Annotated in this window: 85 protein-coding genes, 1 tRNA gene and 5 pseudogenes (1 of these 91 running past the window's edge); 54 read left to right on the forward strand and 37 right to left on the reverse strand. The window is 60.5% G+C overall.

Translation table 11 applies throughout. The features are described 5' to 3' along the window. Together AB4048_RS13645 and AB4048_RS13650 are read right to left on the reverse strand one after the other, a co-directional pair. The coding region (locus tag AB4048_RS13645; protein ID WP_442202507.1) for an amidohydrolase family protein at positions 1-281 on the reverse strand (281 nt) is incomplete at its 3' end. 3 nt (positions 282-284) lie between these two features. Beyond that, positions 285-491 (reverse strand): annotated as a pseudogene (locus AB4048_RS13650) (ABC transporter ATP-binding protein); the annotation flags it as partial. 209 nt (positions 492-700) lie between these two features. Between AB4048_RS13650 and AB4048_RS13655 the strand changes: the two are divergent. After that, positions 701-1,255, forward strand: coding sequence for a hypothetical protein (locus tag AB4048_RS13655; protein WP_442202508.1), 555 nt, complete (start codon positions 701-703; stop codon positions 1,253-1,255). 75 nt (positions 1,256-1,330) lie between these two features. On the opposite strand, the gene AB4048_RS13660 is transcribed toward AB4048_RS13655, so the two are convergent. After that, positions 1,331-2,314: an aldo/keto reductase gene (locus AB4048_RS13660; protein ID WP_442202509.1), complete on the reverse strand. Its 984-nt coding sequence runs from the start codon at positions 2,312-2,314 to the stop codon at positions 1,331-1,333. A 226-nt stretch (positions 2,315-2,540) separates the two neighbouring features. On the opposite strand from AB4048_RS13660, the gene AB4048_RS13665 reads away from it, so the two are divergent. From AB4048_RS13665 to AB4048_RS13680, 4 genes are all read left to right on the forward strand, one after another. Next, on the forward strand, positions 2,541-3,659 hold the full coding sequence (locus tag AB4048_RS13665; protein ID WP_442202510.1) for a metallophosphoesterase: 1,119 nt from the start codon (positions 2,541-2,543) through the stop codon (positions 3,657-3,659). A gap of 344 nt (positions 3,660-4,003) precedes the next feature. After that, complete coding sequence (locus AB4048_RS13670) at positions 4,004-5,629, forward strand: GMC oxidoreductase (RefSeq protein WP_442202511.1); 1,626 nt, start codon at positions 4,004-4,006, stop codon at positions 5,627-5,629. Between the two features lie 263 nt (positions 5,630-5,892). After that, positions 5,893-7,509, forward strand: coding sequence for a WD40/YVTN/BNR-like repeat-containing protein (locus AB4048_RS13675; protein WP_442202512.1), 1,617 nt, complete (start codon positions 5,893-5,895; stop codon positions 7,507-7,509). Positions 7,510-7,709: 200 nt separating this feature from the next. Continuing rightward, complete coding sequence (locus AB4048_RS13680; protein WP_442202513.1) at positions 7,710-8,192, forward strand: BA14K family protein; 483 nt, start codon at positions 7,710-7,712, stop codon at positions 8,190-8,192. A 115-nt stretch (positions 8,193-8,307) separates the two neighbouring features. Here the strand turns inward: AB4048_RS13680 and AB4048_RS13685 are convergent, their stop codons facing one another. From AB4048_RS13685 to AB4048_RS13700, 4 genes are all read right to left on the reverse strand, one after another. Further along, complete coding sequence (locus AB4048_RS13685) at positions 8,308-9,645, reverse strand: HlyD family type I secretion periplasmic adaptor subunit (RefSeq protein WP_442202514.1); 1,338 nt, start codon at positions 9,643-9,645, stop codon at positions 8,308-8,310. 35 nt (positions 9,646-9,680) lie between these two features. Next, positions 9,681-12,032, reverse strand: a complete 2,352-nt coding sequence (locus tag AB4048_RS13690; RefSeq protein ID WP_442202515.1) for a calcium-binding protein — start codon at positions 12,030-12,032, stop codon at positions 9,681-9,683. After that, a complete protein-coding gene (locus tag AB4048_RS13695) occupies positions 12,029-13,795 on the reverse strand; it encodes a type I secretion system permease/ATPase (protein ID WP_442202516.1) in 1,767 nt (588 codons plus the stop codon). The genes AB4048_RS13690 and AB4048_RS13695 overlap by 4 nt, the downstream gene beginning before the upstream one ends. A 68-nt stretch (positions 13,796-13,863) precedes the next feature. Then, positions 13,864-22,788, reverse strand: a complete 8,925-nt coding sequence (locus AB4048_RS13700; protein ID WP_442202517.1) for a peroxidase family protein — start codon at positions 22,786-22,788, stop codon at positions 13,864-13,866. A gap of 209 nt (positions 22,789-22,997) precedes the next feature. On the opposite strand from AB4048_RS13700, the gene AB4048_RS13705 reads away from it, so the two are divergent. Beyond that, positions 22,998-24,500, forward strand: a complete 1,503-nt coding sequence (locus AB4048_RS13705) for a sensor histidine kinase (protein ID WP_442202518.1) — start codon at positions 22,998-23,000, stop codon at positions 24,498-24,500. A gap of 39 nt (positions 24,501-24,539) precedes the next feature. Here AB4048_RS13705 and AB4048_RS13710 read toward each other — a convergent pair whose 3' ends face one another. From AB4048_RS13710 to AB4048_RS13745, 8 genes are all read right to left on the reverse strand, one after another. Then, positions 24,540-25,214, reverse strand: a complete 675-nt coding sequence (locus AB4048_RS13710) for a LuxR C-terminal-related transcriptional regulator (protein ID WP_442202519.1) — start codon at positions 25,212-25,214, stop codon at positions 24,540-24,542. A 263-nt stretch (positions 25,215-25,477) separates the two neighbouring features. Further along, positions 25,478-26,260: a transporter substrate-binding domain-containing protein gene (locus tag AB4048_RS13715; RefSeq protein WP_442202520.1), complete on the reverse strand. Its 783-nt coding sequence runs from the start codon at positions 26,258-26,260 to the stop codon at positions 25,478-25,480. 25 nt (positions 26,261-26,285) lie between these two features. Beyond that, positions 26,286-27,212, reverse strand: coding sequence for a succinylglutamate desuccinylase/aspartoacylase family protein (locus AB4048_RS13720; RefSeq protein ID WP_442202521.1), 927 nt, complete (start codon positions 27,210-27,212; stop codon positions 26,286-26,288). Between the two features lie 87 nt (positions 27,213-27,299). Then, entirely contained in the window at positions 27,300-28,673 is a 1,374-nt protein-coding gene (locus AB4048_RS13725) for a dipeptidase (protein ID WP_442202522.1), read from the reverse strand. Further along, positions 28,670-29,428 (reverse strand): SDR family NAD(P)-dependent oxidoreductase, encoded by a 759-nt coding sequence (locus AB4048_RS13730; RefSeq protein WP_442202523.1) that lies wholly within the window; start codon positions 29,426-29,428, stop codon positions 28,670-28,672. The genes AB4048_RS13725 and AB4048_RS13730 overlap by 4 nt, the downstream gene beginning before the upstream one ends. Then, positions 29,425-30,444, reverse strand: coding sequence for a ketopantoate reductase family protein (locus tag AB4048_RS13735; RefSeq protein WP_442202524.1), 1,020 nt, complete (start codon positions 30,442-30,444; stop codon positions 29,425-29,427). The genes AB4048_RS13730 and AB4048_RS13735 overlap by 4 nt, the downstream gene beginning before the upstream one ends. Then, entirely contained in the window at positions 30,441-31,142 is a 702-nt protein-coding gene (locus tag AB4048_RS13740; RefSeq protein WP_442202525.1) for a creatininase family protein, read from the reverse strand. Before AB4048_RS13740 ends, AB4048_RS13735 begins: the two co-directional genes overlap by 4 nt. Beyond that, the gene (locus tag AB4048_RS13745; RefSeq protein ID WP_442202526.1) at positions 31,139-32,182 is read right to left on the reverse strand and encodes a GntR family transcriptional regulator; all 1,044 of its coding nucleotides are present in this window, start codon (positions 32,180-32,182) and stop codon (positions 31,139-31,141) included. The genes AB4048_RS13740 and AB4048_RS13745 overlap by 4 nt, the downstream gene beginning before the upstream one ends. Positions 32,183-32,379: 197 nt before the next feature. On the opposite strand from AB4048_RS13745, the gene AB4048_RS13750 reads away from it, so the two are divergent. From AB4048_RS13750 to AB4048_RS13775, 6 genes are all read left to right on the forward strand, one after another. After that, positions 32,380-33,957: an ABC transporter substrate-binding protein gene (locus AB4048_RS13750; protein ID WP_442202527.1), complete on the forward strand. Its 1,578-nt coding sequence runs from the start codon at positions 32,380-32,382 to the stop codon at positions 33,955-33,957. A 189-nt stretch (positions 33,958-34,146) separates the two neighbouring features. Continuing rightward, positions 34,147-35,085, forward strand: coding sequence for an ABC transporter permease (locus AB4048_RS13755; protein ID WP_442202528.1), 939 nt, complete (start codon positions 34,147-34,149; stop codon positions 35,083-35,085). Then, entirely contained in the window at positions 35,082-35,936 is an 855-nt protein-coding gene (locus tag AB4048_RS13760) for an ABC transporter permease (protein ID WP_442202529.1), read from the forward strand. Before AB4048_RS13755 ends, AB4048_RS13760 begins: the two co-directional genes overlap by 4 nt. After that, complete coding sequence (locus tag AB4048_RS13765) at positions 35,933-36,937, forward strand: ABC transporter ATP-binding protein (RefSeq protein WP_442202530.1); 1,005 nt, start codon at positions 35,933-35,935, stop codon at positions 36,935-36,937. The genes AB4048_RS13760 and AB4048_RS13765 overlap by 4 nt, the downstream gene beginning before the upstream one ends. After that, on the forward strand, positions 36,934-37,950 hold the full coding sequence (locus tag AB4048_RS13770) for an ABC transporter ATP-binding protein (RefSeq protein ID WP_442202531.1): 1,017 nt from the start codon (positions 36,934-36,936) through the stop codon (positions 37,948-37,950). The genes AB4048_RS13765 and AB4048_RS13770 overlap by 4 nt, the downstream gene beginning before the upstream one ends. Positions 37,951-37,962: 12 nt before the next feature. Beyond that, positions 37,963-39,477: a carboxypeptidase M32 gene (locus AB4048_RS13775; protein WP_442202532.1), complete on the forward strand. Its 1,515-nt coding sequence runs from the start codon at positions 37,963-37,965 to the stop codon at positions 39,475-39,477. A gap of 129 nt (positions 39,478-39,606) precedes the next feature. Here AB4048_RS13775 and AB4048_RS13780 read toward each other — a convergent pair whose 3' ends face one another. The 5 genes from AB4048_RS13780 to AB4048_RS13800 form a co-directional block, all read right to left on the reverse strand. Continuing rightward, positions 39,607-41,241, reverse strand: a complete 1,635-nt coding sequence (locus AB4048_RS13780; RefSeq protein ID WP_442202533.1) for an FGGY-family carbohydrate kinase — start codon at positions 41,239-41,241, stop codon at positions 39,607-39,609. Between the two features lie 65 nt (positions 41,242-41,306). After that, positions 41,307-42,035 (reverse strand): SDR family oxidoreductase, encoded by a 729-nt coding sequence (locus tag AB4048_RS13785; protein WP_442202534.1) that lies wholly within the window; start codon positions 42,033-42,035, stop codon positions 41,307-41,309. A 24-nt stretch (positions 42,036-42,059) separates the two neighbouring features. Next, positions 42,060-43,322, reverse strand: a complete 1,263-nt coding sequence (locus tag AB4048_RS13790; protein ID WP_442202535.1) for a sugar ABC transporter permease — start codon at positions 43,320-43,322, stop codon at positions 42,060-42,062. Continuing rightward, positions 43,319-44,140, reverse strand: coding sequence for an ATP-binding cassette domain-containing protein (locus AB4048_RS13795; protein WP_442202536.1), 822 nt, complete (start codon positions 44,138-44,140; stop codon positions 43,319-43,321). The genes AB4048_RS13790 and AB4048_RS13795 overlap by 4 nt, the downstream gene beginning before the upstream one ends. Before the next feature lie 69 nt (positions 44,141-44,209). Then, positions 44,210-45,235, reverse strand: a complete 1,026-nt coding sequence (locus AB4048_RS13800; RefSeq protein ID WP_442202630.1) for an ABC transporter substrate-binding protein — start codon at positions 45,233-45,235, stop codon at positions 44,210-44,212. Positions 45,236-45,530: 295 nt separating this feature from the next. Between AB4048_RS13800 and AB4048_RS13805 the strand changes: the two genes are divergently transcribed. Both AB4048_RS13805 and AB4048_RS13810 read left to right on the forward strand, forming a co-directional pair. Continuing rightward, the gene (locus tag AB4048_RS13805; protein WP_442202537.1) at positions 45,531-46,556 is read left to right on the forward strand and encodes a LacI family DNA-binding transcriptional regulator; all 1,026 of its coding nucleotides are present in this window, start codon (positions 45,531-45,533) and stop codon (positions 46,554-46,556) included. A 347-nt stretch (positions 46,557-46,903) separates the two neighbouring features. Further along, a complete protein-coding gene (locus tag AB4048_RS13810; RefSeq protein WP_442202538.1) occupies positions 46,904-48,676 on the forward strand; it encodes an adenylate/guanylate cyclase domain-containing protein in 1,773 nt (590 codons plus the stop codon). 304 nt (positions 48,677-48,980) lie between these two features. Here AB4048_RS13810 and AB4048_RS13815 read toward each other — a convergent pair whose 3' ends face one another. Further along, positions 48,981-49,436 (reverse strand): hypothetical protein, encoded by a 456-nt coding sequence (locus AB4048_RS13815; protein WP_442202539.1) that lies wholly within the window; start codon positions 49,434-49,436, stop codon positions 48,981-48,983. A 391-nt stretch (positions 49,437-49,827) separates the two neighbouring features. Next, on the reverse strand, positions 49,828-51,093 hold the full coding sequence (locus AB4048_RS13820; protein ID WP_442202540.1) for an NAD(P)/FAD-dependent oxidoreductase: 1,266 nt from the start codon (positions 51,091-51,093) through the stop codon (positions 49,828-49,830). 296 nt (positions 51,094-51,389) lie between these two features. Between AB4048_RS13820 and AB4048_RS13825 the strand changes: the two genes are divergently transcribed. From AB4048_RS13825 to mgtA, 7 genes are all read left to right on the forward strand, one after another. Then, positions 51,390-53,507, forward strand: a complete 2,118-nt coding sequence (locus AB4048_RS13825; protein ID WP_442202541.1) for a carboxy terminal-processing peptidase — start codon at positions 51,390-51,392, stop codon at positions 53,505-53,507. 373 nt (positions 53,508-53,880) lie between these two features. Then, positions 53,881-54,201, forward strand: a complete 321-nt coding sequence (locus AB4048_RS13830; protein ID WP_442202542.1) for a hypothetical protein — start codon at positions 53,881-53,883, stop codon at positions 54,199-54,201. A 7-nt stretch (positions 54,202-54,208) separates the two neighbouring features. After that, entirely contained in the window at positions 54,209-55,351 is a 1,143-nt protein-coding gene (locus tag AB4048_RS13835; RefSeq protein ID WP_442202543.1) for a hypothetical protein, read from the forward strand. A 599-nt stretch (positions 55,352-55,950) separates the two neighbouring features. After that, the gene (locus AB4048_RS13840) at positions 55,951-56,235 is read left to right on the forward strand and encodes a hypothetical protein (RefSeq protein WP_442202544.1); all 285 of its coding nucleotides are present in this window, start codon (positions 55,951-55,953) and stop codon (positions 56,233-56,235) included. A 280-nt stretch (positions 56,236-56,515) separates the two neighbouring features. After that, positions 56,516-56,695: a hypothetical protein gene (locus tag AB4048_RS13845; protein ID WP_442202545.1), complete on the forward strand. Its 180-nt coding sequence runs from the start codon at positions 56,516-56,518 to the stop codon at positions 56,693-56,695. A 27-nt stretch (positions 56,696-56,722) separates the two neighbouring features. Further along, a complete protein-coding gene (locus AB4048_RS13850) occupies positions 56,723-56,941 on the forward strand; it encodes a hypothetical protein (protein ID WP_442202546.1) in 219 nt (72 codons plus the stop codon). A gap of 398 nt (positions 56,942-57,339) precedes the next feature. After that, positions 57,340-59,919, forward strand: coding sequence for a magnesium-translocating P-type ATPase (mgtA, locus tag AB4048_RS13855; RefSeq protein WP_442202547.1), 2,580 nt, complete (start codon positions 57,340-57,342; stop codon positions 59,917-59,919). Positions 59,920-60,076: 157 nt separating this feature from the next. On the opposite strand, the gene AB4048_RS13860 is transcribed toward mgtA, so the two are convergent. The 10 genes from AB4048_RS13860 to AB4048_RS13905 all read right to left on the reverse strand — a co-directional run bounded on the left by AB4048_RS13860 (position 60,077) and on the right by AB4048_RS13905 (position 76,262). Beyond that, positions 60,077-60,427, reverse strand: a complete 351-nt coding sequence (locus AB4048_RS13860; RefSeq protein WP_442202548.1) for a hypothetical protein — start codon at positions 60,425-60,427, stop codon at positions 60,077-60,079. Between the two features lie 826 nt (positions 60,428-61,253). After that, entirely contained in the window at positions 61,254-61,460 is a 207-nt protein-coding gene (locus AB4048_RS13865; protein WP_442202549.1) for a helix-turn-helix domain-containing protein, read from the reverse strand. A gap of 414 nt (positions 61,461-61,874) precedes the next feature. Beyond that, positions 61,875-62,585, reverse strand: a complete 711-nt coding sequence (locus tag AB4048_RS13870; RefSeq protein ID WP_442202550.1) for a phytanoyl-CoA dioxygenase family protein — start codon at positions 62,583-62,585, stop codon at positions 61,875-61,877. Then, the gene (locus AB4048_RS13875; protein WP_442202551.1) at positions 62,582-64,033 is read right to left on the reverse strand and encodes a SagB/ThcOx family dehydrogenase; all 1,452 of its coding nucleotides are present in this window, start codon (positions 64,031-64,033) and stop codon (positions 62,582-62,584) included. The genes AB4048_RS13870 and AB4048_RS13875 overlap by 4 nt, the downstream gene beginning before the upstream one ends. Before the next feature lie 24 nt (positions 64,034-64,057). Continuing rightward, positions 64,058-66,427, reverse strand: a complete 2,370-nt coding sequence (locus AB4048_RS13880) for a TOMM precursor leader peptide-binding protein (RefSeq protein WP_442202552.1) — start codon at positions 66,425-66,427, stop codon at positions 64,058-64,060. Between the two features lie 41 nt (positions 66,428-66,468). Continuing rightward, positions 66,469-66,717: a hypothetical protein gene (locus AB4048_RS13885; protein WP_442202553.1), complete on the reverse strand. Its 249-nt coding sequence runs from the start codon at positions 66,715-66,717 to the stop codon at positions 66,469-66,471. A 172-nt stretch (positions 66,718-66,889) separates the two neighbouring features. After that, entirely contained in the window at positions 66,890-72,271 is a 5,382-nt protein-coding gene (locus AB4048_RS13890) for an AAA family ATPase (RefSeq protein WP_442202554.1), read from the reverse strand. Between the two features lie 48 nt (positions 72,272-72,319). Next, positions 72,320-74,014 carry a flavin monoamine oxidase family protein gene (locus AB4048_RS13895; protein ID WP_442202555.1) on the reverse strand — a complete coding sequence of 565 codons (1,695 nt, stop codon included), beginning with the start codon at positions 74,012-74,014 and terminating at the stop codon, positions 72,320-72,322. 685 nt (positions 74,015-74,699) lie between these two features. Then, positions 74,700-74,909: a hypothetical protein gene (locus tag AB4048_RS13900; protein WP_442202556.1), complete on the reverse strand. Its 210-nt coding sequence runs from the start codon at positions 74,907-74,909 to the stop codon at positions 74,700-74,702. A 351-nt stretch (positions 74,910-75,260) separates the two neighbouring features. Next, entirely contained in the window at positions 75,261-76,262 is a 1,002-nt protein-coding gene (locus tag AB4048_RS13905) for a TDT family transporter (protein ID WP_442202557.1), read from the reverse strand. Between the two features lie 154 nt (positions 76,263-76,416). Between AB4048_RS13905 and AB4048_RS13910 the strand changes: the two are divergent. The 3 genes and pseudogenes from AB4048_RS13910 (at position 76,417) to AB4048_RS13920 (ending at position 79,103) form a co-directional block, all read left to right on the forward strand. Continuing rightward, positions 76,417-76,742 (forward strand): annotated as a pseudogene (locus tag AB4048_RS13910) (hypothetical protein). A gap of 341 nt (positions 76,743-77,083) precedes the next feature. Then, on the forward strand, positions 77,084-77,386 hold the full coding sequence (locus AB4048_RS13915; protein ID WP_442202558.1) for a UBP-type zinc finger domain-containing protein: 303 nt from the start codon (positions 77,084-77,086) through the stop codon (positions 77,384-77,386). A gap of 29 nt (positions 77,387-77,415) precedes the next feature. After that, positions 77,416-79,103, forward strand: a pseudogene (locus AB4048_RS13920) (FAD-dependent oxidoreductase). A gap of 681 nt (positions 79,104-79,784) precedes the next feature. Here AB4048_RS13920 and AB4048_RS13925 read toward each other — a convergent pair. Continuing rightward, on the reverse strand, positions 79,785-80,174 hold the full coding sequence (locus AB4048_RS13925; RefSeq protein WP_442202559.1) for a hypothetical protein: 390 nt from the start codon (positions 80,172-80,174) through the stop codon (positions 79,785-79,787). A gap of 14 nt (positions 80,175-80,188) precedes the next feature. Between AB4048_RS13925 and AB4048_RS13930 the strand changes: the two genes are divergently transcribed. Both AB4048_RS13930 and AB4048_RS13935 read left to right on the forward strand, forming a co-directional pair. Continuing rightward, a complete protein-coding gene (locus AB4048_RS13930) occupies positions 80,189-80,395 on the forward strand; it encodes a homocysteine S-methyltransferase family protein (RefSeq protein ID WP_442202560.1) in 207 nt (68 codons plus the stop codon). 252 nt (positions 80,396-80,647) lie between these two features. Continuing rightward, positions 80,648-81,850: an SfnB family sulfur acquisition oxidoreductase gene (locus AB4048_RS13935; protein WP_442202561.1), complete on the forward strand. Its 1,203-nt coding sequence runs from the start codon at positions 80,648-80,650 to the stop codon at positions 81,848-81,850. 63 nt (positions 81,851-81,913) lie between these two features. Here the strand turns inward: AB4048_RS13935 and AB4048_RS13940 are convergent. After that, positions 81,914-82,053, reverse strand: a pseudogene (locus tag AB4048_RS13940) (acyl-CoA dehydrogenase family protein); the annotation flags it as partial. A gap of 230 nt (positions 82,054-82,283) precedes the next feature. On the opposite strand from AB4048_RS13940, the gene AB4048_RS13945 reads away from it, so the two are divergent. The 6 genes and pseudogenes from AB4048_RS13945 to AB4048_RS13970 all read left to right on the forward strand — a co-directional run bounded on the left by AB4048_RS13945 (position 82,284) and on the right by AB4048_RS13970 (position 87,928). Next, the gene (locus tag AB4048_RS13945; RefSeq protein WP_442202562.1) at positions 82,284-83,309 is read left to right on the forward strand and encodes an ABC transporter substrate-binding protein; all 1,026 of its coding nucleotides are present in this window, start codon (positions 82,284-82,286) and stop codon (positions 83,307-83,309) included. A gap of 10 nt (positions 83,310-83,319) precedes the next feature. Continuing rightward, positions 83,320-84,315 carry an ABC transporter permease gene (locus tag AB4048_RS13950; RefSeq protein ID WP_442202563.1) on the forward strand — a complete coding sequence of 332 codons (996 nt, stop codon included), beginning with the start codon at positions 83,320-83,322 and terminating at the stop codon, positions 84,313-84,315. Then, complete coding sequence (locus AB4048_RS13955) at positions 84,315-85,106, forward strand: ABC transporter ATP-binding protein (RefSeq protein ID WP_442202564.1); 792 nt, start codon at positions 84,315-84,317, stop codon at positions 85,104-85,106. The genes AB4048_RS13950 and AB4048_RS13955 overlap by 1 nt, the downstream gene beginning before the upstream one ends. Then, complete coding sequence (locus tag AB4048_RS13960) at positions 85,096-85,392, forward strand: hypothetical protein (protein ID WP_442202565.1); 297 nt, start codon at positions 85,096-85,098, stop codon at positions 85,390-85,392. Before AB4048_RS13955 ends, AB4048_RS13960 begins: the two co-directional genes overlap by 11 nt. 31 nt (positions 85,393-85,423) lie before the next feature. Further along, a complete protein-coding gene (locus tag AB4048_RS13965) occupies positions 85,424-86,461 on the forward strand; it encodes an isopenicillin N synthase family dioxygenase (protein WP_442202566.1) in 1,038 nt (345 codons plus the stop codon). Positions 86,462-86,565: 104 nt separating this feature from the next. Further along, positions 86,566-87,928 (forward strand): annotated as a pseudogene (locus AB4048_RS13970) (O-acetylhomoserine aminocarboxypropyltransferase/cysteine synthase family protein). Between the two features lie 348 nt (positions 87,929-88,276). Here the strand turns inward: AB4048_RS13970 and AB4048_RS13975 are convergent. After that, entirely contained in the window at positions 88,277-88,741 is a 465-nt protein-coding gene (locus AB4048_RS13975; protein WP_442202567.1) for an RrF2 family transcriptional regulator, read from the reverse strand. A gap of 408 nt (positions 88,742-89,149) precedes the next feature. Here AB4048_RS13975 and AB4048_RS13980 point away from each other — a divergent pair, with 408 nt between their 5' ends. The 9 genes from AB4048_RS13980 to AB4048_RS14020 all read left to right on the forward strand — a co-directional run bounded on the left by AB4048_RS13980 (position 89,150) and on the right by AB4048_RS14020 (position 99,166). Further along, complete coding sequence (locus AB4048_RS13980; RefSeq protein ID WP_442202568.1) at positions 89,150-90,559, forward strand: LLM class flavin-dependent oxidoreductase; 1,410 nt, start codon at positions 89,150-89,152, stop codon at positions 90,557-90,559. Beyond that, complete coding sequence (locus AB4048_RS13985; protein ID WP_442202569.1) at positions 90,559-91,326, forward strand: ABC transporter ATP-binding protein; 768 nt, start codon at positions 90,559-90,561, stop codon at positions 91,324-91,326. Before AB4048_RS13980 ends, AB4048_RS13985 begins: the two co-directional genes overlap by 1 nt. A gap of 10 nt (positions 91,327-91,336) precedes the next feature. After that, positions 91,337-92,218 carry a branched-chain amino acid ABC transporter permease gene (locus AB4048_RS13990; RefSeq protein ID WP_442202570.1) on the forward strand — a complete coding sequence of 294 codons (882 nt, stop codon included), beginning with the start codon at positions 91,337-91,339 and terminating at the stop codon, positions 92,216-92,218. A gap of 2 nt (positions 92,219-92,220) precedes the next feature. Beyond that, complete coding sequence (locus tag AB4048_RS13995) at positions 92,221-93,282, forward strand: branched-chain amino acid ABC transporter permease (RefSeq protein ID WP_442202571.1); 1,062 nt, start codon at positions 92,221-92,223, stop codon at positions 93,280-93,282. Between the two features lie 90 nt (positions 93,283-93,372). Next, complete coding sequence (locus tag AB4048_RS14000) at positions 93,373-94,713, forward strand: ABC transporter substrate-binding protein (protein WP_442202572.1); 1,341 nt, start codon at positions 93,373-93,375, stop codon at positions 94,711-94,713. A gap of 23 nt (positions 94,714-94,736) precedes the next feature. Next, a complete protein-coding gene (locus tag AB4048_RS14005) occupies positions 94,737-95,507 on the forward strand; it encodes an ABC transporter ATP-binding protein (protein WP_442202573.1) in 771 nt (256 codons plus the stop codon). A 39-nt stretch (positions 95,508-95,546) separates the two neighbouring features. Continuing rightward, positions 95,547-96,824: an acyl-CoA dehydrogenase family protein gene (locus tag AB4048_RS14010; protein ID WP_442202574.1), complete on the forward strand. Its 1,278-nt coding sequence runs from the start codon at positions 95,547-95,549 to the stop codon at positions 96,822-96,824. Between the two features lie 548 nt (positions 96,825-97,372). Next, positions 97,373-98,641: an SfnB family sulfur acquisition oxidoreductase gene (locus AB4048_RS14015; RefSeq protein ID WP_442202575.1), complete on the forward strand. Its 1,269-nt coding sequence runs from the start codon at positions 97,373-97,375 to the stop codon at positions 98,639-98,641. 117 nt (positions 98,642-98,758) lie between these two features. Beyond that, positions 98,759-99,166, forward strand: a complete 408-nt coding sequence (locus tag AB4048_RS14020; RefSeq protein ID WP_442202576.1) for a RidA family protein — start codon at positions 98,759-98,761, stop codon at positions 99,164-99,166. Positions 99,167-99,500: 334 nt separating this feature from the next. Here the strand turns inward: AB4048_RS14020 and AB4048_RS14025 are convergent, their stop codons facing one another. Then, a complete protein-coding gene (locus AB4048_RS14025) occupies positions 99,501-100,544 on the reverse strand; it encodes a LacI family DNA-binding transcriptional regulator (RefSeq protein WP_442202577.1) in 1,044 nt (347 codons plus the stop codon). Positions 100,545-100,694: 150 nt separating this feature from the next. Here AB4048_RS14025 and AB4048_RS14030 point away from each other — a divergent pair, with 150 nt between their 5' ends. From AB4048_RS14030 to AB4048_RS14050, 5 genes are all read left to right on the forward strand, one after another. Further along, a complete protein-coding gene (locus AB4048_RS14030; RefSeq protein ID WP_442202578.1) occupies positions 100,695-101,768 on the forward strand; it encodes a sugar ABC transporter substrate-binding protein in 1,074 nt (357 codons plus the stop codon). 140 nt (positions 101,769-101,908) lie between these two features. Beyond that, entirely contained in the window at positions 101,909-102,991 is a 1,083-nt protein-coding gene (locus AB4048_RS14035) for a sugar ABC transporter substrate-binding protein (RefSeq protein ID WP_442202579.1), read from the forward strand. Continuing rightward, positions 102,988-104,541, forward strand: coding sequence for a sugar ABC transporter ATP-binding protein (locus AB4048_RS14040; protein ID WP_442202580.1), 1,554 nt, complete (start codon positions 102,988-102,990; stop codon positions 104,539-104,541). Before AB4048_RS14035 ends, AB4048_RS14040 begins: the two co-directional genes overlap by 4 nt. Positions 104,542-104,562: 21 nt before the next feature. Then, a complete protein-coding gene (locus AB4048_RS14045; protein WP_442202581.1) occupies positions 104,563-105,756 on the forward strand; it encodes a sugar ABC transporter permease in 1,194 nt (397 codons plus the stop codon). 568 nt (positions 105,757-106,324) lie between these two features. Next, positions 106,325-106,403, forward strand: a tRNA-OTHER gene (locus AB4048_RS14050). 235 nt (positions 106,404-106,638) lie between these two features. Here the strand turns inward: AB4048_RS14050 and AB4048_RS14055 are convergent. Further along, positions 106,639-107,274: a GntR family transcriptional regulator gene (locus AB4048_RS14055; RefSeq protein WP_442202582.1), complete on the reverse strand. Its 636-nt coding sequence runs from the start codon at positions 107,272-107,274 to the stop codon at positions 106,639-106,641. Between the two features lie 174 nt (positions 107,275-107,448). Between AB4048_RS14055 and AB4048_RS14060 the strand changes: the two genes are divergently transcribed. The 8 genes from AB4048_RS14060 to AB4048_RS14095 form a co-directional block, all read left to right on the forward strand. Then, on the forward strand, positions 107,449-108,873 hold the full coding sequence (locus AB4048_RS14060; protein ID WP_442202583.1) for a M20 family metallopeptidase: 1,425 nt from the start codon (positions 107,449-107,451) through the stop codon (positions 108,871-108,873). Then, positions 108,870-109,589, forward strand: a complete 720-nt coding sequence (locus AB4048_RS14065; protein WP_442202584.1) for an ABC transporter permease — start codon at positions 108,870-108,872, stop codon at positions 109,587-109,589. The genes AB4048_RS14060 and AB4048_RS14065 overlap by 4 nt, the downstream gene beginning before the upstream one ends. Then, positions 109,589-110,329 (forward strand): ABC transporter permease, encoded by a 741-nt coding sequence (locus tag AB4048_RS14070; protein ID WP_442202585.1) that lies wholly within the window; start codon positions 109,589-109,591, stop codon positions 110,327-110,329. The genes AB4048_RS14065 and AB4048_RS14070 overlap by 1 nt, the downstream gene beginning before the upstream one ends. Further along, positions 110,326-111,108: an ABC transporter ATP-binding protein gene (locus AB4048_RS14075; RefSeq protein ID WP_442202586.1), complete on the forward strand. Its 783-nt coding sequence runs from the start codon at positions 110,326-110,328 to the stop codon at positions 111,106-111,108. The genes AB4048_RS14070 and AB4048_RS14075 overlap by 4 nt, the downstream gene beginning before the upstream one ends. A 34-nt stretch (positions 111,109-111,142) precedes the next feature. Beyond that, positions 111,143-112,000, forward strand: coding sequence for a transporter substrate-binding domain-containing protein (locus AB4048_RS14080; RefSeq protein ID WP_442202587.1), 858 nt, complete (start codon positions 111,143-111,145; stop codon positions 111,998-112,000). A gap of 283 nt (positions 112,001-112,283) precedes the next feature. Further along, entirely contained in the window at positions 112,284-113,210 is a 927-nt protein-coding gene (locus AB4048_RS14085) for an ArsR/SmtB family transcription factor (RefSeq protein ID WP_442202588.1), read from the forward strand. 105 nt (positions 113,211-113,315) lie between these two features. Further along, positions 113,316-114,827, forward strand: coding sequence for an arabinosylfuranosidase ArfA (gene arfA / locus AB4048_RS14090; protein WP_442202589.1), 1,512 nt, complete (start codon positions 113,316-113,318; stop codon positions 114,825-114,827). A gap of 208 nt (positions 114,828-115,035) precedes the next feature. Next, positions 115,036-115,343 carry the 5' portion of an ABC transporter ATP-binding protein gene (locus tag AB4048_RS14095; protein WP_442202590.1) on the forward strand. It continues 793 nt past the right edge of the window, so 308 of the gene's 1,101 nt are visible here — the first part of the coding sequence; it begins with the start codon at positions 115,036-115,038; its stop codon lies off the right edge, out of view.

The raw sequence follows: 115,343 nt of genomic DNA on the forward strand, positions 1-115,343 counted from the left end.
GCACCCTGGCATGCGCGGTACCAGAGATCGCTACGCCCGCCGCCGAGCGTCTTGATCAGTCCGTGGCCGGCATGGGCATGGCTGTCGACGAAGCCCGGCATGATCGCCATGCCGCGCGCGTCGATGATCTCGCCCGCCTGATGGTCCCGCGCCACTTCATCCGAAGGACCGACGGCGACGATGCGGTCGCCCTTGATCGCCACCGCCCCATCGGGAATGATCCGCCGCTCGGGGTCGATGGGGATGACGGTGCCGTTTCTAATCAGGATATCTGCTTCCATGTCTCAAACGCTCGCTGCTACAGGCTCGTTGGAAAATATACGATCGAGCGACGGCGCCAGGCGCAGAAGCTCGCGCGTATACGCAAGCTGCGGGGCAGAAAACTGCGTTTCCGTGTCCGCCATTTCAACGCTCTCCCCCACCTTCATGACGGCAACACGGTCGCACATCTGTCGTATCACCGCCAGATCGTGGCTGATGGACAGGATCGAAGGCCGGAAGGAGGACGGGATCGCCGCCGCCGGGATCAGCCGGCAAACCTCGCGATGAGGCCGCCATCGATCTGCCAGTTGGCGCGCCGGTCCCGAACGACGCCTCATCGGAAATCAGAAGAAGCGCAATTTGCAATTTCCTGCGGCAATCGTTGATACTGAAACTGCGAAGCTAACTCGCGAAGGCCCGCCAAAGAGGAGCCGGGTGAATGAAACGAACCCTGCTGCCCGCGCTGGCATGCGGACTACTATCAGCAGTCCACGCGCAGGCGATGGATGTGACCTATCGCGGCGATCCCGCTGGTACGAAACGCACCATCGCGATGCAGGGCTCGATCGTACCCGGAGATGCCGATCGTGTGCGCGCGATGGTCAAGAATCTGCCCTCCGGCAAACGACTGATCGGCTTTTCGATCATCTCTGATGGCGGCGATGTCGCGACTGCGATGGCGCTGATGAACATCATCACCGAAGTCGGCCTTCCGCTCATGGTGATGGGCTGGTGCGCCTCGGCGTGCGGCTATCTAGCGGCGGACGCAGCGGCGCATGGGAACCTGTACCTGGCCCGCGAGGCGGACGTTCGCGTGCACCGCGATGCCGATGAAAACGGCAACGACGATCTCCTCGACAGTTTCGCTATCGCCGTGGTCTTGCACGGGCGGGGCGTGTCGAAAGCGATCGCGACGAAGATCATTGAGACGCCCTCCTCCAAGTTGGCGTCTATCACCGCCGATCTGATCGAAATGGGCGCGCAGAAATACTGAAATCTTTCGCATCCGGACGTCGACCCGTGGCGCAGGGCTACTTTTCGCCGAATGGTGGAATTGGCTGCGATCCGATCAAGAGAACCCGGCAACCGCGCGCGGTATATAATGTTCCTCCAATCGGAGAACGTCCTCCGGGCTAAGCTTGACGTCGAGCGAGGCGACCGCGTCGGCGATATGCTGGGGCTTGGAAGCGCCGACGATCGGTGCGGTGATCGCCGACTTGGCGGATACCCATGCCAGCGCAACCTGGGCCGGCGGAACGGCTTTCTCCCGCGCGATCGAAGCGACGGTCTCGACAATCCTGCGGTCGCCGTCCGCGGTGCGGTCGCTGTAGAGACTTTTGCCGTATTCGTCGCTCTCCGATCTCGCCGTCTGTTCGTCCCATGGCCGGGTTAGCCGGCCACGCGCCAGCGGACTCCACGGTATCACACCTATCCCTTCCGCAGCGCAGAGCGGCAACATCTCGCGCTCCTCTTCTCGATAGAGAAGATTGACGAAGTTCTGCATCGTGACGAACCGCGCCCAGCCGTTCGCCTTGGAAATGCTGAGCATCTTGGCGAACTGCCAAGCGTACATCGACGACGCGCCGACATAGCGCACCTTTCCGGCCCTGACGACGTCGTTCAGGGCTTCCAGCGTTTCCTCCATCGGCGTGGCGTAATCGAAGCGATGAATTTGATAGAGATCCACGTAGTCGGTCCCGAGCCTGAGGAGCGACGCGTCGAGCTCCTGCATGATCGCCTTCCGACTGAGGCCAGATCCGTTCGGACCCGCCCTCATTCTGCCATGCACCTTCGTGGCGATAACGACTTCCTCGCGACGGGTGAAGTCCTTCAAGGCGCGCCCGACGATCCCCTCCGACGAGCCGTCAGAATAGACGTTGGCTGTATCGAAGAAGTTGATGCCCGCTTCGATCGCCTGCTTGATCAACGGACGGCTCTTCTCCTCGTCGAGCGTCCAGGGATGTCCGCCGCGTTGCGGCTCCCCGTAGGTCATGCATCCCAGAACCACTCGGGACACGTCCAGTCCGGTATTGCCCAGCTTGATATATTCCATGTCATTCCCCTTTGAGTTCGGGAAGCCAATTGGCATCCTAGAAGAGACCGCATCTCGTTTACAGCCCTTAAACCGATGTATGCGTGCTGCGGATCGACGCGCCGCCAACTTCCACGATCTCCGACGCTTGCGGTCCGCCTGCCGGATGGCCATGTTCTTGAGGCAAGCCCCCTGACAAAGGTGGACCGCTCAGTCGGCTCTCGTTTTTTAGAAAAGCGCATACTTGATGTTCCATTTCATTCTTGGCCTCCCCTGGCTCGTCGTCCTCGTTCGCTTCCTCCTTCCCCTTCCCTGGATCCTGCCCGTTAAAATCCTGATCGCCGGCGTCCTTCTGGTCGCCTCACAGCATCTGGTGATCAATCGAATCTCGTCCGGTTCGGTGTTCGCACCCGAGTATCCGAGGCCGCTCATCATCATCTTCAACCTCCTTTTCGGCGCGACCGTCCTGCTCGCGGTCTTCCAGCTAGCGCTCGATGTCGTCTCGTTGGTCGTGATGCTGATCGGCGGTCGGTACCCTGCTCCTTCGCCCGAGGTTCGCTATGTGATTGGTGCGGCGGCCCTCTGCCTTGCCGCTTGGGGCGTCGTTCAGGCGGTGCGCGTACCTCCCGTGAAAGACATCGAGATTGCCATTGCAGGCCTTCCTCCGACGTTCGACGGATACCGGCTCCTGCAGTTGACCGATCTCCATATCAGCCGGCTATTCCCGGCATCGTGGACGGAAGCCGTCGTCTCCCGCTCGAACGCTCTCGATGTAGACCTCGTCGTCGTCACCGGGGATTTCATCGACGGGAGCCTTGAGAAGCGCCGAGGGGACGTCGCACCGCTCGCAAAGCTGCGTGCACGCGACGGCGTGTACGCAATCCCCGGAAACCACGAATACTTCTTCGGATACGAAAACTGGATGCGTCACTATGCCAGCCTTGGAATGCGGATGCTGACAAACCGCCATGCGGTCATCGAGCGCGACGACGCCCGGATCGTCCTCGCGGGCGTGACCGACCACGCGGCAGTCGGCCGGAAATTTCCTGCGCCGGATCTCGCCGCGGCGTTGAAGGAAGCGCCCGACGGAGCGCCTGTCGTCCTTCTCGACCACCAACCGCGGATGGCCCCACGCGCGGCAAAAGCGGGCGTCGCCCTTCAACTTTCCGGCCACACGCACGGAGGCATGGTCCTCGGCCTCGACCGCCTGGTCGCGCGAAGCAACAACGGCTTCGTGTCAGGCCTTTATGACGTGGATGGCATGCATCTCTACGTCAACAACGGTACTGGTTTGTGGCCCGGTTTCGCGCTTCGCCTGGGCAGGCCGTCCGAACTTACGGTCTTTACGCTTCGAAGGAAGGCTTGAGGAAGAGCCCTCCGTTCCGGGAAGAGGACTCAAGCTTCGATCAACTCGCTACATCTAACGATCTGTTGATGCGCTATATAAAACATGGCAATTTCACCATTCGCGCACCCTGAACGGCTGGAAGAGAACAATTGACGTGCGTCTCATGTCCCTGAACATCGCGCCCACCCCGCTCGCAATCCATGCGTCCGTTACGCGGACGGCAATCTCGCCTTCGTTTCCGGCCAGGGTCCAGTCATGGACGTCAAGGGCAAACCGGGCGCCCTGGTCAGCGAAGAGGACGTTATCAAGGCTGCCCCGCTCGCTGCCATCATTCTTCGATATTTCACGCTAGTGGTCTGCCCTTGATTTACTCAGCAATCGATTCTGCTCCGCTGAACCAATACGATGCTTGCGTTGTTGGCTCCGGCCCAGCGGGAATCGTATTCGCCCTTGAAATGGCCCGTCTTGGAAAGAGAACGTTGGTTCTTGAATCAGGTGGCCTCAAGGCGGACGGGCGGCAAGCTTCGCTGTCAGATGCTCAGATTGTAGATCCTTCAAAACACGACGACATGGCAATTGCGGTCTCCCGGCAGCTGGGAGGCACATCAAACCTGTGGGGTGGACGCTGCCAGCCCTTCGATCCTATTGATTTTCAAGCCAGGCGTGGACGGGTGGACGCGCAGTGGCCGTTTGCGCTCTCTGAACTGGAACCGTTCTATCAGATCGCTTGTCGCTATTTGTCCGCTGGAAATCCGGTTTTCAAGGAGGATGAAAACCGGCTGACGGAAACTGCTTTTGACGTTCGTCTTGAGCGTTTTTCAAATTCTCCAGCGGTTCAAAAGACGTTCTGGCGTGAGCTATCGTCGTCACAGCTTGTCGACATACGGCTGAACTCGACCGTTACATCAATGAGCTATCTCGAAGATGTCATCACCGACATCAAAGTTAAAGGGCCAGGCGATACGGAGACAGTTGTTCCGGTAAAGCGCCTCATAATTGCAAGCGGCGGGCTCGAGAGCACGCGACAGCTACTTATCTTACAAAGGAAGCATCCAGGCCTCTTCGGCGGATCTGACGGCCCGCTTGGAAAATATTACATGGGCCACCTGATCGGAGAAATTTCCGATATCGTGTTTAACGAGGAGGAATTAGCTAAGAAATTTGATTTCTTCCTTGATGGCAATGGATCCTATGCACGGCGACGTCTCATTCCTTCCGACAATACGCAGATAGCGGAAAATCTATTAAACGTATCTTTTTGGCCGGTAGTCCCGCCTGTAGCAGATGCACGTCATCACAGCGCGACGCTGTCTACCGTATGCTTGGCTCTTGGCTTTGCGCCACTGGGTCGCTTGTTGGTAGCCGAAGCAATCCGCAAGCGTCACATTCCGGAATCGATCGATTGGCGTAGCCATATCCGAAATGTTCTAGGAGGTCTGCCCGAGACCATAGCCTACATCCCGTGGTTTTTTTATCATCGATATTTTTCTGCGATGCGTCTCCCTGGGTTTTTCATAAAAAACGCGGGACGGCGTTATGGTTTATCCTATCATTGCGAGCACAGTCCAACCGCAGAAAGTCGGATTTGGCTGTCAGACGAAGCAGACCGAAATTCCATGCCCAAACTCGTTATTGATCTGCGGTTTTCTCGCAAGGATGCCGAGGCGTTACTGCGAGCACACGACAGATTGAACCAATGGCTGGTAGACACGCGTTTAGGAAGTATTGAGTACAGGCAGCCATTCGCGAATTCGGTGGATGCAATTTTGGCTCAAGCTTCGCATGGAACACACCAGATCGGCACTGCACGCATGGGCACGGATCGACACAACGGCGTTGTGGATCGTGATCTTTTGAGCTTCGATTGTTCGAACCTCTATGTCGCAAGCTCTGCAGTTTTCCCCACATCTGGCCAATGTAATCCGACTTTGACAATTGCGGCTCTTTCAGCGCGGCTAGCGCAGAAATTGGCAAGGGAATGCAGTTGACGTTGTCAGGTTGGACAGCTTCCAGCGCGCTGGCTATGATCCGCGATGCCGGGATCGAGCATGCACACCCCATCCTAGGCCTGCTGTGATACCACTCTAGCTTGGGCGAGATTGGCCCTGCTCCGTCCGGACATCTATCAATTCGGACCGAAAACCGGCCTCGCAATATTACAGATAATCGCAGCTCAAGACTCGACAACGGCATGTATTAACGATAGGATTTCAACTATAGATAGGGACGTGGTTTTGAGGCGGGAGCCGGCATGCCACCGGACTATATTGATCTTTTCCAAACGCACTATGAATTGCTGGTCGGCGCCAATCGGCAGGTGACGTTCAGCGAGCAGAACGCGGCGCGGGCGGAGTCCGCAGTCGCGATTAACCCGCTCAATCCTGCGAATATGACTTGCGCCTCGAAACGCTTCTACGACCGCGCGAACTATAAATCGTCGATCGGAATCTCGTTTACGAAGGACGGCGGGCAGAGTTGGACGGAAGTCCCATTGCCTCCAACCCCGAACCATCCAGAGTTTACGTGGCTGGTCGATCCGGATGTCGCGTTCGACGGCAAGGGCAACGCCTATCTTTGGGCGGAACCGGTCGATAAGCCGCCGGGGCTCGAGACGATCGCCATGGTCGCCTACCGCTCGACCGACGGCGGGGCGAGCTACACGGAGACGGCGCTCCTCCACAACGACAACGCCGACGACAAGGGATGGATTGCCGCCGACGAGCGACCCTTCGGCGCCCACGCCGGCACACTTTATGCAGTCTGGGGCGCTTCCACACCGCTGCGTTTTGCCAAATCGACGGATCACGGGTCGCACTGGACCGGTGTCGGCGGCGGCCCGGCTGGCGCGGATGTGTTTCCGCCCCATACTTGTTTCGCCCCCGCCATGGGGATCGACGGCGACGGCGTCGTCCATGTGGCGTGGCAGATCCCCGGCACCTCGACGCTCACATATACGCGCTCGAAGGATGGGGGACAAAGCTTCGAACCCTTCCGCACCGTCGCCAGCGGCATCGTTACCTTCTCTTCAGCGCTCAATAGTCTTGAGGGCTGGCCGGTGCTGCCGGGCGCCACATTCCGCCTGCTCACCATGGCGACGCTCGCGATCGACGGCGCGGGCCGGGTGATGGTGGCCTGGCCGGACATGCGGCAAGGGGTTGGGCGAATCTACATGGCTCTGTCGACCGACGGTGGCGACACCTGGCCTGTGGCGATGAGCAGCGTGCCGATCGATCCGACCTACCCGCTCGACCAAAACCACCAGTTCATGCCACAGCTTGCCTGCGCCGGTGGTGTCTTCGGTTGCGCCTATTACGAATTCGACGCCACGCTCAACCCGCGCCGCATCCACGTCAAGCTGACGCCGCTTTGGCCGGCCAAACCCCATTTCGACCCGCCGGTGATCGTCACGAGCCACCCATGGGACCCGGCTATCAATGCCCCGATCGCCCACAACACAACGTCGGTCACCTTCATCGGCGACTATTTCGGTATCGCAGCGGGCGATGATTTTTTCGAGTTGGTTTGGACCGACACCCGGACCGGCCTGCAGGAGCTTTTTTCCTGCAACGTCGAGGTCAAGGCACACACCCGCAGCGTGCCGGAGATCGTTGCTACCATCGTTGCCGGCGTGATCCAGGACGGCGGCGGCTGGGTGATAATCGGCGGTCATATCGTTCGCATCCCCCCGTGGGATCCAGGCATCGACATCCTTCACGGACTGGCGGCTGTGGAATCGGCAAAGCAGATCAAAGGTGCGGTCGGCCGGACGCTTGAGGCGCAGGCGCTGAAGGCAGTTGCAACCCTTGCCGCGAATGCCGCGAAAGTGGCGTCGGCGAAAGCGGCGGCACAAAACGTGGGCGGCCGATAGAGACTAGTATCGTCGAACTCCACCGTGGGCGATTGGTGGTCGGTCAACCGCACCGGCTATTTCGTCACCGCCGAGCCCTGCCGACCCGAGAACCGCGACGAGATCTTCACCTCCTAGCGATTTATTTTGGCCTGGCCGGAACCTTCCTCGTTTCAGCATCTTTTGCCTTCGCAGCAGGTGCGTCATGAAAGGAGATCCACATGCTTCGTCTACGTCCGAAGATCACAACAATTGCCATCGCATCTGCGGTTGCGCTTGGAAGCGCTGTTCCATCCTTCGCCATGCCGGCGCCCACGATGCCTGCCGGTGAGGGACAGGTTTCGACGAATGTCCAGCAGGTGGACTGGCATGGACACGGCGGCTACTACCACGGCGGATACGGCGGTTATCACCATCACGACGACTATTGGGGTGCGTTGGCCGGCTTCGGCGTTGGCGCGCTGGTCGGTGGCTTGATCGCCAACCAGCCTTACTACGGCGGCAATTACTACCAAGGCGGCTACTATGGTGGATATCCCACAACCGGATATTACACAGGGCCCAGGTATTATGGCCGCTACGTGACGCCCAGGTATTATGGGCCGCACCGAACCTATGTTTACCGTCGAACATATTACCATGGATACGGCTACTACCCTGCACATCGCCCCTACGGCTACTATCGCAATGGTTACCGTTATTGAAGTCTTCACTGGAGCGCCTGCTTGACGCGATCCGGCTCCTCCAGCTGAAGCCGCTCGACCTCTCGAAGTTGGCAAAGGTTAGTTACAAGAGCGAGTTTTTGCGGCCGGCGCCGGTCTACTCCTCGCGGAATGCGCGATTGAATTGGTCGGTCAATGGTTTGGAGAGAAACGACATCGCCGTTCTTTCCTCTGTCGAAACGAACACTTCCACGGGCATGCCTGGGACGAGCTTGTTGCTTCCGAGCTTTGAGAGTTCGTCGGACGGGACGACGATATCCGCTAGATAGAAGACTTGACCCGTCGAAGGATCACTGCTGGTTGCGGCCGACACATAGGCGACTTTGCCGTGGAGTTCTGGAGTCGCGCGTTGGTTGAACGCTGAAAAGCGCAGCTTTGCCGGTTGGCCGACGAAAATCTGATCTATATCCGTCGGCGACAATTTGGCCTGTATCTTCAAGGCCGCGTCGACGGGGACGAGCGTCACCAGCTTTTCGGCCGGCGTGATCACTCCACCGATGGTGTGAATGGACAGCTCGTTGACCGTGCCGGCCAGAGGCGCCCGAATATCGGTACGCGCCAGCCGGTCCTCGATCGCGACCCGGCGCTCCAAAAGCTCGGAGAGCTTCGGCTCGACGATGCCGAGTTCCCGTTGCGCCTCCGTGCGTGCGGTTTCGTCGATCGCGATGATCTGCAGCTGGATTTCGCTCATCCGGGCGCGGGCGCGGGCGATGTTGGCCTGAATTTCGCCGCGCTCTCCCACAAGCTTCGCCATCTCGCGGTCGATGATGTATTTGCGTGACGTGTCAATCAGTCGCTTGTCGGTCAATCCCTTGATCTTGTCGTGCTCGGCCTTCACCAGGGCGATCTCATCTGCTTTCGAATCGCGCTGCGAGCTGAGCCCCCTGATTTCTTCGTCCAGCTGCGATATTCCCAGTTCCAGCTGTTGCTTCTGGCTCTTGCGATTTTGGTGATCGCCTTCGAAGAGGCGGTTTTCGCCGAAGAAGATACGCGGGAATTCGTCGCGCTTCACGCTGAGCTCCGGCGAAAAATCGATTTTGTCCAGGCTGTCGCGCTCGGCCATCAGCCGAGCCTGGCGCGCCATCAGTTCAACGAGCTGCGTGCGCACGATCGACAGTTCCGCGCGGGTCTGGGCGTCGTCTAGCCGAAGCAGGATCTGACCCTTGTTGACGAAATCTCCTTCCTTGACGGCAATCTCGCTGACGATGCCGCCGTCGCGATGCTGTATTGCCTTCAAGTTCTGCTCGACCATCACCACGCCCGACGCAATGACTGCGCCGTTCAACCGCGTGGTGGCAGCCCATCCGCCGGCACCGGCGAAGAGGAGCAGACCAAGGGTGAGACCGGCGACAACGCGCGCGCCGACCGGAAAAGCATTGTCGTCTTCGCTGTCCCGTTCCAGGCGATGTATTTTTTGTTCTCTTTTGCCGAACATGTTTCGCTCCATCCGCCGTAACAATGCGGCTTCACTCAGGCGTTTTCGACAATCATCAACAAATGATGGCCGCTCAGATTGATGGTCATTTCAAAGTTCTCGTCTTGGTCCATGTCGACCTCCACCAACGTCTCCTCAAGGTCCCCCGTCGCCTGGTGCCGGACCCTGATCGGCAAGGTCTCTACCTTTGAATCCTCGCCGTAGGTTTCCTCGAAGCGGTCCGCCAGGCTGTCTAATGCCTCTTCGAAGATCCGGTATTTCGACATCTCGATCCGATCGCCGACCATGAAGTCGAGGATCTGATGGATGACCTCCGCACCGGAACTGCCTTTCGGGATCTGGAATTCGAATGTATCCGCGCCATCCCCGCCGGAAAGGACGACCGCCGCCGTTCCGACCAGCACCGCGTCGTCGCCAGACCCACCGACGAATTCCTCGAAGCCAGCGATGACGTCTCGGCCGACATCGAAGCCGGTCGCCGTGCCGGTCGTCAGGTCGATGAGAACGCCGTGCGCTGCTGCCGAATAGTCCAGCGTATCGAACCCCGCCTCGCCCCGGTAGCAGTCATCCGCACCATCGGCCGCCGCCAGCACCATGTCGTTGCCAGCGCCACCCCACACGTCGTCGGCGCCTTGACCATCACTTAGGGTGTCGTTTCCGGCACCGCCCGACAGGGTATCGGCGCCGGATTGGCCGCTGATGGTATCGTCTCCGCCACCCCCGACAAGAGTATCGTCCGTGGCACCGCCGCTGATCGCATCGGCGCCTTCGCCCCCCTTGATCACCTCGAAATTCGTGATGGTGTCGGCGCCTATCTCAGAGCCGCTGGCGCTGGCCGCAACAAGGTCGATGACGACAGACATCAAGGATGCCGAATAGTCGAGCGTATCCACGCCTTCGCCGCCGTCATAGATATCGGCGGCTGAATCCGCGTCGCCTGCGACCGTATCGTTGCCCTCACCGCCACGTATAATGTCCTGCTCTGCTCCTCCGGCCAGAAAATCGTCGCCCGTACCACCATCGAGAATGTCGGCACCGGCCTCGCCAAGGACAATGTCGTTGCCGTCGCCGCCATCGAGCCTGTCGTCGCCATCATCGCCGTGGAGAAGGTCGTTGCCCGCCTCCCCGGCGATGATGTCTGCGCCCGCGCCCCCGAAAAGCATGTCGTCGTCGTCACCGCCGCTGATTGTATCGTCACCGCCGTCGCCGAAAATGATGTCCCGGCCGGCATCGCCAAACAGGCGATCATTTCCGGCGCCGCCCCATATCTGGTCGTCGCCCAAGCCGCCAAGGACGATGTCGTTGCCGCTGCCGGCGAAAATGACGTCGTTGCCGCTGCCGGCGATGATATGATCGTCACCGGCGCCGCCATTCACCGTATCGTGGCCGCCGCGGCTGTCGATATTATCGTTGCCATCGCGTGCATCGATGTCATCGGTGCATTCTGTGCCAAGCATGACGTCGTCCGCGGTGGTGCCGACGATCGGCGGGTTCCTGAGCACGTTGAACATCGCGGTCTGAAATACCGAAAATTCGCCATCGGTGATCTGGTAGGTGATTGTGACCGCGCCAAGCATTGAAGGATCGAATAGCCAGCCGTCCGCCGCCTGCGTGAGTGCCCCCGACGACACCGTGATGTTCTGTACACGAAGGGGGTCGCCATCCGGGTCCGAAGCGCCGCGCAACAGGTCGGCCAAACCGATCAGAGTGATCGCACATCCATAGACATCCATGAGATAGACCGGACCGCTCGTCCTGCATGCGCGGTTTGCTGGCTTGTCGCCGTCCGGATCCCGCTCATCGATATCATCATCCTCGGCCCCGTCCTCGTCCTCAGGGGTGGTCTCAACGGCGCTCTCACGATCTGGCGCTGCGCCCGGAGCGCCGCCCGAACCGCCTCCGCGATTTCCTCTCCTCCCTGCTGTCCACGCGTTGTCGTTGGCGGCAGGAAACGAAACCGATATCCCGCCCATTTCCTTCAGCAGAGCGAAGCTCGGGAGGTTCAGATGCTGGAATTCGATCGCGGGCGAATCGCTGAGCATGAAGTCGGACGAATCCCGATAGGCGAACAGTCGCTGGCCTGAGCGCATTGGCCGATCCGCTTCCCGCTCGGCGGCTTCGACATCCGCGCCAGCATCAGGGTCGCTCGCCGGAACTGCATCCGACGAACTTGGCGTCGGCTTTTCAGCAGCATCCGACGCCTCTTCCTCCGACACCGCTCTGGTCAAACTCGGAAACGCGCTTTTAAGATAGAGTGCCAATCCAGTGAGAAGCATCGTGAAGAAGAGCGGTGCGCTCGAACGCTTGTCCTGGCTCTTCAGAACATAGTGCTCGTGGGACTCGTCCGTCTCCGGCTTAGGGGTTTTGGTTCCCTTGACATCAATCATTCTGACACCCTCGCTACGATGCGCTGCGCGTGTTGCGCGGCCGGTGCGGGTCGGTTGAATGTTTCGGCGGGAGCGGCCGATTTCAGGATTTCATCCTTTGGTCCGAACGCGATCATCTTCCCGTTCTGGATGACGGCAACCAGATCGACGGCCGTAAGCGCACTTGGCCGGTGTGCGACCACAATGGCTATTCCGCCACGCTCCCGAACAGCCTTGATCGTCTGGGTAAGCGCCATCTCGCCCTCGGCATCCAAGTTCGAGTTGGGCTCGTCCATGACCACGATGAACGGATTGCGATAGAGCGCACGCGCCAATCCAATACGCTGGCGCTGGCCGGCCGAGAGCGATGCACCCTGCGGCCCCAAGGGTGTGCGGTAACCATCGGGCATGCGGACGATCATTTCATGAATGCCGGTGATTTGCGCAGCCTCGACGATGGCACGGGGGTCGGCCTGCGGCTCGAGCCGCGAGATATTTTCTTCGACCGTTGCGTCGAGCAGTGCCACGTCCTGCGGGAGGTAGCCGATAAACTGGCCGAGATTGCTGTCGGTCCATTGCGTCAACTCGGCATTGTCGAGCCTGACGCTGCCGCGCAGCGTCGGCCAGATGCCGGTGAGCGCCCGGGCCAGTGTCGTCTTTCCCCCGCCGCTTGGCCCAATGATCCCCAGTGCCTGGCCGGCCTTGATCTCAAAACTGACCTCGCTGATGAGAACACGGCCCGATCCGGGCGCTGCGACAGTGATCTTCTCCACTTTCAAGGAATCGACGGGTGGGGGCAGAAGCAATGGCGAGTCGGTACCCGAAAGGGCAATGACCGTTTCCTTCAGCCGTTGGAAGGCAGTGCGCGCAGCCACGACGCTCTTCCAGTTGCCGATCGCAAGATCGACGGGGGCAAGTGCACGGGCCGATGCCACCGACGCCGCGATGATAGAGCCGGCGGAGAGCTCGCCCTTTATCGTAAGCCAGGCGCCAAGGCCAAGGACTGCCGATTGCAGGATCATACGAAGCACCCGGGACAAGGCGCCGAACGTGCCGCTGATGTCATTGGTGCGCGTTTGCAACGCCAGATGGTCCTGGTTGGCCTGCCGGAAGCGATCGACCGCCCTTCCCGCAAATCCCATCGCCTTCAATATGTCGGCGTTCCGCGCATTCGAATCCGCGATGGCGTTGCGTGCGATGGCCGCCTGATGCGTGGCGCTTGCCAGCCGGCGCGTCATGAGTTCCGTCACGATCGTCAGCATGGACAGAACGAATGCGCCAGCGAAGGTGAGCGCGCCCAGATAGGGATGGAGCATATAGACGAATATCAGGTAGAGCGGCATCCAGGGCAGGTCGAACAGAGCAACCGGCCCCTGACTGCCGAGAAAGCCGCGAACCGTATCGACGTCTCGACCGCGCTCGAGTGCCTCCGCCGTAGAGAAGCCGAAGCGGGGCATGTCGATCGCCACCTGATGCGCCATCGGGGAAATTTTGCGGTCGAGACGCGCGCCGACACGGACGAGCACCTGCGAACGGATGATGTCGAATAGACCTTGAAATAAGTAAAGCCCGATCGCCAGGAGCGACAGGCCGAGCAATGTCGGTACGCTGCCGCTTGCCAGAGCGCGATCATAGATCTGCAGCATGTAGAAGGAGCCGGTCAAAGCCAGAATGTTGATGAGGCCGGAGGTGATGAAGAGAAACACGAATATTCCTCGAAATCCTCGCGTCAGCTTTTCCGCATTCTTTCGCTTAGTGCCGGTCAAAGGAGCTTTGGAACGCATTTTCGGTCACCGATTCTGCTGTTGAACGACTGGGCGAGCCGGCAAGCCGGCCCGCCCCGCATTTCGGACTAGAGATTGAAATCCGCACTTGTGAGATTGTGCGTGCCCTTGATGCTCAGTCGCAGTTCCGCCGTGTTGTCCCCGTCGACGCTGCCCTGCACGACCGTATAGTCACCGTCTTCACGCGTTTCATGGGTGACGATCAGTTGCGCCGCACTGCTCAGCGTCGATGCCGCGACCAGCGTGAAGGACTGGTTTCCGGCGGCGCTGTCATTGGCATCGATGCCGCTGAAGTCGATCTTGTCTCCTGGCTGGAACCCAACGATCGTATCGCCGTTAGCATCCGCTTCGGAAAGGAAGCGGAAGGTGTCATTGCCGGCGCCGCCGTCGATGACATTCACCGCGCCGTTTGCGGTGATCGTATCGGCTCCGGAGCCGGTGACGACGTTTTCGACATTCCACAACGTGTCGCTGCCGGACTGACTGCTCGATGCGCTTCCCCTCCCCATGAAGCCATTGCCGAGATCGACCGTCAGGTTGGCGGTGATCGCTGCCATGTCGAGAGTGTCGCTGCCAGCGTCTCCGTAATAGGTGTCGTCGCCGTCACCGGCCTCAGCGACGAACAGGTCGTCGCCCTCTCCACCATAGGCGGTGTCGTTGCCGGCACCGGTGTGGATCAGGTCGTTCCCCGCGTCGCCGAAGACGCGATCGGACCCGGCGTCGCCATAGAGCATGTCGTTGCCGGCACCGCCTAAAAGGTCATCATTGCCCGCGCCCCCGAAGACCATGTCGTTTCCGCCTTCGGCACTCATGAAGTCGTCACCGTCCTCGCCGCGCATGACGTCCGCGCCGCCGCCGCCGATAGCTGTGTCGTTGCCGCCAAGCGCGATGATCGTCTCACCATTTGCCGTGCCGAGCAGCACGTCGGCGTTGGCGGTGCCGACGATGGCAGCGCCTGCCGTGGCACCAGGGACCGGCACCGGCACATCGCCGCCGTCGGGCTGATTGTCGTTGCCGTCGGGCTGATTATCGCAGCCATCCGGCTCACCATCGTCACCGCCGGGTGCGTCATCTTCGCCGCCGACTTGCGGCATGCCGCCGGAAGCGGTGAACGTGATGCTGTGTCCCCCACTGGTCATGGTCGTCACGCCGTTTTCCGTCGTCGTCGTGTAGTCTGCCGCAGTCTTTCCATCCGGCAGTTGGATCACGTCCTCCGGTCGCAGCGTTCCGACGATAGTGTCGTTGCCGCCATTCGACTTGAAGACGATCCGATGGGCGGAGGTCAGCGCCGAGATATCGATCGTATCGTCGCCCACATCGCCGTCGATGGTGATGGTATTGAGACGCAGGCTGGTCGCCGAGAAATTGCCGATGACCTCGAAGTTGTCGTTGCCTGCTGTGCCAGTACCTGAAGGATCAACTGCATTGACGCGGATTTCTTCGATCTCCGTAAGTTCGGCGATGACCGAGGAAGCACCGGTACCGTTGCGGGTAACGACAATCTCCGTCGCCGCAGCCAGCGGAACCGCACCGTTACCGACCACGGCGAGGAACGCAGCCCTTGTATAAATTCTGAACGCCTCGGCGGTGGCATTGCCGTTGATGACAAAGGTGTCGCCCAACGCCCCTTCGGTTCCGCCATTGACCAGATCGCGGCCGTCTGTCGGTCCCGTCGCATTGGCATTCCAGATGATCGTATCGTCCCCGGCATCGCCGTTGATGGTGTCGACGCCGGTATTGTTGGTCGGTGCGGTGAAGGTGACGGCAACATTGTCCACCGAGATGATCTCGTTAGCGTTGTTGACGCCAGTAACCCTAAACTGGATCGCCGAGTTCGGGCCGAGGGCCCCTGTCAGAGGCAGGTTGCGGGTGACCGCGGCATCGCCGGTGACGGTGTCTATCTGGACGAACGTAGCGCCGTCTGCGGCGAACCACACAGTCAGGTTCTCACCGGCATCCAGGTTATCCGGATTGGCAGTGTAGCTGAGCGTGGCGGTCGTTGCCCCCGTCAGGTTGATCCCGCGTGTCAGCGTCGCTCCATTGGCATCGTTGGTGACGCCGCCGAACCTTAGATTGTCGGTGTTGCCACCGATGATCTGTATAGCGCCACTTGTGGCCGGATTATTGACCACGTCGCTGGCTTCAACCCAGGCAGTGGTCCACGGCACGGTGCCGTCGTTGTTGGTATAAGCCTGCGCGTTGAAATTGTCGGCGGCAGCGCCAGTAGTGCTGCCGGCACCGCCGGTTAGCGTGTCGTTGCCATCGCCGCCATTCAGCGTATCGGCACCTTCTCCACCGATGATGACATCGTCCCCGCCAGCACCGCTGAGCGTGTCGTTACCACCCTGGCCGTCGATAAGGTTAGCCGCTGCGTTGCCAGTAATGGTGTTGGCGGCGTTAGTTGCGGCGCCGAATGGGGCGGGTGCAGCACCTGCGAGGATGTAGTCGGTGGCATCGATATTGGCATTCGTTATGCCGTTGACCTGGATCGTGCCGATCGTCGCCAGCGAGGCGTCCCTAACGGTCAGGATGGTATTTCCGCCGACCGTCGACTCGATCACCCGCGTGGCTAGGTTGGCGGCAGTGATCCCGAATGCACTAAGGTTGATCAGGTCCTGCGTCGCAGCGGTTCCGCCCGTTGCGTCGAAGTTGGTGATGATATCGGCGCCGAACCCTGCGGCGTTGTAGATGATGACGTCATTGCCGCTGCCGACATCGATGGTGTCGTTGCCGCCGCCACCGATGATGGTGTCGACGTCGCCGCCAGCGCCACCGCTGAGTGTGTCGTTGCCGTCACCACCATCGACGAGATCGGTTCCGTCGCCGCCGTCGATGGTATCGTTACCGCCACCGCCGAAGAGCTGGTTGGCTCCGCCATTGCCGTTGATGACGTTGTTGAGGGCATTGCCGGTGCCGATCACCGCAGCGCCGTTGAGATCGAGATTTTCGAGGTTGGCGCCGAGTGTGTAGTCGATGTCGGATTCGACCCGATCGGTGCCGCCCATCAGGAGATCAGCATTTGTCTCTGTCACGACGTCGCCGACTTCATCGACAATGAAGACGTCGTTGCCGTCGCCGCCAATCATTGTGTCGCCGCCAAGGCCACCATCCAGCGTGTCGTTGCCGGCCAAGCCGCTCAGCGTATCAACGAGATCACCACCGGTGATGATGTTGCCGAGCGCGTTGCCCGTACCGACGAACTGGTCGGCATCGACGCCGGTGTAGGTCAGGTTTTCGACATTGGCCATGGCCTCGATCGAAAGGGCTGCCAACAGAGTTTCCACCTCATCGGTGCCGGCATTGAGGTCTTCCACCACCACATCGAGCACATCGTCGACGATATAGGTGTCGTTGCCGGCAAGACCGACCATGGTGTCGGCGCCAAGGCCGCCGTCGATGACGTCATTGTCGCCTGCACCCGAACCACCGACGATGAGATCATCGCCGTCGCCGCCGGTCAGGACGTTGTCGCCCGTGCCGCCGAAGATAAGGTCGTTCCCGAGGCCGCCGGTAATCTGATCATTGGTACCGTTCTCGCCGGCGATGAAGTTGTTGGCGAGCGACGCGGTGAGGTCAATCACGCGGTTGTTGTTGGGATCGGCCTTATTGATCAGGTAGTCCGTGCCCCCCAACAGATAGCCAGCATATACAGCACCGTTGAAGTTGATGCGTTCAACACCGTTCTGGGCATTGGCCGGGGAATACTGGTTGTTGACGGTGATGGTCTGCGTCACGTTCACGGCGCCATTGGGCAGCGTGTAGTTGATGACGAGGCCGCCATTGCCGGTGCCCGTATTGTTGTCGAAGGCATTGAGCCCGGTCAGCGTCGTGATGGGCAGCAGGGTGACCGGGTCGATGCCTGTGGTCGGCGCGGCGATCGAAATGAGATCACCAAGCAGGCCCGGCGTCGCATCCGCGCCTTCGTTGATGATGTCGGTCCCGTCGCCAAGGCTAAATGAGTAGATATCGTCCCCAGCACCGCCGTTCAGGGTGTCCCCGGCAGGCGTGTTGGTGATGGTTGTGGTCGTGTAGCTGATAGACAGATCGTCAATTGCGACAGTGTCACCAGCTTCCATAGTCGATGCAACGAAGCGAATCGCGGCGTTGGCCGTGAACGCACCAGTACCGAACAGTGTCAAATCGATAGCGCGTGGGGGTGGATTGTTGGTGGTGCTGTTGATGACGTCAACCTGAACGAAGGTAACGCCGTCGCGAGAGAAAAACACCGTCACGGTGTCATTGTCGGCACCTGCATCCAGGCCGGTCTCAACGATAGAGTAACGCAGAATGGGGTTGGTCGCCCCGGCCAGGTTAACGGTGCGCTGGATCTGCGCGCCGTCACCAGTGACGAAACCGAGGACATTGGCGATGTCGTCATCGATCTGAATCTGACCATTGTTCGGGCTGTTGTTGTCGCCCGTCTCCGCCCAATCAGGTCCCCAATTGGCTCCTCCTGTGGAGTTGCCGAAGTTTTGGGTGTTGAAATTGTCGGCGAACGTGGTCGTCGTCGTCGTTGACGTCGCTGAGGTGCCATCTGCGCCGCCGACGAGGACGTCGTTGCCGGCTCCGCCGTTGAGCACGTCACTGCCGGCAAGACCAAGGATGAGATCATTGCCTGCCGCGCCATTGAGCGCCGGCTGGTTCAGTGGGGGCGCGCCCTGGGTTGGCAGGCCATTGTCGCTGAACTGCGTGCCGGTGATGATATTGAGCGTGCCGGCAGCACCAGGATCGGCAAACTGCAGCTTTTCGATGTTGCGCAGCGTGTCCACGCCATCGACTGGCGCGAGACCGCCGGTGTGCGAGACCCTCAGCGCGCCATCCGAAGCGGTCGAGAAGGAATAGTTGGCCATCACGTCGGAGAACTGGGCCGTATCAATGTCCGCTACGTTGTCTTTGATGTCGACGATGTCGCGGACGATCTTGAGCTGTCCGGGGTTGATCAGGCCAGACATGACCTTGTTGACCAGGGTGGTCATGCTGTCGTGCCATTCAAGGACGGTATTGCCCGTCGGTCCATTGGCATCGAAAGTCGACATCACGGCGATGCGCACGCGCAGCCATTTGTCGCCGTCGATGATGTCGTCACCGGCCCGGCCCTCGAAGAGGTCGCTGCCGTCGCCGCCGAGCAGGATGTTGCCGCCGACAAAGCTGCCATTGGCATCAAACGACTCCGGCCCGACACCCGCCAGCAACGCCTGCAGGCCGGTGATCAGCGCAATGCCTTCCGCGTCGAGGGCACTGCCCCGGAAGCCCTCGGTCGGTACGTCCGCGGCGGTTACGTCGGAACCGCGGATGACGTCGTTATGGGTGGAGCCGGACGCGCCTTCGACCTGGGTGAAGCTGTCGAGCGCCACATTGGCCGGGAGCACCGGGATGCCAGGCAGGATCTGGCGGTTTAGGTCTACGTCGACGGCGAACTTCATGCCGTCATAGGTCGTCCAGTCGTAGCCGGACATGCCGTCGAACTTGCCGCGGCCGAGGCTGCCGAACCAGATATCGTCGCCGCCTTCGCCGATGAACTCATCGAAGCCGCCGTCGCCATGGAACACGTCGTGTCCCTTGACCGCGTCGGCCTGGAACTGATCGTCGAAGTTGTCGCCGACCGCACCGGTCCAGGCACCGACTTCGATCCAGTCATCGCCTTCGCCGCCGAGTGTCTGTTCAGTCGTCTTGCTGCCCAGCACGAAGTCGTTGCCGACACCGCCAAAGGCCTCGTCCAGGGTATCTGCGCCGAGGATGATGAAGTCCTGCCCCTCGTCGGCGACGATCAGATCGACGCCTTGGCCGGCGTTGATCGCATCATGGCCCGAGCCCGAGCGGATGATATCGTCACCAAACAGGTCGGTGATGATGTCATCGCCAGCGCCGCCAAAGTACTGGTCGTTGCCGGCCCCACCTTCGAGCCGATCGTTGCCGGCATCACCGTAGAACGTATCGTCGCCCTCACTGCCAATTAGGATATCGTTGGCAGCGGAACCGCCGAGCAGCACGTGGTCAGCGCCGGTATAACGAAGGTAGTTCGTGTCCGGCCCTGCGGTGCCGGGATTGTCGCGGATGACCAGCGGGGTCAGGATGGTGCCGCCGGTTGGATCCGCCCCATCGAGGCCGGGGTTCCACTGATGGCTCTGGTCCACCTCGAGGATGAGGCCCGGCGTGGAGAAGACGTCGGAGGGCAGATGGCCCGCGTCGGCGTTGAGGCTGATGATCTTGGCGAAGGTGTTGTTTTCCATTTCCGAGAGGAAATGCAAACCGTCGAGACGCTGCAGATAGTAGAAGCGGTCGCCGTCCTGGAGCTTTTCAAGCTGGACTTCGAACACGAAGTTGAAGGTCGAGCCGAGCATGCCGCCAAACGGCATGGTCTTTTCAGCGAGGCCGCCGATCCACAGATCGATGTTGTCGAGACCTGTTGTCGTTATGCCACTGGGCAGGTTTGCCCATGCGCCGGTACCGTTGAGGAAGTCCAGGCGGTCGGTCGGTGCGAGGTCAACGATACCATCGCCGTTGATGTCCATGTCGCCGAAGATCAGCAGCATGGCTGCGTCGCGCTTATCCTCGATAGTGGTTTTCGAGGTGATCGAGCCATGCAGACCATAGGCGGCCATGAAGTTGATGACCGATGCCTCGTTCTTGAGGTTGCCGGCGAATTCGACCCAGCTGTCATACGGCTTCAGTTCCGGCGCATGGTTGCTGGCCTCGAAGAAATCGCGGCGAGCTGCGTTTAGTGAGGGCACGCCGGTATCGCGACCGCGAGCCAGGTTGATGGTCGCCAGGTCGAGCGGTAGGCCCAGCAAGTTGTTGCGCAGGGCACTGGTTACGAACTCGTCGATCTCGTTGCCAACCTGGCGCGTCATGCCACGGATGATGTCGCCCGCTGCGATGCTGTCGGCAACAGTATGGCCTTGGTCGAACTCGAACGGATTGAGGAACCCCTGAATGAGGCTAATCTGGTCGTTGGTGAAGGAGGCGTCGAGCCGATCGATCTGCTCGGTCAGCATCGAGTGGCCGAAGCGATAGACCACGTGGGCGAACTCGGCCACGATGCTCGGATTGATGTCGGCGTGGTAGCCATCGGGAACCACGAAGAAATCGATATTCGGCTGAACCTTGCGGGCAAAATCCTCGAACACGGTGTGCTGGTATTGCATTTCCGTGCCGAACTTGGCTGCCTGGAACAGGCGCTCGCCGTCCCAGATCAGGGTGTTGGCATAGGCTGCAAGGGCCACCTGATCCGTCGGAATGGCCGCGACCTGGGCGGCGGTCAGGTCGACGTCCAGCCACTCGTTGATGAAGGCCATGTCCTTGGTGGCGAGCACGATTTCCTTGGTGTGCTCGACCAGCCGGTTGTGCTCCGAGTGGAAGATGTGGTGAACGGCGGTCAGGCCGATATTTTCATTGGCGCGGCCATCGCCGGCGATGAAGTGGGCATCGAGCAACTCGTTGTCATAGACCAGCGGATTGTTGCCGGGATTGGCCAGGCCGATTTCGATGTCGCCGTCCGCGATGCCGTTCGGCACGGCGTCGTGAGCGATATCGGCGAGGAAGGCCGCATTGATGCGCGCCGCGCCAGCCAGGCCGATCGGCGCAGCTGACGTACCAGACATGACGATATCGTCCGCCGTGTTCGGAATGCCATCGGCACCAACGCCGGTGATGATCTGGGCGAAGCCCGCGGCGTTGGGGATGAAATTGCCGTAGGCATCGGTGCGCAGCAGTGGAACCGCGCCAACATCCTGGTCGGTCAAGAGAATGCCAAGCATCTTGGCCTGTTCCTTGACCTCGCCCCAGGTAGCCATGCCACCTGCGCCGGGGCCGGTTCCGTCCGGTCCGGTGCCGCGACCTTCAATCAGCTTGCCCGTGGCGTGCGGAACGCCGTTTGCGTCGAGCACATACTGGCGCAGGAAGACCTGGTGCGAAGGATGGGACGTATAGGTCTGGTTCTGGTCGACAAACGGCGTCGTCGTGTTGACAGGCCGTATGTCATCGGCAGTTCCCATGACGCCGTCCGTGCCGGGCAGGACTGTCGCACGTGTCAACACCATGAAGTTTGTGTGGCTACCCTCCACATACAGCGGATCGTCGGGCTGCAGTGGGATGAAGACCGTGCCGCTGCCACCCTTATTCACCAGATCTAGTCCGTGATCGAAGAACTGGCCGAACAGCGTGAACCAGGAATTGAACGGCGCCGACAGGCCAACGTCCGTCGAGACGTTCAGGACCTGAACGTTGTCGCCGTCCATCGCTATGCCGAACGGTTCGAGGGCCGCATTGCGAACGACGCGTGCGGCCTCCAGATCGGCAACTGTGACATCGTGCGCGGCCGTCGCAGTGGCAAGCGTCTCGAGCGCCGCCTGGTACGCCGCATCTTGTTCCGGGGTTTGCGGGGTATTCGGATTCCCATCCACATCGCTCAGGCCATTCGCGGCAACCCGGGCATTATCCATGACCACGCGCGCCTGGTACTCTGCATCCGATGCTGGCTTGAACGCGGCGTAGATCGCCTGGACCAAGGCCACGTTGGCCAGGTCTGCGGCGACAACGCCAGCTATTTGCAGACCCTTGATGATCGCGGCCGGATTTCCAAGCGTCTGATCGACGATTAGGTTGGAAATCGTGCGCAGACTGGAGTCGAATACCATCGAGCCAGGGTTGTTGGATGGGTTGTAGTTGGTTGGAACAGGCGGACCGGGAGGGCCAAATCCCGGCGGGATATTTTCGGCCGGCCGGAAGGCCGGATCCAGCAGTTCCGGGAATTGCAGATCGGCTGCGCCCCAGAGTTCCTGACCGGGCAGCAAGTTGTTGTAGGAGCCATCCACCGTGCGCAGACCCATGCTCAGCGTATAGGCGGGCACCGAACCAATCTGGCCAGCTGCGCCAACCCCATACAGCGGCGCTGCGTTCGGATCGTTTGGATTGGCGATATAGGCGGCATGCTTTTCAGCGATCTTGATCTGATCGAGAATGAATTCCAGATCGGAACGAATGTAGTTGGCCATGTTACTCTCCCTTGGATCCCCACGACTTGCTGCTGCACCGCACAACAAGTCTCCGATATGCTTAGTATTTTCCCATGCGCTGCGGCCTCTGTTCTTGGACACGCTGTAAACAGCCGCATATCTCAAGAAAAACGAAGCGGACTTGCAGATGATGCGATAATGTCGCGAAGGCACGCCGACGGGATAGTTCCAAAGGTCGGGCGAAATGATTGGACCTTCGTCGTCGGAAAGGAGGGACTTTGTACCCCAAGGAGAGCGGGACCTATGTCCGTGATGACGAAACCACCGACAGCCAAGGCACCTGGGGTCTGCGTTTCTGGCACAACCTTGATCTGACGACCCAATTCCTGGTCGTAGCCACCTTGATAGTCTGCGGATCGATGGCAATCCTCGGCGAGTGGCTGAGTTCGCAGATCGCTGCGAACCAGCTGCGCAGCCGAGCAGAGTCAGGTGCGCTCTACATGGAGGGTTTCCTCGCCGGTCATATAGATGAAGGTCCCGACGGTCCGCGGGTCTCTGACGAGCGTCAGAGAGAATTGGATAGGCTGCTGATCGGCACGGACCTCGCGACGCGGGTGGAGGGTTTCCGCATATGGGAGCGGGACGGAACGGTTCTCTACAGCACTGACAAATTGCTCATGGGCAAACGCCTACCATCAAAAGATATAGAGCAGGCCTTTTCCGGCCGGGTCGTGGCCCAACTGGAAAATGGACACAATGATGACGATGGCGGCGGACAGCGTGAGCAGCGACCGCTCATTGAAATCTATGGCCCGATTTATCGTTCCAACGTCCATGAAGTGATGGCGGTCGGAGAACTCTATGAAGAAGCCGGCGAGTTCATTGCACAGCGCGACCGGGTTCAACGACGGACTTGGGCGATTGTCGGAGCAACCACAGTCGCCATCATGGGGCTCCTCTTCCTTATCGTTCGGCGCGCCAGCAACGTCATCCGACGCCAGAGCGTGACGCTAAAGGCCCAACTGGCCGGTGCGCAGGCGCTGGCGGAGCAGAACAAGCAACTGCGCAAGGCCGCCGATCGGGCACGCATGGATGCCAGCAAGTCGAACGAAACGCTGTTGAACCGCATCGGGTCGGATTTGCATGACGGACCGGTGCAGCTGCTCAGCCTGCTGATCCTCAGATTGGGCACTCCGGCACCGCGGGCGCCTGTCGACTTGGCAGCTCCTGTCGGCCAGTCGAATGTCACGCAAGCCGATATCTCGCCATCGCGCCTGGCCAACCAGTTGCTGACCGAGTTGCGGGAGCTCTCGACGGGCCTGGTGCTTCCGGAGCTCGAAAACATCTCTTTGGAGGCAGCGCTTCGCATTGCCGTCGATCGACATGAACACACCACCGGATCGATGGTAAACTCCCGTTACAGCGGACTTCCGAACCGCACACCCCACCCGCTGAAAATCTGTCTTTACCGCGTCGTTCAGGAAGGCCTCAACAACGCGTTTCAACACGCAGCCGGCCGCGATCAACGCGTCATCGCCATCGCGGACGAAAAATTCATCACTATCGTGATCAGCGACGGCGGGCCAGGCGTCACGCAAACACCTCCGAGCAAACCGCACGGCAGACCACTAGGCCTGCAAGGAATTCGCAACAGGGTTGAGGCGTTCGGCGGCTGGGTCCAGATCCGGAAGCGGGGCAAAGCCGGTACGCAACTCGTAGCCCGCGTGCCGATGGAGAACAACAGCGCTTAGATGGTGACAAACCGCGCGAAGTATTTAATGCGACATGCTTTAGTGTCGCAGCGCTGGCCCCCAGTCGTGGTGATCGTCGACCTCAAGCTTCTGCGCCGCAATCAGCACCTCGAGGCGATTTCGAGCATGCAGCTTCTGCATCAGGATGGTCATGTAGTTCTTGACGGTCTTTTCGCCGATCTGCAAATCGGCGGCGATCTGCTTGTTTGTGGCCCCGCGCAGAAGCATGGCGACAATTTGCCCCTCGCGCGTGCTGAGCTTAACGGCGCCCGTCGCCGTCTTCCGCAGCGAAGCAATCTTCAGCTCCTCTATGACCTTGCAGGCAAAGGCTGGCGTAATGAAGGTCTCGCCGTTGTGCACAGCTCTAACGCCCTGGATGAGCTCTCCGGCGTCGCTGCCCTTCAGGACATAACCGCTCGCACCGACGTTGAGTGCGCGGACGGCAAAATCGCTTCTTGCCAGGGCCGTGAAGGCGAGGAATTTTGTCTTTAGCGAGGTCGCGACCGTCTTTGCGATGACCTCGAATATGTTTCCAGGCATCATCAGGTCGACCACGAATACGTCTGGCGCGACGTCCGTGCTGATCTTGAGAACGTCGCTGGCCTTGGTGCCGGTTGCCGCGACCGTGAAATCGTCGCTCAATCTAAACAAATCAACCAAACCTGCCAGCATCAACGGATGGTCGTCAATCAAAGCGACGGATATCGATCCCATTCTGACGGTCCTACCCAATACTACTGTCCAGGCGTCACTATGGTGCGATTTCCCCAAAACTGTCCATCTAGTGAAACGAAGTAGCAACTGCCAGTTACTACTTCCACTGCGGCAGAGCTGCGCAGAAAGGTTATTTAGTAAGGGGAGTGGTCTGCAGGCCGACGGCAACATACGCGCGCCCGGAAGCCAACTCGAGCGGGCCGTCGGCCGCACGATTGCCCGCAAGATGACCGGCTGAACGCTCAGGGTGATGCCGCGGGTTGCTATCGCGTGAGCGGCGCCACCGGTTCGTTTGGAAAACCCGCGGCGTCGAGGGCCTGCCGGACGATACCTGAGGCTTTGGCTTCGTTCAGGAACGCGCTGGCAAAGGTGAGAGCTGCTGGTCTCTCTAACCCGACAGCGATCGCGATGCCTGTCGATTGGAAACCGCCGTCGAGAACGCGGGCACCGGGCAATCGCGGCAGCAATGTCTGGAAGGCGTCGCGGGAAAGCGCGAGTGCGTCCGCCTGTCCTGTCAGCAGCAGATCGACCGCATCGGCGATCGACTCCTTCGGCGTGGGCACCGTTTCTTTCAGTGTGCGCGCAGCACTGCGGATGGTCGTCGTGTTTGCAATGCCGATGACACGCACCGTCTCGTGATCTACGTCCGCAAGGCTGCTGATGCCGGACGCGCCGGTGACAAGATAGGTGCTCTCGATGATGTAGTAGGCCGGGCCGAAGGCTACTTTCTTGCGTCGTTCCGCGTCCACCGGCATGAAGCTCATATCGATCGCCCCTAGCGCCAGCGCTTCCGTGCAAGCCCCGGAGTTCGGGAAATTGACGATCTCCAGGGGCACATCCAGGCGCAGAGCAAGCGCGGTTGCGATGTCGACGGGCACGCCGTGGTAGTCGCCGGTTTCGCCATCGAAGGCCACGAACAACGCCGACTTTGCCGGAGCCGCGATGACCCCGACCCGAAGCGCACCCGTCGGAACCAGTTCGCGACGGGCGGCAGCCCGGTCTACAGGGTCGGATAAGCTCGTCGCGCTTTCGGCATCAGGGGTCATGCAAGCCTTCTCCATCCGTTTCAATTCAAACCGGAGTTCCCACCCCGAGCAAGGCTTCGCCCTGGTTGACCGACAGGCTCGTCAGCCCGTAGAGGATGAAGCCATCCTTCTCCGAATGGATGCTTGCCAGGACCTCGCCGAAGACATTTCTGATCTCGCCGAGAAGATCTCCCTTGGCGACGGCTTCCGAGAGTTCTTTACGCGGATACCACAATCCTGTGCGCGATGCGGTCGGAACCCACATGGTCACCACCTCAAGCGGCTTTTGCGGCGCCTCTTCGACGTCGCCGGCCACCATGCCGAGTGTCCGCATCACCCGACGAATGCCGTCCGTCAACAGCGAAACGGTGTCCTCGCTCCACAGGCCGTTTCCGCTTACTTCCGGTAAAATGCTGGGAATGCCGAGCCGATGGGCGGCGTCGATCGTGTAGCCGGAGCCGCCCGCTGCGACGGCCACAGGAATGCCGAAGACGGCGGCGAGTGCCTGGGACTTTTCGCAGCCGGCCGGGAAGATAGTGAATGGTGCAAGGCCCTCGTCGAGGTCGCCGCCATGAAGGTCGATATAGGCGTCTGCCAGCGGATAGACGCTGGTGACAAGCCAGTGCGCCAGCCGCTCGCCCGTGGTTCCGTCAGGCTTGCCTGGGAACATGCGGTTTAGGTTCTTCCCGTCCTGCGGCATGACGTAAATGCTGCGCTTGTGAAAACCCTCCACGTTGAGGATCGGCAGGATCAGGAGTGTCCCCTTGATCTCGGCAGGGTTCGTCTGCATCAGCCGGACCGCCGCCTCGATCGAACAGAACTCCGACCCGTGGACGCCAGCCGTGACGAGCAGGCAAGGTCCAGGTTCAGAACCCTCGATTATAGCGAATGGGATTTCCAGTTCGTCTATAGGGTGAACACGGCCGAACTCGGCGCGGGCCTGCCCTGTGCGGAGCGCCGGTAGAATGTTCATCGATCGAGGTCCTTCCTTGAGAAGATCGGCAACGCCATCTCGACGGCGCGGCCTACCGGATTTGAAAGCGGTGAGCCCTTTGTTTTCTTAGGCGGCAGCGAGCCGCTCCAACAGCAGCGCCCAGGCGGTCAGCCCGATGCGGAAATTCGCAAGCCGGAAGAACTCGTTCGGCGCGTGATAATCCTCGTCGGAGGTGGAAAAGGAGAAGAAGAACGCCTCGGTGCCGAGATGCTTGCGAAAGGACGCGCCGATCGGAATCGTTGCCCCCATCGCGACACGCAGCGGCTCTCGCCCCAAGAGATCGGCGAGCACTCCTTCGGCCACCTTCAGCGCCGGCAGGTCGGGATCGACGAAAAAGGCGCTGCTTCCGGGTCCATGCTGGTGAACCTTGAGCGCGAAGCCGCGCGGCAAGCGTGCTTCCAGATGCCGCTTGACCACGGCGACCACGTGATCGGGCTCCTGTCCGGCAACAAGTCGGCAGGTGATCTTGGCGCTCGCCGTCGCCGGGATGACGGTTTTCGTGCCCCTGCCCTGGTAGCCGCCGGAGATTCCATTGAATTCCAGCGTCGGCTCCAGCCATTGGCGGATCAGCAGCTCGCGCCCGTTGTCGATCGGATCCGGCTTATTCGAGCCGATCTCCCCGTAGTAGGCCGAGGCATCGAAGTCCGCCGCTTCGATCGCCGCTATGATGCGGGCATCAGGTGGGCTCGTGCCGTCGAGGAACCCTTCCACAGATACACGGCCGTCTTCGCCGTGAAGCGAGGTGAGAAGCGCGGCAAGTGCCGCGATCGCATTGGGTGCGCTGCCTCCGTGGCGGCCAGAATGAAGATCCTTCGATGCGCCATCGACCGTGACCTCGAAAGCGACAAGGCCACGGCTGGCCACCGTCATCGACGGTCGGTCCGGTCGCCACATGGCGCCGTCGGCAGAAATGACAAGATCGCATGCAAGCCGCTCGCGATGGGTTTGCAGCGTGGCGTCGAAATGCGGGCTGCCGGATTCCTCTTCGCCCTCAATGAGGACCTTGAGATTAACCGGCAGGCGACCCGCCATCTTCATGTAAGCTTCGGCCACTATGATCGGGATGAGCAACGGGCCTTTGTCGTCGGAGACGCCGCGGGCATAGAGCCGGCCGTCGCGCTCGTCCGGCTCGAAAGGTGGTGTCACCCATTTTTCAAGCGGGTCCGGCGGCTGCACGTCGTAGTGCCCATATACGAGAAAGGTCGGCAGCGTCGTATCGCTGATGAGCTCGCCGTAGACGGCGGGATGGCCACCGGTTTCCAGCAGTTCCACGGATGCAAAGCCCGCGCGCTGCAGCCTCTCGGCGACGAAATTCGCAGCCGCAACTGTGTCTTCGGCAAAAGCGGGATCGGTGCTGACGCTCGGAATGCGGCAGAAGGCCTTCAGGTCTTCGAGCGCCTCATTAAAATGCGCGTCCAAATAGCTCTGAACGTTGCTCATTTGCCGCCGTCCACGCTGATGACCTGGCCAGAGACCCAGCCCGCAAAGTCGGACGCGAAGAACATCACCATCGCCGCGATGTCGTCAGCGTGACCGAGACGCTTGAGCGCGATGTTCTGCAGAAGCTTCGCCTGCCCCTCTTCGCCCATCGCCTCCCACTGCTTCTCCGTCGACGGATTGGATCGCACGAAACCGGGGGCAACATTGTTGACGGTGATGTTCCAGGGACCGAGCTCATGGGCAAGCTGCCGCGTCAGACCAATCTGACCGGCCTTGGCGCTGGCATAGGCCTGGATCCCAGTCAGCGAAATGCCAAGACCGGCTCCACTGGAGATGTTGATGATGCGGCCGAACTTGCGCTGCTTCATCGACGGCGCGACGGCCTGCGCCATGAAAAAGGTGCCGGAGAGATTGACGTCGAAGATCGTGTGCCAATCTTCCTCGGAAATCTCCTCGATGGGCCGGCCGACCTGGCCGCGCACACCACCGGCATTGTTGACGAGAATATCGACCGCGCCGGACTGGGCCTCGATCGCGGCGACAACCGTCTGGACAGCGGCTCGATCGCCGACATCGAGCAGATGCGCCAGCGTGCCCGCGCCGCAAAGCGTTGCGGTCTCCTTCAAACCCGCTTCGTTGACGTCGCAGATGTGAACGTTGGCGCCCCGGCTCGCGAAGCCCAAAGCGATGGCGCGACCGAAGCCATGGGCCGCGCCGGTGACGATGACTGTCTTGCCGTCGAAGCCGATGTTCATGCCGCGCTCCTCGCGAGATCGTCAAGGTTGGCAAGGTCGAGCCGCCGCTTGCCGTCCTCGATCTCGTGGATCATGGCGACAAGCCGCGCCGTCAACGGCGTCGGTACACCAAGCGAACTGCCGATCTCGACGACGGGCAGCACCTGCGCATCTACCTCGGTCTTGCGCTTGCGGATGGCAAGGTCGCGCCAGATGCCCGAATGGGATTTCAGCGACTTTCGATTGTGGGCAACCATGTCGTCGAAGGACCGCGTCGTTTCGGAAACTTGTGCTGTCGGCGCGAACGCCGTTGGATCGAAGCCGTCGAAGGCCTGCAGTACGACGTTGTTGGCGCCGGCGACCTTGCCGACCTCCAGTGCAAGGCGCGTCAGAACCGGGCGATAGGTCTGGTTGGCGAGCACGTCGGCGATGCTGTCATTGGTCAGCGCCGTGCCGAACAGAAGGGCGCCGTAGATGAGCTTGCCCCAGAGATAGCCCCAGATATTATCCGTCAGGATCGCCTTCGGCTCGAATTCGCGCATCATTGCATAGATGTCTTCGATGCGGGCTGTCCGCTTGCCGTCCAACTCGCCGACCACGACGGCACCGTGGCCGCTGTAGTGGACGACGCCGGGTTCCAAATAGTCGGCGCCGAAATTCACGAAGCATCCGACTACGCGGCTATCGCCGACGATTGGGGCGATCACCCGCTCGTTGAGCCCGTTTTGCGCCGACACGACATAGCCATGGGAAGCAAGGTGGCCGGCGAGCGCGTTGCTCGCAGCCTCGGTGTGATGCGCCTTGACGCACAGGAACATGCGCTCGAACGTCCCTTGAAGGTCCTGCGGCAGGAAGGCTTTCGCCTTCACGGTATCCTGGAAGATCGGTCCTTCGATTCTCAAGCCGTTGGCGTTGATCGCTGCCACATGGTCGGCGGCGTTGTCGACGAAGATCACCTCATGCCCAGCACGGATGAAGGCGGCGCCGAGGGTGCCGCCGATCGCGCCGGCGCCCCAGATGACGATGGGGCGGCTCATGCCCAGTCTCCTTCGAGAAGCGCGCGGGTTTCCTTCACCGCGACGTCCCAGATCGCCTGCATGTCCTCGTCCGGCCGTTCATAGTATCCGCCGAAATTGCCGTCGCCGAGATAGGCTTTCACGGCGTCTGGGTCCATGACCCGCATGCGGGCAAGGTCGACCATAGGCTTCTGTTGGGTGGGGAGTGCTATGTTCGGAAGGCGCGTCCAGGGAAAATTCTCCATCCACGACGCGTGCGATGCGACGGTGTCGATTTCCTGTACCTTGGCGAAGGTTTTGGGCGAATTCCACCAGTTGTGAAACTTGACCGCCGTGCCGGGGTTGTCCGCCATCCATTCGATCGCGAGGCTGCCGGCCGGCTGGTTGCCGCCGTGGCCGTTGACGATCAGAATGCGGCGAAAGCCCTGCCTCTTCAGGCCGTCGAGGATGTCGCGTACGATCCGGACATAAGTCTCGATGCGCAGGCTGATCGTGCCGGGATAGGCGAGGAAGTAGGGTGTGACGCCATAGGCGACGACGGGGAAAACCGGGATGCCGAGCGGCTCAGCCGCGTCCAGCGCCACCTTTTCCGCAAGGATCGAGTCCACCGACAGCGACAGCTGCGCATGCTGCTCGGTGCTTCCGAGCGGGAGGATCGCCCGGTCATCGGTCTTCAGATAGGCCTCGATCTGCTGCCAGTTCGTATCGGAAATTCTCACGACGTCTCCCTCTCCTGATTGACGTTCAGTTTGCCGCGGGCGACCGACCGTCTCGGTGTCGGGCCGTCTGCCGGCTGCGGCGGGACACCCGCCGCGCGAATGATCGGAACAATGACCCGCTCGATATCGCCCGTGTCAGGCGCGTGGCGGTATTCGATAGCCTGAACCCCTTCGGGGAGCAGTGCGAGAACGCTCTCTGCGCCGGAGGCGTAGATCACGACGCTCGCGTTGGCGATCAGCTGCTCAAGGCCCGGCGTTTCCACCGATGTCGCCGCGATCTCGCGCACATGCGGCGCAAAGCGCTGCACGCCGCTCTTCATGACCGGTAGAAATTCCGGGAACCGCGACACCACGGCCACGGACGCAAGTGAGTCGAGTAGAGCCAGCGCCATGCGGGTCTCTTCCGCCGGCGTGAAACTGATGGTTACGACCTTCGTATTCGGCACCAGCGCGGCGACCTCGCGGTGACGATTGGCGAAAGTGACGACCAGGTCAGCGGAGTTTGCACGCGCCTTGGCGGCATCCTCCCGTTCCAGCGCCGCAACGGTCAGCGGTTCGGCGGTTACCGCCGAGCCAAGCCGGGCCGCGATGAAGCGGGCGTAGCTGGAGGTTGCCTCAGGAAAGAGCCCGACCACGACGATATGAAATCGCGGCCCAATACTGTCGCGATAGAACACCCTGGCGCTGATCAGCGCCACGAGTTCCGTCGAGCGAATGCCGAGCGCATGGCTGTCATCGATCAACTGGTCGATATGGCGATGCAAGCCACTGGCATCGGCGCGATTGGCGAGGCGTGCCTGCAGGCTGTCGGTGACAAAGGTGCCGGAGCCCGGGCGCGCATCGATCAACCCAGCCGCCTTCAGGTCGGCATAGACCTGACTGACCGTCACCGGAGCGACGCCGATCTTTTCGGCCAACTCGCGCACGGAGGGGAGCGTTTCACCCGGCGTGAGCTCCCCGCAAGCGATGCCGTATTCGATGAGGCCTTGAAGCTGAGTGCGGAGCGGCACCGGCAGCTCCCGATCGATGAAAAATTCCATGAATCGTTCGATCTAGCTGTTATAGTAAACCATGACGGTTATCCTGCATCTGTCGTTTTTGCATGTCAATCGACTTATTTCGCCGCCAAGCAGCTAAGAAACAACCCCTGAAAAATAAGTTGACTCTCTCGGAATCGCGTGAAATCGTTATGGTCAATAATAACACTTAGAACGTTCACAGGAACAAGGGGATACCAATGAAAACGATCGCCAAAGCGGCTTTCGCCGCAGCGCTTCTTCTGGGTACAAGCGCGTCCGTCTATGCCGTCGAGCGCGGCGGCACGATGACCTACGGTCGCTACGCTGACAGCCTTTTCCTCGACCCGGTTCTTAACGACGCCAACGTCGACATCTGGATCCTCTCAAACATTTACGACACGTTGCTGCTGCCCACCGATGACGGCAAGGGCGTTCAGGCCGGCCTCGCCAGCGCCTGGAAGGTGGCCGACGACGGCCTGAGCGTGACATTGACCCTCCGCGACGGCATCAAGTTCTCCGACGGTTCTCCGATCACGCCGGCGGACGTCGTCTGGTCGCTGAAACGCGCGGCTAAGGCCGACAACGGCATCTGGAGCTTCATTGTCGGCTCTATCCAGGACGTTACGGCGGAAGGCGACAAGACCGTCATCGTCAAACTGAAGAACACCGACCCGACAATCCTTTCGGCGCTTACCGTGTTCAACACCGGCATCATGCCCTCAAAGGCGTTTGAGGCTGCGGCTGGCGCCACCGACGCCGAAAAAGCCAAGGCGTTTGGCGAGCATCCGATCAGCTCCGGTCCCTTCGTGCTGCAGTCCTGGGATCGCGGCTCGACCATGAAGCTGGTGCGCAATCCAAACTATTGGGGCCAGGGTGAAGACGGCAAGCCGCTTCCCTATCTCGATGGCATCACATTCGAGGTGATCCCTGATGACGCAACGCGCATCCTGAAGCTCAATTCAGGTGAACTCGACGGCGCGGAATTCATCCCCTATTCGCGCGTCGACGAACTAAAATCGGCCGGCAACCTCGATATGAAGCTGTTCCCGTCGACCCGCGTCGAAGGCATCACGCTTAACGTGCGCCCGCAGCTTGGCGGCAAGGACAATCCGCTTGCCAATCCGAAGGTGCGCCAGGCGATGAACTACGCCCTCAACAAGGATGCGATCATCCAGATCGTCACCCACGGTGTCGGCTCTCCCCTCACCTCCTACATGTCCTCGGCAACCCCGCTGCACAGCGGCGACAAGCCACTTTTCCCGTACGATCTCGAAAAGGCCAAGGGCCTGATGAAGGAAGCCGGCTTGGAGAACGGCTTCTCGACCAGCGTGCTCGTGCTCGCCGGCAACCAGGACGAAATCGGCATCGCCACCGCACTGCAGCAGATGTGGGGCCAGATCGGCATCAAGCTCGAGCTTCAGCAGGTCGACAATGCGAGCCGCACCCAGCAATATCGCGACGGCACGTTCACTATGCGTGAAAGCGCCTGGACCGACGACATCGCCGACCCAAGTGAAATCACGTCCTATTTCGTCTACTCCCCGACGATCGGGGCGCTGCATACCGGCTGGAAGAACGATGAGGCGGATAAGCTGTTTGAAGCATCGCAGAAGGAAATGGACACGACCAAGCGCGCTGCGGACTATGCGCGCATTCAGGAGATCTACAACGCCGACGGCCCGTTCGTCCCGCTCTACGAGACGCCTTATCCCGTTGCGCTGAGCAAGAAGGTCAACGGCTTCCTGCAGATCCCGCTCGGCAACAACATCTTCTCCAAGACGTGGCTTGCCAAGTAGTATCGGGATCGACGCGGGGCTGCATCCGGCAGCTCCGCGCAGGAGCCGGACGGTATTGGGTCGGATCGACCTGAAGCCGAGCCCGGCTCTGGAGCAATGAAATAGAGCATGATGTCGACCTCTGCCGCTTCACACTGTTCGGCATCATGCCCTAGCACCTGATATCTCCAGGAATTCGGGGGCCATGATTTGCAGCTTTTCAGTTTTGTAATCCGTCGCGTCGCGCAGATGATACCGACCGTCGTCTTCATCCTCGTCGTGACCTTCGTCCTGATTCGGCTTCTGCCCGGGGACCCCGCGAGCGCCATGCTTGGGGACCGCGCCCTCGATGCCGACGTTGTCCGCATTAACGCCAGCCTTGGCCTCGACAAGCCGGTGATCGTCCAGTTTTTCTATTTCGTCCGTCGCGTTTTCAGCGGCGACCTCGGCAATTCCATCACGCTCAAGCTTCCTGTCGTCACGCTGATCGCACAGCGACTGCCGGTCACTCTGATGCTGACCGGAATGGCGGCACTGATCGCGCTCGTGCTTGCAGTACCGCTGGCCTTCGTCGCGGCATTGAAGCGGGAGCGCGCGCCCGACGCCGTCATACGCGGAGCATTCCAGGTCGGGCTGTCGATGCCGGTCTTCTATATCGGCATCCTGCTCCTCACCCTTTTCGGAGCCATATTGAAATGGTTCCCGGTTGGCGGCTACGGCGAGACGTTCGGCGCGCGGATCTATCATTTGTTTCTTCCAGCGCTGACGCTGGCATTGAGCCTCGCCGCCGTGCTGATGCGCAACCTGCGCGCTGCGATCATCGGCGTCATCAATGCCGAATATGTCGACTTCGCCCGCTCCAAGGGCCTGCGGTCGCATATCATCCTGTTCAGGCATGTGCTGCGCAACGCGCTGATTTCGACGGTCACGTTGTTTGGCCTGCAGATCGGCACGCTATTGGGCGGCGCGGTGATTACTGAGACGGTCTTTGCCGTGCCCGGTGCGGGAAGGCTGATGATCGACAGTATCTACGGCCGCGACTATCCCGTGCTGCAAGGCCTCACGATCGCGCTCGCCATCCTCGTCTCTCTCACCTTCCTTTTGACCGATATCGTTCAGGCCTGGCTCGACCCGAGGATCGCCCGATGACTGCGATCGCAACCGAAACCCCTGCTCGAAAGTCACCTTTCAGGCGTGCCGCCCTACCGAGGACGCTGATATACGGCGGCATCATCCTCGCCTTGAGCCTGCTGCTCGCCTTCTTTCCCACGCTGTTTGCTCCCTACGACCCTGGCGCGTTCGACTATAACGCGCTGCTCAAGGGGCCGAGCCTCGCGCATCCCTTCGGTACCGACAGCTTCGGCCGCGACGTGTTTTCCCGCGTCATCCACGCCTATACGGTCAACATGCAGATTGCCGTGTTTGCGACGATCGGCCCGTTCATCATCGGCACCCTCATCGGCGCCTGGGTCGGTTATGCCGAGGGCATCGTGGAGGCGATATTCGGCCGCATCGTCGATGCCGTCGTCACTTTCCCGTTCCTGGTGCTGGTGATCGCCGTCGTGTCGGTGCTCGGCCCTGGTCTCGGCAATATGTATTTTGCGATCGGCGTCGTCGGATGGGTTTTTTACGCGCGGCTGGTCGCGGCTGAGATCAAAGTGCAGAAGCGCCTCGACTATGCCGATGCCGGCCGGGTCATGGGCTATACCCCGACACGGATCATCTTCCGGCATCTTTTGCCGAACGCCATTACCCCGGCGGTGGTCTACTGGATGACGGACATGGCTCTGGCCATCCTGCTCGGATCGAGCCTCGGCTACCTCGGTCTCGGCGCGCAGCCGCCGACGGCGGAGTGGGGCGTTCAGATCGCCGACGGCAAGAACTACATGAATACCGCCTGGTGGATCTCCGTCTTCCCGGGCTTCGCGATCGTGCTCACCGGGCTCGGCTTCAGCCTGGCCGGCGACGGCGTCGCCGAACTTCTGAGGGTGCGCCGATGACGTTGGCGACAAGGGACACTACCGGCCTCGTCGTGCGCGGCCTGACGACGACCTTCGAGACGCCGCGCGGCACGGCAATTGCCGCGGCCGACGTCGATTTCGATGTGGCGCCTGGCGAAGTGGTCGGACTGGTCGGCGAATCGGGATCCGGCAAAAGCGTCACGCTGCGGTCCATCATGCGATTGATCCGCGAACCAGGACACGTGAGCGGACGTGTCGAGTGGCATGGCCGCGATCTCGTCGCCATGCCGGAGGAAGAGCTTCGGCGCATCCGCGGCGGCGAGATAGCGATGATTTTCCAGGAGCCGATGACGGCACTCAATCCGGTGCTCCCGGTCGGCATGCAGATCGAGGAGAATCTGATAGCGCATACCAGCCTCAATCGCCGCGAACGCCGGGCTCGGGCGCTGGAGCTTATGAACATCGTCGGCATTCCCGCCGCCGAACGGCGCCTCGGCGAATATCCGCACCAGTTTTCAGGCGGCATGCGCCAGCGGGCGATGATCGCGATCGCACTTGCCTGCTCGCCGAAGCTGCTGCTCGCCGACGAGCCGACGACGGCGCTCGACGTGACGATCCAGGACCAGATCCTGAAGCTGCTGCTCGATCTGCGCGACCGGCTTTCCATGGGTGTCGTACTCGTTACGCACGATCTAGGCGTCGTAGCCGCCACCTGCGACCGCATGGCTGTGATGTATGCCGGACGGATCGTGGAGACCGGCACCGTCGCCGATATTTTCGCGCAGCCCCGTCATCCTTACACGAGGGGCCTGCTCGGCTCGGTTCCACGCGGTCGCGCCGTCCGCACCATGCTGTCGTCGATCGATGGCACGCCACCGAGCCTAACCGCACTTCCCACGGGCTGCGCCTTTCATCCGCGCTGCAGCTTCGCGACCGACCAGTGCCGGCGCGAGCGCCCGGCGCTGCAAGGCGTTGGCGAGGGCCGGATGACGGCCTGCTTCCATCAGCAACAGGTGGCTGCCATGGAGGCGATCGTATGAGCGTCGCAACCCCGATCATATCCGTCGATGGCGTCACCAAGCGCTTCGCCGGTCCCTATTCCCTGATGCGGCGCATTTCCGGCCAGCCGCAGCTTGCAGTCCACGCGCTGAATGACGTCACCTTGGATGTTCATCGCGGTGAAACGTTGGGCATCGTCGGAGAGTCCGGTTGCGGCAAGTCCACACTTGCCCGTTGCCTGGTGCGCCTACTTGATCCGGACGGTGGCACAATCCGCTTCGAAGGCAGGGATATCGCCGCGCTGAAGCCCTCCGAACGTCGCGGATTCAACCGGCGCGTCCAGATGATCTTTCAAGACCCGTATGGTTCGCTCAATCCACGCATGACGGTGAGCCAGATCCTCGGGGAGGCGCTGGGTGTCCACAAGATGCGCCCGAAGGACCAGATACCGGGACGCATCGCCGAGCTGCTCGAACTCGTCCGCCTGCCACAGGACGCGGCCAGCCGCTATCCGCACGAATTTTCCGGCGGCCAGCGCCAACGTATCGGTATTGCCCGCGCGCTTGCCGTCGAGCCTGACGTGATCGTCGCAGATGAACTCGTCTCCGCCCTCGATGTCTCGGTTCAGGCGCAGGTGGTCAACCTTCTCCTGCAACTGCAGGAACAACTGCATCTGACGGTGATCTTCGTGGCCCATGATCTGAGGCTCGTGCGTCACATCTCGCATCGCGTCGCCGTGATGTATCTCGGACAAGTGATGGAGATCAGCCCTTCCGAGGCGCTGTTCACCTCGCCGCGTCACCCTTACTCGAAGGCGCTGCTGGATGCCGCGCCCGAACTCGACCCCTCGCGCCGCAGCCGCGCTGCGGCGACGCGAGGCGAGTTGCCAAGTCCGCTTAACCTGCCGAAAGGCTGCCCCTTCGCGGGCCGCTGTCCGCACGTTTTCGAGCGCTGCCTCGTCGAGCGGCCGGTGCTGACGCTTCGCGGCGCCGACCAGAGCGCCGCCTGCCATCTGACCGAGTTCGGCGCGCCGAGCCTCGCCGCATCATCATAAAAGGCATTCCTCATGAGCTTCGCCGCATTCGAATCCGAAATCGCCAAGGTCAACGACATCTTGTGCGCTGTTAACATGCTGACCTGGGATGCCCGCACGATGATGCCGGTGGCCGGAACCGAGGCGCGCGGCAAGCAGATATCGACGCTCGTCGGGCTTGCCCGCGATCTGGCAACGGGCGATGCTATGCAGCGGGCGATCGAAACCGCTCGCGCCGAGCTAAAGGGATTGCCGGCAAGCGATGAGCGCTGCGTTGCGGTCGAACAGGCAGACGCGGCGATCGGCACGCTGTCGCGTATTCCAGCGTCGATCGTCGCAGCTGCCGCCGAGCTGAAGACACGGGCTCACGCCGCCTGGGGGGCCGCGCGTGCCGCCAACGATTTCGCCGCCTTCGCACCGCTTCTCGAACGCACGATGGAAATGCAGCGCGAGATCGCCGGCGCCATCGGGTATAAAGAGCATCCCTACGACGCGCTGGTCGCGACCTACGAGCCTGGCATGACGTGGTCGCGGCTGTCGCTACTCTACGGCGACTTGCAGCGGTCGCTCCGCCCGCTTCTCGACGCGGCTAAACAAGCCCGCGTCCGCAGCGATATTCTCGAGCGCGCCTACCCAGTCGAAAAGCAACGAGCCTTTTCGAGCGCCATGTCGGCGCGCTTCGGCTACGACTTCGACCGCGGTCGCCTGGACGATACTGTCCATCCCTTCGAGATTTCCTTTACGCGCGCGGACGTACGCATCACCGGCCGTTTCCGCGAAACCTGGCTGCCCGCCGGCCTTTTCGCCGTCTGGCACGAGGCGGGCCACGGCATCTACGAACAGGGCGTTTCCGAACGCTTCTCACGCTCGACCTTCGCCACCGATTTCGTCAATCTCTATGCTGTCGGGGGCACAAGCTTCGGTATGCACGAGTCGCAGTCGCGACTCTGGGAGAACCGCGTCGGCCGCTCGCGGCGATTCTGGGAACTGCATTTCGATGAGTTGGCGGCCGCGTTTCCAGATCAGCTTTCCGACGTGTCGATCGATGACTTCTGGCGGGTCGTCAATGCGGCGCGGCCGAGCCACATCCGCGTCGAAGCCGACGAGTTGACCTATGATTTTCACATAATGCTACGTTCCGAAATCGAGGCCGGTCTAATGGCCGGCGACATCCGCGTCAACGACCTGCCGGCGGTCTGGCGCGAGAAAATGCAATCCTATCTCGGTCTCGACGTGCCGAACGACACGCTTGGCGTGCTGCAGGACATACATTGGTCCTCAGGCATGGTCGGCTCCTTTCCGACGTACACGGTGGGCAACATCATGTCGTCGCAACTGTTCGCTACCGCCCGGAAGGACCCATCGATCGCAAACGGCCTGGACGCAGGCGACTACCAGCCACTGAAATCTTGGCTGAACGACAAGGTCCACCAATATGGCCGTTCGAAGAGTCCAAGCGAAATCCTCATCGCAGCCACCGGCGCGGACCTGTCGACCGACGCCTACATCGCCGACCTGACGCAAAAAGTCGCCGAGCTGGGTGCATAGGAACGAATTTGACCGGCTACTTCGCCGCGACGATGGGCTGACCTCAGCCCATCAAAGATGCAATATCTACAGCGAACAAATGGTGACGATGAAGAGCGGTCAGGAAAAAGAACGCGGCCCCATTGGTGGTCAGTATTCCCGAAGCCCGCGTGCCTGGGCCTGGAGCTGTTTGAAGGCATCGTAGCGCTTTGCGTGAAGGGTGGCGATCCCGCCGCCGGCGGGCAGGTAAGTGCGGTCGAGGGTCGAAAGCGCCGCCATGGCCTCGCCAACGTTCGGGAACAGCCCGGCAGCGACGGCGCCCAGGATAGCCGCTCCGAGCAGCACGGGCTCCTCCGCCTTTGACGCAACCACCGGCTTGCCGCTCGTGTCGGCAAGAAGCTGGCGGACGAAATCATGCTGACCGGCGCCGCCACTGATCGCGACCTTTTCGATTTCAACACCGGTGTCGGCCTGCGTATCGATGATCTGTCTCAGCCCGTAGCCGATGCCGCAGACGCCGGCGACATAGAGCGAAACCAGGCTGTCGAGGTCTCTTTCCATGCCGAGGCCGACGATGACCGCGCGGGCATTGGGATCGGCGAAAGGGGCGCGATTGCCAAGGAACTCCGGGACGACGTGAAGGCCGGTCACAAGCCTCACCGCTTCTGAAGCACTGCCAGCCTTTTTCGCGGCCATGTCCGCGAGCAGAACAGGCAGCGCTACCCCCATGCGCTTCGAGGCTTCTCGCGCCTCACCGGCAGCGGGATGGAAGGACAGAAGATGATCTATCGCTGCGCCGGCAGCGCTCTGGCCGCCCTCGTTCAACCACATGCCCGGCACCATCGCCGAATAGTAGGGTCCCCACACTCCGGGAACGAATGCGGGTTCCATCGTCGACGTCATCGTGCACGACGAGGTTCCGAAGACGTAGGCAAGATTGCTTTGTGGTCCGGCTTCGATGCCGACCGTGCCGATCCCTCCTGCATGGGCGTCGATCAATCCTGCCGCAACGGCAGTGCCTGGATTAAGTCCAAGCTCACCGGCGGCGGCCGATGTGAGGCCCTGACCGACCGACGTGCCCGGCTCGACGATAACCTGCCCGATGCGGACGAAATCCTCGTCGGCCAGAGCGCCGAGACCGATCTGGTGGAAATAGTCGGCGTCCCAACGCCTCTCGTGGGCGAGATAGGTCCATTTGCACGTCACCGTGCAGGTCGAGCGGGCAAGATCGCCGGTCGCCCGCCAGGTCAGGAAGTCGGCGAGATCGAAGAACTGCCAGGCGGCGGCGAATATCTCCGGACGGTTTTCCTTCAGCCAGAGAAGCTTGGGCGTCTCCATCTCCGGCGAGATGCGACCGCCGACATAGCGGAGCACCTCGTGCCCGAGCGCGTTGATACGTTCCGCCTGGGGGACAGCACGGTGGTCCATCCACACGATGATGTTGCGCTCCGCATCTTCCGATGGTCCGACCGGAAGTGATGTGCCGCCCTTCCCGAGTACGACGAGCGAACAAGTGGCATCGAAGCCGAGACCTACCACCGAGGCCGGATCGACACCGGTCTTGAGCAGGACTTCACGCACCGCCGCGCACACCGCTGCCCAGATTTCCTCGCTCGACTGTTCGACCATCGCGCCGGCTTCGTGGAACAGGGTGATGTCCCGCTTGGCGGAGGCGAGCATGCGGCCGGTCAGATCGAACAAACCGGCACGGGCGCTGCCGGTGCCGACGTCAACGCCGATAACATGCTTTGTCCCCGCTGATGGCTTGCGTGATGTTTCGCTCATGGTCTTTCGCTTCAAATCGGCAAGGTTCGGGTGCTGCTGCATTCCAAAACGGAAAACGTCAAAGCTTAGAGATCCACGCTGTTCGGCAGGATCACCAAATCGCGGACCGTCACATTGCGCGGTCGTGTGAGCATGAAGAGGACGGCATCGGCCACTTCCTTGGGCTGCATCAGGCTGCCGTTCGCAAGCGCCTCTTCCATCTTGGCTTTCGGCCAATCGTCAAGCAGCGCCGTCACCACCGGGCCCGGCAGCACCGCGCCGACGCGAACGCCGTATTGCGCGACTTGCCGCCGCGTCGAGTGGACGAAGGCTTGAACGGCGAATTTCGAGGCCGTGTAAATCGGCTCCCAGACCACTGGCACGACACCCGCGATCGAACTTGTAAACAGGATGTCGCCAGACTTCTGTGCGATCATATGCGGCAGCACCGCATGGACGCATCGAAACGCCGCGTTGATGTTGAGATTGAGCACGCGGTCCCAGACGTCCGGATCGCCTTCGGCGACCGGTCCACCGATATAAGCGCCGGCGTTGGCATGGAAGATATCGAGTCCGCCCGCGGCCTCCAGAATGCGCGGCAGCATGCTTGAGACGTCTTTCGGGTCGAGAAGATCGACCACCATGGGCAACGCCCTCTCGCCCATCGCCTTGCAGAGAGACTCGAGCTTGTCCCTGGCTCGGTCGACGAGCACTACCATCGCGCCTTCGGCATGGAGGGTGCGGGCGCACTCAAGCCCGATGCCCGATGCGGCGCCGGTGATGGCGGCAACCTTGCCTTTCATGAGGTCAGTCATGATGAATACTCCATAGGAATCCCATTAGGCACGTCCGTGGCTGACACGCGAGCGGCGGGCCAGCGAGTCGACGATGACAGCGATTGCCAGAACCGCGCCGGTGATCATGTAGCGCAGGGACGAACTCAGATTGAGAAGGGTCAATCCGTTGGAAATCGCCTGGATGACGATGATGCCCAACACCGCGGAATAGGCGCTGCCGCGTCCGCCGAAGAGGCTCGTACCGCCGATGACCGCAGCCGCTATTGCGTTGAGGTTCACATCGCCAGTGCCTGCCTGTTGGCTGGACGAGGCAAGCCGCGAGGCAGACAGAATGCCGCCAATCGTCGCCAGCGTCGAGCAGAGCACGAAGGCGCTGAGATAGATACGGCGCACGTTGATACCGGCCCTTCGGGCTGCCTCTCTATTGCCACCGACAGCGAACATGGAACGTCCCCATTGGGTGCGTGTCAGCGCATAATTCAAAACAACTGCAAGGGCGACGAAAAGGCCGAACATCCACGGTACGCCGCGGCCTAGATTGAGGTAGTAGGCGGCGAATTCAAGCGCCGCGGTCAGGACGACCGCCTTGACGGCAAGCGCGCCGAGCGGCTGCGATGAGAGGTTCACGGTCTGGCGGTGGCGCCGGTTTCTCATGCCGTTCACGACAATCGCGATACCCGGCAGCAGCGCCAGCAGGTAGGACAGCCATCCAGGCATGACGAGGATCTGGCCAAAACGGACAAGCGGTGACGCGAACGGCAGGTTGATGCTGCCCGTCGGCCCCAGAATGTAGAGCTGCATTCCGAGCAGGGCGAGCAGGCCGGCTAGCGTGGAAACGAAGCTCGGCATACCGAGCCGGTTGAAGAGAAGGGCATAGAGAATGCCCACGATCAGGCCGGCGACGATCGCCGCCAATATCGCGACGGCTGCCGGCCAGCCCATGTTGACCCAGAGCACGCCGAGGATAGCGGAGGATAGGCCACTCATGGAGCCGACAGAAAGGTCGATCTCGCCGAGTAGCAGCACGCACACGATGCCGAGCGAAATAACGCCTACCGTGGCGCAATCGAACAGGAGGTTTACGAGGTTGTTCGGGGCGAGGAAGATGGGGTTGAGAAGCGAAAATACGGTCGAGATAACGATCAGACCGACGGCGACGGGCAGCATACCAAGGTCGCCGGACCGCACACGATCGAAGAAAGCCCTGACCATGCCGAGGATATTGTCGTCATTCCGGACGCGTTCATCACTGCGGTCGAGTGCGGCGGCCGGTTTGCTCAGGGGGCCGGGTATCTTCTGGGTCATGCCGGTCTCCCGCTGGTTTCGCTTGCCACGCCGGTCTTGCGCTCGATCCGCCGGGAGACGGCGTTTTCAGTCGCGCCGGTGATCGCGGCGATCAGGTCGTGGTTGGAGGCGTCAGGGGTGAAGACGCCGCTGTTGCGGCCGAGTCTCAGCACAACGATGCGGTCCGCCACGGCCCGGACATCCTCCATGTTATGGCTGATGATGATCACCCCGAGACCGCGTTCGCGCACGCGCTCAATCAAGTTGAGGACTTCGGCCGTCTGCGCGACTCCAAGCGCCGCGGTCGGCTCGTCAAGCATGATGATCTTGGGGTCGAGTATGAGTGAACGGGCAATTGCGACGGTCTGGCGCTGGCCACCCGAAAGTGACGCGATCGGCTCGCGCACGGATGGGATGCGCGCTGCAAGCTCGCGAAGCAGCGTCCAAGCGCGCACCTCCATCGCCACTTCGTCGAGGCCCCACGGCGAGAGTTCGTGGCCGAGGAAGAGGTTTGCGACGACGTCGAGGTTTTCGCAAAGCGCGAGATCCTGGAACACGGTCGCGATGCCGAGTTCCAGGGCCGCTCTCGGACTATCGAGCGTGACGTTGTGACCGCAGAATTCAATCGTGCCCGAGGATGCGTGATGCACACCCGCAAGGATCTTGATAAGCGTTGACTTCCCGGCGCCGTTGTCGCCGACCAAGGCCACCACTTCCCCGGCCTTAACCTCAAGCTCAATATCGGTCAGCGCCGAAACGGCTCCGAAATTTTTGGAAACATTGCTCAGCCGGAGGATCGTTTGTCCTTTCGCCGGCATATCTATGACGTCCCTAGTCATGGCTGCAGCCCTTCTTGTCGCGGGTTCATCCGGCCGCGACGAGCGCGGCCGGATGACACAAGTGCGATTTTAGTTGGTGATGCCGAGTTTCTTGCAGCCCTCGGCGTATTCGCCGGTGCAAATCTGGTCGGGCGTCTGGATCTTCTTGTCGAAAATCTCGGCCTTGATGTTTTCGGCCGTAACGACTGCAGGGATGAACAATTCGGACGGCGTCTTGTAAAGCGTCGTCTTAGCCGCGGGCGTTTCACCCTTGATCATCTGCACTGCCACGTTGGCAGCGGCCGCGGCAACGATTTCAGAGGGCTTCGAAATCGTGTTGTACTGATCGCCCGAGATGATGAGTTGAAGAGCCGCGATGGTGGCATCATTGCCCGTCACTGTCGGAACCGGCTTCACACCGGCCGCCTTGAAGGCAGCGATCGCACCGCCGGCAGTGCCGTCATTGGCGGCAACGACGCCCTTGATATCATTGCCGAAGCGGGTGATTTGGCCGGCCGCCCATTCCTGCGCCTTCGGCGGAGCCCATTCCGGCGTGTCATATTCGGCGAGCGTCGTGTAAGCCGATTCCTTGAGGCCACGATGAACGCCGTCGCGGATGAGGCCAGCGGCAGCATCGGTCGGCGAACCGTTGATTTCCAGAACCCCTGCGCCATCGGGGACGCCCGAGGCCTTCAGATGCTCGACCAGCGACTTGGCAATGGCATAGCCGATGCCTTCGTTGTCGAAGGAAACGTAATAGTCGGCCGGCTTGTCCGGGATTGGACGGTCATAGGCAATGACCTTTACACCCTGCGACTGTGCGATCTCGACCAGGCCGGCCGCCGCAGCGGAATCGACGGGATCGAGAACGATAACCTTCGCGCCCTGTGCAATCACCGAATTGAACTGCTGCTGCTGCAGCGAGGCGTCGGCGTTGGCGTTCTGGTAGATCACCGTGCACTTCGGGCAAAGTTTTGCCATCTCGGCCTTGAAGCCTGGGAAGTCGTGTTGCTCATAGCGGGTTGATGCCTGGTCGGGCATCAGGAAAGCGACGGTGGCGGCCTCCTGAGCCGAAGCCATGCCAGAAAACCCCATGACGAGTGTCGCCGAGGCCATGAGCACGTTGCGATAATTCATTTTCTCCTCCTTGGTGTGATCGAAAGACAGGTCCAGCCATTGCCGGAAGTCACCACGGTCGACCTCGCTCGTTGACGTTTCCCGCCGAAAACGACGCACAAAACGCCTCCTGCAAAAGGGCACTCCTCCCCGTAGCTTCTTAGAAACAACCTCCCTGCGTCGGCTCGAAGCCAACTTATATCATCGATTGCGCATCTATGCTCAATCGATGAAGCAAGAATTGCCACTACTCTCCATTGATGTCAAGTTACCGTCAAAATGGAGATGGATTCCTGTGAGCCGCCTAAGGCAGACTAAGAGGACAACGATCTACGATCTTGCGGAGTTGGCCGGCACATCCGCGAGCGCCGTCAGCGCCGTGCTCAACGGCAACTGGAAGAAACGCCGGATCAGCAGCCAGCTCGCCGAGAAGATCACGCGGATTGCGGAAGAACAGGGCTACGCCCTTAACATGCAGGCGAGCCTGTTGAGGCGCGAGAAATCGCACATCATTGGCATGATCGTTCCGAAGTACGACAACCGTTATTTCGGCTCGATTGTCGAACTCTTCGAGGAAATGGCCCGCGCGAGAGGTCTGTTTCCGATCATCACCTGCACTCGCCGCGACCCCCAACTCGAGGTCGAGGCCGCCCGCACGATGCTCTCCTACCAGGTCGAATGCCTCATCGCGACAGGAGCGACCGATCCCGACCGGATTACCGAAATCTGCGCGGCAGCCGGCGTGCGCAGCTTTAATCTCGACCTGCCGGGCGCGCTCGCACCATCGGTCATCTCCGACAATTTCGCGGGCGCGCGGGAATTGACCCGCCGGATCCTGTTCAACTGCGAGCAGAGACTGGGGAAAAAGGAGCCGCTTCTATTCGTCGGCGGCCGGGGCAGCGACCACAATACGTCCGAGCGCATACGCGGCTTCCGACAAGCCCATGCGGAACTGGGGGTTACAGTCGTCGAAGACCATATCCTCGCCTGCGGCTACGCGCCCGAGAAAGCGGAAAAGGCATTGGACGAGCTTGCCGTTCGCAGCAAAACCCTGGCCAAGGGAATGTTCGTCAATTCAACGATATCGCTGGAAGGCGTGATGCGGTGGATCCGGCGCTCCGGTCACCTCGACGATCGCAATCTCGTGCTGGGCTGCTTCGACTGGGATCCATTCGTCTCACTGCTTGGCAACAGCATTGAAATGGTGCGCCAAGATGTTCCGGGTATGCTGAAAACAGTCTTCGAGATCATCGAATCGGGATCAAGCAAGCCGGTGCTCATCCAGGTGCCGCCCCTTATTCCCGAGACCGAGACGAGTTAGGGTGCAAGATGACGATAGACGGGTCCGATCACGTGAGGAGCGTCTGTGATCTTTATGTCGCAGGGACCGCCACGGCAATGAACCCCTGCGTTTCTGTTTCGGTGTGTTCGCTGACATCCGCTCGCTCAACCTCGTAGAACGCGCAGCTTTGACCCGAGTGGGCTTTCGGCGCGTTAGTGTCGAATGTCCGAGCGTCATGGAGTAGTCATTGCTCAGGTATGCATGTCTGGCTTTGTCGACGGCAAACAATAGCCAGCATCGATCTCAACCAGGTCGCTGCGAGCAAAATCGAAAGTTTCCTCTTTCTCCGTGTCTTCCTGCTATCATGAAGCCGGGGAGATGGTCCTATGAGCGAGCGACGCAAGCTAGCCGCCATCCTGGCCGCCGACGTGGTCGGGTACAGCCGGCTCGCTGGCGCGGATGAAGATCGTATTCTGGCGAGGTTGCGGGCACTGCGCAGCGACCTGATCGATCCGACCATTGCCGTGCATAACGGACGCGTGATCAAGCGCACCGGGGATGGAGCGCTGGTCGAGTTCCGCAGTGTGGTGGACGCCGTGCGCTGCGCCATGGAGGTGCAGAACGGTATGATCGAGCGCAATGCCGGCGTGCCGCAGGACCGACGCATCGAGTTCCGGATCGGCATCCATTTGGGCGACGTAGTAGAGGAAAGCGACGGCGACCTCATGGGCGACGGCGTCAACATCGCATCGCGCCTGGAGGGCGTCGCGGCACCTGGCGCTATCTGCCTCTCCGAAGACGCTTATCGCCAGGTCAAAGCGCGGCTCGACCTTTCTGTCAGCGATCTCGGCAACACCCAGCTCAAGAACATCGCCGAGCCGATCCGGGTCTATTCGCTGCGGGTCGGCACCGCGGCTCAAGAAACGGCAGCGGCGACCTCAGGACTTCAGCCCGCTCTGGCTTCGACAGCGCCGCCCCCGAAGCTATCGATCGCCGTGCTCCCCTTCTCCAACATGAGTGGCGATGTCGAGCAGGAGTATTTCGCCGACGGGATCTCCGAGGATACCATCACGGCTCTCTCAAAGCTGCCGCAGTTGTTCGTGATTGCCCGCAATTCATCCTTCACTTTCAAGGGCAAGAACGTGAATGTTCAAGAAGTGGGCCGGAGCCTTGGCGTGCGCTATGTGCTGGAAGGCAGCGTCCGCAAGTCCGGCAACAGGGTACGCATCACCGCGCAGTTGATCGACGCGACCACGGGAGGACATCTGTGGGCGGAGCGTTTCGATCGCGACCTCACCGACATCTTTGCCGTGCAGGACGACGTGACGCAGCACATTGTCGATGCGCTCGCGCTTAACCTGACGGAGGGTGATCAGCGGCGGATCGCGACCGAGCATACCGACAATTTGGAAGCATATGACTGCTTTCTGCGCGGCCGAGAACAGCTGTGGCGATTCACGAGAGAGCAAAACACCCAAGGCCGGGAACTCTTGCAACGCGCCATCGAACTGGACCCAAAATTCGCTTCCGCCCACGCGATCCTCGCTATCGCGCACGGGCTGGACTACATAAACCGATGGAGCGCATCCCCGTCGACATCAATGCATCAAGCGGAAAAGTTTGCGACACTCGCAGTGGCGCTCGATGATCGAAATCCTTACGCGCATTGGGCGCTGGGCATCGTCAATCTGCATTTGCGACGGCACGACATGGCCATCCGCGAGGCCGAGCGCTCCATCTCGCTTGCTCCAAATCTCGCGGAGGGGCACGAAAGCCTCGGCAGTACCCTGCACTATTCGGGAAGGTCCGCGGAAGCGCTTGACTGTTTCGATCGGGCAATGGCCCTGAACCCGTATTATCCCGACTTGTGGCTGCATTTCCAGGCACTAGCGATGTTCCAGTTGGAGCGCTACGAGGATGCGGTCGTTTCCCTCAAGCGGCGACTTGTTCGTAACCCAGACACCGACGTCTCACGCGTGCTTCTGGCTGCGAGCTACGGCCACTTAGGCCGCTTCGACGAAGCACAGGTGGAGTGGCAGGAAGTGTTTCGGATCAATCCTGATTATTCTCTGGAATACCGCCGCAAAGTGCTGCCTTACAAGAACCCTTCCGATTTCGAGCGCGTGGTCGACGGGCTTCGCAAGGCTGGCCTCGTGTAGCTACCAGATCAGGCGACTACAGACGGGCGTTTGGGTTGAAACCGGTTCGCGCCTCCATTGAGCCTGACCCTATTCCGTTGGGTCGTCAGCCGCATCCCCGTTTCCTTTTACGTGCCATTTTTTTGTTCGGGGATGTCAAAGTGGTCACCTTACCATTGCGAAGGAGTCCTAAGCGGCGCGTCAGAGTTTGGGTGATCAATCAAGCCGAAAAACTGGGACCACACGCCGCCGCCGGGAGGAGCTGTGCGGCAGGTGCCCGTCCCAGCCGAGTTACTTGATCAGCCGTCCATTCGGACATGCTACGCTAGTTTTCGTCGAGATTGGCCAAGCACTTCAACCAACCTTCGGTAATCGACTCCGAGGCTGGAAAGGAAATGATCCAAGGTCTCTCATCAATTTCAAACCCGACAATCATCTCCTGGCCCGACTGGATAAACGCGTTGAATTTCAGTGTCGGAAGCTGGCTGGGCTCATCCCATCCTATCCCCAAAGTGTGGTCATCCAGCCGCTTGGCCGGTACAGATTGTCCGTTGAAACTAATAGAGGTTTCGGCCATAGCTTCGCTAAGGCTCCACGTGCTCCTCTTGAAGCTCATGACCGCGCCACTCTTGAATATTGAGTAAGTAAATGTCCTTCCGCCGGAGTCCCAGCGCATCAGACACTGGATTTTCCGAGTGACCTCATCGGTGTACTGACCAACTGTCCAGTCCCGGCGATTACTGCCCATCAACGCGACAGCACCCCATGCGTTCGAAGCCATCAGGTATATCGAAAACGTCAGGTAAAGGAATCTTGTCATTGCACGGCCTTATCGGGTCAACTTGCGTTTCGCATATCCATCGGTTGTATGATCGTTTGATGGCAAGAAACATTTTCGGTGCAGTCGTCCTGAACTCGATCTCTTGATCGGAGTGGGTTGCGTTTGCCCTTTTCCGGTCTCGGGTTAATCCGGGCACTCGCAGGGCAAATTTCCAACTGAGAGATAATCCACCCGGGGCTCGCTCAAGACGCAATGGAGAGAAGGCAGTCGCTTCTGCTGGGCGACCTCACCGTCCAAATACGTCAACCGAAAAAGAGGTTGCGAAGTCGGCTATCGCAGCCGACCGTTGCGATGGCATCCATAGCGATGGAAGAAATAATGTCGCTCGCGCTCAGGTTTCGTCCTTCAACGTTTCTTTCTGCGTAATCAGGCGGGCTGAGTGATGTCCGGTGAGAAAAACATAGAGCCAGCTCAAGGCAACGGCGAATCGGCTTCGCGATCCAATCAGGAAGTAGACGTGTGCGAGACCCCATATCCACCACGCGATCCATCCCGTTAATCGAATCCGACCGAAGTCAATAACGGCTGCGCTCGGTCCGATCGTCGCGAGATTTCCCAAGTGCCTATAGTTGAAAGGACCTGGGGCTCTCTTGCCTGTCAAACGCGCTCTGATAACCGAGGCGACGTATTGTCCTTGCTGCTTAGCCGCAGGCGCGATACCCGGCACCATACTGCCATTTTTGGCTTTCACTGACGCCGTATCGCCGACAACGAAAATCTCAGGATGGCCAGGAACGCTGAGGTCTGGTTCAACGATGGCGCGACCGGCGCGATCTGCAGGCGTTCCGATCCATTCCGCTACTTTCGAAGCCTGAACCCCGGCAGCCCAGATTGCTGTTTTGCTCGGAATGCAGGTTTGGCCCACCGTCACATCAGCATCTGTTATTGATGTCACCGGATTTCCAGTGAGAACCGTCACCCCCATCTTCGTCAGCGTCCGCGTCGCGTACTCGGAAAGCTCGGGCGGGAAAACTGGCAGTATTCGCGGGCCTGCTTCGATGAGGAGAATTCTTGCCTCTCGTGTGTCTATCGACCTAAACTCTTTGAATAACGTGTGATGTGAAAGCTGAGCAATGATACCCGCCAGTTCCACGCCCGTGGGTCCCGCCCCGATGATGCTGAAAGTCAGATACGCCTTTCGCAAATCTGGATCTGTCTCCAGTTCCGCGCGTTCGAAAGCGATCAGAACTCGCCGACGAATTGTTGTTGCATCTTCAAGGGTCTTTAGACCGGGTGCGAATGGCTCCCACTCGTCCCGACCGAAATAGGCATGTCGCGCACCGGTGGCGAGAACCAAGGTGTCATACGAAATGCTCTTGCCATCCTGAAGGCGAACACACCTCTCGTGGACGTCCACGCCGACTACCTCACCCAGTATCGTCGAGACATCCGGTCTATCCCGAAAGAGCGAGCGGATTGGCCATGCAATCTCGGAAGTCGCCAGAACGGTCGTTGCAACTTGATAAAGCAACGGCTGAAACAAGTGATGGTTTCTGCGGTCGATGATGGTGATTTGCGTGGCGGGAGCCCTAAGACTCTTGGCGAGCTGCAGTCCGGCAAAACCGGCCCCGACGACAACGATACGGTGATCCGACATTTTTCTCCGTGACTCGATTCAATATTCCCGAGGAAGAACCAGTGAACGAATACGCCCCTCAAGTGCCAGAAAAATTGCGCTGTATCCAGCGGCTCCCAGCACAAGCCGTCCCAGGCCCTATGGAGACATCCGGCACGACCTGATGACTGGAGTGCCGGTCGGCGAACAGATTGCCGGCTGCCCTCTAGGTGAACGAACCTGACTCAGAGTTAACCTGACATCTTCGCCAAAAGACGATAATTGTGCCGCCAACATCGCACATCAAGACTTGGCATTGTGAATTGGATCTACGCTGCATGCGCAAACGATACCGTCTCCTCGGCATATTCCTGGCAATTGCATCGCCGGCCTATGCTCAACTCGAGTCACCGCCAGTTTTGGCGCCGCTGCAACAGCAGGCGCAAGCCGCTCGTTTGAGCGCGCAGTTTCTCACGCGCTTTGGCTATAGATCCGTTCCGCTTGACGATGCCTTGTCCGCCAAGGTGATGAACCGCTTCATCAAGTCTCTAGATCCGGACCGAATGCTTTTCCTGCAGGCGGATATTGATAAGTTCATGGCTGACAGCGCCAAGATTGACGACGCGATCAACCGGGAAGACCTGCAGATCCCGTTTTCGATTTTCAATGTGTACGAGCAACGAGTTGTCGACCGCATGAATTATGCGCGCAACTTGCTTAAGCAGGACTTGGATTTCAGTGTGCAGGAAAGCTATTCTCCACTGCGCGAAAAGGATCCTTGGCCGCAATCAGTAGCCGAACGAGATGAGCTTTGGCGTAAACGCGTCAAAGCCGATTGGCTGCGGTTGAAACTGGCGCACAAAACTGACGCGGCGATTCGTGATACGCTCGACAAACGCTATGAGAACTCCTTAGAGCGCGCTTACAAGTACAAGAGCGACGACGTTTTCCAGTCGTTCATGGATGCCTATACAACGTCGCTTGATCCGCACACGGACTACTTTGGCGCGACCGCTTCGGCTGAATTCGATATCTCCATGAAGCTTTCACTGTTTGGTATCGGTGCTGTCTTGCAAGAGCGTGATGACTACACGACTGTTCGCGAGCTCGTGCCGGGTGGCCCAGCACAACTGTCCGGCAAGCTAGCGGTCGGAGACCGCATTGTCGGTGTTGGTCAAGGCGAGGACGGCGCAGTCAAGGAAGTGGTGGGCACGCGCCTTGATGAAATCGTGCAAATGATCCGAGGGGCAAAGGATTCTGTCGTCCGCTTGGATATCTTGCCGGCGGATGCGGGACCAGATGGCAGTCATCACCTCATCAGCCTGAAGCGCGATAAGATCAGCCTTGACAAACAAGCTGCCAAGAAGAGCATCTTGGAGACAAAGGATGGCGACGCCAGCCGCAAGATCGGCGTGATAACTCTGCCGACCTTCTACGAAGACTTCGAAGCACGGCGAAAAGGCGATCGGGATTATAGAAGTGCAAGCCGCGATGTCGCCAAGCTCCTCAATGAACTAAAGCAAGACAAGGTCGATGGCGTTCTGATTGATTTGCGCAACAACGGCGGCGGCTCCTTGGCCGAGGCTATTGATTTGGCAGGGCTGTTTGTCGGCAAAGGTCCGGTGCTTCAGCAACGCGATGCCGACGGTAAGGTCGAGGTGGAAAGCGATGATTTTCCCATGCCTGCCTGGACAGGCCCGGTAGGCGTGCTGATCAATCGCGGTTCGGCCTCGGCTTCCGAGATTTTTGCCGCAGCGATACAAGACTACGGCCGAGGTGTGATTATCGGCGAACCCAGTTTTGGAAAGGGCACTGTACAGACGGTAGTTGATCTTGACCATGTGGCCCACAACAGCAAACCGAAATTCGGCGAGCTGAAATTGACCGTTGCTCAGTTTTTCCGTGTGAATGGGGGTACGACCCAGCTTCGTGGCGTGACGCCTGATATCAGCTTACCTGGTCTTTCAGACCCCAATAGCTTTGGTGAGTCGAGTTATGACAACGCTCTGCCGTGGACACAGATCAAGCCTGCAAAATACGCGGTCTCCAGCAAGACAACCGCAGTGCTGCCGCAACTGCAGAGCCGCCATGATGTTCGGGTGAAGCACGATCCGGATTTCCAGCGTTTCTTGGAAGAGATAACCGAGCTGAGGGCGCAGCGCGCGAAGAAGGTTATCTCCCTCAACCTGACCGACCGTCGAAATGAGTTGGCTGCCCAGGCAAATCGTCTCAAGGGGAGCGATCAGATAGGCGACGGCGTGGACCTTGGTGAAGACGATGGTCTGCAAGCCAACGAGCGTAGCCTGAGTGCAGACATTGCCATTGAAAATGCTCGAAAAAATGCCAAAGACGTCTTGTTGAAGGAAGCAGCCGCCATTGTTGCCGATGAGGCGGCGTTGCAGGCTGGCGTCCCAGGGGCCGCGACACAACTATCGGGGAGCACCGAGAAAAAATAATAGGGGCACGGATCGCGTCGAGTGCCCATCGATGGTCGCCGAAAGGCTTCGAAGGCCGCGTGATCATCGGGATATCGCCTGCTTCGGCGCCGACCGCAAATATATTCGCCGGCGCCACCTGAACCAAGCAAGGTCGAGATGGTCTCGGGCAAAGGTGCCAGGCACGAGCCCAAGCATATGGGCTGCGTCGGGCATGGCATGCTGATCGAGTAGTCGCGAGCGGCAATCACGCCGGCTTTTTCGTCACGTCGAGCCTTGCCGGCCCGAACGCCGCGACCAAATCTTTACCTACTAGGGATTTACTTTGGCCCGGCCGGAACCATCCTCCTTTAAGCATCTCCTTCGCAGCAGGTGCGTCATGAAAGGATGCGAAATGCCGAAGATCAGAACAATTGCCATCGCATCGGCGGTGGCGCTTGGAAGCGCAGTTTCGTCCCTTGCCGGCGATTATCACCATCACGGTGACGGTGCGCTGGCCGGCTTTAGCGCAGGAGCAATAGTAGGCGGCTTGATCGCCGACCAACCTCGCTACGGCGGCAACTACTACCAAGGTGGCTACGTTGGCGGATATCCCACAACCGGATACTACACGGGCCCCAGGTATTATGGACGCTACGTAACGCCGACGTATTATGGGCCTCATCGAACCTATGCTTACCGTCACGGCTACTATGGCAACGGTTACCGCCATTGAGACCGTAATGATCCCGTCGCCGACCAAGGACGAGCCCTCCGATGCGGCGGCGTTGCAGGCGCGTTGCGTGTCGTTTGACGAAACCGTTGGCGCAATGGTCACCGATCACACAAGCGCCGCAATGCTGCGGAGCTTGGACAGAGTGATTCAATGGGAGATGAGAATAATGCGACGCACCATTCTTGCTGCTGGAACCTGTGCTTGCATTTTCGGGGCAAGCATTGTCTTGGCCCCGATGCAGGTCGGTACCGCGTTCGTAGGAACAGCGCTTGCGAAGGACGGAGGCGGCGGCAACGGTAATGGGGGAGGCAATGGCGGTGGGAACGGGCACGGAGGCGGCGAAGGCCACGGCAATTCCGGCAGCCACGGTAACGGCAGCTCCAGCCACGGTAACTCCAGCCACGGCAACTCCAGCAACGCCAAGTCCAGTCACGGCAACTCCAGCCACCCCAAGTCCAGCCACGCCAAATCCAGCCACAGCAATTTCAGCCATGCCAAGTCCAGCATGGCGAAGGGTACGGATGACCATAAGCATGTGCATGCGGTGAGGGAAACGGTCGACTACGCCAATGACGACGTCTATGGACTCGGAGCCTTGAACGCCGCTCATGCTTCGCCAAACGCCCGAGCGCATGCTGCCCCCAATTCGTCGGTGGGCAAGATCGCTGCCTATGAGCGTAGCCGTGATGCTGCCCTGGCTATTTCCGATCCAGTGGCGCGCGCCGATGCGCTTGATGCGGCGGTTGCCCGATTGGAAGATGATTTCGGGCGCGCACTGACGGACGCCCAGGTCGACCGGGTGAACGACCTGTTGGATGCAAAGTCCGGCATGACGACGCGTACGGATGACGATGAGCATGCGGTCAGGCAAACGGTCGATTACGACGCCAATGACGACGGCTATGGACTTGGGGCATTGAACGCCGCGCACGCTTCGCCAAACGCCCGTGCCCATGCTGCCCCCAATTCGTCCGTGGGCAAGATCGCCGCGTATGAACGTAGCCGTGATGCTGCCCTGGCTATTTCCGATCCGGCGGCGCGCGCCGATGCGCTTGATGATGCGGTTGCCCGATTGGAAGATGATTTCGGGCGCCCACTGACGGACGCCCAGGTCGACCGGGTCAACGACCTGTTGGATGCACGCCATTAGTCTTGCCGTATGGCGGAGGGTTGGCGAAAGCGAATCCCTGGGCTTGACGGGGATGTCAGGCCCAGGGGCGGAAAAGGTTGCTGAGCCAATTGAGCACGTCGCGCGGTTGCTGGCGCTCGCCTGGATGTTCTGATGGAAGAGTGGTCGCTGCTTTGGAGGCGCGAAAGTGCGTTAAGGTACGAGGCAGAAATTTCGGTTCATGATGCCGGCATTGTGGCCGACAGCGGAAGCTGGATCTCGTACGATATCGGGGCCTGCCTTCGTTCTCACCTTGTAATTGTACTTCTCATCCCCATATCTGTTAAAGTAGCAGCTGCTGCACGGGTGCTGCTTCCAGGGCGGTAGTGCCGCCCTAGCCCCAAGTATCGGGGACGCGATGTCTTCCACCCTAAGAATTCCCCGCCATGGACACGCATCCCGATACCTTCGCCGGTTTCGGTATGTGGATTTAATCATCAAATCGACCCCGCTGATATGCATGGCTTTTTTAGTCTATGTCATATTCCAAGGCACGTTCTGGTAGCGGCTGAGGTGCGTGCAGATCCCAATGCGTTCAATAAGCACAGCGTGACCAATTCAATAAAACATGAGGTTTCCCCATGACAGAACGCACCACGGAATCTGAAATCACCTTTTCTCACCCCTTCGTTTTGAGTTCTCTGGTAATGCCGCTTGATCCTGGCACCTATCGCCTCCTGGTGGATGAAGAACTGATCGAAGGGCTCTCATTCGCCGCCTACAAAAGAACCGGAACGCATCTCGAAATACCGGCGTTAGGGATTGATATCGGCACCAGGCAATTGCTGCTGGTTCATCCGCATGAACTGGAGGCGGCGCTGCACAAGGACGCTGAGGGCGGTGAGCCGCTGAGCGTCAACGCATAACCGTCTTCACCGGACCGATGCCAAAAGGCTTCGTAGCGCTATTTGGCTACATTAGGGAGCGGTCACGGATTCGTTTCTTGCTACCTTGTCACGGCGGCGCATTGTAAACTTCTAATTGCCGATCGCAGCCGACCGCAACGAACAGAAGTTATCTCTTCTCATCATCGCTTTCACTTTAACGGAGGGCAGCCGATGACCGGCCGCTTCCACGAAGAATCTGTGCAGCCATCTCGTGCCGCAGCGAACTGAACGGTGAAACCACACAAGGAGATCAAAAATCATGACCGCTACCAATGCCCATAAATATGTCCCTGCGAAATTGGCAAGAGTTTGGAACATCAGTGATTTCGCTAAGCGCTTCAGGCTCGATCAATTTGAAGAAAAACGGCTGCTGAAGCTCCTTGGCCCAACGGCGACAGAGCGCCAGCTTCTAATGAACGCGGGCAGACGCCCCTTATAGGCCGCCGTGCGCGGCAGGAGATATATAATGAAGAAGGCACCAGCAAACATCGAAAGCTATAAAGCGGGAGCCAAGGCATGTGGCGATGCCGGGCAGCAAAAGTCGACCAACCCGCATCCACCCCAGACGGCGAGAGCACGGACTTGGGACAACGGCTATCTCGATCAGCAGAAACTCCATGCGAACCGCGATGGAGAACTGTCTCGTGAACGCGCAACGCTGCACCTTCCAAAAATGAAGGACTGAAAGCGATGTCCCACAACCCCGAGGAGCAGCGAACCACGCTAAGACGCGTTCTTAGGCGCGCCGACTACGCTACGTCCGAAATGGAAGCTGCCGAAGGTCACTCACATCAGGCGGAAACCCTCATCATCCGTAGGATTGAAGCAGCAACCATCCCGACCAACAACTATCCAGTGTCCAGACGTCAAAAGCTGAGCTCAGATTCCGCTGCTCTTGCAGCGTGGGAGAATGAAGGAGGCTCAATGCGTGCATCCAAGCGAAAACCTGGCAATCACCATCCGCGCTTCGCAACGGTCCTGCTGGCACACGTTGTTCAAAGTAAGTGAAGGACCGTCTTGGTCGGTTGCAAGTGCCAGATGGCGGCCGCCGCAACGTTGGGGTGAATAAGGCGGAGTACCACAATGCCGGTCGAAAAGCCTCTCCCGCTCGACGAGCATCAAAACACGCTTGCCGCATTCTGGACAGAGTCCCCCGAGGCGCTGAGCGCGCGACTTCACTGCGGCCTTGACGGTCTGACACAGCAGGAAGCCGAAAGCCGCCTTGTCGAATTTGGTCCGAATAGCGACGCTGAGACCAAGGCTGACAGTATTCCTCGGGCGATCTTTCGCCGAATATTGGAACCGCTTTCTTTGATCCTGTTGATCGCCGGCATCGTTTCCGCCGTGACGGGCGATCTACCGGGAGGCCTGATCATCCTGGCGATCCTTGGGCTTTCCATCGGTTTGGACACTGTTCAGGAGGGACACGCCGTCAAGGCGGCGGAGGTTCTTCGGCATTCGGTGGCGCTCAGGGCCGAGGTCAAGCGCGGCGGCGTATTTATGCCGATCGAAGTCGGCAAGGTCGTGCCTGGGGATGTCGTTCGGGTGCGGGCCGGCGACATCATACCCGCCGATGGGGTACTTCTCGACAGCGCGGCTTTTACCGCCAGCGAGGCCGCCCTCACGGGGGAACCCTACCCTGTCGAAAAACGGGTGGGGACGGTCACTGCGACAACTCCCGGCGAGGCCTCGAATGCTTTGTTTCGTGGTGCCGTGGCACAAACCGGCGAAGCGATAGCGCTGGTTATCGGCACCGGCAGGCAGACGGTATTCGGCGCCGCCGCTGCAGCACTTGCCGAAGGTCAGGAACTATCGCCATTTCAGCGCGATTTGCACCAATACGCGCTCGTCGTCGCCCGTCTCACCCTGGTTCTGGTCGTTATTGTTCTCACAGCGCGGGTTCTCCTGGGGGAGCCGGTCGTGGATTCGCTGCTGTTTGCCGTCGCACTCGCCGTTGGCCTTACGCCCGAACTTCTGCCGATGATCACGACCGTCACGCTGTCGCGCGGCGCCATCCGGATGGCGCAGCGCAAGGTCATCGTCAAACGCTTGGCGTCCATCCACGATCTCGGCGCGATGTCGATACTGTGCACGGACAAGACGGGAACGCTGACCTCGGCGGAGATCACGCTTGCCGGCAGCCTCGATCCTGACGGCGGCAATAGTCCACGTCCCGCCCTGATCGGTGCCATTGCCGCCAATCTCGGCGGAGATCGCGGCTCGCTCGACGCAGCCTTGATAAAAGGAAGCGTCGGAGCCACGGAAGGCTGGACGCTTGCCGGTCGTCACGCCTTTGATTTCGTCAGACGGCTCGGTTCCGTCCTTGCGGTTGGTCCGGAGGCACCGCTGTTGATCGTCAAGGGCGCACCGGAAGCGGTCCTGGCCCTCTGCACGCACCAACAGGCCCATCCGGCCATTGCCATCATGGGCGACAAGGAGCGCGGCGAAGCGTTGGATCGGGTGCATTCCCTCGCCGAACAGGGAATGCGCGCGATCGCCGTTGCCTCCCGGCCATGGCAGGCTGCGACCAGAAACGTCGAGGCCACCGACGAAACGGAGTTGACCTTCGAGGGGCTGTGCGCCTTTGCCGATCCTCCCAAGCCAACGGCGGCCGCCGCGATCGCCCGGCTGGCCGCTGCGGGTGTCCGGCTGAAGATCCTTTCGGGCGATGACCCTATCGTTGTGAAACGCCTGGCAGGCCTCGTGGGCCTGGAAGCCGGAAAGGTTCTGTCCGGCACCGATATTTCGGCGATGAGCGACGATGCGCTGGCGATCCAGGTTCGGTCGATAGACGCCTTCGGTCGGCTGGCGCCGGATCAGAAATCCCGGATCGTCAGGGCGCTGCAGGCAAAGGGAGACGTCGTCGGTTTCCTTGGCGACGGCATCAACGATGCTCCGGCTCTGAAAGTGGCGGACATCGGGCTTTCGGTCGATGGGGCAACTGGCGTCGCTCAGGCCGCGGCCGACATGATCCTGCTTGCCCCGGACCTGGAGGTGGTGGCAGCGGGCGTCGAGGAAGGGCGCAGAACCTTTGCGAATATACTCAAATATGTGCGCATGGGAGCCAGCTCAAATTTCGGCAATATGCTGTCGATGGCGGTTGGCTCGATGGTCCTGCCATTTCTCCCGATGTTGCCGATCCAGATACTCCTGAACAATCTCCTTTACGATCTATCCGAGGTCGGCATCCCCTTCGATAGCGTGCGCGCCGAGGCCATGGCCCGGCCGCAAGTGTGGGATATGAGCGGTCTCATTCGTTTCGCGGCCATCATGGGGCCACTATCGTCCCTGTTCGACTTTCTGACGTTCGGGCTCCTGCTCTTGGTGTTCAGAGCTGCGCGGGAAGAATTCCAGACAACCTGGTTTATGGAGTCGATGGCCACGCAGATTCTGGTGATTTTCATCATCCGAACAAACGGCCGCCCATGGCGGGATCTACCGCGGCCGGCGCTCGCCGCATCCTCCTTGCTGGCCCTCGCCGCAGCTATGGTTATGCCCTTTACGCCGATCGGGCGATGGTTCGGCTTCGTCGTCCCGCCCTTGCCGGTGCTCGCGGGCATCGGCAGTCTCGTCGTCATCTACCTCGTTTTGGCCGAGCTATTGAAGTATTGGGCCGTCAGCGACAGGCCGGTTAAAACCTCGACAAGACGTTCTCACACCTGACTGACGCAAGGAACACTCTCAATAAGCTGCCTTGATCCGAGTGAGTCTTGGGCGATCCGTCTCCTGGAACAATAGACAGCGCGGCGTCAGGGGTGACGGTGAGCTGGCGCAATCGTCATGATCACCATTCTCGTCCCCCCCTCGCCATGGGCGCCGATCAGACGGCTTTCCCCAACGCAAGCTGGCAAGCCTGGGCCAGAGCGGAGTTGGGTTCGGTGGTGCCGAGCGGCGTCGCCCAGCCAGCCTTCGAAATGACGTCTCCGCGACTGTATGATCCGGCCGCCTTCAAATCGGCCATGATTTTCGCCGAGGCAGGATCAGCCTTTGAACGCTCGAGGCAATAGGGCGTCAAAGCGGCAGCGACCGCCGAACTCATCCCAACGGCAGCCATTTTGGTCGCGCTGGATTGAGTTTGCCAGCCGCCCCAGGTGAAGCCCACAAAAGCCAAGGCTACAGCTCCGCACACCGCACCCCAGAGTGCAGGTTTAATCCAGACAGGCGATGTCATGGTTTTTTCCGATCTCACAAGAGCAATCGCGCGTCATCGCGCGAAAGTCAAATAATATAGCACTATTTTATGCTTCATGCAGCTTTATTTTTATTTTGGCAAGCTTGGGGAATTATCTAATCTTCGTCCTACATATACTTAACGGAAACGATTTTCATTGGAGAAATAAAATCGATCGCTGCAGTTTTTACTTACGCGGGGGGATGGATGCCACCTGGAGAGCTTCGGCGTGTCCTCCCGAGTCATAGCTAATTCAAGACGTTAGCTCCTGTCACTGTCGCCACACCTTGGAGGATCACGATGATCAAGTTACCCAGGAGCCGGATCGTTCTCGCCTCGATCGTAATCCTTGAGGTATGCGTGATACTGCTTGTCGTCGGCTCGATCGGAATGGCCATGTTGCAGAGCGGCTGGCTCTAGCCTACGGCCTCGCGCTGCACGGTCAAAAAAATAGGGAGTGATGTCGCGTTGCGATCGGCCGGCATGGCGCGTCTCGAGCGCAATCTGGAGAGAAACTGACCAGCCGTTGGCCAAAACGGTTCGCGCAAGCCATTAATATTCCTAACTCTTTGAGAGAGTTGGGAATATTGGCATTTATGGCAGGAAAAAATGGTGGTGATTCCAGTCCAGCGCGAACCAGTCTCCGAAAGCCATTTCCCTGCTAAGCACTGATTTACAGGGATATTTCGCTAAAATCAGCTCGATCCTGGTTCTCGCCAGCGAAAAATGTTTATTTATCAGACACTTGCGAAAGAATTCCCTAAGAAAGTAAACAGGGAAATCCCGCCCCGATACAACGAATTCCGAATTAGGACTAGCGTATTACTCACTTGAAAACTGGCAATCTCTCCAGCCGTCGAGACCGATCCGTCAGCGCTTCCAGGCCGTCATCCTTGTAGCGATTGAAAATCTTGTAGCCGGTCTTGCGAGAGATGCCGAATTCCCGGCACATATCGCTCATCCCTTCGCCCTCCAAAAGCCGGGCGACAAATCGAAGACGTTCCTCCATCACCGAAGTCTCTTCCCACGGCATCAACACCTCCCGCCAAAAAGCGAAAAGTGTTACCCATGCCCCCGGTACAAAACGTCACCTATCTCTCAGGTCGGTCACAATTAATACATTGAATTTATTCCGTTAATTTAATTGCGCGCGCTTTAGTTCGTGATGATCGGGTCACGTAAGCGGCACCAATAATATCAATCAAATCAGTGGCATGTTATTGAATGGCGAACCCGGTGGCATTGTCGCCGCGGGCGGATCACCCCCGCAGTCATTATCTTGCCGCTGGCGGTCTTGTCGGTTGGCGCTGAAGAACGTCAGTGGCATTCCATGCCTGAATGGCTGGGTGGGTTTGCCTCTCCCGCCTGATAATCTGCGCCAGCGTACCAGCCTGGCCGACGACGTCGAGATTGCTGATGCCGTAGGCCAGGATTTTCTTCAGGTGCATCACTCGTTCGACCTGGTAGAGGCGGTTGTTGCGTGGATTTCAGGCACCACCTGGCAAACCACGGCGAACGCGCGCCGCGGTCTTGCGGTCCGGTTGATGCCGGCTCGGTGCATTGTCAGGCAGTTGTGTACGGACACGTCACCGAGGCTCAAGGGGCAGCTCACCGCCCCAACCACGCCATCAGGCTCGGCCACAAAGTGGTTCGCGTGGAGTGCGTGCTCAAGAACACCCCCCCGGTGTGAACCGGGCAGATACTCCAGACAGCCGTTCTCCATCGTCGCCGGATCGAGCGGCACCCAGACAGTGCCACCGTGATGGGGGGGTGGACGGTAGGCGGCATCCTGGTGCCACGGAGTCACGTCGCCTCCGGAGGGTTTGAGGAAGCAGCGCCAACCGCAAAGGAGCTGCTCTTCTGAGACTTCGAAAAGGACCGACATAATCCGACGCGCCTCGCTGACAAGACGAGACGCGCGCAGTGTCGGTGCCTTCGCTTCCGGCGAGACGACGGTCACAAGAGGTTCAGACCTGTCGCTGGAGACACCGGCAGCGCCCGGACTGCGACCGGTCGCTCGTTTCACGGCTTCGTCAAAACTTACCGCCAGTTCCGCGACTTCGTCATGGGAGAGCAGACCGCGCAAAGTCACGAATCCATTGGCGCGGAAGAAGGTCGCCTCCTCGGGGGTGGGGCTTAGACCCTTAAACGAGCTCATGACGCCTCGCCGACAGCGTATCCAAGTATGAACTCAGCCACCGATGACTCCTCCCAGAAGGCCGTGCCGGCTGCGGCGGCGAAGCACTCGGCGTCGCCTCCGCCAATCGCGCATGGGGCGAGGCCCATGGCTGTGGCCACCAGGCACATGGTCTGGAGGAGACCCCCGGCGTCCTTCAGCAGGTTGGCATAGCCGATCCCTTCGTACTTCCACAGACTGCGCGCGAAACGAGCGGCCACAACAATCAGGACGGGCGGGCTCTCCACGACGCCGGCTGCACTGCGGGCGCCAGCGAGCAATTGATCGAGGCGGGAGGGATCGGCCGCGAGCGCCACCAGCCCATGGCTAGCAGGCTCATAGCGGTAAAGTCCTCGCTCGAGGTCCCCGCAGCGGTGGGCGACAACGTAGACCTCGAGGGGATGACAACCGCCCGCGCCAGGATAGGGTCGCTTGATCGGCGTCAACTCTTCTGCGCCGCTCCCGATCGGATGCGGCGGTAGTCGGGTGTCACGCGCCGAACGATAGAGAAACTCCGACAGCACCGCCGTGTGGATGGGCTCGGGGCCGAACGTGCGCTGCGAGCGTCTGGCTTCGAGGACTGCCGTGAAAGATCTATCCGTCGCGGCGCACCTTGCCAGATCGGGCACCGGCAACGGCACAATGCGGCCCTCGACCGGGGCGACCGCGGGTGGCGCGGTGATCCGCCCGCGAAAGCGGCAGGTTGCGCCGTAGGCGAGATCCCTGCGGCCCAGGCGGCTGTGGACATGGAACATGGCGTCTTGGACCTCCCAGAGGGGAAGCCCGGAGGCCTCAGCGTCAACGTCGGTCTGGCTCGGGACCGCCAGCGCGCATGCGCCACGCAACAGGCCGAGGAAAGCGGCCGCCGTTTCCGCTGTGAGCCCGGTCGAGGCCGCGAGCTGGTCGACCGTTCTGGGAAGCGCAAGTCCAGCGACCGCGGCGGCCAACCGAGGATCATGCAATTGGATGCGGGCGCGGCCAAGCGGCGACTCGAGCACGGTCACCCCATGCATCACGCGAAGCCAGGCGAACCGCGAAAGCGCCACCACATCGGAGGAACGAAACTGCGTGAGGAGGATGGTCGGCCCCGGCGCGAGCGCCGAAATCGTGGCCAAGGGATCGCCGGCGGCGGACAAGAGCGTGCAGCTCAGGCTCCCGTCGTCCAAAAACTTCTGGACCAGCAAAGACCAACGAGCGAGGGCTCGCATGCCTTCCCGTTGTCGGACGTCGCTCGCCACGTCTTCTTCGTCCACCCCGTCGGCCAACGACCGCGCGGCTTCGCGCAGCGCAGGCGTCAGGACGCCCAATGGGTAGGCCCAGACTTGCCAGTAGATGGTGACTGGATCCTCTGCAACGGAGCCGAACTCGATTCGAGCGCCTTCGGCGAGCTGCAGTTTGCGGCGCGGCGCGCCGCGATCGACTTGTGTCATGGGATCGTTCATCGGATCACTGGATCAGAGGTAGATCGGAATAGGATTCAGTTGGTTTTCTTCGAGGACGTGAGTTCGCAAGCCTAGGCTAACGGGGATATCATAAAGGCGCCCCTTCGCGAATCGAGGCCAAAAATGACGAAGTCCGGGGACGAACACCTTCACCACGGCTAGCCCCACATCCGGACGAGTCTGCTCAAGCACGAGCGTCTCAAGCCCGTTCCCTCGCGCTATCTCGACGCAATGGTTAACGGCGTCCAGCAAATCGGTCCCCGCCCTGAGCGGGTAATCCGCCGGCGTTCGAGCGCGTGCGTCCGGACTTGGTGCCAGATAGGGATGATCTTCAATCGTCGCCGTGGCCCACCAGTCGAGCGCCGCGGCCCGGGGATCGTCAAGCGACGTACGAAGCGAAGCGCCTCCCTGGACGGTCGGCAGCGATTGTACGAGTTCCGTGACGGCGCGGCGAAGCGCTACCTGCGCGTCAAGGTGGGCGCCAAAGCCAAGAAGGACCTGCCTTCGCGGCGAACCGGCGTTGCAGGCCAAGGCCGCGAAAGTTGGAATCCCAAGGTCGGTCGTCACGTCGAGCACCCAGATTTCGCGCCCCATTTTCTCGAATCGGTCCATCAGGCCGTCCAACGCCGAATCGTTCCATAGGCGTACGTCGACCCGCGGGCGAATAAGGCGATTGTACCACCAGATGGCGACGCCATCGCGCTCCACCAGTTCCAGGAACCCCTGCAGGATGGCCTCCTCGATCGCATTCCCCGCAGCGCAGCCGTTCGAGTCGGCAATCGCGAACGCCGCGCCCGGTCGATTCGTGGCCCCGTGGTAGCAATATGCGGTCGGCAGGTAGCGGACCCGTGCATGGGTGAGCGACCACACGGGCGTCCAGTCAATCTTTGCGTCAGGATCGAACGGGGCCGGAATGCGCCGTGCGCCGGGTGGCAGGACAACGGTCCTGCGGCCTGGGTTCGCCGCAGCTGGAGAATCGTGCGCTTTACTCATCTGCCTTTCGCTGAAGAGCATGCATTCGTTGGGATGAATCGCCTGCCCCCCCAGTTCCGACATCTGAGCCCGCACCACGGATTCCGTCCCGTCAAATACGCCGGAATACCGTTCCAGCGCCTCGCACAGGGCTCCCGCTCGGGCCTGAGCGGAGGTTACGCCCTTTCCTCCTGCGACACGTTGCAAGCTGTAGCGCAGCTCCACCACGTCGCGTGCACCGGTTGTGAACGCATGGCTCGCGACGAAGTTCGCGGCGACGGCGCTGTCGGATCCTAACACGGCCGACACATCCACGAGCGCGCTGACGATCCCTGTGATGGGGCTTATGTGATGCTTGAGCCGGTCGAAGGTCCGGTCGGGCGATGCAATCCGCATTCCACCGTCGACTAACTCGCCGCGTCGGGAAACCAATCTCAACGGACGGGCGTCGCTTGGGTCGGGTCGTAGCGCGCCACCGACCGACGTCGCTCCCCCTTGGCGTGCGATCAACGCAGCCTCACCGCACGCAGGACACTGGGGGCGTTTCACCAGGGTATGCCGCTGCCAGACCAACTCCCTTGCTTCGAGCGTCCAGACTACGTCCTCGAGGCCCGACCGGCCGTGCATGATCCAATTGCCCACTGCGGTCGTTGCAAGGCCGGCTGCCACACTGGCCACGCCAGGCACGCCAGCGAGGGCGACCGTCGTCATGTCATCCGCGCCGCTCCTCTGGCGCAAGTACTCATCGACCCGACGATGGCCGCGCAACCGCTGCGCGAGGCATTGCCAACAGCCAGTCTCGCCAGGCTGGAAGAACGGACCGACCCACGCCTGGGCGCCAGTGGGTTTGGCAAGGAGCCAAGGACGACCACTGGCCAAACTTTCAGCATTTGCATCGGCCAAGCCGCTTCGCAGGTAATCGTCGGCGAGCACGACGCGGAGTGCATTTGGCCACGAGGATCCGGCTCTGCTGCGTGTATCGACACCGACGCGGCGTGGGTCGCGCCGCGTGGCGAGGCTCCGCAGCTGGACGGCGACCGTTTCGGCCACCCGTGCGCTCACGGCACCGATCGGAACGATTTCGATCTCCGCCTGACGAAGACGCTTGACCGCCTGAGGCTGTGCGCCGAGCGCCTCCCATCCGCGGTCCGGACCATCGAGACGAGGCCCGGACACGACGAAGCCGTCGCGCGTGAGCTGCTCAATGACATAGCAGACCTCAGCGGCGGGCAAGTCACCTTCCAGACGGTCAATGATCTCGTCCAGGGTAGCGGAGCCATCAAGGTTGCACGCGACCAGGCGCTCCGCGCGCCCTGTTAGCAAACGCGAACCGTCCTCCGTCGCCAAGACGACCCCCTCGGGCAGAACCTTACAAACGACGTTCTCCCTCAACCGGATCCGATCGATCATGTAAGTCGCCGTGCGCACCTCATCGCGAGCCACGTGATCGCTTAGCAGCTGTAGGGCGCCACATATGGACTCACGGTCTTGCCACTGCGAATATCTTCGAGCTGTGGCTGGCTCAGGTCCGCCGGCCTGGCTGGAACCTCAAAGACGTGGACTTCGGAGTTGGGGTCGAGCTGCAGAAAGCTCTTGGCCGCCTTGGCGGGATCGGTGGACAGTGCTTGCTCAAACGTCGGATCCATCCATGCATGGGCAATAATTCGACCCCATTCACTTGCCGTGATCTGGCGGGCCATTTTCATCTCCCTAGTCTATTTGTTGGACCGGATAAAACCGCAATGGTATGTAACTGCAGTTCATATTCAATGGCAAACGCTTCTTTCTTGCGTCAAGGAGCGCCAGCATCCGCCTTCGAATGGCATAACCTAGCATAACCTGTATGAGGCGTCTGCTCAGCTGAGTGTGCGCCTACTTCTGACTTAGCGTCCCAACACCGTCCCAATCCTCAGGGAGCCCGGCGCGAGCGAAGCTCCTGCATCGAGCCAGATACAGTTGCGCGACCAAATCATCCGGCGCCCGTGCCAAGGTCGCCTCAGCGCAAGCGGTCGCTTCATCGAGCCGTCCGCGGCGATAGTGATCGATCAGGTCCGCCAGGAGCGGCACGTTTTCCCGCTTTGCCAAACAGACCTCAGGCGCGTCGGCGTCAAACGATTCGAACAAGGTAACCGGCTCTTCGCGGCCAACCACACGCACGCGATCGATCTCGCGCAGGGCAAAGCGGCCAGGGAACTCGAGGCGGTCACGCACTTGGGACGTCAAGAGCAACGGGAGGCCATAGGCACGCGTCGACCCCTCAATCCGCGACGCCACGTTGACGGCGTCGCCGATCACTGTGCCGTCCATGCGCTCGTGGACGCCGACCATGCCCATCATCAGTTGCCCGTAGTGGAGCCCTATACCGACCTGCAAAGGGGCGCGCCCTTCGGCCGCAAGGTCCTCGTTCAGATCGGCCAGCGCGCGCAACATGGCGATGGCCGCATCCAACGCGTCGTCCGCTTGTCTGGGAAAAAGGGCCATAATCGCATCGCCCAAGTACTTGTCGACGATGCCGTTGTGAGCCTCGACCGCCGGGACCATCCGACCCAGGTAGCGGTTTACGAACGCAAAGGTCTCGTCCAGCCCCATGCCTTCCGAGAGGCGCGTAAACTGGCGCACATCGGAGAACAGAACAGTCATTTCGCGCTGGGCGCGATCGCCCAAAATCACGTCGGTGATGGCCTTGCGGTCCAGGATCCCTAGGAACTGTCGGGGCACGAAACGTTGATATGCCGTGTTGAGCGCGCGAATGTCGCCGTAGAGCCGGGCGTTGTCCACGGAAATGGCGGCCTGGGCAGCCATGTGGTTCAGCAGCCCCAAACGCGCGGGCGTGAAGGCGCCGCGATTAAGGTCATTCTCGAGATACAGCACCCCCGTGATCCGACCCTGCTTGACCATCGGGGCGCAGAGCACCGAGTGAGGGCGGATCCGGACCAAATACGGATCGCGCCTGAAACGCGGATCGGCCATCGCGTCGTCGAGCAATACGCTTTCTTGAGTATGGATCACGAAATTGACGATGCTGAGCGGCAGCAACGGCTGGCCGTCCTCTATGGCGTCAACTGGCTGAGCTTGAAGCGTGACTTCCGGATGGTCCGCCGTGACCTCGGCCTCAATAAACAACCGGTGTTCCCGTTCGAAGAGGAAGCAGGCTCGACGAGCGCCGGAATTTTCCATCACCAAGCTCATCAAGCGACGCAGCAGCGGCTCAAGTTCGATCTCGCTGGAGATGACCTGCGATGCGCGTAGAACACTGACCAAGTCGAGGCCCGGCCCCCCCTCTGCCTGCGCGAGCGAACCACTCGGGTCGGCTAGCGCCAAGCTGGATTGCGCAACGAACTGCGGAAAACTCGCCTCGATCTGCCGTGCCAGGGCGAACGCTCCCCACTGTGAGTAGCCATAGTGCGCGTCGCGCAGGTAGGCCCGCGCCAAATGGGTCAGACCGCGTTTGAGATGATAGCGGCCGGCCAATTCCGCTGCCAGCGCGACATCGTTCAGGAATTGATGTTGCCCAGCGAGCAGAATGGCCTTGTCATAGTGCTCGCGGGCCGTCGCATCCTGGCCGAGGACACGAGCCAGCTCGGCTTCTACGAGGTGCAGCCGGTGTGCGTAGTTCGTCGGCGCCAGTGCCGCCCACTTCCGCAGTTTCTTGACAACGTCCTTCACGGCTTTCTTGTTCGGCGGGGGGTTGCCCTCGCGCCTCGCGAACCCTTTGCCAGCCAGAGCCAAATGATTGAGCGCCGAGTAGTAGTAGTAGATCGGTACGCCCTGCGTGGCGGTCAGGCCCTCCAGGTACTCGCGGACTTTGGCCGAGTGGCGGGCCGCGTCCTCGTGCCGCCGGAACAGGTATGCCAGGATCATCTTGTGCAGGTGGAGCTGACAAAGCGCGTTGATGTTGTGGGTGGCCTCCAATGCCGGGGCAACTGTGTCCTCGTCGTAGCACTCCCCGGTCAGCGTGTCCGGCGTGACTGCGCCTGCGATGAGGTTCAAGGCCGCCTGACGGTACATGGTCAACAGCTCGACAATGATCTCCTGCTTGAGGGTCCGAAAGACTTCTGTATAGCTGGCCAACTCGCGTTCGAGACTGGCCAGATTTTCACCGGACCAATAGGCTTGGAACGTATAGTCGAACGCCGCAAGGCCGGCGAAATTGAAGTCGCCGCTCTCGAGGCCCAATTGGTAGGCCTCCCGAAGTGGGGCGAAGGTTTCGCGATAGTGGTTGCGCCAGTGGGAGATGAAGCCGTTGAACAAGAACAGGGCCCGCGGGCGCAGCGATCGAGCGTTGAATCGGTCCAGGAGCGTCAAGGCGAGCTCACCGAACTTGTAACCGGTCGCGACGTCGCCGGTTACGCCGCACAGGATGATCCCGTAGGAGAGGTATCCCTGAGCCGCGAGCGGTGAATTGCCGCGCCGTACTGACAGCATGACCGACTTGAACACCGTCACGGCGAACACGTCGGGCCGCGCAATATAAGCGGCGGTCATGACCAACTGCATTAGGCGCATTGTGGCCAGATCCCGTTCGTCTGTCATGACTGGCAACTGGGAAAGACTCTCCACGGGCCTGAAGGCAATCAGCATCTTGGTTTGCAATAGCCCCCGCACAATGTCGCGCTTTGTTGGGGCCGTCGGGATGCGCACACCCAACAGCTTGAGCAATTTCAGGCCTTCATCCACCGCCACGTCGGGCTCGCCGCGTGCGATGGCCGCCATGACGCGGACTTCGTAGGCCCGGATGCGGTCCAGTTCGGTGGCGCCGTGCTCGATCACCGACGCCGTCCACTCCGTCGTATGCTCGAATTCTCCGTTCAGGTCAGCGGCCTCGGCGCCCTCAAGACACAGATCGCGTGCGAGACCATAGTCCCTGATCCAACCCTCGGCGCCAATCGCTTCGATGCCTCTGCGATAGAATTCGCTGGCGGTAGCGAAGGCAGAGGCTGCGCGGGCCTTCCGGCCGGCGCTAAGATTGATCTGGGCCATCTCGTCTTGCCCGGCGGTCCCCTTGAGCAGCCGTTGTGCCAAATGAAGGTGATTGGCGATGTCGAAAGTGAAATCTACACCACTTTGCCCCGCGCGCGCCTGCAAGAGTCGGGCCAGCCGCAAGTGAAGAGACTCACGCTCCGAGTCGGTCAGAATCGAGTAGACCGCCTGCTGAATGCGATCGTGGGCGAAGCTGTATTCAAACCTAAAGTTCTCATCGCCGCCGCCCGCCAGTCGCTCGGCCAGCCGATGACCTTCATCGAGAGGGACGACGACCCCTTCGCGCATGGCTTCCTTGAGCGCCAGCGCGGTCGCATGTGGCGTCATGCCAACGAGGGCTGCGAGCAGCCCGAGCTCGAAGCGAGCGCCAATAACGGCTGCCGCCTCGAGGGTTCGGAGCGTGGTCTCGGACAATTGCCTGACCCGCCGGGCGACGAGATCCACCACGTTGCTCGTTATATGAAGCGATTCAAGCCGGTCGACGTCCCAAGTCCAGCGGCCAGCGTTAAGATCGAACGCCAGGTGGCCTTCCTGCCGGAGCGTGCGAAAGAATTCGCGCAGGAAGAACGGGTTCCCATCGGTCTTATCCAGCATCAGCTTGGCAAGCGGCTGAGCTGCCTCGATCGAGCAGGACAGCGTGTCAGAAATCAGCTGAACGACATGCGCCCCGCTGAGTTGCCCGAGCCGCACCTCGTTGACGCGAGCGCCGCCCTTCCGGATCTCATCTACGGTCTGAATCAGAGGATGGACCGACGACACTTCGTTGTCCCGATAGGCACCAATGACAAGCAGGCAGACGTCCCTCGCTGAAAGCACAGACTGCATTAGCCCGAGCAGCGAGGTGTCTGCCCACTGGAGGTCGTCCAGGAACAACACCAGTGGATCCTCCGGGCGGGCAAGGACCCGAAAGAACTGCCGGAAGGCAAGGTGCAATTGGTTCTGGGTCTCCCTCGGCGCGACGGACGGCGCGGGAGCCTGTTCCCCGATGATCCGCTTTAGCTCCGGCACAATTTCGCTGATGACCCCGGCGTTGGTCCCCAGGGCCTCGAGTACGCGATCGCGCCAATCGGCCACCTCCGACGTAGATCCCGTTAGGACTTGTTCGACTTTGGAACGAAGAGCCTGCGCCAGCGCCGCATAAGGTACAGTGCGCTGCAGGGGATCAATCTTGCCAGAAATGAAGCTGCCGCGACGCTTGGTGAGGGGGCGGTGGACCTCGTTCACCAGCGTGGTCTTGCCGATGCCAGGCGACCCCGAGACAAGCAGCAGTTCGCCCGATCCTTGGCTCGCCCGGTCGAACGCCGCCATCAGAATCGCGCTTTCGCGTTCGCGCCCATAGAGTCGTTCTGGAATGCACAGCTCGCGCGGCAGGTCCCGCCGTCCCAACTCGAAAGGCTGGATGGCCCCGCTTGCGCGCCACTGGCGAAGGCACTCCTCGAGGTCGGCTTTCAGACCCAGCGCCGACTGATAGCGGTCTTCGGCGTTCTTCGCCATGAGCTTGAGAACGATGGCGGAGAGAACGCTGGGGATAGCCGGACTTATGTCGCTCGGCGGAGTTGGGGGCGTAGCGATATGGGCATAGATCAGCGCGAGCGGATGGTCGCCGGAGAACGGCGGCACTCCGGTCAGAATTTGATAGAGGGTCACGCCGAGCGAATAAAGATCGCTGCGGTCGTCCACCGAGCGGTTCATGCGTCCAGTCTGTTCCGGCGACATGTAGGTGAGCCGATCCGCCATGGGGCCCACCGCGCGCGGTGCCGGCCGCAGGCCCGATTGGTCGGTAGCGTGACTGAAATCGGTCAAGACGGCCTGACCGGCCTTCGCCAACACGACAGCCGAAGGGCTCACGCCGCAATGCAAGATCGCGGCGCGGTGCAGCCGATCGAGCGTCCGAGCCAATTGGACGGCGCATTCCAGAGCCTCGATGAGGGCGAGCGGGCGCTTGCCGAGGAGGTCGGCCAGAGATTCACCGCCCAACTCCTCAAACACGACGACAGGGCAGCCTTCGTACGAGGCGAGATCGTAGACGCGCACGACGCCAGGAATGTCCAATTCGCGGAGGAGTTCGTATTCCCATTGAAAGCTCGCACGCTCCAACGGGGTCGCGTATGCGTTGCGGAGTATCTTCAGCACGACAGGCGTCTCGTCCCCGCTGCGCACGGCGCGGTAGACGAGGCTCGAGAAGTCGCCGCTGGGGAGTTCGTCCAGGGCGCGATATCCGTCGATGATCGGCGCAGCCGTGGCGATAGTGGATCCGGGCCTGTTGAGCGCCATTCTTATTCCCTTTGCAGCCGTTCCGCCGAGTGAGAGACCGTTATTGCCTCAGGGTCCGAAGTCGTAGTCTTCAGGCACCCATGTCGGCCGAGACAGCCCGAAACAGGTCTCAAGCGTCGTTTCAGTTGTATTGATCGCGCCCTCGACCCAACCCTGTTTTGCCGAAAAGGCCTCGCCGCACAGGAACACGTTGGCGCCGGAGATAGGGCAGCGGATTCGAGGCATCACCTCCCAACTGCGCACGTGGGTGTTCCAGAAGTGAAAGCCGCCACCGTAAGGGTCCGCGCTCCAGTTCACGAAGGCCGCAGAAATCGGGGCCGGCACTTCGAAGTTGTGCACCGCGCTCAGTTGCCTCACTGCGTCCCGCACCATCGCCGGAGGGGGCTCTATCAGCACTGCGCTGGGGTAACTTTGAGCGGCGCCTTCCCGGTCCGATAGCCCAAAGCGGCTCCGGGGAAGATAGCCGTTCCAATATTCGACGGCGATGGAGTCGCTGAATGAGGCCAGCAGCAGCGATTTGCCGTTCCTTTCGCTTCCCAAGTAGTAGCAGAGCCGCATGGGCAGGTCGGTCGCGGACTGGCCGCTCTCGATGGTCTTCTTGCTCTGATTGGGAGGCGTCGCCACCTTCTTCCACCAGGGCTCCGCGAATGTCAGGAACAGCTTGCTGGCGGGCTCGCACGTTACCGTGCTCAGGTCGCCAACGAACTGGTCGCTCCGGAAAAGAAACGTGTCCTGATCCAGTAACCGAACCGACCGCGGCGGGATCGCCAGGATGACATTTCGGGCCTGCTGCGTCCAGGCGCGGACGCCGGGCGCTTCGAGTCGCATCGTAATGACGGCTTCAGCACCCTGCCCCTGGATCTCGAGCCCGCACAATCGCGTTCCGGTGCAAATCTTCCCGCCAAGCCCAGCGAAACGCCGGGCCATCTCGAGGGGCAATGCGTCGTAGCCATGCTCCAGCTTGGTCCACGTCTGCGGGACGGAGAAGTCGACGAAGGCGCCGAGCAGCGTGTTGTATGCATTCCAATTTTGCGTCGTCGAGTAAAAGCCCGAGGACATCGTGGCCATTTCATAGGCTTCCTGGCTCGCGTGTTGGGACAGAAGGTTCCAGAAACCGTAGTCGTGGAGCTGTAAGTCGGTCCCCGCCAACCGCGCGTTTCGAAGCGCCAGGTCCAGCTTGCTGATAATCTTTCTGGCCCTGTCGGGATCGTCCCCTATTTCTTTGAGTTGGTTGAGCAAAGGTCCGACTTCAGGTACGGCCTTCTCGAACGCCGAAAGCATCAAGTCTGTCGGCAGTTGCCACTTCTCCTTGTCATCGAGGAAGTACGGTACAGTGCCGGGATAATAGCGGTCCGGTCTATCCTTTGGGACATAGTCATCAAACGCAAAACGATGGTCTCGAAGATACTGAAGGTTGTAAACACTAAACTCGTCGGCTTTCTCGGTCTTTAGTTGCAGTTCCTTGGTGCAGAGCCCGTAGACATTTGCGTGAAGTGGACTGAAGCACATCCCGCCCATCTCGGCGACTTGGTTCGGCAACTCCGCAAAGCGGTAACTCCAGAGCCGCCCTCCGATCCGATCGCTGGCTTCATAAAGTGCGACGGAGAGTGAACCGCCTCCGGACGCCATCAGCATGCCGTGCAGCTTGGGGATTGCGGGATCGGCGGTGAGCAGTCGGTAACCGGCGTAACATCCCGATACACCCCCGCCGATAATGGCGACATCCAGAATGTCTCGGGACATCCTATGATCCCCTTCGACTGTCATGCTGGCGCCCCCCGATTGGTCGATCGACGTGCTACGGCTGGTAGGTCCGACGCCCCATGCGACTTGAGCCTTCGAGGACCTCCGCTGGGAACTACAGTATCACCATTCTTGCGCGGATGCAGTCGAGCCTGTGAATCAGCACCGAAGGTTAACCTCTGCCGATTCTACGTAAAGCATTGATTTACATATACGAAATCGAAATCGAGAGGGGTCACGATTGGCGCCGATGATGACCCCGCCCGGATCGCGATTTTGCCTGCAAAGTCATGCACTTGCTGCCTTCTGTCCTGGGAGGGTCTGGGAGGGCAACCTTCGGCGCTGATTTGGCTACAAAAGCAGCAGGCGGTGCAAACGAGCCCGGACGCCGGTGCTCAGGAACTTGAAACAGCCCAGGCACGCAAAGCCGAGCTTTGGAAGCCCATCGCGTTGAAGGAATACGAGCAGCGCGGCTGCGCTCAGGAGGCACGTTTCTTGCTCGTTACCCGTCGTGGCGGTCGCGGAACCGTGTATCGCCGCAGCGTCGGACGGGCTGGGCCGGCGTGGTCGCCGAGGCGGAACAAGGGTCGAATCCCGGCCGCCTCGGCGCGCTATCACTCTGTCGGCCCCGAAGCTGTAGTTTGGCAACTTCTACGTGATTGACCGCTTAGCGCCCGCATTCCAGTCATTCCGAAAGCGCCGGCGAATTCCCAAAAGCTGCCAGTTCGACCTGTCGTAAGCTGTCCTGCGTCCGGGAGAAGCGCCCGTCGATCAGCACGTAAGGGACATCCTTCCGTTCCTGTACCTTGTTTGCAAGTGAGACATAGGTTTCGTTGACGGTTCCCACGTCGACGATGAGATCGGGCTTTGCGGCGGTCACAGCCTGGATATTCACCGAGCCCCCTTGGCCTGTCAGCCGACCAAGGGTGGGGAGATCGCGCACTGAAGGAAGAAGAGATTCATTCTCCTGCGCCTTCGGCGGGCGGACCCAGCCGAGGAGTTTTTCGGGCGCAAGAACATATAGAAGGACGGACGCGCGCGGTCCCGCAGCCAAAACACGCTCCACCTTGTCCGAACTTCAACCGTTCGACCGCCCGCATCGGTGAACGTGTGGCGACCACTGGCGCAGCGAAGAACAGGGCAAAGATGACAAGGGCGACGAATTTGCGCATGGACAATTCCGAGACCATGCGGCGACTATGACAACGATGTGTTGCTCTGAATATATCGCCGCCGAATGCTCCAGCTATGCCTCCGTCACCTCTGATCGAGGTGATTGCCACCAGTGCGCCCAGGCAAATTGAACAAACCGTGCAGTCACGTAGGCAACAACTGCGGTCGCAATGAGCAATTCAAAGACCGCCAGTCCGCGTGTCTGGTCGATTAGCTTCTGTCGAATTTGCCAAGCTTCCATCTGTAAGGCCGCTTTGAAGAGCCCCGTCGCCCCGATGGCCAAGGGGAAAGTGTAGGCCGAATACGCTGGCGAGAACGGCAACATGAGCAGTCGCAGGAACGCGACATGGACAATAGCCGTCATCAGCACTGCAATGCCCATCAGCAGAATAACGGGCAACGGTTGTGGGTCTTCGGCCAAAGACAAATAGCCAGTCAAGGACAGACTGGCCGGGGCCGCAAGGATCGCCAGCGTCGGCATCGCGGTCACGGGCACGTTCTCGGCAAAAATGAACCGGTAGAACATCACCGGCAACATCAGCGCATAGGCCAGCATCCCGAAGTACAATGCGACGACAGCCAACTGGAATAAAATGCCTTCATGCGGGCCGCGATAGGCGACGGCGGCAACAATAATGCCGACTGGCGGTACAAGCCAACTCGGCACCATGTGGAGAAGCTCGAACCGGACAGCCATTCTATTTTTGACAAACAATGACAGGAACGCCACGTGGACGCCCAGTCCGAACAACCACAACAATGCCCAGGCCATGTGACTGAACTGCCAGAGACTTATAGAAATAAGCATCCACGCCATCGCATATGTCGCGACCACACCGCCCACCACTGGATTGGCGAGGTCACGGGAGAGCGTTTCTGGGTGCAGAACAAATCGCACGCTCAAGAGGATGAGCAATAGCGCGGCTATGACGGCCGCAGTTTCGGCAAGGCCTGCGCCGGGACGCAGGTTTTCCCAGGACAACCCGAGGCTCGCTATACCGAGCGCCAATCCAGCTACCGGCGTTGGGAAGCTGCGCATTCGTTCGGACAGGGTTCTAAGTCCGTTCGCGGCCATGCCGCCGACCCATGGTTGGATTAGGCTTTATGTCTCCACCGTAACGGTCCAACTTGTATTCCACAAGACGTGGTGCCTTTTGATGAAGCACCTTGGTTTGAATGGTCTCGGCTGGCAAAAGAAAAACAGGCAAGGCTGGGTCTCGCACTGGCGCCTGCGAAACGCAGCCTTGAAGCCCGAAGACCTCGCGTCTTATCGAAGCCTGCCCAAAGCCGAGCAGAATGCTGTCGATGCGAGCGGCATCGGGCAGTGGGCGGCCTGGGAGCAAAGAAACGCTGCGTCTATCCTTGATGGTGGCGGCATGGTGGGAAAGACGACGCGCATTACCAGGGACGGCGTCACCGACGCGGTCAATCCATTCTGCGGCTATCTGGTGATAGAGGCTGAAACCGCAGATGCCGCTGCAAGGCTTTTTCAGGACCACCCCACATTACCGTCTTTCCCGGCGACGGCTTGGATATCATGCCCTTTTTAACCTGACCTTCAACGCGGGAAATCTAAACCTGGTGTCGGACGACAATTATCTCAACTTGAACTTAAGCGTTAATCTAGGCGCGGGGGCGCAATCGTCAATCAAGGTCGCCCTTCGCCGCTACTGGGTATTGTCAACATTGATGAAGTCATGACTGGAAGTCCCGACGGCTCCGAGGCAGGCGAGCGAGCAAGGCTCTTCAACGTCTGCCGGCTATACCCAAGTCCGATGGTCAAAAGCCGAATTCGGTGCCAGATTGCATCGACCGCCCGGCGGATAGCGTGGATGTCTCTGGCGTCGACGTACGCGGCCTGAAAATCTCGTGCTGCGAAACTTGGGAAATCGTTCGATGAAACAATGCGGGCACGTGACGACGATCCGGGATGTTGTTCCGAAGACGCTTGGATGTGAAGAGTGCCTGGAAATCGATCAGAGCTGGGTCCACCTGCGGCTCTGCCGGGAATGCGGGCATGTTGGATGCTGCGATCAGTCCATAGGCCGTCACGCGACTGCGCACTTCCATGAGACAGGCCATGCGATCATCGAGGGCTACGACCCACCCGAAGGCTGGGGATGGTGCTACGTCGACGAGACGATGGTGGATCTGCCGAACCAGACGCCGCAGAACGGGCCCATCCCGAGGTACACCTAGCACCTATAACGAGTTTGCCGGAGGCAGTCATGTCGACTTCAAACAGCCGAATTGAACAGATGTTCCCCACGCTCGCCGCCCATCAAATGGCGACAGCCCGACGCTTCGCCAGCGCGGACGCCCGTAAATTTGAAGCGGGCGAAATCGTCTACGATTTCGGTGAAAAGGCCAACCCCATCTGGATCGTCCTCGAAGGATCGCTCCAGGTCTACCGCCATGACGGCCCATCGAGCGAAGTCGTGATCGTCGTCCACAAGCCCGGTCAATTCACGGGAGAGGTCAGCCAACTTTCGGGCCGGCCCTCGCTCGTAAGGGGCGTGGCGGGTCCTGAAGGGTGCGTCGCCCTGCCGTTCGACGGCCCGCATCTTCGTGCGATGGTCATCGGATCGGCGGACATCGGCGAACTGGTGATGCGCGCCTACATTCTACGAAGGGTAGCGCTCATCGACGCGGGTGGCGCCGGCTCAATCCTTATCGGCGTTCCAGGCAGCTCCGCTCTCACCCGACTTCAAGGCTTCCTGACGAGAAGCGGCTACCCGCATTTGGTACTCGACTGCACTGTCGATGAGGAGGGAAAGGCGCTTGTGAAAAGACTGGGCGTCGCACCTGAGGACGTCCCTGTCATGGTGTGTCCAAACGGCACCGTCCTGAAGCATCCGACCGAGCTTGAAGCAGCCATCTGCTTGGGCATCACGCCCGACATTGACCCGCAGGCCCTCTATGATGTGGCGATCGTCGGAGCAGGCCCAGCCGGGCTTGCGGCGGCAGTCTACGCCGCTTCCGAGGGCCTGAAAGTCATCGTTGTCGACGAGCGTGCGGCCGGCGGACAGGCAGGCGCATCGGCGAGGATCGAAAACTACCTCGGTTTCCCGACCGGCATTTCCGGGCAGGCCCTTGCCGGGCGGGCATTCAATCAGGCGCTCAAGTTTGGGGCCGATATCGCCCTTCCGCTTGCCGTACTCGAATTCCAGCCTGCGGAGCGACTGGGAATGCCGCACGTGCTCAAACTGACCGGCGGACGCTCCGTGCGCGCCAAGACCGTGGTGATCGCTTCCGGAGCGCGCTACCGGCGTCCGAGGGTCGCAAACATCGACACCTACGAAGGCGCAGGCGTTTCCTACTGGGCGACCCCGGTCGAGGCTCGGCTCTGCCAAGGCGAGGAGATCGCCCTCGTCGGCGGCGGCAATTCGGCCGGGCAGGCCGTGGCATATCTCGCGCCGCAGGTCAGGCGGCTGAATCTCGTCGTCCGCAGGCCGTTGGAGGAGACGATGTCGCGCTATCTCGTCGACCGGATCGCCGCGCTCTCCAACGTCGTCCTTCATGTCGGGCTGCGAGATCGCATCCGTTTTCGGAAACGAAAATACGGGACTGTCCGGAGCGATCCTTCACAATGCCGCGGCGGGGCGCACTGCGGCATCTTTTTCTGTTCATCGGGGCCGATCCAAACGCGGAATGGGTCAGATGCCGCGTCGCTCGTGACGGCAGCGGTTTCATACTGACCGGCGCCGACATATCGTCCGATGGCCTCGGAGAGCGGGCACATCCGCTCGAGACAAGCGTACCGAACCTCTTCGCCATCGGCGACGTGAGGTCGGGTTCGACGAAGCGCGTCGCGGCGGCGGTTGGCGAGGGTGCGGCGGTCGTCGCCCAGATCCATGCCGTTCTGAAGTCGATGGACAAGTTCGCAGAACCGTCGAGCCGCGGAATGTCGGCATAGTTGCTCAAGGGCAGTCGGTTGGTTCCAGCGCTATACAATCGCGCTGCCAGTGTGACTTTGGGTCAGTGACACTGGCCTCTGGAATGTGCATTCCGATACCTAAGTTCAGTTACGCGGCAGCGTCGCGCCGTCTATCTTTACCCCATCGCCGACGACGATCTGGCGAAGCGACACAAGGTCTCCGGCGCCCTCCCCTCCGCTGGAGCATGCGGATCTCCCAGATCCGCGCAGGCCGTCTCTCCCGCCGGAGACGGCCTGCCCCATGACACCCATACGCGAGTTGGAGCGGCAGGGTGGTGGGTGAAGGCGAGAGCGAAAACGATCGCCACCATCGCGACGGCTGTCGCAATGAGAGGGAAGCTGGAACCTGAGGTTTGTCGCCGCCTCGAGCGAGGTTGACGCCAGTACGCTGGTGGAACTCGGGAGCTCCGCGAAAGTCAGGGCGTCATCATCGGCCGTGCGGAGATCGGTGCCTGGTTGCGGATCGGCTGAACCTCTGACGTTGGTTCGACACTTGCCCGCCCAATGGCTGCACCGAGCCTACCTCGGCGGCGTCGCTTGGGGCCGGAAAGCGGAAGATGCCACTTCTGCTTCGGGCCGATATGAGACGACAGGCGCTTCCAGAAAGTGTCAATGGCAGACAAGGCGACGAGGCGTGGGCGGCATATCATCTCGCCTGGTCTATTCAAGGCCGGCCAGGCGCAAGCCCTCGATATACCTGGCGCGGTCCTCAACCCGGATGAGTGGATGGTATTTTTCGACCCAAGTGATGCTGACGTTGGGCTGGAGACGCTTGCATTCGACGAGACCCTGTCGCGCAAGGTCTAGGTCGCCCGCGAGCCCTGCGGCTGCGGTGAGCGTGCGCCAGGCGGTACCGAAGTCGGGCCGAAGCTGGACGGCACGCCGTTCGGCAGTAACCGCGTCGGCGTAGCGGCACGCGACAAGATGGCATAGCCCTTCGACCGACAAGTTCGCGGCCTGCGCGTAGTCGCGCGGGCTCAGTCGACTGGCAATCTCCAACTGGCGATAGCCCTCCTCCGCAAGTCCGGCATAGCCGTAGGCGACGGCCAAAATGACGCGCGCAAATGCGAAACATGGGTTGCGCTGCAAAGCTTCGTTACTCCGAAGAGCCCTATGCTGGCATTTCGGAGATCCCCGCCGACCTCGATCCTCCCAACTATCTGAAATGGGTGCGCCGCTGGGTCGACCAAGGAACAACCATCGTCGGTGGCTGCTGCGGCATCGGCCCCGAACATATCCACGCGATCAGTGCCGGCCGCGCGGCCGCTTGACGCCTTCAGGAACGGCCTGCGAAAGCAGGCCCGTCATCGCCCGACTTATCGCACGCTTGTGAGCCCGGTCACGAGGGGACAAGCGCGGGCGTTCGCCGTGCCACGGCTGGGCGATCGAAGAGGCCGCGGCGGCGCGGGCCGCAAGGGGACGCTGCAAAGACATTTCCTAATATATAATATCTATGGAATTTATTCTCTTATTTTTGCCCCCGACTTCTTTCACCCATAGGCTATCTGAATGGGAGAAAGTTGATGGACGTAGCAAGAATCCGCCCGGCCGCCGCGCGCTTGTCGAGCGAAGAAGATGCGATCGCTGCGGCGCGTGAACTGGCGAAGGAGTTCGCAGCCGGCGCCGCCGAGCGCGATGCCAACCGTCAGCTTCCCTATCGCGAGCTGGAAACGCTTTCCCGGTCTGGATTGCTGGCGATCACGGTGCCCGCCGAATACGGCGGCATCGACGTTTCCAATGCCGTTCTCGCGGAAGTGACGGCCATTCTCTCCGAAGCTGACGGCTCGATCGGACAGATCCCGCAGAACCATTTCTACATTCTCGAAGCGCTCAGAACCGACGGAAGCGAGGAACAGAAACGCTTCTTCTTCGGCCGCGCGCTCGCGGGCGACCGGTTCGGCAACGCGCTCTCCGAACGAGGCACCAAGACGGTCGGCCATTATAACACTCGCGTTCTCCGCGACGGATTGGGCTACCGCATCAGCGGCCGCAAATATTACTCGACCGGCGTCATCTTTGCCGACTGGATTACGATTTTCGCGCTGGATCATGAGGATAAGCTAACGATGTCCTTCGTGCCCCGTGGGACCCAAGGCATCGAGATCGTCGATGACTGGGACGGTTTCGGGCAACGCACGACAGGCAGCGGCACGACCGTCCTCGACAACGTCTATGTCGCCGCCGATGCCGTCGTCTTCCATCACAAGGGGTTCGAACGACCGACGACCATCGGCGCCGTCGGGCAGATCATTCACGCCGGCGTGGATCTCGGCATCGCCCGCGCCGCCTTTGCGGAGATGCTCGATTTCGTCAGGACGAAGTCGCGGCCCTGGATGGACAGTGGCGTCGAGCGGGCTTCCGACGATCCGCTGACCATTGCCAGGGCAGGCGAGATCGCCATTCGCCTGGAAGCGGCCACGGCCCTTCTTGGGCACGCCGGCCGCAAGGTCGATATCGCCCAGATGGCCCCCACCGAAGAAGCCATCGTAGCGGCAACACTCTCGGTGGCAGCCGCGAAGGTTCTGACGACGGAGATTGCTCTGGAGGCCTCCAGCGTGCTTTTCGAACTGGCTGGAACATCCTCTACCCGTGCCGGCCTCGGCCTCGATCGGCATTGGCGCAACGCCCGCACACATACGCTGCATGATCCGGTGCGCTGGAAACACCACGTCGTCGGCAACTACCACCTAAACGGCGTCACCCCGCCGAAGAACGGCGCCCTCTGAATGCAACCCCCCCCGCCGCGGCGTTGCCGGGCGGGGACGTCGCGCAGCGCCGGCGAGCCGCCGTCAACTGTAGAGGCTGATGGCGGGATTCTGTCGTTCAGGACAAACTCCCTCACTTCCTTAGCCTTATAGAAGACCGGGTCATGGAGCGTGTGGGTACGGACATTGCGCCAGAAGCGATCGAACCGATATTTTTCCGCGGTCTGCTCAAACGAATGACGGTCAGCGAGAGGAGCGCCTCCTTTGAGGCGAGAAATCGGATTTGAACGCTTTCGATAAGAATTGCGTCGGTAATGACAGCGCAAGCTTCGATCAGCGGAATCGCCGCGTATGAAAATAAATTTTCGTTCGCGTGCGGCATATTAGTCTATAAATTCTGTAGATTAAATGAAGTCCGCGATAGCGTAGGCCAATCACTCGAAGGGGATCCGCCATGAGCGCCAATGTTTCCGAGAAAACTATCTTTTCAAGACGCAATTTCCTGAAAGCCGCAGGGGCCGCCGGTGCTGCCGCTTCCGTGGGAGCGATCACCGGACGCGGCGGCTATGCCATTGCCGGCAATCTCGACAAGATCAAGCTCGAATGGACCGAGGTCGCCGCTTGCCACTCGCCGGTGGGCTTCGGATTGTCCAAGGGCATATATGCCAAGAACGGACTGGACGTCGAACTCTTCTACCAGGGCGCCAGCGGTCAGACACTCATCCAGTCGCTCGCCACTCACAAAGCCGAGGCCGGTCCCGGCCTGCTTTACGACTGGCTGAAGCCGATCGAACAGGGCTTCGACGTCAAGCTCTTCCACGGCTCGCACGGCGGCTGCCAGCGTCTGCTGGTCAAGAAGGACTCCGGCATCAGGTCGCTCGCCGACCTCAAGGGCAAGACGATCGGCACTTTCGATGTCGCCTCCCCCTCGCGCGTCGCGTTCTCGGTTGCGCTCGCCAAGGCCGGCCTTGATCCCGAGCATGACGTCACCTGGAAAGTCTTCCCCTTCGATCTCGTCGCAGAAGGCGTTGCTCGCGGCGAGGCCGATGCGGTCGCCCACATGGATCCCTGGGCCTATTCCTATGAGAAGCAACACGATTTTCTGAAGATCTACGACACCCAGACCGGCATCTTCCAGGATCGCGTCTGCTGCGTGCTCGGCGTCAACGGCGACTACTACGAGAGCAACAAGGACACGATCCGCCGCGTCGCCACAGCCAACCTCGAGATCCATCAATATACGGCCGAGCATCCGGACGAGGTCGCCAAGTGGTACTTCGATACGCTGAAGCCCGGCCTGCCGCTCGAGGACCTGACCGAAGTTCTGGCCGGCCTCACCTATCACAAGAACTGGTTCGGCAAGGACCTGCTGAACGAGGTGGAGATCGGCTACGAGAACCTGAAGCTCACGGGCGTCATCGAGGCGGGCACCGACCCGCAAGAGATCGCCCACCGCGTCACGCTCGACATCTTCGCGTGAGGCCTGATTGATGGCCGATATCGCGCAAGACGCCACATCCCTGATCGGAGAGCGGTCGTCCCTCAAAGACTACCTTTGGAAGGACGGCCTTTTCGCCGCCGCGACCTGGTTTCTCGCCGCAGCAATCAGCCGGTTCCTGCCGGATGTCGTCGTCTGGGGCGATACGCAAGCCTTCGCGCTGCTGACCGCGATCGGCGGGACGATCTTTCTCGTCCTCGCCGTGGTGGTGCCTCGCCTGCCGGAGAGCACCCGCACGCTGGTCCACTACGGTCCGTGGTTCATTGCCATCGGCATCTGGTTTTCGATCTGGGAGCTGACGACCGCGAAACTAGGCTGGCTTCCGAAGCCTTTCTTCTCGCCGCCGCAGGGTCTGCTGCACGTCTACCTGACTGACTGGGAACGCCTGCTGATCTGTGTCGCCTATACCGGCCGGTTGTGGATCCTCGGCTTTGCCTCCGGCGTCGCGACGGGCTTTGCCGCGGGCGTGGCGCTCGGCTGGTCTAAACGCTTCGCCTATTGGGGCATGCCGGTGCTTAAGCTCATCGGACCGGTGCCGGCGAGCGCCTGGATACCCTGCACCTTCTTCATCTTTCCCTCGACCTTCCACGCCAGCATCTTCCTGGTGGCGCTCGCCTCGGGCATTCCGGTGGCGATCCTTACGGCCGCCGGCGTCGGTCAGGTCAATAGATCGTTCTACGACGTCGCCCGCACCCTCGGCGCCAACAACCGCTACCTGATCTTCAAGGTCGCGATCCCGGCATCGCTGCCGAACGTCTTCGTCGGCCTGTTCATGGGCCTCTACTATTCCTTCGCCGTGCTGGTCGTCGCCGAAATGCTCGGCGCCAAATACGGCCTCGGCTGGTACCTGCAATTCAATACCGCCTATTCCGCCTATGCCAACGTCTACGCCGCCCTCGTCGTCATGGCGCTCATCTGCGCCGGACTGGTGAAGCTGCTTTTCATCGTCCGCGAGCGGCTGCTCGGCTGGCAGAAGGGGATCATCTGATGACCGCCGCCCTTGCACGGAAAACGGAAGAGGCCCGCAACCTGCGCCTCGACATCGACAATGTCAGTCACGAGTTCGATCTCGGCAAGACGCGGTTGCCGGTCCTTTCCAACATCTCCATCCATGTCGAGCCCGGCGAGTTCGTTGCGCTGCTCGGCCCATCAGGTTGCGGGAAATCGACATTGCTCAGGCTCGCCGCCGGCCTCGACAGCCCGACACGCGGTACAGTGCTGGAAGACGGCGCTCCGATCGCTCGACCCGACCCGTCCCGCATCCTCGTCTTCCAGGACGCGACGTTGTTTCCCTGGCTCACCGTCTGGAAAAATGTCGCGGCCGGCCTCGACGCACGCGGCATCCTGAGGGACGAGAAGCATCGCGTCGACGACATCCTGAAACTCGTCAAGCTCGACGCCTTCGCCGATGCCTATCCGCACCAGCTTTCGGGCGGCATGGCACAGCGCGTCGCGATCGCTCGCGCGCTCGTCAACGATCCCAAGCTGCTGCTGCTCGATGAGCCCTTCGGCAAGCTCGACTCGCTGACGCGGCTAAAAATGCAGAAGGAACTGCTGCAGCTCTGGCAGCGATCCAGATTTACCTCACTTCTCGTCACCCACGACGTCGAGGAGGCTCTGCTCCTGGCCGACCGCGTGATCGTTTTTGGTGATCGGCCCGCCACAATCATCGCCGACGTCACCGTCCGCAAGCCGCACCCGCGCCGCCGAGACGATGCGGACTTGATTGTTCAGCGCCAGGCCCTTCTCGAAAAACTCGGAGTGTCGCATGACGTCTGATCCCCGCCTTGCCAACGCCTTGGCGATACTCGGCGCCGCCGTCCTTGCGATCGGCCTTGCATGGTGGTGGCTCGTCTTCCGAGAGGTCGTGGCCAACGACTACATCAGCTACCGCCAGGCGGCGACCTGCATCGGCGGCTCCAGCGATCTGTGCACGCTGGCGCAGGCGCTGTGCAAATCAAGCCACTGGCTGGGCATCAAGACCTATTCCTCATCCGTCTTCTGGGCGGGCTTGGCGACGCTCAGCGTCAGCCTCATCCTTCGCTCAGCGCGGCGCTCTGCCTGAGTGACCAACAATTAAAAGGATCAAGATCAATATGACCGCCCCGAAATCCCTTCCCGTCCTTGATCTCAGACGCTTCGCGCCGGACCATGCCGAGCGCGCAGAAGCGCTCGCCGAGTTGCGCGATGTGAGCCGCACGGTCGGCTTTTTCTACCTGGCCGGCCACGGTATCCCGCAGGACGAGATCGATGCGCTGACAGCGCTTGCCCGCCGCTTCTTTTCGTTGCCGGAAAAAGACAAGCTCGAAATCGAGATGCGCAAATCCCCGCATTTCCGCGGCTACAATCGAGCCGGCTTCGAGTATACCCGCGGCACCCAGGACTGGCGCGAGCAGGTTGATTTCGGGCCCGAGCGCGGAAAGCTCGATCTTCTGCCGGACGATGCGCCGTGGAGGCGGCTGATCGGCCCCAACCAGTTTCCGCCGGCCCTGCCGGAGTTGCGCGAGCCTGTCTTGAAATGGATCGCCGACGTGACGGCAGTCGGCATCAAGGTGCTGCAGGCCTTCTCAGAGGCGCTCGGACAAAAGCCCGATGTCTTCGAGCCCATCTACCGCAACGGCCCGAACCAGCTCCTGAAGATCGTGCGATATCCCGGCCGCGACCAGACCGACAGCGACCAGGGCGTTGGCGCCCATAAGGATGGCGGCTTCGTCACCATCCTGCTGCAGGATGTCGTCGGCGGCCTGCAGGTCGATGATGGCGAGGGCGGATGGATCGACGCGCCCCCGGTCCGCGGCACCTTCGTCGTCAATATCGGCGAACTGTTGGAGCTAGCCTCGAACGGCTATCTGAAAGCCAATATCCATCGGGTGGTGACGCCCGCCGCCGGCGGCGACCGCCTCTCCATTCCCTTTTTCCTCGGGGCCAACCTCGCGGCCTCCATTCCCGTCCTTGACCTGCCACCGGACCTCGCCTCAGAGGTGCGCGGCGTAACGCAAGATCCACTTAATCCGCTGTTCCGAGAAGTCGGCCGCAACGTGTTGAAGTCACGGTTGCGCTCTCATCCCGATGTGGCGCACGAACACCACTCCGACCTGCTGGAAGAACAGGCGCGGGAAAAAGCATCCGCCTGAGCCGGGGCATGCCCGATGACATCAGAATTACCCACGGCCGGCGCGTCGGTGTCGCCCATGGAGGTATTTTGTCCGACCGCAACCAAAATAGAAAGGCGAACCGCATGACCATTCACAATCCTGCGCCCGTTCCGGAAACCCCAGTGCTGCCTTCGGGCACTTCCGGTCCCCGCTCGCTGCGGCGCCATCCGGAAACGATCGCGCTGCACGGCGGCAGTTTCCGCTTCGACCCGGTTTCCGGCGCGGTGGCCGTGCCGATCTACCAGACATCGTCGTTCCAGCTTCCCGGCACTGACGGCGCCGACAAGCTTTTTGCGCTGGAGGCGGCCGGCCACCTCTACACGCGCGTCTCCAATCCGACGCAGGATGCCTTCGAGCAGCGCCTGGCAGAACTCGAGGGCGGAGCAGCCGCGCTGGCGCTCGCCTCGGGACAGGCGGCGTCCGCCTTCGCCGTCCTCAACCTTGCGCGCGCCGGCGACAACATCGTAAGCGCGACTGGCATCTATGGCGGCACCTGGGCGCTGTTTGCTGCGACGCTGAAGAGCTTCGGCATCGAAACCCGCTTCGTCGATGCCGCCGATCCGGAAGCGTTCGCCCGGGCGACCGACGATCGGACCCGCGCCTATTATGCCGAGTCCCTTCCCAATCCGAAACTCGAGGTCTTCCCGATCGCCGAGGTCGCCGAGGTCGGCCGACGCTTCGGCATACCGCTGATCGTCGACAACACCGCAGCTCCCCTCATCATCCGGCCACTGGAGCATGGGGCCGCCGTCGTCGTCTATTCGACGACCAAATATATCGGCGGCCACGGCACCTCGATCGGCGGCGCTATCGTCGATGGCGGTAATTTTCCCTGGAAGGATCTCGCCGAGCGCTTCCCAACGCTGCATGAGCCGGATCCGAGCTATCACCAAAAGAACTGGATCGAGAAGGCTGCGGCGATCGACTTCCACCCCTATATTTTGCGGGTTCGGGCCGTGCTGTTACGCGACATCGGCGCTGCCAATCAGCCCGCAGAGCGCCTTCCAGTTCATCCAGGGCCTCGAGACGCTGCCTCTGCGCCTGCGCCAGCACAACGAGAACGCCGTCAAGGTTGCCGAATTTCTCAACAATCACTCGAAGGTCGCGAGGGTCATCTTTCCGAAATTCCAGACGGATGCAGCCGGCGAACGGGCAAGGAAATATCTGCGTCAAGGCTACTATGGCGCCCTCGTCGGCTTCGAGTTGAAAGACGGCCGCGAGGCGGGCCGTCGCTTCATCGACGGACTGCAGCTTCTCTACCACGTCGCCAATATTGGCGACGCACGCTCACTGGCGATCCATCCGTCGACCACGACGCATTCTCAGCTCAGCCCCGAGGAACAGCTCGCCACCGGCGTCACCCCCGGCTATGTCCGCCTGTCCATCGGCATCGAACACCCCGACGACATTATCGCCGACATCGCCGAGGCGCTGGAAGCAGCCTGATACCGCAAGCGAGATAAGCCGGCAGGATGCCTCTCTAAAACAGCGTTCCGCCGGCTGCTCACGACTTGCACAAACAGCAACCTGCCGGGCGGGCTACGCGGCGGTAGTCCGCCCGCTTTTTTTCAGGCAGGGAACGATCGAGGGTGCCAACGGGGCGGCGTTTGATCTCCTCGAGCATCCGACCCGGCCAAGGTTTCATGGCGACGATCCGGTCGGCGAGCACGGCCGCCGCGCCGATGGCCAAGGCTCACGATGAAATCACCTTGCGCCCCGCGCTTGGCGCCCGCGGTGCCTTACCTCGTGTGATCGGCTGACCGAAGCCGGCGCACCCTTCGCGATAAACAGACCTCAGCCGGCCCGCTTGTCCAATTCTTCATCATCGACGATCGCAGCCGCGCCAGGCACCGCAACGAACTGTTCGAGCGTCATGGAATCGAGAATGGACGCGATCGCGTCTCGGACGTCGGTCATTGCTCGACGGACCTGACAGGTCTGCGGATCCGCGCAGTCATCGCAGGCTTCATAAGCTGTTCGGCTGGCGCAGCGGATCGGGGCCAAAGGTCCATCAAGGACACGGATGGCATGGCCGATACGAATCTCCGAAGCCGGACGTGCAAGCGAATAGCCGCCGCCTGGACCCTTTTTGGAACGCAACGTGCCGGCATTGCGGAGTTCGAGCAGGATCGTATCCAGAAACTTCTTTGGAATATTGTTGCGAAGCGCAATCTCGCTGACGAAAGCCGTCTCGCCGGGCTCCAGCCGCGCCAACTCTACAAGCGCTTTCAGGCCGTATTTTCCTTTTTTCGTCAGCATCTCAGTCCGCTTTCCACATTGTTTCCGCCAGTCGCCATAGGCGTTCTTCCTACACGCCAGCTGTTTTTGGCAGGCGAGAAACATATAAAAACGATATAATTAATTTATAAGAATGCTTTCAATGAAAACGACCTGCGTCATCCCAAATCTATTCACTTTTCCGCAACCGGCGTAACCGATCGGCATCATCCAGACGACGTTCTGAAGTAAACCAATGGCGGCAGGCTACCGCCGTCACCCGCAGTCGAAGGCAGCCGTCGGCCGCGTTCTCGATGGCGCTGTGCTCTCCTGCTCCCCCATCATAGGAAAATCTTTCAAATAATAGAATATAAAAACTATGTAATTACTGTGCTGCTCCTTTCTTGACGGATAGGGTGTGGGCATTGATGAGCCTTCGTTGGAGATTCCATGCCCCGCCAAATTCGCTTTAATGCCTTCGACATGAATTGCGTTGGACATCAGTCCCCGGGACTGTGGAAGCATCCAAGGGATAAGTCTTGGAAATACAAGGACCTGGACTATTGGCAGGATCTTGCGAGGACACTGGAACGCGGCATTTTCGACGGGATCTTCATCGCCGACGTCATCGGATATTACGACGTCTATAAAGGCTCAAATTATCACGCTATCGAACAGGCGGCGCAGATTCCGGTCAACGATCCGCTTCAGCTGGCGGCGCCGATCGCGCTTGCGACCGAGCATTTGGGGATCGGTATTACGGCATCGACGTCGTTCGAGCATCCCTACACGTTCGCTCGTCGCCTATCGACCGCGGACCACCACACGAAGGGCCGTGTCGGTTGGAACATCGTGACCTCCTATCTTGAAAGCGGAGCGAAGAACGTCGGTCAGGCTGGCCTCCAGCGTCATGACAACCGATATGAGATCGCAGCCGAATATGTCGACGTACTCTACAAATTGTTCGAAGGAAGTTGGGAGGAAGGCGCGGTGCAGCGCGACCCCACGCGCGGCATTTTCACCGACCCGAGCAAGGTCCACGAGATCGGCCACAGAGGCAAGTATTTCGACGTACCGGGCTATCACCTCAGCGAACCCTCCCCCCAGCGCACGCCCGTACTCTATCAGGCGGGCGCGTCCGGACCGGGCAAGGCCTTTGCTGCTGCACACGCGGAATGCGTATTCGTCGGCGCCCCGACGAAGTCGCTGCTGAAGGCCTATGTTTCCGAAATCCGTCAAAAGGCCGCCGCCGCTGGCCGCGATCCGCGGAAAGTTTTGATCTACAACCTGACGACGCTCATCATCGACGAGACGGATGAGAAGGCGCAAAAACGGTTCGACGACTATCAGAACTATACGTCCTATGACGGTTCGCTTGTCTTCATGTCCGGCTGGAGCGGTATCGACTTTGGCCAGTACGCACCCACCGATGCGCTGAAGAAGGTGGAAACCAACGCCATCGTTTCGATGGTCGAGCATTTTGCCGGCAAGGATAAAGCCTGGACGGTCGAAGAGCTCGCCAAGTGGGGCGGCATTGGAGGCGTTGGCCCTGTCTTCGTCGGATCGCCCAGTACTATCGCTGATATCCTTCAGGAGTGGGTCGAGGAAACGGATGTCGACGGCTTCAACCTGGCCTATGCGGTAACCCCTGAAAGCTTCGAGCAGGCCGTTGACCTGCTGGTGCCGGAACTTCAAAAGCGAGGGGTCTACCCGACAGCCTACAAGCCGGGGACGCTGCGCGAAAAGCTCTTCGGCGAGGGTCCCTACCTTCCGAAAAACCACCCGGCGGATGCTTTTCGCGACATCGAGGCGGTCAAGCGAAGCGCCGCCGCACGCCAACTCAAGACGGCAATCGCGTAATGTCGGCGCTTCTCGAACTTCACGACGTCTCGCTATCGTTCAAGGGTGTCCGGGCCATCGATGCTCTCAGCTTCTCGGTCGCCAAAGGCGAGATCTGCGCATTGATCGGTCCGAATGGCGCCGGAAAAAGCTCGCTCCTGAATGTGATAAACGGCGTCTATCGCGCCGATTCCGGTGACGTTGTATTTGACGGTCGACGCTTCGAGGCGATCCATCCACAGAAGGCTTCACGCCTGGGCGTCGGCAGGACTTTCCAGCACAACGCATTGTTCCGCCGGCTTTCGCTTCGTGAAAACGTCCTGGCGGGCTTGTCCCGGCACGGAAAGGCGAGCTTTGCGGAGAACATCCTTCGTTTCGGCCGGGACAGCGCGGAGCGCCGTGAGTTCCACGCGCGCGCCGAACGCGTCATCGCCTTTCTCGGCCTGGAACGGCACGCGGACAAGATCGTCGCGACCCTTCCCTATGGCGTGCAAAAGCGCGTCGATCTCGCCCGTGCCTTGGTCGCGGATCCGAAATTGCTTCTGCTCGACGAGCCGATGGCCGGCATGAATCAGGATGAAAAGCTGGAGATGAGCCGGGTGATCGCGGAGGTCAATCGCACCTTCGCAACCACCGTGGTCCTGATCGAGCACGATGTCGGCATTGTGCTTAGCCTGGCGCACCATGTCGTCGTGCTCGACTACGGGCGCAAGGTCGCCGACGGCACGCCCGAGGACGTGCGCAACAACCCCGATGTCATCGCCGCCTATCTCGGCACGGTTCACTGAGGAGATGCCAATGTCCTTCTTCCTTGAAACGCTGGTCGGCGGATTGTTCGCCGGGGTGATGTATTCGCTCGTCGCTATCGGTTTTGTGCTGATCTACAAGGCCTCGGGCGTTTTCAATTTTGCACAGGGCGCCATGCTGCTGTTCTCGGCGCTTGCGTTTGTAACGCTCGTCGAGCGCGGCATTCCGTTCGCGCTCGCATTTATCCTCACGGCCGCGCTGATGGTGGTCATGGCCATCGCGATCGAGTGGCTCGTGCTGCGTCCACTGCGAAATCGCGACGCGCTGACGTTGTTCATGGCAACACTGGGCCTGAGCTTCATCATCGAGGGGCTGGCCCAGCTCACCATGGGTGCCGACGTTCACATGCTGGATATCGGCATTCCCGATGTCGCCATGGAAGTCGGCGGTATTTTTGTCAGCCAGTTCGATGTCGTCGCATCCGTCGTCGCCCTATCGCTCGTCGTGGTCCTCGCCATCGTCTTCAACAAGACGCGCATGGGCATTTCGCTTCGCGCCGTAGCCGACGACACGCTGGCGGCCCAGTCGATCGGCATCCGCCTGCCTGTGATCTGGAGAGTGGTCTGGAGCGTCGCGGGCGTTGTTGCTTTGGTCGCGGGCCTTGTATGGGGCTCCCGCCAAGGTGTGCAGTATTCGTTGTCGCTCGTAACTCTGAAGGCGCTTCCGGTTCTGATTATCGGCGGCTTTTCCTCCATTCCTGGGGCGATCGTCGGCGGCCTCCTGGTGGGCGCGACGGAAGCCCTGGCCGACATTTATGTCGGGCCATTGGTCAACGGCAGCGTCTCGACCTGGTTCGCCTACATCCTCGCCCTCGTCTTCCTCCTCATCCGCCCCGCCGGCCTTTTCGGCGACCGTGAAATCGAAAGGGTGTGACCATGACCGCGTTCCAGGAACCGGCCTATTCGACCGTCGTTCGCTCGCCGCTCAATGCGTCAACTCTATGGGTCGTCCTTGGGCTGTTTGCAGTATTCGGTGCGGTGCCCGCGGTCGCGGACGACTATTGGCTGAGCTCAATCATCATCCCCACCATCGTTATGGGGCTGGCCGGCATCGGGCTCAACCTTCTGCAGGGCTATACCGGCCTGGTGTCGCTCGGCTCGGCGGCTTTCATGTCGATCGGCGCCTTCACGACCTACAATCTGTTGCTCCGCCTGCCCTTCCTGCCGCTGCCGGTCGTGCTAGTGGTCGCGGGACTGGTTGCGGCCGCTGCGGGCGTCGTTTTTGGCCTGCCTTCCCTCAGAATCAAGGGATTTTATCTCGGGGCCTCGACCTTGGGCGCGCAATTCTTCTTCGAGTGGCTGTTCACGAATTTCGGCTGGTTTTCCAATGACAGCCAGTCGCTGACGATCTCAGCGCCGCGGCTCGACGTTTTCGGTTTGGACCTGCAATCGGCCGTTGGGCGCTACTATCTCGTCGCGGCAACGACAGTGATCCTGATCGCTCTCGCATTCGCCGTTGTGAAAAGCAGGGTCGGCCGGGAGTTCATGGCGATCCGCGACATGGATACGGCCGCATCCGTCATCGGCATCCGGGTGAGCCAGCGAAAGCTGCTGTCCTTCGCCATCAGCTCGTTCTTCCTGGGCATCACAGGCGCGCTCTGGGCCTTTGCCTATCTCGGAACCTCCGACGCGCATGCCTTCAATCTCGACAAATCGTTCCAGGTGCTTTTCATCGTTCTTATCGGCGGCGTGGCCACGATCTTCGGCAACTTCCTTGGCGCGGCCTTCATCATTCTGATGCCTATTTTGCTCGATCGGCTGTCGCTCGTGGTGGACCTTTCGCTGCTCGCCGATCAGGGCGCGCTGGCCAACCTACAGCGCATCATCTTTGGCGTGATCATAATCCTACTGCTGATCAAGGAGCCCGACGGATTGTCGAGCCTTGCCCGCAAAGCCATTGGACGCCTTCGACCTAGCGGCGAGAAGGCGGCCGGATAATTTCAAAAGGCGGAGCTTCCGGCGCCGAAGTTTCCCGCCTCTCCCAAGCGCTTGGCGCCAATCCTTAATCCACTTTCGAGGGGTAATACCATGTCTCTTATAGCCAAGGCGCTCGCTCTCGCGGCCGCTGCCACCGTCGCCGCCAGCGTGATGACAAGCCCGTCCTTCGCAGAGGACGGCAGCGGCCAGCAGCTCTATCCACTGTTCACTTATCGAACCGGACCATATGCGCCCTCCTTCATTCCATTCGGAGCGGGCAACATCGACTATCTAAGGTACGTCAACGAGGTCGAAGGCGGCGTCGACGGGGTCAAGATCCTGATCCAGGAATGCGAGACCGCCTACACTATCGAGCGCGGCATCGAGTGCTACGAGCGATACAAGAACGGCTACAACGGCGCTTTGACGGCGGCCATCTATCCGCACTCGAGCGGCCTGGACGTTGCCCTGACCGATAAGGCCCGTATCGACAAGATCTCGATTGTCAGCCCCGGCGGCGGCCAGAACATCGCCACCGACGGCCGCGTGTTTCCCTACCAGTATCCCCTAATCTTCGACTACTGGAGCGAGGCACAGATCATCGTCGATTATATTGCCAAGCAGGCGGGCGGCTACGACAAGCTGAAGGGCCTCAAGATCGCGACCCTCTATCATGACTCCGGTTACGGCCGTGACACGATCGAACCCCTCGGCATTCTCTCCAAGAAGTACGGCTTCGAGGACATCCAGCTTCCGGTTCCCCATCCGGGTGAACAGCAGCAGGCGCAGTGGCAGCAAATCCGCCGTTCCGGCGCCGACTGGGTCTTCTTGCGCGGCTGGGGCGTCATGACGCCCGTCGCCATCAAGACGGCTGCCCGAGTCGGCTTCCCGGTCGACCACATCATCGGCGATATCTGGAGCGGTTCGGAAGATGATGCTCGACCGGCCGGTGCCGCGGCGAAGGGCTACCTCGCGGTGTCCGTCTTTCCGCCGGGCACCGACTACGGCATCATCAAGAAGCTCAAGGAAAACATTCTCGATAAGGGCAAATCCGACCTCAAGGACAACAGCAAATTCGGCACGGTGTACTACAACTACGGCGTGATCGAAGCGATCACCTTCGTCGAGGCCCTGCGTACTGGTCACAAGAAGTTTGGCAACCGGCCACTGACGGCGGCTGAAGGCCAATGGGCGCTGGAAAACCTCAATATCGACGACAAACGCCTCGCCGACCTCGGCGCGGAGGGGCTGATCAGTCCGCTCAAGACGACGCTCGACAATCACAAGGGCGAAACCGTCGCCGGCAAGATTATCCAATGGAACGGACAGTCGTGGGATGCCAAGACCGACTGGATCAAGGCCGACCCGACACTCTTCGCGGAAGTGATTAAGGCAAAGGCAGCTGCCTATGCCAAGGAAAAAGGCATCCAGCCGCGCGAAGCACAAAACTAAACCGAACGAGGACAGGCGGAACCATGACCGTTCAGACAACCAGCTTCCTCGAGATTCGCAACATTGAGGCGCTTTATGGTCAGGCGATCCTGGCTGTCCGCGACGTTTCGCTAAAGGTCGATGAGGGCAAGATCGTTGCCCTCCTCGGAGCCAACGGCGCCGGGAAAACCACGACGCTCAAGGCGATCTCGAACCTTCTGGGTCCCGAGCGCGGCAAGATCAGCCGCGGCAGCATCCACTTGCAGGGCGAATCCGTCAGTGGGCTCTCGGCGTCACGGCTCGTCGCTAAAGGTGTGGTGCAGGTGCTCGAAGGCCGCCATTGCTTCCCACATCTGACGGTCGAGGAAAACATCCTCGCCGGTGGTTTCGTGCGCAAGCCTTCACGTGCGGATCTGCTCAGCAGTCTTGAGCAGGTCTACGGCTGGTTCCCTCGCCTCAGGGAAAAGCGGAACACCAAGGCTGGCCTCACCTCCGGTGGCGAACAGCAGATGGTCGCTATCGGCAGGGCGCTGATGACAAAACCCCGCCTTGTTCTGCTGGACGAGCCTTCCATGGGATTGGCCCCAATCATCGTGCAGGAGATCTTCGAGATCATCCGCACTTTGAATACCCGGTCTGGCGTCAGTTTCCTGCTTGCCGAGCAGAATGCAAATCTGGCGCTCAAGTATGCCGACTACGGCTACATCCTCGAAAACGGTCGGGTCGCGCTGTCCGGAACGGCCGAAGAGTTGCGAGCCCGCGAGGATGTTCACGACTTCTATCTTGGCGGCGTACGCGCCGCCCGGGTGAACTAGTGGTTCATTCGGTACCGACGAAAAACAAGGATAAAATTGATGACGCAGATCGATCTTGCCTGGGGCGCCGGCCCCACTGCACGCTACGAGGACCTGGTGGCACGCTTCCGCCCCCTTTTTAAAGAAATCGCCAAGGGAGCTATCCATCGGGAGCTTACGCGGGGGCTGCCGCAGGATGAAATCAATCAGCTGAAAAAGGCCGGTCTCGGCGCACTTCGAGTGCCGGAGGCGGAGGGCGGGCTTGGCGCAACCCTGCCCGAACTGGCCAATATCCTTATCGAGTTGTCGCAAGCGGATTCGAACATTACGCAGGCTCTTCGCGGCCACTTCGGGTTTGTCGAGGACGTCATAAACAAGCAACCCGGCGATGCGGCCCGTAAGCGGTGGACCGAGCGGATCGCGCATGGAGATATCGCCGGCAACGCCTGGACAGAGATAGGCAATGCCAAGCAGGAGGCGTTTTCGACGCGCGTATCCAAGCAGGATGGGAGACTGGTCGTCAACGGCACCAAATACTACACGACCGGCTCCCTTTTCGCGGACTGGATCGATGTCGGCGCGACAGGTCTGGACGGCAGCGGTGTAGTTCTGCAGGTCAGACGAGACGCCGCGGGCGTCGCGGTCGTCGATGATTGGGACGGCTTCGGCCAGACGCAGACCGCCAGTGGCACCACGACCTTTGTGAATGTCGCCGTCGACGAGGATGATATCATCGTCGACGAGAAAAAATTCCGCTACGGGGCGGCCTTCTACCAGCTTGTCCATCTGGCCACGCTTGCTGGTATCGGGCGGTCAATCGCGAACGAAACCGCTCAAGCGGTTGCGGCGCGTACGCGAACCTATTCGAACGGTGCGGGCGCACGATCCAGCGAGGATCCCCAAGTGTTGCAGGTGGTCGGCCGGTTGAGAGGGAACGCGTACGCGGCAAGCGCGATCGTACTGCAGGTGGCCGCGGCGATCGAGCGCGCATATCAGGCACATTTCGCAGGAGACGAAGATGTCGAAGAACGCGCCAATGCGATCACTGAACTAGAAACCTCGCAGGCCGTGACCGTCATTACCAATCTGGTGCTCGAGGCCTCAACCCTCATCTTCGATGCGCTTGGCGCGTCGTCCACCAAGAAGCCGAATGGCCTCGACCGCCACTGGCGCAATGCCCGCACGCTCTCCTCCCACAATCCGCGCATCTACAAGGATCGGATCGTGGGCGACTACGCGGTCAACGGCACTCTCCCGCCCTACCAATGGCGCATCGGCGAGGCGCCCGCGGTTACCCCGGATTCCAATGCAAAGCCCAAGCCAGCTGAAGCCGCATAGCCCGCGGCGCTCGCCCTCGCGTGCGTGAGCTGCCACCCGCGAGGGCATTGTCACAACCACCTGAAATGCGGCAACGGCAGGCAGTCGGGACGGCAAAGTTTGCTTTACCTCAGCCAATCCCATCATTGGGATAAAATTTCCCAATCGCTTTGACGATTGAGTACGAGCCCTGCCCTTGGAGCGCCGGAGAATATAGGAATTCCCTCTGTCATAGCGGAGCCGTTCTGAAGCTCGGCGCGCCGCGCGGACACTTGCAAGCTCGGGCAAACACAACCAACTAAGCGCTATCTGATCGTATCGAAACTCGATGGCGACAAGAGCGGTCGCCACAGAAATCGAGATGAGGAGATCAGCCTCGAAGAGTACCTTTAGCGCTTGCCTTACGCCCCCGTCTAAAGCGCATAAGCCGAGCGTCGCGGCTTCTTTCCCCACCAATGGCCTAAATTCGAAAGATATTTCTTCCGGTGCCAAGTTCGAAACATGATTTTATCTATGGATTTTATGAATTAAAGGGAAAACTGCTCCCGCTATCAACGAGGAGCGCCGCCATGGGAGTTATCGAAAAGCAGCCTATCGACTACGCGCTTCACCCGCGTGTGAACTCCAACGACCCTGTTCCGCCGAGGCCGCGTCCGGAGACGCCCGCGCATATCATCAAGACTGACGAGGAAGCGATTACTGTCGCGACGCGTCTCGCGGCCGAGTTTGCGCCGGGCGCCGCGCTTCGGGATAAGGAAGGTCTTCTTCCGCTCGCCGAAATAGATGCCTATTCGCAAAGTGGATTGTGGGGCATAAACATACCGAAGGCTTATGGCGGCCCCGGCGTTTCCTACAAGACGCTCGTGCGCGTGATCGCCATAATCGCCGCAGCGGATTCTTCCATCGCCCAGATCACGCAGAACCACCTTGCTATCAACGGCCACATCGATCTCGACGGCTCGGACGAACAAAAAAAGGAGTTCTTCGGTTGGGTGCTGGCCGGCCTGCGGTTCGGAAACGCCTTTTCGGAGCTTAACAGCAAAACCGTCGCCGCGTTCGAAACGAGGATCGCATATGACGGCGACCATGTGGTCGTCAATGGAGAGAAATTCTACGCGACCGGCGCCTTGCTGTCGCACATCATCCCCGTCGTGGCAGTGGATGAAAACGGCAACGGCTTCCTCGTCTTTACCGATCGCGATGCGCCGGGCATCACCGTTACGAACAATTGGTCGAGCTTCGGCCAGCGGACCACGGCGTCAGGATCCGTAAAGATCGAGAATGCCCGCGTTCCGAAGAGCCGCCTTCTGCCCGTTGCCGCCTTCGATAGGCCAACCATCGCGGGCCCGGTGTCCCAGATCATCCAGGCCGCCATCGATGCCGGCATCGCCCGTGGCGCCATCGAAGAAACAATCACCTTCGTCAAGACGCAAAGCCGACCCTGGATCGATACCGGCAAGGAGACTGCGGGCGAGGATCCTTTCACCATTGCTGCAATCGGCGATCTCAAGATCAGGCTTCACGCCGCCGAGGCACTCCTCGGCATCGCTGGCGAGGCGATCGACCTCGGCCTCAGCAACCCCACTGAGGAAACAGTCGCAGAAGCGACGGTCAAGACCGCCGAGGCCAAGGTACTGACGACGGAGATCGCGATCCTTGCCACGAACAAGCTTTTCGAATTGGCCGGTACACGCTCGACGCTCGACAAGCACAATCTCGACCGCCACTGGCGAAACGCGCGGGCTCACACGCTGCACGACCCGGTCCGTTGGAAGTTCTTCCATGTCGGTAACTTCTATTTGAACGGCGTAAATCCTCCCCGTCATCCGTGGAGCTGAATCTTTGCAAACAGCGCCGCCGCCGATCCAGACGTCGGCGGCGTCTTGCAGGCTTATGGTAGAAATTCCAGTCTTCGACCTGCCCGGCCCGTGGTCATACCAGAAGAGACGCCAGCCATGCCAACCCTACGCCGCATCTTCGTCCCCAACGCAGCCCCGCCACCTGCGACGGCCCGCTACGCTCACGCCGTGGAGATCGGCGATATCCTGCACGTAACTGGGCAGTTGCCGGTCGACCCTGACAACCCGGAAGCCGCCCTGCCCGCTTCGATCGAAGATCAGACAGACCTCGTCTTCCTCAATCTCAACCGCATTCTTGATGCTGCTGGCTACAGGCTGGAAAACACGGCTTTCGCACGCATCTACCTGTCGAATTTCGACCGCGACTATGCAGGTCTCAACCAGGTCTATCATCGGCACTTCCACGACCAAGATCGCCTTCCCGCCCGCACGACCATCGGCGCCGCCAAATTGGGACGCAGCGCACTGGTGGAAATTGATCTGGTTGTGGCTAGGGCCAACTGAAGCCATTCGGGCTTACACTGACTGCGAACGGCCTCCGGCGTGAGCTTGGACCGGACCGCGTCCCGTCGAGAGTTCTGATGGAAGGGTGGCCGCGCGCATGGGCGATGAAGACCTGGCGCGAGGCGGCAACCGCCGCCGCTTGAAAGCACCTGAGATGAGGGATCCTTGCTGCCCTACTCAACAATGTGACAAAGCCAGTTGGATACTTAGAGTTTGCACTGTGCCTTTTACTGCTTCTCTGACGAAACTCCATCTCAGCGGCAAATCGGTGCAGGCCCCCGGCTGCGCACGTCACGCTGGGCGACCCAATGACGACCGTAAACGCGAGATCAGATTAAACGAGCGCGCTATCGCCTCTCGTTGGCACGCCGATTTTTGATCCGCACGATATCCTGATGATCAGGTCCGTCTGCAGCACGATGCGCCGGCTGCGCTTGCCCGCCTTGCCGGAAATTCTCTCCAGAAGCAACTGCGCGCCAAGGCTGCCGAATGTCTCGGCCGGCTGGTCTATGACAGTCAAGAACGGGGAGAGCACGGCGAGATGCTCGACCTCGTCGAAGCAGACCAGCGCCATGTCGTCGGGGACCGAGAGGCCCCGCTCGCGCAGCGCCTGCATGGTGCCGACCGCCGTCATATTGTTGACTGTGAAAATCGCCGTCGGCATCGGGCTGAGAGCGAGGACCTGTTGTGCCGCACGATAGCCGCCGATCTGGTCGACAGTCGTACGGAATACCAATTCCTCGCGATAGGGGATACTGGCGGCGGCCAGGGCTTCCTGATAGCCGCGCAAACGTTCTCGTCCGGTTGACGTATCGTCGGCATCGGTGACGTGTGCGATGTTGCGATGGCCGACAGCAATCAGATGCTCGACCAGCTTGCGCGCACCTGTCGCACTATCCGAGACGATCAGATCGCAATCGAGATCGGGCAAGGCGCGGTCGATGAGGACAAGCGGGAAGTCGCGGCGCAGTAGCGGAAACACGCTATGCCTGGACTCATCGTTGGCCGGCGCCAGAAGAAGCCCCTCGACCCGGTGCGCGACCAGGTCCTCAATATAGTCGCGCTCCAGCCTCAGGTCGCCCTCGGTGTTGCACAAGAGAACGCGGTAGCCAGCCTTGCGCGCCGTCATCTCGGCGCCGCGCACCACCGGCGAGAAGAAAGGGTTGACGACGTCCGGAATGATCAGGCCGATCGTGGCGGTCTTCTGTGAGGTTAGCCCGCGGGCGATCCGGTTCGGGATATAGTCCAGTTCCTCGATTGCGTCCTCGACCTTCCGCTGCGTTTCCACATCTACGCCCTCGCGCCCGTTGATGACCCGCGAGACGGTCATCGACGACACGCCAGCCCGTTTCCCGACATCGCGCAGCGTTACAGCCAAGTTCTTCTCCCGTTACGTAACATTGCATCATTGTTATAATATCATTTTTTACTTAGCAATATTTGAATTTACGTGGATTAACTCGCCATGTTATCCATTGTTACCGGTAACAATAATGAAGATCAATCTGCCAAATCAAGGGAGGATATAATGAAAGTTCGATACTCTGTTTCCGCGCTCGCCGCGTCATCCGCCGTGATCATGGCCTTGGCTGTTGCCAGTTTGCCGGCTGACGCCGCCGACGCATGCAAGCCAGGCAAGACCAAACAAATCGCCTTCATGCTGAAGCAGCAGACTGCCTTCCGTTACCTCAATGCCGATGTGCCGTTCTTCAAGAAGACAGCCGAGGCGGCAGGTTATCAGGTGCTCGTGCAGTCGGCCGAGAACGACGCGCAGAACCAGATTGCGCAGGCCGAGAACGTCATTACGCAAGGCGTCGATGCGATCGTCATCCAACCGGTCGATTTCCACGTCGCGGCGCAGATTGCCGACCTCGCAACGGCCGCCCACGTGCCGATCGCCTCCTATGACGATCTGATCCTGGGTGCCAAGCAGACCGCCTTTATCGGCCGCGACCCGAAGGAAGGCGGCATGGTCGCCGCTAAGGCCATCACCGCTAAGGTGCCCAAGGGCAACTACGTGCTGATTGGCGGCGATGCCGGTCAAACCGGCTCAACCCAGATGCAGGAGGGCTATCATGCGATCCTCGACCCGCTGGCGGCCAAGGGCGACATCAAGATCGTCATGGATCAGTTTACGCCGTCGTGGAAAACAGAGCCAGCGCAGGCCAATGCCGAAAATGCGCTGACCCAGAATAGCAACGACATCCAGGCATTCCTCGTCTCCTATGACGGCATGTCACTGGGCGTGTTGCAAGCGATCGAGGGCGCCGGCATCAAGGCGGGCTCGATCCCTGTCACCGGCCAGGATATGGAGCTTTCAGCGGCGCAGGCGATCGTCGAGGGACGGCAAGCTGGAAGCGTGTGGCCAGCTCCAGACGAGATGGCGACCAACGGTGCCAAGGCTGCAGTGGCCATGGCACAGTGCCAGCCCTTAGACGCGTCCGCCACCATTGACAACGGCGCCGGCGACATCCCGTGGGTCAAGACGCCGATCTATTTTGTCGGGGCGGCCGAAATCGGCAAGTTCGTCTGCGATCATCCTTACTGGCTGAAAATCGATGAGGTCTACAAGAATGCGGCCGATAAGAAGCCGCACTGCTGATCGCGGCGAGGTTGCCGGCCGGTCATCATTCTTGGCGGCAGCAGATTCCGCCCGGACTGCGCTTTTCGCGGCCCGGACCCAACAGGAACTGATTGTTCAATAAGCCGGGACACCGCCCCCGGCATAGGGAGGTCTTTGCCATGAACACTGTTAGGATTGCAAATGTACGGCTGGCATTCGCCGGCGCAACGGCACTGCTTGCCATCGGCGTTGCCGTGCCAGCACAGGCGGCAGACGGCCCATGCAAGCCGGGCTCCACCAAGCGCATCGCTTTCATGATGAAGCAGCAGACTGCGTTCCGCTACCTGCATGCTGACATGCCTTTCTTCAAGAAGACAGCCGAAGCCGCGGGCTACGAAGTTCTGGTGCAGTCCGCCGAAAACGATGCCCAGGCGCAGGTATCGCAGGCCGAAAACATCATCACCCAGGGTGTCGATGCTATCGTCATCAACCCGGTCGACTTCAACGTCGCCGCGCAGATCGCCGAAATGGCAGCCACCGCCCATATTCCACTCGCCTCTTACAACGACCTGATCACCGGTGCCGATCAGGTCGCCTATATCGGGCGCGATGCCAAGGAAGGCGGGATGATCGCCGCCAAGGCGCTCCTGGCCAAGGTGCCGAAGGGCAACTACGCGCTGATCGGCGGCGACCCGGGCCAGACCGGCGCCACCGATATGCAGGCCGGCTACCACGAGATCATCGATCCCTCGGTGACCAAGGGCGAAATCAAGATCGTCATGGATCAGTTCGCGAAGGGCTGGAAGGCCGAGCCGGCGCAGGCCTTCGCCGAAAATGCGCTGACCCAGACTGACAACAAGGTGGATGCCTTCCTCGTCTCCTATGACGGCGAGTCGCTCGGTGTCATGCAGGCGATCGAGGGCGCGGGCATCAAGGCGGGCTCGATCCCCGTGACTGGGCAGGACATGGAGCTTGCGGCGATGCAGGCCATCGTCGACGGGAAGATGGACGGAAGCGTCTGGCCAGCGCCGGACGAGATGGGCACCGCTGGCGCCAAGGTGGCCATAGCAATGGCCCAGTGCCAGCCGATCGATACCAAGGACACCGTCCACAACGGTGTGCGCGACATGCCCTGGGTGAAGACACCGATCTACTATGTGGATCAGGCTTCAATCGCCGATTTCGTCTGCAAGCACGACTACTGGCTTTCTGCGGACGAGGTCTACAAGAACGCACCGGACAAGAAGCCGACCTGCAAATGACCGCGGCAGCACATCCGAAGAAACCGTCGAACGACGCCATGTCAGCTGATGGCAGGCTTCTCGATGTGCGCGCGCTGACCAAGTTGTTTCCGGGGGTGGTGGCGGTCGACAATGTCGATCTCGACATCGGCCCCGGGGAGATCGTCGCACTGCTCGGTCAGAATGGCGCCGGCAAGTCGACTCTTATCCAGGTGCTCTCCGGCCTCTATCCCTTCGGGTCCTACACCGGCGAAGTCATGCTTGATGGTTCGCCGTTGCGATGCCGTTCAGTGGCTGAAGCTGAAGCGGCCGGTGTCGCCTTCCTTGCGCAAGAGGTTAATGTTGCGGCGCATCTGACTGTAGAGGAAGGGCTGTTCCTCAATAACGAGCCGGAGCGGTATGGGCTTATAGACCGGCCGCTCCGCCGAGCGCGCGCCAAGGCGGCGCTTGCCGATTTCGGCCTAGACATCGAACCGACGCTGCCGCTCGGCGACCTCGACCTTGCCAACCAGCAACTGGTGCTGATCGTGCGTGCGCTGTCGAAGAATGCACGGTTGCTGATCCTCGACGAGCCCACGGCGGCACTTACCGATCGCGAAACACAGCGACTGTTCGATAGCATGCGCCAACTCAGCGCCCGTGGTGTCGCGATCATTTTCGTCTCGCATCGGTTGGCCGAAGTCTTCGAGATTTCTGACCGCATCGTCATCATGCGCGACGGGCGCATCAGCGGTGCATTGCGCACCGGCGAAACATCGCGCGACGCGGTGGTCGACCTGATGATCGGCCGCAGGGTTTCGCGCCACCACCAACGCGGGGAGAGCGCCGCAGGCGAAGTGGCGATTGAGGCGCGCGACCTCGTGGTGCGCGATCCCGCCGGCCGGGAACTGGTCAGCCATCTCGACATCGCTGTTCGGCGTGGCGAAGTGGTGGGCCTGTTCGGCCTGCTCGGTTCGGGCGTTGTTGAAGCCACCATGGCACTGTTCGGCGCATGGCACGGGGCAACATCAGGGACTATTCTGGTGGACGGCGAGGAGGCGTCGATCGGTCGGCCGGCAGATGCTGTACGGCTTGGCATCGGCCTGATTGCGCAGGATCGGCGCGACGGACTTTCAGGCGAGCATTCGGTCTATGACAATGTCGTGCTGGCCGATCTCGAGGCACTATGCCGGCACGGCTTCGTCGATCGGCCTGCAGCGAGGCGCAAGGTCATCGATCTGTTCGCGAGATTGAAGATCAAGGCCCCCGATATCGATGCCCTCGTCGGCACGCTGAGCGGCGGAAACCAGCAGAAAGTGCAGGTCGCGCGCTGGCTGGCCGCTGGCGTGCAAATCCTCTTGCTCGTCGACCCGACACGCGGCGTCGATGTCGGTGCGCGAACGGAGATCACGCAGATCTGGAGAGAGCTGGCGGCGGCTGGCTGCGCCATTCTTCTGGTATCCTCGGATGCCGAGGAAATCGTCGAAATCTGTGATCGGGCCATGGTGCTGCGCAACGGGCGCGTTGGCGGAACCGTCACTAGGAACGAGCTAAGCGAAGCGCAGCTGCTGAAACTGGCAGCAGGCGTTTAGTACATCAACGGGAAGACAACCATGAGCCAACCTTCGCAAGCTATCGCAGCGCCTGCATCGGCGTCCTCGGCCATAACACGGCTGCTGTTTAGCCGGTCCCTCCGAGACTCCACGCTGCTCCTGGTGCTGGCCGGAATCTGGCTGTTCTTTTATTTCGCTACCGACGGCACCTTCCTCACGCAACGCAATCTGATCCTGCTGGCACTGCAGACCGCCATCGTCGGATTAGCGGCAATCAGCGCGGTGATGCTGATCGTCACCCGCAATTTCGATCTGTCGGTAGGATCCGCAGTTGCGCTGGTCGGCGTTGTCGTCGCGCTACTGACCGTCAAGTTCAATGTCGATCCAATCCTCGCCGTTCTTGTCTGCATCGGCGTCGGTCTGCTGATGGGGGCATGGCAGGGCTGGTGGGTGACCAGGATGAAAGTTTCCTCCTTTATAGTGACGCTAGCGGGGATGCTCTATTTCCGCGGCATCTCGATGATCGCCACCAATGGCGCCACCGTTGCGCCATTGCCACCCGCTCTCAAGCAGATCGCCACCGGCTTTCTGCCCCCGGATGTATCTATCGCATTGATTGTTACGGCATTCGGTCTGTTCGCGGTGTTGAACGGCTTCGAGTTGCGGCGCGGCCTGGCGCTTGGCATCGTCAAGAACCCGAAGGGCGAACTGGTCCGAGCGCTGCTGCCGGCTTTGGCCGCTGCGATCGCTGCTATCTGGCTGGCCTCCTCCAAGGGTGTTCCCTATCTCATCGTTCTGGTCGCGGTCTGCGCTATAGCTGCCGACGTACTGATGCGCCGGACCCGTTTCGGCGTGCAACTTTATGCCATCGGCGGCAATCCGGAGGCAGCGCGGTTATCAGGCATCAATGTCGACCGCATGATCTTCATCAACTTCGTCATCGCCGGGCTCGGTTACGCCATCACCGGTGTGGCGCTGACAGCGAGGGTCAGCGGTGCGATCGCCGGCAGTGCTGGCCTGTTCCTGGAACTCGACGCCATCGCTGCCGCCATTATTGGCGGCACTTCACTCAGCGGCGGTCGTGGCCGTGTCTTCGGCGCACTTGTCGGCGCCCTGCTGATGGGCAGTCTCAACAACGGCATGAGCTTGATGAACGTACCGACCTTCTACCAAGATACGGCACGCGGCGTTGTGCTGCTTCTAGCGGTCGCCATCGACCAGCTCAGCCGGCGCCGCTCGACTGTGGTTCGATAGTCCCTGCTAGATGTTTAGTCCCGGCATTTGATGGGTTGGATCGAGTGCGAATTTTTCTGGCTCACCTAACCCGTCGCATCGGTCGATCCGCATTCATGCCGCGAAAACGGCTGGACAAAGTCGAATGCCATTTGAGACGAAGCGGTCTCTGGCGCCTCTCGGGCGCCAAGTAGAGACAAAATGGCCAGCCGTTTGGCAAAACGCTCGCACAAGCCATTAATATTCCTAACTCTTTGAGAGAGCTTGGAATATTGGCATTTATCGCAGGAAATAGTGGTGGTGATTCCAGTCCAGCGCGAACCGGTCTCCGAAAGCCATTTCCCTGTTAAGCACTGATTTACAGGGATATTTCGCTAAAATCAGCTCGATCCTGGTTCTAGCTAGCGAAAAATGTTTATTTATCAGACACTTGCGAAAGAATTCCCTAAGAAAGTAAACAGGGAAATCCCGCCCCGATACAACGAATTCCGAATTAGGACTAGCGTATTACTCACTTGAAAACTGGCAATCTCTCCAGCCGGCACGTGGCCGACATCGTGGGAACGGCTCCTATCGTGCAAATGGGTTTGGAGTGGTTGGCTGCACTGCACTCGAAATGCGGCATACCTGCAAGGGTATCGTGGGTTCAAATCCCACCCTCTCCGCCATAAAATTGTTATCTATCAGATAGATAGACTAATTTCGGGATGCTGAAGGATCCGCCGAGCGGGCCGCGATCGTCGAGCTTGCTTTAAGCCCCACTATGGGGGCACTTCCGTTGGACGTGAAAGCGCCTCATGAATCAGGGAGCAGATATGCGCAGAGCGCGTCGTGAGTCACGCGCGGCTGCAAGGTGCCTTCCGCCAACCACCAAGACGGCATCCGAGTTGAGCTTTTCAGGAATCAGCGCTGCAGGATATGCTGACGCACCAGATCCTTCAGTCGATCGGTGTCGTTGGCTTCGATCGCGTCGACCATCATATGATGCTCCCGGCCGGACTGTTCCACGCGCGCGCGCGTGCGCCACTGAGAAACTGGAGCTGACGATGTCCGCTGTCGAATCTCGGTGATGAGTTCCACCAGCTCGAGATTGCCGCCAAGCATCAACATTTTCCGGTGGAACGCCAGATTGGCTTCATAGAGCTCCAGCGTCGTGCCGTTCAGCACCATGCGGTCGAAATGCTCTGCCAGTTGCCGCAACCGGACGATCTCAGGCGGTGACGCGTTTTCGACGATCGCGCCGGCGACGGCAGTCTCGAGAACGACGCGAATTTCACTCACCTCCCGTGCCCGCCGTCCGTCCGGTTCGTAGACATGGTAGCCACGGTTGGGAACATGCTCGACCAAGCGTTTCTGCGCCAGGCGATCCAGCGCTCGCCGCACTTCCGGACGCGTGCACTTGTAACGGCGCTCTAGATCAATCTGCTTCAGCCAGGTTCCTGGTAGCAGCACGCCCCCGAGAATATCCTGCAGCACTAGATCGGTTACGTCCCGCGCATTGGATACTTCCGCACTCGAATCCATCACGACGTCCGCCATTCGCCTCCCCAATTTTTCATCACTCATATCACGCCGGATCGAATTTCTGTAAGCGCACTAGACGCTTAGGAATGGCCAAAATTTATTCACGCACCCGGATTGCACAAAAAAATATAGTACTCTAAATTGGCGCCAATTTTGGATACTATGCGAAATTGGGTATCTTTGAAAGCCATGAAAAACTCGAATGCCGTTTGGGACATCGTTGAAGGCAAGCGCGAGGCGTTCTTTGCGCTGAGCGACCAGATCTGGGATATGCCGGAGACGAACTACTGCGAGTACCGCTCGGCCGAAGCTCATGCTCGGCAGCTCGAATCCGAGGGCTTTCGTGTCGAACGCGCCTTTGCCGGCCTGCCCACGGCCGTCATGGGCGAAGCGGGCGAGAGCGGCCCGGTGATCGCCATCCTCGGCGAATTCGACGCGCTTCCGGGCATGAGCCAGGAAGCCGGCGTTGCCGAGAAGCGCGAAGTCACATCCAACGGCAATGGACATGGATGCGGCCACAACATGCTCGGCGCCGGTTCGATGCTGGCCGCCGCCGCCGTCAAGGATTTTCTCGCCGCCAACGGGCTGAAGGGCCGCGTCCGCTATTACGGCTGCCCCGCTGAAGAGGGCGGCTCGTCGAAGGGTTTCATGGTGCGATCCGGCGCCTTTGACGATGTCGACATCGCGATCTGCTGGCACCCGGCGGCCTTTGCTGGCATCAACAATCCGGTTTCGCTCGCCTGTAACGAGCTCAACTTTCATTTTACCGGCCGCGCATCGCATGCCTCCGCAACACCGCATCTCGGCCGCAGCGCGCTCGACGCCGTTGAGCTCATGAATGTCGGCGTCAACTACATGCGCGAACACATGCCCTCGACTGCCCGCATCCATTATGCCGTCACGGACACCGGTGGACATGCGCCGAACGTCGTCCAGGCGCGTGCGGCCGTACGCTACCTCATCCGCGCCCGCAACCTGCCGGAACTGCATGCATTGGTCGCCCGCGTGAAGAAGGTGGCGGATGGGGCGGCGCTGATGACGGAGACGTCGGTCCGCAGCGAAGTGATCAGCGGCGACGCCAACCTTGTCGGCAACGGCCCACTCGAGGAATTGATGTTCGCAAACCTCGATCGCCTCGGGCCGCCGGTCTTTGACGAGGCGGACCGCGCGACGGCCAGGAAATTCCAAGAGACCATGAGCGCCGAGGACATCACCGCCTCCTACCAGCGTTTCGGACTGAAGGCGAAGAAGGACCAGCCCCTCTGCGAGGAAATCTTCCCGCTCTACGCCGGCGACAGCACGATCGTCGGTTCGACCGACGTCGGCAGCGTCAGCTGGGTCGTGCCGACGGTGCAGATGCGCGGCGCGACCTACGCGATCGGAACACCCGGCCATTCCTGGCAACTGGTTGCCCAGGGCAAGCTTCCGGCCGCCCACAAGGGCACGGAACATGCGGCCAAGGTGATGGCAAGCACGGCCATCGATCTTATCCGCGACCCGGCGCTCATCGAGGCAGCCAAGGCGGACCTAAAGGCCCGCCTCGATGGGACGCCGTTCGTCAATCCGATCCCCGACGACGTTCAGCCGCCGCTACCCGAAAGCGAGGCGCAATGAACCAGCCCGGCATCCTGGAGCTTGTAAGCTTCGGCCCCGACGGTTGGGGGAAGGCGCTGCTTGCCGGCGCATGGATGACGATTCTGATCGCGCTGGCCGGCTATTCGATCGGCGCAGTGATCGGCTCGTTCGGCGCATGGGCGAAGATTTCCGGTAGTCGAGGCGTCAAGATGGCGGCCGACACCTACACCACGGTGCTGCGCGGGATCCCCGATCTCTTGGTCATCTACCTCTTCTACTTCGGTGGAAGCGCGCTCGTGACCGCCGTCGGTCAGATCTTCGGTGCTGGCGGCTTTATCGGCTTTCCCGGCTTCCTCGCCGGCTCGCTGGCGGTCGGGGTAACCTCCGGCGCCCAGTTCACAGAAATCTTCCGCGGCGCCTTCAAGGCGGTGCATCCCGGCGAGATCGAGGCTGCCGTCGCCTGCGGCATGGGGCGCGCGCTTCGCTTTCGTCGGATTACCGCTCCGCTGACGCTGCGCCACGCGCTGCCAGGGCTTGGAAATGTCTGGCAGGTGGTGCTAAAGGAATCAGCGCTCGTCTCGATCACCGGCGTCGCCGAACTCCTGCGCCAGACGCAGGTGGCCGCCGGATCCACCGGCCTGCCCTTCGATTTTTATGCCATTGCGGGCGCGATCTATCTCATCATCTCGACCGGCTCCGGCCTGTTTCTGCGGCGCGCCGAAAAGCAGCTGTCGCGCGGCGTGAGGAGGGGCTGATGGACTGGCGCTTTCTCGCCGAAACCTTCGTCAGCCTGATCTCGGCGATCCCGCTGACGCTGGCGCTTGCGCTGAGCTCGATCGTGCTCGGCGCGATCCTCGCGCTTGGCCTCGCCCTTTGCCGGCTCTCCGGCGTGCTTGCGCTCGAATGGTTTGCGCGCGCCTATGTCTTCGTCTTCCGCGGAACGCCGCTGCTCGTTCAGATCTTCCTGATCTACTATGGCCTTGGCCAGTTTGCGGCAGTCCGGCACAGCTTCCTATGGCCGATCCTGCGCGAAGCCTATTGGTGCGCCGTTCTGGCGCTCACCATGAACACCGCCGCCTACGCCAGCGAGATCATCCGCGGAGGGCTGCAATCCGTGCCCTTCGGCCAGATTGAGGCGGCGCGCGCTTGCGGCATGCCGCGGTTCATGCAGTTCCGCCGTATCGTGCTGCCGCTGGCAATCCGCCAGGCGCTGCCGGGCTACGGCAACGAGATGATCTCGATGGTGAAGGCCACGTCGCTCGCCTCGATCATCACGCTCATGGAGGTCACGGGCGTCGCGGCAAGGATCATTTCCGAGACCTACCGTGCTATCGAGGTCTTCATCGTCGCCGGCGCCATCTATCTGGCGATCAACTTCCTGCTGACGCGGCTCGTGCATCTCGTCGAATACTGGCTGAGCCCGCATCTGCGTCAGCCCCTTCCCCACCATCCGGCGGCGGATGCCGCGCCCGCACTTGAAGGAGACGCCCGATGACCACGGCGCCCACCTCCCCGTCCCCCGTCGCGCTCAGCGTCCGCAACCTGCATAAGAGCTTCGGCCCGGTCGAAGTCCTCAAAGGCATATCGCTCGACGCGCACGAGGGCGACGTCGTGTCGATCCTCGGCTCGTCGGGCTCGGGAAAATCCACCTTCCTTCGCTGCATCAACTTGCTCGAGACGCCCGATTCAGGCGAAGTCACCGTCGCCGGCGAAACCATTCGCATGGTCCCTGACGGAAAGCATGCCAGCCGCCCGGCCGACCGCAGACAGGTCGATCGCATCCGCTCGCAGCTCGGCATGGTGTTCCAGAGTTTCAATCTTTGGTCGCACAAGACCATTCTCGAAAACATCATAGAAGCCCCTGTCCACGTTCAGGGCAGGTCGAGGGCGGAGTCCGTCGAAGAGGCGGAAGCGCTACTTGCCAAGGTCGGCATCGCCGAAAAGCGCAATTTCTATCCCTCGCATCTGTCCGGCGGCCAGCAACAGCGCGCGGCAATTGCCCGCGCGCTTGCCATGCGTCCCAAGGTTATGCTCTTCGACGAGCCGACCTCGGCGCTCGACCCGGAACTCGTCGGCGAGGTGCTGCGCGTCATGCGCGGCCTGGCGGACGAAGGCCGCACGATGCTGGTCGTCACCCATGAAATGGGGTTTGCCCGCGACGTCTCCAGCCGCGTTATCTTCCTGCACAAGGGTGTCGTCGAGGAAGACGGCAAGCCGCAGGACGTCTTTGTCAATTCGCGCTCGGACCGCTTCCGGCAGTTCATCAGCAAATAGATTCCAACCCAACGAAGAAAGAGGGGAGCATCACATGACATTCTTTTCACGGGTTTTCGCGGCGATGACCGCCACCGGCCTGGTGGCGGTCGCAACGGTCGCCCACAGCGAAGACAAGAAGTGGACGACCGTGACGATCGCCACCGAAGGCGCCTTCAAGCCTTACAACTTCACCAAGCCGGACGGCACGCTGGACGGCTATGAGATCGAGCTCAGCAAGTATCTCTGCGACCACATGAAGGTGGAGTGCAAGGTCGTCGTCCAGAACTTCGACGGCATGATCCCTGCGCTCAACGCCGGCAAGTTCGACGCCATCATCTCCGGCATGTCGGCGACCGCCAAGCGCGAAGAAGTGATCGCCTTCAGCGATTCCTATGGCTCAACCGGCCAGGCCTTTGCGACATCGAAGTCGGGTGACCTTGCCGGCCTGCCCGAGAAAGGCGAAGTCTTCTCGCTTGCCAGCGATGAAGCCGGCGCCATTGCCGAAATCGAGAAGATCAAGCCGATGCTGCAGGGCAAGACGATCGGTGTCCAAACCGCGTCGACAGGAGCAGCCTTCGTAAATAAGTATCTCAAGGATGTCGTCCAGGTTCGTGAATATAAAACGACCGAAGAGCATGATCTCGACCTGAAGGCGGGCCGCGTTGATCTTGTCATGGCGTCGATGGCCTATCTCACCACCGCGTCGCAGAAGCCCGGCAACGAGGACATGGCGACGACGGGGCCGCGCTTCCAGGGCGGGTTCCTGGGCCGTGGCAGCTCCGTTGGCCTGCGCAAGGACGACGCCGAGCTGAAGGCGGTGTTCAACGACGCGATCGCAGCAGCAAAGGCGGATGGCACAATCAAGTCACTCTCAGAAAAGTGGTTCGGCTTCGACGTCACGCCGAAGTAATTCGACCCCTACTAGTGAAGCCCGGCCGGAGAACCCCTGCCGGGCTGCTCGAAATGCGGCATACCTGCATTGATTTTGTTGAAAGTTTTAGGCTCGGCATCCGGTTGGGCGAAGCATCGAACGGGACGCTGATTCTCCTCGAATGATTGAAAACGGCCCGGCGATCTACGCGTGCTAAACGGCTCCCTAGGCTTGTCCCCGACCTTGCATACCATATTTGAATGCATCGGATTTTCTGATATAGATGCCGGATCCGAGTTTGCTTCCTCCCGAATGGACCTCCATGAGCCGCAACTTCCTTGTCGTCGATCCCGAAGCGGGGATGCCCGTTCTGAAAGCGCTCGCCTCGCCGGCCAGAATATCCGTTCTCAGACTGCTTCAGGACAAGGCGCCACTCAACGTCAACGAAATCGCCGAGATCCTTGATTTGCCGCAGTCGAGCGTATCAACCAACGTTCAGATGCTGGAGGAAGCAGGACTGATCCGCACCGAGACGCTAAAGGCGCGCAAGGGCAACCAGAAGGTTTGCCACAGCGTCTATGACGAGGTGCTGGTGGTCTTCAACAATGAAATCAAGGAAACCGAACCGGATGCCATCGAGGTGTCGATGCCGCTCGGACTCTATACCAGCTTCGAGGTGACGGCACCTTGCGGCCTTTGCTCGGCAGACGGCATCATCGGGCTCCTCGACGTTCCCAATACGTTTCTCGATCCGGACCGCATGAAGGCAGGGCTGATCTGGTTTACGCGCGGCTACGTCGAATACCAGTTTCCGAACAACGCGCGGCTGACGAACACCTCGATCCGCGAGATCGAATTCGCGCTTGAATTGAGTTCGGAAGTGCCGGGAACGAGCGCCGACTGGCCCTCCGACATCACCCTTTCCGTCAACGGCGCCGATGTCGGCACTTGGACTTCGCCGGGCGATTTCGGCGACAAACGCGGGGTCTTCACGCCGGATTGGTGGAAATTGAAGGGTTCGCAATACGGAAAGCTCAAGAATTTCCGCATCAACGACGAAGGCTCCTTCGTTGACGGCGTGCGCATTTCCGACGTCCGCCTTGCCGACCTGAAGCTCGACGAGCACCACTCGATCAGGCTGCGGATCGGCGTGCGCGACAACGCCAAGCATCCCGGCGGCATCAACATTTTCGGGCGCGGCTTCGGCAACTACGACCAGGATATAATCTTGCGTCTTAAGACGCGCTGATACGCGCGATTTCTGAATAAGCCCCTTGACGGTTGGCATGCCATTCGCTTTATTCATCTCAATTAGTGATATAAATCACAAAAAGACGATACAGTGGAGGGCGACATGAAGGCTGCGGTCACGGCGCACAGCAAGTACACGATCTCGGATATCGATCCGCGGCTCTACGGCTCCTTCATCGAGCACCTCGGCCGCGCCGTCTATACCGGCATCTATGAGCCGGACCATGCTACCGCCGACGAGAACGGCATGCGCAAGGACGTCATCGATCTAGTCAAAGAACTGAACGTCCCGGTCGTGCGCTATCCCGGCGGCAATTTCGTCTCGGCCTACAATTGGGAAGACGGGATCGGCCCCAGGGAAAGCCGCCCTACCCGCCTCGACCTTGCCTGGCACACCTCGGAAAGCAACCAGGTTGGCATCCACGAATTTGCTGACTGGTGCGTATCGGCCAACACCGAGATGATGCTTGCCGTGAACCTCGGCTCGCGCGGCCTCGACGAGGCCCGCAACTTCCTCGAATATGTCAATCATCCCGGCGGCAGCGAGTGGAGCGACAAGCGTATCGCCAATGGCCGCGATGCGCCATGGGACGTCAAACTCTGGTGTCTCGGCAACGAGATGGACGGCCCCTGGCAGATCGGCCACAAGACGGCGGACGAATACGGCAGGCTTGCGCACGAGACTGCCAAGGCCATGCGCGCCTTCGACAGCTCTCTGGAGTTGGTCGTCTGCGGTTCGTCAAACGCTCATATGCCGACCTATCCGCAGTGGGAAGCGACCGTCCTCGACCATACCTACAACGAGATCGACTATATCTCGCTGCATATGTATTTCGAGAACCGCGCCAAGGATACGGCTAACTACCTCGCCCGCAGCATCGAGCTCGACAACTATATCGGCACGGTCGCCGGCGTCATCGACTTCATCAAGGCCAAGAAGCGCTCGACCAAGGATGTCTACATCTCCTTCGATGAGTGGAACGTCTGGTACCACTCCAAGGAGCGCGACAAGGCGATCCTGGAGGGTGGCAGCGGCTGGCCGCATGCGCCGGCGCTGCTCGAGGACGACTACAATTTCGAGGACGTGCTGCAGATCGGCTGCATCCTCAACACCTTCATCAATCGCGCCGACGTCGTGAAGATCGCCTGCCTTGCACAGCTCGTCAACGTGATCGCGCCGATCATGACTGTTCCCGGCGGCCCAGCCTTTCGCCAGACGACTTACTACCCTTACTATTTCGCCTCAGTCTACGGCCGCGGCACGGCGCTCCGTCTGACGGTCGACAGCCCCGCCTACACGGTCGCCGACGTTGGCGAGGTGCCCTATCTCGACATTTCGGCGGTTCATGAGGCTGCTGCCGGCGCCGTTACCTTCTTCATCGTCAACCGCCATGGAACGGAAGCGCTCGATCTCGACGTCAGCTTGCTCGAGTTCGGCGCACTGAAGATCATCGACGACCAGGTCATCGCGCATTCGGACCTTTCGATCACCAACACAGCGGAAAAGCCCGACAATGTCGTGCCGAGGAAGGCAGAAGGATCCGCGCTGTCGCAGGGTCGGCTGAGCGCGCAGATCGCGCCGCTGTCCTATCGGATGATCCGCCTCGCTGCATAGCTCAAACTAAATCAAGATATGCGATACATATCGTATATAATGTTGACATCGTGACGGTTTGATTTAATTTCGACGGTAGCGGTGCGCCACGGGAGGAAGATATGGAGCCTCAGGCTTCTGTTCCAGCACTGTCCATGACCGATCGCGATCCTTTCGCACCGAGGGGCCGGACGGGCGCGCGCGGTGGCAGCAGCCGGGAGCTTGCCCGATGACCGCCAGCATCGAAATCCAGAATGTCAGTAAGCGCTACGGTGCCGTTACCGTGCTCGACGGCCTGTCGCTGTCGATCAAGGCCAATGAATTCATGGTCTTCCTTGGTCCCTCAGGCTGCGGCAAGTCGACCCTTTTGCGCATGATCGCCGGCCTCGAAAGCGTCGACGAAGGAACGATTTCCATCAATGGCGAGCGCATCGACACGCTGCCGCCCGGCCAGCGCGATATCGCTATGGTATTCCAGAGCTACGCGCTCTATCCGCATATGACGGTTGCCGACAACATGGCCTTCGGCTTGCGCAA

This window comes from Rhizobium sp. RAF56, assembly GCF_052113965.1.
Lineage (GTDB): Bacteria > Pseudomonadota > Alphaproteobacteria > Rhizobiales > Rhizobiaceae > Rhizobium.

Excerpts from the sequence above, each read along its gene's own strand:
- AB4048_RS14065 (WP_442202584.1), top strand. The coding sequence starts at position 108,870 with ATGAACCAGCCCGGCATCCTGGAGCTTGTAAGCTTCGGCCCCGACGGT.
- AB4048_RS13685 (WP_442202514.1), bottom strand. The coding sequence starts at position 9,645 with ATGTTCGGCAAAAGAGAACAAAAAATACATCGCCTGGAACGGGACAGC.
- AB4048_RS14075 (WP_442202586.1), top strand. The coding sequence starts at position 110,326 with ATGACCACGGCGCCCACCTCCCCGTCCCCCGTCGCGCTCAGCGTCCGC.
- AB4048_RS13885 (WP_442202553.1), bottom strand. The coding sequence starts at position 66,717 with ATGGCCCGCCAGATCACGGCAAGTGAATGGGGTCGAATTATTGCCCAT.
- AB4048_RS13700 (WP_442202517.1), bottom strand. The coding sequence starts at position 22,788 with ATGGCCAACTACATTCGTTCCGATCTGGAATTCATTCTCGATCAGATC.
- AB4048_RS13995 (WP_442202571.1), top strand. The coding sequence starts at position 92,221 with ATGACCGCGTTCCAGGAACCGGCCTATTCGACCGTCGTTCGCTCGCCG.
- AB4048_RS13730 (WP_442202523.1), bottom strand. The coding sequence starts at position 29,428 with ATGAACATCGGCTTCGACGGCAAGACAGTCATCGTCACCGGCGCGGCC.
- AB4048_RS13720 (WP_442202521.1), bottom strand. The coding sequence starts at position 27,212 with ATGAACATTCTACCGGCGCTCCGCACAGGGCAGGCCCGCGCCGAGTTC.
- AB4048_RS13715 (WP_442202520.1), bottom strand. The coding sequence starts at position 26,260 with ATGACCCCTGATGCCGAAAGCGCGACGAGCTTATCCGACCCTGTAGAC.
- AB4048_RS13965 (WP_442202566.1), top strand. The coding sequence starts at position 85,424 with ATGACCGCCCCGAAATCCCTTCCCGTCCTTGATCTCAGACGCTTCGCG.
- AB4048_RS14000 (WP_442202572.1), top strand. The coding sequence starts at position 93,373 with ATGTCTCTTATAGCCAAGGCGCTCGCTCTCGCGGCCGCTGCCACCGTC.
- AB4048_RS13680 (WP_442202513.1), top strand. The coding sequence starts at position 7,710 with ATGCTTCGTCTACGTCCGAAGATCACAACAATTGCCATCGCATCTGCG.
- AB4048_RS13800 (WP_442202630.1), bottom strand. The coding sequence starts at position 45,235 with ATGGCCTCGGCGACACTCGTCATGGGGTTTTCTGGCATGGCTTCGGCT.
- AB4048_RS13875 (WP_442202551.1), bottom strand. The coding sequence starts at position 64,033 with ATGACACAAGTCGATCGCGGCGCGCCGCGCCGCAAACTGCAGCTCGCC.
- AB4048_RS13960 (WP_442202565.1), top strand. The coding sequence starts at position 85,096 with ATGACGTCTGATCCCCGCCTTGCCAACGCCTTGGCGATACTCGGCGCC.
- AB4048_RS13775 (WP_442202532.1), top strand. The coding sequence starts at position 37,963 with ATGAGCTTCGCCGCATTCGAATCCGAAATCGCCAAGGTCAACGACATC.
- AB4048_RS13985 (WP_442202569.1), top strand. The coding sequence starts at position 90,559 with ATGTCGGCGCTTCTCGAACTTCACGACGTCTCGCTATCGTTCAAGGGT.
- AB4048_RS14080 (WP_442202587.1), top strand. The coding sequence starts at position 111,143 with ATGACATTCTTTTCACGGGTTTTCGCGGCGATGACCGCCACCGGCCTG.
- AB4048_RS13675 (WP_442202512.1), top strand. The coding sequence starts at position 5,893 with ATGCCACCGGACTATATTGATCTTTTCCAAACGCACTATGAATTGCTG.
- AB4048_RS13845 (WP_442202545.1), top strand. The coding sequence starts at position 56,516 with ATGACCGCTACCAATGCCCATAAATATGTCCCTGCGAAATTGGCAAGA.
- AB4048_RS13915 (WP_442202558.1), top strand. The coding sequence starts at position 77,084 with ATGAAACAATGCGGGCACGTGACGACGATCCGGGATGTTGTTCCGAAG.
- mgtA (WP_442202547.1), top strand. The coding sequence starts at position 57,340 with ATGCCGGTCGAAAAGCCTCTCCCGCTCGACGAGCATCAAAACACGCTT.
- AB4048_RS14070 (WP_442202585.1), top strand. The coding sequence starts at position 109,589 with ATGGACTGGCGCTTTCTCGCCGAAACCTTCGTCAGCCTGATCTCGGCG.
- AB4048_RS14015 (WP_442202575.1), top strand. The coding sequence starts at position 97,373 with ATGGGAGTTATCGAAAAGCAGCCTATCGACTACGCGCTTCACCCGCGT.
- AB4048_RS14085 (WP_442202588.1), top strand. The coding sequence starts at position 112,284 with ATGAGCCGCAACTTCCTTGTCGTCGATCCCGAAGCGGGGATGCCCGTT.
- AB4048_RS13850 (WP_442202546.1), top strand. The coding sequence starts at position 56,723 with ATGAAGAAGGCACCAGCAAACATCGAAAGCTATAAAGCGGGAGCCAAG.
- AB4048_RS13950 (WP_442202563.1), top strand. The coding sequence starts at position 83,320 with ATGGCCGATATCGCGCAAGACGCCACATCCCTGATCGGAGAGCGGTCG.
- arfA (WP_442202589.1), top strand. The coding sequence starts at position 113,316 with ATGAAGGCTGCGGTCACGGCGCACAGCAAGTACACGATCTCGGATATC.
- AB4048_RS13870 (WP_442202550.1), bottom strand. The coding sequence starts at position 62,585 with ATGAGCTCGTTTAAGGGTCTAAGCCCCACCCCCGAGGAGGCGACCTTC.
- AB4048_RS13795 (WP_442202536.1), bottom strand. The coding sequence starts at position 44,140 with ATGACTAGGGACGTCATAGATATGCCGGCGAAAGGACAAACGATCCTC.
- AB4048_RS14005 (WP_442202573.1), top strand. The coding sequence starts at position 94,737 with ATGACCGTTCAGACAACCAGCTTCCTCGAGATTCGCAACATTGAGGCG.
- AB4048_RS14060 (WP_442202583.1), top strand. The coding sequence starts at position 107,449 with ATGAAAAACTCGAATGCCGTTTGGGACATCGTTGAAGGCAAGCGCGAG.
- AB4048_RS14055 (WP_442202582.1), bottom strand. The coding sequence starts at position 107,274 with ATGGCGGACGTCGTGATGGATTCGAGTGCGGAAGTATCCAATGCGCGG.
- AB4048_RS13665 (WP_442202510.1), top strand. The coding sequence starts at position 2,541 with ATGTTCCATTTCATTCTTGGCCTCCCCTGGCTCGTCGTCCTCGTTCGC.
- AB4048_RS13745 (WP_442202526.1), bottom strand. The coding sequence starts at position 32,182 with ATGGAATTTTTCATCGATCGGGAGCTGCCGGTGCCGCTCCGCACTCAG.
- AB4048_RS13955 (WP_442202564.1), top strand. The coding sequence starts at position 84,315 with ATGACCGCCGCCCTTGCACGGAAAACGGAAGAGGCCCGCAACCTGCGC.
- AB4048_RS13905 (WP_442202557.1), bottom strand. The coding sequence starts at position 76,262 with ATGGCCGCGAACGGACTTAGAACCCTGTCCGAACGAATGCGCAGCTTC.
- AB4048_RS14030 (WP_442202578.1), top strand. The coding sequence starts at position 100,695 with ATGAAAGTTCGATACTCTGTTTCCGCGCTCGCCGCGTCATCCGCCGTG.
- AB4048_RS13815 (WP_442202539.1), bottom strand. The coding sequence starts at position 49,436 with ATGGCTTCGAACGCATGGGGTGCTGTCGCGTTGATGGGCAGTAATCGC.
- AB4048_RS13880 (WP_442202552.1), bottom strand. The coding sequence starts at position 66,427 with ATGATCGATCGGATCCGGTTGAGGGAGAACGTCGTTTGTAAGGTTCTG.
- AB4048_RS13725 (WP_442202522.1), bottom strand. The coding sequence starts at position 28,673 with ATGAGCAACGTTCAGAGCTATTTGGACGCGCATTTTAATGAGGCGCTC.
- AB4048_RS13695 (WP_442202516.1), bottom strand. The coding sequence starts at position 13,795 with ATGCGTTCCAAAGCTCCTTTGACCGGCACTAAGCGAAAGAATGCGGAA.
- AB4048_RS13735 (WP_442202524.1), bottom strand. The coding sequence starts at position 30,444 with ATGAGCCGCCCCATCGTCATCTGGGGCGCCGGCGCGATCGGCGGCACC.
- AB4048_RS13780 (WP_442202533.1), bottom strand. The coding sequence starts at position 41,241 with ATGAGCGAAACATCACGCAAGCCATCAGCGGGGACAAAGCATGTTATC.
- AB4048_RS13770 (WP_442202531.1), top strand. The coding sequence starts at position 36,934 with ATGAGCGTCGCAACCCCGATCATATCCGTCGATGGCGTCACCAAGCGC.
- AB4048_RS13810 (WP_442202538.1), top strand. The coding sequence starts at position 46,904 with ATGAGCGAGCGACGCAAGCTAGCCGCCATCCTGGCCGCCGACGTGGTC.
- AB4048_RS13785 (WP_442202534.1), bottom strand. The coding sequence starts at position 42,035 with ATGACTGACCTCATGAAAGGCAAGGTTGCCGCCATCACCGGCGCCGCA.
- AB4048_RS13690 (WP_442202515.1), bottom strand. The coding sequence starts at position 12,032 with ATGATTGATGTCAAGGGAACCAAAACCCCTAAGCCGGAGACGGACGAG.
- AB4048_RS14010 (WP_442202574.1), top strand. The coding sequence starts at position 95,547 with ATGACGCAGATCGATCTTGCCTGGGGCGCCGGCCCCACTGCACGCTAC.
- AB4048_RS13760 (WP_442202529.1), top strand. The coding sequence starts at position 35,082 with ATGACTGCGATCGCAACCGAAACCCCTGCTCGAAAGTCACCTTTCAGG.
- AB4048_RS13660 (WP_442202509.1), bottom strand. The coding sequence starts at position 2,314 with ATGGAATATATCAAGCTGGGCAATACCGGACTGGACGTGTCCCGAGTG.
- AB4048_RS13835 (WP_442202543.1), top strand. The coding sequence starts at position 54,209 with ATGATCCCGTCGCCGACCAAGGACGAGCCCTCCGATGCGGCGGCGTTG.
- AB4048_RS13930 (WP_442202560.1), top strand. The coding sequence starts at position 80,189 with ATGCGAAACATGGGTTGCGCTGCAAAGCTTCGTTACTCCGAAGAGCCC.
- AB4048_RS13655 (WP_442202508.1), top strand. The coding sequence starts at position 701 with ATGAAACGAACCCTGCTGCCCGCGCTGGCATGCGGACTACTATCAGCA.
- AB4048_RS13890 (WP_442202554.1), bottom strand. The coding sequence starts at position 72,271 with ATGGCGCTCAACAGGCCCGGATCCACTATCGCCACGGCTGCGCCGATC.
- AB4048_RS13945 (WP_442202562.1), top strand. The coding sequence starts at position 82,284 with ATGAGCGCCAATGTTTCCGAGAAAACTATCTTTTCAAGACGCAATTTC.
- AB4048_RS13840 (WP_442202544.1), top strand. The coding sequence starts at position 55,951 with ATGACAGAACGCACCACGGAATCTGAAATCACCTTTTCTCACCCCTTC.
- AB4048_RS14035 (WP_442202579.1), top strand. The coding sequence starts at position 101,909 with ATGAACACTGTTAGGATTGCAAATGTACGGCTGGCATTCGCCGGCGCA.
- AB4048_RS13765 (WP_442202530.1), top strand. The coding sequence starts at position 35,933 with ATGACGTTGGCGACAAGGGACACTACCGGCCTCGTCGTGCGCGGCCTG.
- AB4048_RS13990 (WP_442202570.1), top strand. The coding sequence starts at position 91,337 with ATGTCCTTCTTCCTTGAAACGCTGGTCGGCGGATTGTTCGCCGGGGTG.
- AB4048_RS13895 (WP_442202555.1), bottom strand. The coding sequence starts at position 74,014 with ATGTCCCGAGACATTCTGGATGTCGCCATTATCGGCGGGGGTGTATCG.
- AB4048_RS14020 (WP_442202576.1), top strand. The coding sequence starts at position 98,759 with ATGCCAACCCTACGCCGCATCTTCGTCCCCAACGCAGCCCCGCCACCT.
- AB4048_RS13935 (WP_442202561.1), top strand. The coding sequence starts at position 80,648 with ATGGACGTAGCAAGAATCCGCCCGGCCGCCGCGCGCTTGTCGAGCGAA.
- AB4048_RS13750 (WP_442202527.1), top strand. The coding sequence starts at position 32,380 with ATGAAAACGATCGCCAAAGCGGCTTTCGCCGCAGCGCTTCTTCTGGGT.
- AB4048_RS13820 (WP_442202540.1), bottom strand. The coding sequence starts at position 51,093 with ATGTCGGATCACCGTATCGTTGTCGTCGGGGCCGGTTTTGCCGGACTG.
- AB4048_RS13865 (WP_442202549.1), bottom strand. The coding sequence starts at position 61,460 with ATGCCGTGGGAAGAGACTTCGGTGATGGAGGAACGTCTTCGATTTGTC.
- AB4048_RS13830 (WP_442202542.1), top strand. The coding sequence starts at position 53,881 with ATGCCGAAGATCAGAACAATTGCCATCGCATCGGCGGTGGCGCTTGGA.
- AB4048_RS14040 (WP_442202580.1), top strand. The coding sequence starts at position 102,988 with ATGACCGCGGCAGCACATCCGAAGAAACCGTCGAACGACGCCATGTCA.
- AB4048_RS13860 (WP_442202548.1), bottom strand. The coding sequence starts at position 60,427 with ATGACATCGCCTGTCTGGATTAAACCTGCACTCTGGGGTGCGGTGTGC.
- AB4048_RS14045 (WP_442202581.1), top strand. The coding sequence starts at position 104,563 with ATGAGCCAACCTTCGCAAGCTATCGCAGCGCCTGCATCGGCGTCCTCG.
- AB4048_RS13975 (WP_442202567.1), bottom strand. The coding sequence starts at position 88,741 with ATGCTGACGAAAAAAGGAAAATACGGCCTGAAAGCGCTTGTAGAGTTG.
- AB4048_RS13980 (WP_442202568.1), top strand. The coding sequence starts at position 89,150 with ATGCCCCGCCAAATTCGCTTTAATGCCTTCGACATGAATTGCGTTGGA.
- AB4048_RS13825 (WP_442202541.1), top strand. The coding sequence starts at position 51,390 with ATGCGCAAACGATACCGTCTCCTCGGCATATTCCTGGCAATTGCATCG.
- AB4048_RS13790 (WP_442202535.1), bottom strand. The coding sequence starts at position 43,322 with ATGACCCAGAAGATACCCGGCCCCCTGAGCAAACCGGCCGCCGCACTC.
- AB4048_RS13710 (WP_442202519.1), bottom strand. The coding sequence starts at position 25,214 with ATGGGATCGATATCCGTCGCTTTGATTGACGACCATCCGTTGATGCTG.